This window comes from Clostridium algidicarnis (assembly GCF_000703125.1).
GTDB classification, from domain to species: domain Bacteria; phylum Bacillota; class Clostridia; order Clostridiales; family Clostridiaceae; genus Clostridium_L; species Clostridium_L algidicarnis.
Genome location: NZ_JNLN01000001.1, coordinates 57672 through 173014, shown reverse-complemented (window position 1 = coordinate 173014; position 115343 = coordinate 57672). Strand labels below are relative to the sequence as shown.

Sequence of the window (115343 nt, the reverse complement as noted above, 5' to 3'; positions counted from 1 at the left end):
ATGGAGCCTTAAACATATATACAGTTACAAGAGGAAAAGTAGGTATCTACTATCTAAAGCTTCAACTTATATGGCTAGTACTCGGGCTTATAACTACTTACATAATATTATTAATAGATTATACATTAATAAAAAATTTCACTTCAATCATTTATTGGGGATCTGTGTTTATGCTTTTATTAACTAGAATAATCGGAAGTACTGTAAATGGCGCACAAGGGTGGATATCACTTGGAAATAGAGCTATTCAACCTGCTGAATTTGCAAAGCTTGGTATGATAATGATGCTAGCTAAAAAGTTAGATGAAATGGACGGAAATATAAATGATGTTAAGAACTTTTTTACATTATGCTTTTATGCATTAATTCCTATGCTACTTATTCTGGTTCAGCCAGATATGGGTATGGCCATGGTTTGTTTTTTTATTGTACTTGGTATATTTTTCACCATGGGTTTAAATATAAAAGTAATATTAGGCGGTATTATGGGAATTGCAGCATCCATTGCTATACTTTGGAATTCTAGACTTATGAAAGCTTATTGGAAAAGAAGACTTATTTCATTTTTAAGTCCTGAGTCAGATCCTCTTGGAGCGGGTCTGCAGGCTACTAGATCTAAAATAGGTATAGGATCTGGAGGAATACTTGGCACAGGTATGGGTATTAAAACTGCCTCAAGTAGCTACGTTTCACAGTTTGTACCAGAAGCTCATACGGATTTTATATTTGCAGCTCTTGGCGAACAGTGGGGATTTGTTGGTGCAGTATTTCTGTTATTTTTATATGGAATAATAATTTATAGGTCTATTAATATAGCTAGAACGTCAAAGGACATATTTGGATCTGTAATTTGTGTAGGAGTAGTATCTGTATTTTTGTTTTCTATACTTCAAAATATAGGTATGGCAGTGGGTATAATGCCTATTACAGGTATAACACTTCCTCTTATGAGCTATGGTGGAAGCTCTGTATTAACTAATTATATTGCTATAGGTTTAATATTAAATATAGGTATGAGAAGAAAGAAAATAAATTTTTAAATTATATATAAGTATTATATTTAAGGATTATTTTAAGTGGACATTAGTAATATATGGTATAAGTTAAGATTTATAATAAGTTTTAAATAGAAAAAATACAAACACAGGGGGAAAGTTATGAAAATAGCACTTATTGCTCATGATAAGATGAAAGATGATATTATAGATTTCGTAAAAAGGTATAAAGACGTATTTAGTGAACATGATCTTTATGCAACAGGTACTACGGGAAGGCTAATAAATGAAATTTTAAATCTAAAAGTTCATCGTTTTTTGTCAGGACCTTTAGGAGGAGATCAACAAGTAGGAGCTAAAATTGCTGAAGGTAATATGGATTTAGTTATTTTCTTTAGAGATCCTTTAACATCACAACCACATGAACCAGATGTAGCTGGCCTTTTAAGATTATGCGATGTGCATTGTATTCCTGTAGCAACTAATCTTGGAACAGCAGAGGTAATGATTAAAGCTTTAAAAAACAGAATAGATATATAAAGTGTAATTTAAAAGAGCATTACAGCATATTAAATATGATGTAATGCTCTTTTTGTTTTGAAAAAGAGATTTATATATTTATTATATTTTCATGTTTTCATAATTATTTCTTATTAATCATATTTGTATCATTAAACTATGTTTTCATAAATATAATTATATAGATGAAAAAGATAAGGAGTGTTTTTATGAGTAATTATAATTCTCAGTATGAAAGCTATTATGAAAAGATCTCAAAAAAGAGGAAGGATACTCCAATTTATAATGGTTATGATAATAAATATAAAGAAGGTAGCAAGGGGACCGTTTTATTTAGTGGTGAGTATTTTGTGAAAAGGGTAATAAGGGATCTTTTAGGTACAGCTTTTTTATTTGTATTTATTTTAACCTGTAAATTAATACAAACTCCAAATTCAAAAGCTGTCTATGCATACTCAAAAGAAATGGTATCTACTGATTTTGATTATAAAACTAAAATTAATTATTTAAAGAGCATAGACATAAAGGAACTAAAAGAAGAAATAGAAGATAAAAGTGAAAGTGTAATGTCAAAACTTTTCAAAAAGGAGAATATAAAAGATAAGATTAAAGAAGAATTTGAGGTACCCTTAAAGGGGGAAATAACCTCGGAATTTAATCTTAGAAAGGATCCTTTTACAGGAGAAAAGAAAAATCATACAGGAATAGATATAGACTGTAAAGAAGGCACAGAGGTTAAAACTATATACAAAGGAAAGGTTAAGGAACTAGGTGAGGATGAATCTTATGGTAAATATGTAGCCATTGATCATGGAGATGGCATTGAAAGTAAGTATGCTCACTTGAAGGAATATAATTTAGAAAAGGATCAAGTGTTAGAAAAGGGTGATATTATAGGTCAAAGTGGAAATACAGGGAAGTCTACAGCTCCCCACCTTCATTTTGAACTTTCTTATATGGGTCAATACAAAGATCCTTTAAGGTATTTTGATAAGGAATTGTTTAAAAATTAAAAGACGAGGGCTTACATGATAAAAATCAGCAAGTATTTTATTCCATACATATTAATTATGTTTATGGTAGGTTTCCATAAAAGTTTTTTTATTTCTTTGTTTTGGGTGTTTGTACATGAATTTAGCCATGCGTTAATGGCTAAATTTTTAGGGGTAAAAAAGGTGAAAATTAAAATTACACCTATAGGATTTTCAATGACAGGAGATGAATTCAAGGATATTAGTTTTGCTAAAGAGGTAGCGATAGTTATAGCAGGGCCTGCTGCAAATATCATAATAGCTCTTATATTTTATTTGCTATATAAAAGCTATCACTTTGATATATTTGAAATTTCAATGAAAACCAATTTAGTTCTAGGAAGCTTTAATTTACTGCCAGCTTTGCCCCTTGATGGTTCAAGACTGTTAAATTTATGTCTTCAAAGAAAGTATACTTGCAAAAAGGCGCATAAGATTAAAGTTAATACCAGTATGATTATAGGAGCTTTAATTTTTAGCTATTTTATTTTTTTGGTATTTAATAAAATATTAAACATAAGCCTTGGACTTTTATCTTTTTTTATAATAAATATATCATATAAAGAAAAAGGTAGAATTGTTTATATTATAATAGGTGATATAATGAAGAAAAAAGTTAAATTTTTAAAAAATAGATGTATAGAAAATAAATCTTTATGTATAAGTTATAAATACACACTTTTAGAAACTTTAAGCCTAATTGATAAAAATAAATATTATACCTTTGTAGTTTTAGAGGATGATATGAAAGTTATAGACATAGTTTATGAGCAAGAAATCATAGAAGGACTAAAAAGTTATGGAAACATAACTTTAGATGAGTATATAATTATTAGGCAAGGTAATAAGTTATAATATCCTAAGGTAAGTCAAAGTACTTGTGCAATAAAGCTTGCATATGATAAAATTATAAAATATTATGAAAAAGGAGTTAACTAAATGAAAAGAATTACAGATGATATTTTATATAGAGTAGAAAAACCTGCTAGATATATTGGTGGAGAACTTAATTCTGTTTATAAGGACAAAGAAAACATAGATATAAGATTCGCTTTTTGCTTTCCAGATGTTTATGAGGTCGGTATGTCGCATCTTGGTAGCAGAATACTTTATCATGTATTAAATGAGAGAGAAGATACCTACTGTGAGAGGGCTTATGCACCATGGCCTGATATGGAAGGTTTGATGAGAGAAAATAATATTCCATTATACGCATTAGAAACAAAGGATCCTTTAAGTGATTTTGACATGCTTGGATTTACTCTTCAATATGAAATGAGTTATACTAACATTTTAAATATGCTTAATATGTCCAATATAACTATAAGAGCATCTAAAAGAGGGGAAGATGAGCCTATAATTATGGCAGGTGGACCCTGTGCTTATAATCCAGAGCCTCTTTATGATATAGTAGACTTCTTTGAAATTGGAGAAGGCGAAGAGATAATGAATGAGGTTTTAGATGCTTATAAAAGGTATAAGGGAAAAGGAAATAAAAAAGGCTTTTTAAGAGAAATATCAAAAATAAGGGGGGTATATGTACCTTCCTTATATGATGTTACCTATAATGAAGATAATACAATAAAAGAATTCAAACCAAAGTATGAAGATGTACCTTCAAGTATTAAGAAAAGATTTATAACAAACTATGATAAGGTTAGTTACCCAAAAGAAATCATAGTGCCCTATACTGAAATAGTTCATGATAGGGTTATAGTTGAGACTTTTAGAGGATGTACTAATGGATGTAGATTTTGCCAAGCTGGTATGATTTATAGACCAGTTAGAGAAAAGTCTACAGAAACACTTTTAAAAGATATAGATGATTTATTAAAAGCTACAGGTTATAGTGAAGTTTCACTAAGTTCTTTAAGTATATGCGACTATTCAGATATACAAAATTTAGTTTTTAGTGTTATAGAAAAATATAAAGAACAAAATATTTCAGTTTCACTTCCATCTATAAGGGTGGATTCCTTTTCTGTAGATTTAATTAAAGAGATTCAAAAGGTAAGGAAAACTGGGCTTACCTTTGCTCCTGAGGCAGGATCACAAAGAATGAGGGATGTAATAAATAAAGGGGTAACCGAAAAGAAGGTTCTAGAGGCCACAAGAAGTGCATTTGAAGCAGGATGGTCTGCTATTAAATTATATTTTATGATAGGCCTACCCTATGAAACGATAGAAGATGTACAAGATATTGCAAAATTATCAGATAAAGTTGCAGCACAGTATTTTATGGTACCTAAAGATTTAAGGAAAAAAGGCCTTAGGGTTACTTCAAGTACTTCAATATTTGTGCCAAAACCTTTTACACCTTTCCAGTGGGCACCTCAAAGCAAGATGGAAGATGTGGTAGAAAAGATTAAAGCTGTAAAGTATACAATAACTAGTAAAGCAGTAGTTTATAATTATCACGAATCCTTAGTATCTTATATAGAGGCTATATTTGCAAGAGGTGATAGAAGGATTTGTGATGTATTAATTAAATCCTTTGAAAAGGGTGCAAAGTTTGATGGCTGGTCTGAATATTTTAATTTTGATATATGGCAAGAAGCTATGAAAGAGTGTGGGGTGTCAGGTGAATTTTATGCCTACAGAGATAGAAGCTATGATGAGGTATTGCCCTGGGACTTCATTGATATTGGAGTGAATAAATCTTACTTGATAGAAGAAAATGAAAAGGCTAAAAACACAGAGCTTACACCAAATTGTAGACTTAAATGTACAGGCTGTGGGATAAATGTTAATTTTAAAGAAGGGAAGTGCTTTGAAGGTGCGTTATCTAATTAAATTTACAAAGGAAGGTGAAATAAAATTTATTTCACACCTTGATCTTATGAGAACAATTCAAAGAATAATTAAAAGAGCAAACCTTCCTATAGATTACTCTAGAGGATTTAATCCGCACCAAGATTTGTCTATAGCACAACCTTTATCAGTTGGAACTTATTCTAGTGGTGAGTATATGGATATGGGGCTTAGGGAAGAATTAGAATGTGAGGAATTGAAGAATAGATTAAATTCTAATTGCCCAAAGGGAATAGAAATATTAGAAATATCAAAGGTACCTAAGATAGAAAATGCTAAAAAGGTACCACAGGCTATGGCACTGGTGGATTTTGCAGACTATACTATAAAGATAAGATTTAATAATATAGATAAGGTAGAAGAGGAACTTAAAGAACTTTTAGAGAAGCCACAGTGGAATACTACAAAAAGGAGTAAAAAAGGTGAAAGGGAAGTTGACTTAAAATCTATGATAAAAGATTTTAAGTTCTGGACATTAGAAGATAAACTTGTAATTAAAACTAGAATAAACTCTGGAAGTCGGGAACATCTATCACCTGAGCTTTTAGCAAATTACATAAAGAGTAATATTAAAAATGTGGATACAGAAGCTTTTGTAGATATAAAAAGAGAAGAGATGTTTGCATACAAGGAGGATAAAATAGTTCCTTTGTACAAATATATGGATTAACACACTGTAAAGAAGGGGATTTGATGAGAGATATATTCATAGAAAGACGAGAAAATTTACTTAGGATAGCAATAAAAGAAGATAATTTTTTAAAAGAATGTTTTATTGAAGAAGATAGATTTGAACCACTGCCAGGTGAAATTTACAAGGGCACTATAAAAAACATTGTACCTGCAATTAAGTGCGCTTTTATAGATATTGGGTATGATAAAAATGCTTATATGTACATAAATCCTAGAGAAAAAAATAAGAGTTTAAAAAAGGGTCAGGACATATTAATAGAGGTTACAAAGGAAGAAATTGGAGATAAAGGCGCAAAGGTAAATGGATTTATATCATTGCCAGGTAGATACACAGTTATAAATAATTTAAATAAAGGCATAAGCTTTTCTAAAAAGATTAAAGATGAAAAGTTTAAAGAAAATATACAAAACAATATACAAGCCTTAGATGATATAGCTATAGTAATTAGAACTAACGCACAATTTGTAGATGTAGACACAATAAATAAAGAAATCCAAAAACTTTATGAAAATTATAAAAAGATATACATGGCTTTTAACTATACATTAAAACCTAAAAAGCTTTATGGGGAAAGTAACATTATATATAAGATATTAAGAGATAGTATAAACGGAGATACTGCATCAATAATAGTAGATAACTTTTCCGATTATGATATTATAAAGGGATATGTTGAGGAAAAGCCAGATATAAATATAGATATATTCCATTATGAAGGCCATAGAAATATTTTTGATTATTATGAAATAGAAAAAGAAATATTAGCACTTAGAAACTATACAGTTCCACTAAATTGTGGAGGATATATAGTTATAGAAAAAACAGAAGCTATGAACGTAATAGACGTAAACTCTGGTAAGAACGTAAGTAATAAAACCATGGAAAAGACAGCCTATATGACAAATCATGAGGCAGCAGTAGAAATAGCAAGGCAAGTAAGGCTTAGAAATTTAAGCGGAATAATATTAATTGACTTTATTGATATGAAATATGATGAAGATAAAAACAAGGTGTTAAGGGCCCTAGAAGATGGGTTTAAACAAGATAAAAATAAGACTATGATATATCCTTTCACGGAGCTTGGACTTGTTCAAATTGCTAGGATGAGAAGAGGAAAGAGCATATATGAATATATACAAGAACCTTGCAATGAATGTAGTGGTAAGGGATCATTACTAAAACTTTCATATATAAGTCTTTTAATAAAAAATGATATACTAAAGGTAGATGCAGAAAACAAAATAAACAATATATATATAGAAATAAATAATAGATATGAATTAGAAATAAAAAAGGATATGACTAAATTCATTGAGACATTTAATGAATTAGGTAAAGAAATTTATATGAAATTTGTAGACAATGTAGAATACTTTAAGGTAGAAGCACTTATATTTAATGAAAAAATTGAAGAGGTAAAAGAATATAAGGTAATAATATAGTAAATAGCAAAAAAACATATTTACAAATAAATATAATTATGATAGAATAGCAAGGTAGACCGCACACATAAGGTTCTAAAACAAAATTTATTTTTGTACCTGAGATGGCGAGACTGGATCGAGGAGGTGTATTTATGTACGCAGTTTTAAAAACAGGTGGAAAGCAATATAGAGTTCAAGAAGGAGACGTTCTCTTTGTTGAAAAGATAGAAGCTGAAGTAGATTCCACAATAGAATTAACAGATATTCTTGCAGTTACAAATGCTGAAGGAAAGTTAGTTGTAGGAAGTCCTGTTGTTGAAGGAGCTAAAGTTGTAGCTAAAGTTGTAGCACAAGGAAAAGCTAAGAAAGTAGTAGTTTTTAAGTTTAAAGCTAAAAAAGACTATAGAAGAAAACAAGGACACAGACAACCATATACTAAGATTGCAATAGAAAAGATTGAAGCGTAATTATGACCAACATACTATTCCAAAAAAGAGATGATAAATTCATTGCTTTTAAGATAGAAGGTCATTCAGGTTATGCAGATAAAGGTGAAGATATAGTCTGTGCAGCTATTTCAGCACTGTCACAATCAGTTGTGATAGGACTTGAAGAAGTTTTGTATATAAAATCAGATTATGGTATAAAAGATGGGTTTTTACATATGTCTTTAAAGGACAATTCTATACAAGATATAGAAAAGAGCCAAGTTCTTTTAAAAACCTTTTTTAAAAGTTTGAAGAGTATAAGTGTAAGTTACGTAAAATATATAACCATACAAATAGAGGAGGTGTAATGTTATGCTAATTATGAACCTTCAATTGTTCGCTCACAAAAAGGGAGTAGGAAGCTCAAGAAATGGTAGAGATTCTGAATCCAAAAGACTTGGAGTAAAATGTTCAGATGGAGAGTTTGTTCTTGCAGGAAATATACTAGTTAGACAAAGGGGAACTAAAATTCACCCAGGTACTAACGTAGGTTTAGGTAAGGACGATACTTTATTCGCTAAAGCTGATGGTGTTGTAAAATACGAAAGAATGGGAAAAGACAGAAAAAAAGCTAGTGTCTACCCAGCTGACGTTCAAGAAGCAATAGCTGAATAATTTTAGATGCTTTTTAAGCACCCATTAGTGGGTGCTTTTTTAAAATTCATTATTTTGAGGCTTATTTTAGATAGAAGTTAATAAAAAAAAGAGGAAGGTGATAGAATTGTTTATTGATAGAACGAAGATATTTGTTAAATCTGGAGATGGTGGACATGGATCAGTATCTTTCAGAAGAGAAAAGTATGTACCACTTGGAGGACCAGATGGCGGAGACGGTGGAAACGGTGGAGATGTAATACTTGTTGCTGAAAGCAATATGACTACACTACTTGACTTTACCTATAGAAGAAAGTATTCGGCAGAAAGAGGTCAAGATGGTTCAGGATCTAAATGTTATGGTAGAAGGGGAGAAAGTCTTTATATAAAGGTTCCTATGGGCACCATAATAAAAGATGAAGAAACTGGAAAGATCATGGTTGATTTATCAAGTCCAGGTCAAGAGTATGTAGTAGCAAGAGGTGGAACTGGTGGTAAAGGAAACGTTAAGTTTACTACAGCTACAAGGCAAGCACCTACTTTTGCAGAGCCTGGAATGCCAGGAGAAGAAAGAGCTATATTATTAGAACTAAAACTTTTGGCAGATGTAGGACTTGTAGGTTTCCCAAATGTAGGAAAGTCAACTTTATTATCTATGGTATCTAAGGCAACACCAAAGATAGCTAATTATCATTTCACTACATTAAAACCAAACCTTGGAGTGGTAAGTGTAAAAAACATTGAACCTTTTGTTATAGCAGATATACCAGGAATAATTGAAGGTGCTTCAGAGGGCGTAGGGCTTGGACTTGATTTTTTAAGACATATAGAAAGAACCAGAGTACTTATTCATGTAGTAGATATATCAGGTGTTGAAGGACGAGATCCTTTAGAAGATTTCCTAAAAATCAATGAAGAGTTGAAAAAATATGATGTAAAACTTTGGGATAGACCTCAAATTATAGCTGCAAACAAAAGCGATATGCTATATGATGATGAAGTTTATGAAAACTTTGTATTAAAACTTAAGGAAATGGGATATGATAAAGTATTTAAGATATCTGCAGCTACAAACGAAGGCGTAGAAGATCTTATGAAAGAAGCAGCAAGAACTTTAACTACTATACCAATAGTACAACTTGACATTGCAAAAGAAGATAAATATGAGGTAGAAGATAAGAGATTCAGCTATACTATAGAGGAACAAGATAGAGTTTTTGTTATAGAAGGAAGCTTTGTTGACAGATTGCTCTTAGCTGTAAATGTTAATGATGCAGATTCTTTAAGATATTTCCATAAAGTTCTAAAAAATAAAGGTATTTTGAATGAACTTAAAGAAATGGGTATAGAGGATGGAGATCTTGTAAGACTTAACAATTTTGAATTTGAATACTTATATTAATTAAGGAGTGATATATTTGATTACTAGTAAGCAAAGAGCTTATTTAAGATCTCTTGGAAATAAACTAGATTCTATATTCCAACTAGGTAAAAATGGTATAGAAAATGCTTTTTTAAAACAAATTGATGAAGCATTAGAAGTTAGAGAATTAATAAAGATAACAGTTTTAAATAATAGCGATATTGACCCAAAAGAAGCTTCTAGAATTATATGTGAAAGATTAGGAGCAGAGGGGGTTCAATGTATAGGTAGTAAAGTAGTTATATATAGAGAATCTACTAAAAAACCTAAAATTGAATTACCTTAAAACCTTTTAATATCATTTAAAAGTGAGGCGTTAATATGAAGTCTAAGGGCATTTTTGGAGGAACTTTTGATCCTATACATATAGCACATATGTATATAGCAAGTGAGGCATTAAGACAACTTTCACTAGATGAGATAATATTTGTGCCTAATGGTAATCCTCCACATAAAAAAGGGGAGAAGGTAACAAAGCCAGAGGTTAGATATGAACTTACTAAAATGGCTATAAAGGATTATAACAGATTTTCTATAAGTGATTACGAGATTTTTAAAAAAGGTTATAGTTATACCTATGAAACTCTTCAACATTTTAAATCCATTGATGAATCTAAACTTTATTTTATAGTAGGTGCAGATAGTTTAATGGAAATATATAGTTGGAAGAATGTAGAGTGCATATTAAAAGATTGCACCTTAGTAGTATTTAATAGACCTTCATATAATAAAGAAGATATTCTAGTACAAAAAAGTAAAGTGGAAAGAGAATTCCAAACAGAAATACTGTGGCTTGACTTATTGAACTTAGACATATCTTCTTCTTATATAAGGAATAAAATAAAAGAAGGTATAAACATAGAATACTTTTTACCTTATGGTGTATATGATTGTATAAAGACAATGGGTCTTTATAAATAAGGAGATGTTATTTATGTGGACAGAAACTGAAATAAAAAGTTACCTTAAAGAAAACCTAAAAGAAGATAGGTACCTACATGTACTTGGAGTTGAAAGTACCGCAGAAAAATTAGCTAAAATTTATAATGAAGATGTAGAAAAAGCTAAACTTGCAGCGCTTATACATGATGCGGCAAAAAACAAAACTGTAAAAGACATAGAAGAGATAATAAAGTCAGAAGGAATAACAATAGATAAGGAAATGTCTAAAGCACCAGTGCTTTTGCATGGATTTGCAGGGGCTATAATAGGTAAAAGATTAATGGGTATAGAAGATGAAGACGTTTTTAATGCTGCTGCGTATCATACAACAGGAAGAGAAAATATGAGTAAACTTGAGAAAATAATCTACCTTGCAGATTATATAGAGCCTAATAGAGATTTTCCTGGAGTCCAAAACATTAGAATAATTGCATTAAAAGATTTAGATGAAGGAGTGCTTTATGCTATGGAGCATACCATAAAGTATATAATTAAAAAAGGTCAGATACTTTTAAATGGAACAGTAAATGCAAGAAATTACTTGATACAAAATAAAACAAATAGGAGTTAAATATGGATATAGATGAAAGCATGAATAAAAGAAGATTAAAGAAAATTTTATGTGTAACACTATCTGTTGTAATTTGTATTTTTTTAATCGGTGTATTATATCTATTTGGAACTACTAGAAAGTTAAACGAAAAGGTTGAATCGCAGGCTAAAATTATAAAACCTGTGGATAGCAAAAGAGCACTTCCAATAAATATACTCATTTTAGGAGTAGACATTGGTGATCCTAATATAAAGGATAATGACGATATAAAAAGGACAGATTCCATGATGCTCCTCCATTATAACCCTAGTGAAAAGGATGTAAAAGTTATATCCATACCTAGGGATACAAAAATTAAAATAAATAATAAAGATATAAAAATAAATTCAGCTTATGCCTTTGGAGGAGCTAAAAAGAGCATTGAAGTAGTAGAAAATATGCTGGATACCACAATAAATTATTACATTAAAGTAGATTATAAAGCTTTCACAAAATTTATAGATGCTATAGGTGGAGTGAATATGGATATAGAGGAAGACATGAAATATGATGACGAAGGCCAAGATCTTCACATTGATTTTAAAAAAGGAAAAAATATCCACCTTGATGGTAAAAAGGCAGAAGAATTTTTTAGGTGGAGAAAAAACAATGATGGAACAGGTCTTGCAGAAGGTGACCTTGGTAGAATAAAAAACCAGCATATATTTATGGAAAAGGTAACAAAGAAAATTAAAAGTCCCATGATGCCATTAAGAATACCTAAAATTTTATCTGTTATTGAAGAGAATGTAGAAACCAATATGTCTCCTAGGATTATGGTTAAACATGGATCTAAAGGTATTGGATTATCTTCAAGTAATATAAAGTTTTCTACATTAGAAGGTGAGCCCAAATATATTAAAGGTATTTCATATTTTGTATATGATAAAAATAAAAACAAAGATACACTTCAATCATTACAATCTGTAAGTAAAACTGCGTCATCTAGTACCATCGGAGGCGTTGATAAGAGTAAACTTAAGGTGAAGGTATTAAATGGCACTAATACAGAGGGACTTGCAAAGATATATTCAAGTATGCTAAAAAATCTTGGGTATCAGAATATAATAATAGGTAATGGAGAAAAACTTATGGAAAGCAAAGCTTATATAAAAGATAATAACAAAGATTTAAAAAGTATAATAAAACAAGACTTTAATATTAAAAAGCTTCAATCCATGGAAGAAAAACAAGGAGATTTTGATATAATAATTATACTTGGAGAAGATAAAAAGACTTTAAAGAATTAATTGAGGTATTGAAGATGAATAATTTAGAATTTATAGTAGAAAAAGAAGCGGTAGGACTTAAAATAAGAGATTACTTAAAGCATCATAAGGGGCTTTCAAGTAGACTAATAAGAGGGGCTGCACCAGATGGTAGAATAAAGGTAAATGGTAATGTAGTTAAATTAAACTATATAATAAAAGAAGGCGAAAATATATCCGTAGACATTAACAAAAAAGAAAGCCAAAACATTGAAGCAGAGGATATGCCTTTAGACATAGTTTATGAAGATGAAGATGTTTTAGTTGTAAATAAGCCACCCTTTATGGTAGTGCATCCAACTAGAAAACATAATGCAGGTACACTATCTAACGGAGTAATATACCACTTTAAAGAAAATAAGTCTGCATCTGTAGTAAGGCTTGTTAGTAGACTTGATATGAATACATCAGGTCTTATAATAATAGCTAAAAATCAATATTCACATGCTAAACTATCAGAATCTATGAAGCTTCCTGAGTTTAAAAAGTATTATAGAGCTGTGGTTCATGGATCTTTTGAAAATGAATTTGGTACTATTGATTTACCTATCTATTACCCTGGTGAAGAATTCATAAAAAGAGTAGTGGACGATAGAGGGCAACAAAGTGTTACTCACTATAAAGTTATAAAAAGATATGCTGAAGCTACACTTTTAGAATTGCTATTAGAAACAGGCAGGACACATCAAATTAGGGTACATCTAGAGCATATGGGGCATCCTATATATGGGGATGAATTATATAGCATATATGATGATAGTGAAATTATAAAAAGGCAAGCACTTCATGCTTATGCGCTAGAATTTCCACACCCACGAACAGGGAATATAATAAAGTTAAAATCAGATATCCCAGAGGATATTAAAAGTTTAATGGAAGAACTAAAATTGTAATATTATATAAAATTTTAAAGGTATTTATTAAAAAAAAGCAGATTTTTATAAATCTGCTTTTTTGTATTAAGGATATTATTTTAAATATTAAACTTTTTATATTTATTACGTCTTTTAATTTGTTTGAATTTTCTTCTAATAAGGGTTGTACCAAATAAAAATATTCCCGTAAATGTTAATACGTAAGAAGCTTTGAATTTGGATAGTCCTTTGTCAATAGAATTTTTAGCTACTGTAAGGTGAGACACATTTCTTGTAATACCACTACATAAAGGAAGGCTTCCTACGTTCTTTTCATTAATGTTTATTCTAGAATTAATTATTGTATCTCCCTCATTAAAGCTTACATTAGTTAGGTCTTTATCTTCTAAATGTATATTTCCCACAGGATTTTTTAAATCATTTTGACCTAAAGAATTTAAGTCTTCAACGTAATAAAAATCACTTGTAGCTAAAAGAGGTATGGAAACATCTTTATTTATATCGTAGCTTGAAACCTTGTCACCTTTTGAAAAGAGTTTAACGGTTTTGTATCTAGAAAAACCATATTCAAAAAGGTTCTTAGAGTCAGCAAAATATGTATTTTTATCTGGCGCATCTAAAAAAGCTAGGATAAGTTTTTGATTATCTTTTTCAGCTATAGCTGTATAAGTATGCCTTGAAAGAGTAGTATAGCCTGTTTTACCACCTACACATTTTTCATAAAAGAATTTACTTCCTTTTAAAATCAAGGAGTTTTTATTATTTACCCACCTTGTTTCTGATGTAATATTAGTTGGAGGTATCTTATAAAAAGGTTCATCTTCTATTTTTAAAAATACAGAATTTTTATAAGCTTCTCTAGTCATTAGTGCTAAATCATAAGCTGTGGTTACGTGACCTTCTTCGTACAATCCACTAGGATTTTTAAAGTTAGTATTTTCGCAGCCAATACTTTTTGCTTTTTCATTCATAAGTTTAGCGAAATTTTCATTAGTTTCACTTATATGTTCAGCTAAAGCCTCAGCAGCATCATTAGCCGATTCTAAAAGCAAAGCATATAGGAGGTCTTCTACAGTAAATTCTTCCCCTTCTTTAACACCAATTGCAGTTCCATCAACATTTGGCGGGTTCTTACCGATTAAAACCTTATCCGTTAATTTAGTGTTTTCTAGAACTAGTATTGCAGTCATAATCTTTGTAGTTGAAGCTGGCGCCATAGGAACTTTTGCGTTTTTGTTAAAAAGTATATTTCCAGTGTTAGCTTCTATTAATACAGCACCCTCAGAATGTATTTCAGGATCTGTAAGGGTATCAGCTTTTACTGGATATAAATTACTACAGATTAGAATAAATACTATTAACAAAAAGAAATTTTTCTTCATTATTTCATCCATCCTTTTAAACTCATTAAAGTATCGTAAAATATCAAAAGATATCAAAAGGTATCATAGTATATTATATAGTATTATAACAAATAAAAAGAAGTATTACGATATATTTTATAATATTTAGTCAATAATGAATTATAAGAGTATAAGGAGATGAGAGATTGAAGATAAAAAACAAAGAAAAATATATAGGAATAGCAATGCTTTCAGTAATATTTATGGCCTTTTTTATTGCAAATAAAGTATTAATACAAAAACCTAAAGTTAACAATGAAGACATATTTGTATCAGAAAAAGAACCCTTAGAAGAAACAAAGATAGTATCAAATAAGGAAAAGTCTAGTGGAAAAAAGATAACTGTAGAAATAAAAGGAGAGGTAAAAAAACCAGAAGTTTATGTAATGGAAGATTACAGTATAGTTAAAGACGTTATTGTAGAAGCTGGAGGCGTAACAGAAAAAGGAGACTTAAATAGTGTAAATCAAGCAAAAAAGTTAAGGGATGGAGATTGTATCATAATACCGTCTATAGAAGGTAATGCAAGACCTATAGTAGGAAGCATACCCGGAGGTACAGCCATGACTGAAAGTAAAGACGAAATTATAAATATAAATAGTGCAACAAAGGAAGAACTTATGAAATTGCCAGGAGTAGGTGAGGTTACAGCAGGTAAGATAATTGATTATAGGGAAAGCAGTGGTGGATTTTCCTCTGTTGAAGATATGAAAAATATTAGTGGAATAGGAGATAAAACCTTAGCTAAGTTTAAAGACAAGATAGATGTACGATAAGTTAGATGCAAGGTAAGTTTAACGCGTAAAAATATTAATATTTTACACCTTAAATAGTTAATATTTAAACATATCTTAAAAGCTTAGGACTAAAAGGTTACTCTACCTTTAAAAACTATGTCAAATAATATATAATAAAGAAGAATGAAAATTTAATTAAGAGGTGATATTATATGGACGTTAAACTTACACAATACGCAAAAACCTCAGGATGAGCAGCTAAAATAGGGCCGGAGACCCTTTCGAAAATATTAAATAAATTACCTAAGATGAAAGATGATAATTTAATCGTAGGTATAGAAACTAGCGACGATGCAGCGGTTTATAAATTAAGTGATGATATAGCAACAATACAAACCTTAGACTTTTTTACACCAGTTGTAGATGATCCTTATACCTTTGGGCAAATTGCTGCATCTAACTCATTAAGCGATGTTTATGCAATGGGGGGAAAGCCCATAGTGGCATTAAACATAGTTTGTTTCCCTAACTGTCTTCCTATTGAAGTTTTAGGGGAAATATTAAAAGGTGGAGCAGATAAGGTATTAGAATCAGGTGCTGTAGTAGTAGGAGGCCATTCAGTTCAAGATGATGAACCTAAATTTGGACTATCCGTTACAGGAACAGTTCACCCAGATAAGGTGTGGAAAAATTATGGATGCAAAGAAGGGGAAGTTTTAATATTAACGAAGCCTTTAGGACTTGGAATATTAAATACAGCAATAAAGGGAGAAATGGCTAGTAAAAAGGCATATGACATGGCAGTTAAGGTTATGGTAACCCTTAATAAATATGCAGCAGAAGCTATTATGGGTAAAGATATAAGTGCATGTACTGACATTACAGGCTTTGGACTTATGGGACATGGATATGAGATGGCAGAAGGGTCTGGGGTAACTTTAAAGATATATAAAGACAAGGTTCCTTATATAGAAGAAGCTAAAGAGTATGCCAGCATGGGGCTAGTTCCAGAGGGAAGCTATAAAAATAGAGAGTATATAAAAGGTAAGTACAAATTAGAAAATGTAGATGCATGGATGGAAGATATACTATTTGATCCTCAAACTTCAGGCGGACTTCTTGTAAGCTGCAGGGAAGAAATAGCAGCAGAAATAATGAAAAACCTAGATAAACTAGAGATAAAGTCCAGCATAATAGGTGAAGTGTTACCTAAAGGTGAAGTAGATATAATAGTAGTATAGAAACCATAGGCATTAGATAAATACTTAGTAGTGTATAAACAAAAAGTATAGATAAAGTATAGATATAACAGTAGTTTAGGAATTTTAAACTGTTATTTTAAAGATGTGTTAAAGGAGGGGTGACGTATGAATAAAGATTTATTAAGAAAATTACCTAAGATGGATGAATTACTTGAAGAAAGCTTAGTTTTGAATGCTTTAGAGAATAATATGAGGGTTGTTGTGATGGAATCTTTAAGAGAAACTATAGAATTTTATAGAAAATCCATACTTCAAGATGATATTGAAGACTTTTCTAAAGCGGATATAATGAATTATTTCACTAAAACATTAGAAAGAAAGCGTAAACCTAATTTAAAGAAGGTAGTAAATGGTGCAGGGATTGTAATTCATACTAATTTAGGTAGGTCTATATTATGTGACGAGGCCTTAGAAAACGTTATTGACGTAGCTAAAAATTATAATAACCTTGAATATGATTTAATAGAGGGAAAAAGGGGCTCAAGATATAGTCACATAGAAGAGATTATAAAAAAGATCACAGGAGCTGAGGCAGCGGTAGTAGTTAATAATAACGCAGCAGCTGTAATGTTAGTTTTAAACACCCTTTGTGAGGATAAAGAAGCCATAGTTTCAAGAGGACAGTTAGTTGAAATAGGAGGCTCTTTTAGAATACCTGAGGTAATGAAATTTAGTAGGGCAAAGCTTATGGAAGTTGGAACTACTAATAGAACTCATCTTTATGATTATGAAGACAATATAAATGAAAATACTGGAGTTTTATTAAAGGTACATACTTCAAACTTTAAGATAATGGGATTTACAGAAGAGGTACCTATTGAAGAATTAGTTGAACTTGGTATAAAGTATGATAAGCCAATAATAGAAGACATAGGAAGTGGGGTTCTTTTAGATCTATCTAAATACGGATTCATCCATGAGCCTACAGTACAAGAAAGTATTAAAAAGGGAATTGACGTAGTTACCTTTAGTGGAGATAAAATGTTAGGTGGCCCTCAAGCCGGAATAATTGTAGGAAAGAAAAAATATATAGATAGAATAAAGAAAAATCAATTAACAAGGGCACTTAGAATAGATAAGATGACATTAGCAGCCTTAGAGGGTACTTTAACCTGTTATTTAGATGAAAAGGAAGCATTAAAAAGGGTACCTACATTAAGAATGATGTTATTAAACTCGGAAGAACTAAAAAGAAGAGCACAAAAGCTTAAAAGAAAACTTCAGGGATCTCCAAAACACTTTAGTTTTAGTGTAGAAAAAGACTTTTCTATGGTAGGTGGAGGATCCATGCCTACAGAAAAGATTGAAAGCTATGCACTTAAAGTAAAAAGCAATAAGATTCATGTAGAGGTCATAGAAGAAAAACTAAGAAGTAATACTATTCCTATAATAGCAAGAGTTTATAATGGAGAAATTGTAATAGATGTAAGGGCTCTTTTAGAAGAAGATCTAGATATAATAGCCAAGGCTTTTAAAAACATGGGAGAGGTTTAAAATGAAACATATTATAATTGGAACAGCAGGTCATATAGACCATGGTAAAACTACACTTATAAAAGCTCTAACAGGAAGAGAAACAGACACTACAAAAGAAGAAAAGGATAGAGGCATATCAATAAACCTTGGATTCACCTTTTTTGATCTTCCATCAGGAAAAAGAGCAGGTATAATAGATGTACCAGGTCACGAAAAATTCATAAAAAATATGTTGGCAGGGGTAAGTGGAGTAGATTTAGTAATTTTAGTAATAGCTGCAGATGAAGGAATTATGCCACAAACAAAGGAACACTTTGAAATACTCCAACTACTAAATGTGAAAAAAGGAATAATAGCATTAACCAAAGCAGACCTTGTAGATGAAGAATGGATGAGCATGGTTAAAGATGAAGTTGAAGATAATTTTAAAGGTACATTTTTAGACGGAGCCCCTATAATACCTGTGTCATCTAAAACTAAAATGGGAATACCAAGCCTTATAGAAGAAATAGAAAAGGCAACAGAGGAAGTAGAGCCTAAAGATACAGAAGGGCACTTTAGACTCCCTGTAGATAGAGTGTTTTCTGTAAGTGGATTTGGAACAGTAGTTACAGGAACCATAATAGGTGGAAAAGTAAAGGAAGGAGATACAGTACAAATTTATCCTTCCATGGCTATAGGCAAAATAAGAAGTATACAAGTTCATGAAGAAAACGTTAAGATAGGAGAGGCCGGTCAAAGATGTGCACTTAACATTACAAATGTAAAGGTTGAAGATATTGGTAGAGGCGATGTGGTGTCAGTACCTAATATAATGGAGCCTTCGATGGTTATAGATTGTAAGCTTTATCATCTTAAAAATTCACAAAAACCTATAGAAAATAGACAAAGGCTAAGATTATATCACGGTACTAATGAAATATTATGCAGAGTAATAATTTTAGACAAAGAAGAGATAAAGCCAGGTGAAGAGGCTTATGTTCAGTTAAGGCTAGAAAGGCCTATAACAGTACAAAGGAATGATAGATACGTACTTAGAACCTATTCACCTATGGTAACTATAGCCGGTGGATCTATTATAGAGCCAGTAGCAACTAAAGCTAAAAGATTTAAGGAAGATTATATAAAAGAACTTAAAATCAAAGAAAGTGGAGACCCAAAAGATATAGTTGAAAGTACAGTTTTAGCTATAAGCTCAAAATATCCAACGGAATTTGACATATTAAAAGCTCTAGGTAAAAATCATGAAGATATAAAAGATATATTAAAAGAACTTGTAGATAAAAATAAAATAATAAGCCTTAATTCTAGTGATAAAAATGTATATATTCACAAAAGTTATTATGAAAATAAACTTAAAGAATTAATGGATTTATTAGAAAAGTATCATAATCAAAATCCACTTAAATTTGGTATGTCAAAGGAAGAAATAAAGGGTAAAATCTTTGGCAGAGAAATAAAGCAAAAAACTTATGATGAAATATTAGAAATTATGCAAAGTCATGGCTCAATAAAAGTTAACGATAGCTTTGTAGCCTTAGAAAGTTTCAATATGGAATATACAAAAGAACAAAAGGAAATGAAAGATAGGATAATAAAAACCTTTAAATCTTCAGGATATAATTCTCCAAAGTATGCAGATATGGAAACTAAAGAAAAGGATAAAAAGACATTTAAGATGGTCTACGAATCCTTAATAGATACAGGCTCATTAGTAAAGGTAATGGAAGATGTAGTGTATCTAAAGGAAGATTATCTAAAAGCTAAGGATATAATTAAAATTTATATAGAAGAAAATGAAAGCATAGGCGCAGCAGAAGCAAGAACAGTACTAGATACCAGCAGAAAATATGCAGTAGCCATCTTAGAACATTTTGATTCTATAAAGTTTACAAAGAGAATAGAAGATAAGAGAATATTATATTAGTAGGTGGTAAGTAAAAGCTGACTTAAATTTAAAAGTCAGCTTTTGTTTTGGTTTATATATAGAAAATTACAATATATAATTTTCAATAAGTAACTTTAAGGCTACACCAAGAGACATTACTATAAATATTGGTTTAATAAGCTTACTTCCCTTATTAAGAGCAACCTTTGTACCAAAGTTTGCTCCAAATACCATGAATATAGCTATAGGTATGCCATAAAGATAATTTATCTTACCCTCTATAGCAAATACTACAAGTGAAGTTACATTGCTTATAAAATTTAAAAATTTAGCATTGCCACTAGCACTTACAAAATCAAATTTGAATATGCTTATTAAACCAAATATAAGAAAAGACCCAGTGCCAGGACCAAAAAAACCATCATAAAATCCTATAGTAAAGCCAAGGAGTATTCCAAGGGCTAAATTTAGCTTCGTAACCTTGGTAAATCCATTTTCCATACCAAGGTTTTTTGAAAATAGACTATAAGCTCCTACAAATAATATTAATGCCATAACTAAAGGATAGAGAAAGTCTTGATTTATAAGAAGGACAGTTTTAACTCCTAAAACAGCACCTATAAGAGTAAAAGGAATTATGTATTTTATAACCTTAAAATTCACCTTACCAGAACGAGCAAACCTTAAAGAACTAGTAAAAGAACCTGTGGTAGCAGCAAATTTATTTGTGCCCAAAGCGAAATAAGGAGAAAACCCAGCAATAAAAAATGCCGGAACACTTATAAGCCCACCACCACCAGCAATAGAGTCAACAAAAGAAGCCAAAAATCCAGCAAAACATAAAAAAACTAAATTCCACACAGTAACACCATCCTAATTTAATTAGATATTTTTAATTACAAGCCTGATAAAAATTGATTTATACCTTAAAAAAGCAGCAGTTAAACATAACATAAACCTTCAAGTATTGCACTTTAAAAAATCATAATATAGTATAAATACCGAGAATATTATAGCATAAAGCTATTAATATTAATATGAAGTTTACACATAATGTATCTATATAGTGTATAATCTGTATCTATAGGAATAATATTTTCGTATAAATAAACCTAAGTATTTTCAAAAAATAATCAAGTAAGAAGACCTATTTTTGCATTGAATTATTATTTTTTTAAGATACCCTATATGTTATAATATTAAAAATGAAGATAAGGAGACAAAATTATGTTAGAAAATGAAGAAAATAAAACAAATGAGAAAAAAGAAGAACTTATAATAGGTGATACAAATTTAGAAGAGGGAAAAGTAGTTTTAGATGAAATACCACTTATAAAAGAAGAAGTAACAGTGGAAGAAACCTTACTAACAAAAGAAACCACTATAGAAAAAACTCCTTTAGAAAACAACGTAGACCTTCATGAAAATGGATCAGATATAAATGAAGAGTATGAAATAAAAGAAACTTACGAATCTGACGCTAAAGCTCCCAAAAATGACGAAACTAAAACAGGAGAAGTAACATTTTTTGATAGCATACAAGCAAGTATTATAGATCAGATAGTAATAGGGGGAGCATCATTTATTTTTCTTATGATATTTGATTTTATAATGAAACTTGTAAACTTACGTGTAGTAGATAAAATGGGTATATATGTAATCATATATATAATAGTAAATATAATCTACTCACCAATAATGGAAAAAACTAAAATGAACAACACTGTAGGAAGAAAAGTAAGCAATATAAAATTAATAAAGAAGTAATGCAAAGATAGTATAAGATTAATTGAAAGTTATTGAGAAACTTATTAACTATGCAATTATATAGACTAATATAAAGCTATTAAAAAATTATATAACCATATATATAAAGCAAAAGATTAATACAAGTAAGAGGAGCAATTAAATGAAAAAAGGCGATATACTAGAGCTTAATATAGAGGACACAAGATTTGGTGGAGAGGGAATAGCTACACTAGAAGATATGAAGATATACGTAAAAGGAGCATTTCCAGGAGAAAAGGTATCAGCAAGACTTACAAAAAAGAGAAAAACCCATGGAGAGGCAAAATTTATAGAAATAACTGAAAAGGCAGAGTATGAAATAGATGCTCCTTGTCCTCATTTTGGAACCTGTGGAGGATGTCAAAGTCAACATGTACCATATGAAAAACAGTTAGAATTTAAAATGCAGTCAGTAAAAAAATTATTCAATAACGAAGAAGTACCAATGGGGGAATTCCAAGGTATAGTAGGCACTGATAATCAATATGAATATAGAAATAAAATGGAATTCTCCTTTGGAGACTTTGAAAAAGGTGGAGAGCTTTGCCTTGGAATGCACGTAAAAGGCAGTTCATTTAAAATAGTAACTACAGATAGTTGCATGTTAGTAGATGAAGACTATAGAAAAATCATGAAAATGGTTTTAGAATACTTCAGAGAAAAAGGATTTCCGCACTACAAGGTAATGTCAAGAGAAGGCTACCTTAGAAACTTAATCATAAGAAAAGCCTATAATACACAAGAAATAATGGTAAACCTAGTTGCAACATCACAAATTGACTTTGATCTAGAAGAATTAAAATCAAAACTTTTAGAATTAGAGTTAAAAGGAAAACTAGTTTCAATATTACATACAGTAAATGACTCCCTATCTGATGCTGTAATTGCAGATAAGGTAAATGTATTATACGGAAAAGACTATATAACAGAAGAAATCCTAGGATTAAAATTTAAAATATCACCTTTAGCCTTCTTCCAAACAAACTCAAAAGGAACAGAAAAACTATATAGCATAGTAAGAGAGTTTTTAGGAGACGAAGAAGATAAAACAATATTTGACCTTTACTGTGGCACCGGAACCATAGGCCAAATCACAGCAGCTAAAGCAAAAAAGGTAATAGGAGTAGAAATAATAGAAGAAGCAGCCAATGCAGCCAACGAAAATGCTAAGCTAAATGGCCTAAGTAACTGCAACTTCATAGCAGGAGACGTAACCAAAGTCATCCAAGACCTAAAAGAAAGTCCAGACATAATAATCCTAGACCCACCAAGAACAGGAGTACACCCAAAAGCACTACAATACGTAGTAGACTTTAAAGCAAAAGAAATAATCTACGTATCCTGCAACCCAAAAACATTAGTACAGGATCTTAAGTTTTTGGAAGAAAAGGGATATAAAATACAAAAAAGTCTGTTGGTAGACATGTTCCCAAATACGCCTCACGTTGAGACGGTAGTAAAGCTGCAAAGGAAACACAGTTAAACCCTTGAATTTTCAAGGGTTTTTTCTTATGTAAAAATTCACATGTTTCCTAAGAACAGGTTAGAAAACTTATTTAAATAAATTATATGCTAATGTAAATATACATATAAAAACATTAGGTACTATATATTTTAGGTTTTGAAATCAAACTCAATTACATTGAAATTACAAATTTTACAATTATCAGAATATAATTTAGAGCATTCAATATTGTAATTCTAATTTAGTAAGAGTAAAATAAGAATAAAGTATTATTTAAGTTAAAAATGAGGTGATTTGATGGAAATAAAAATGTTTTATAAGACCCAACGTGAATTAGCGGATGTTATTAATAAATTAATCGATGCATATTGGAATAATGAATTTAAAGAAGAACTTTTAATTGAGCAAATATTAGAATTGTATATTAACAATCCATCAAAGATTAGAAAAGATAAAGAATTTACTACAATAATGAAACAACAATGTGGTAAAAGAAGGCTTGAAGTTGTAAATAGAATACTTGATATTAACAATTCAGGACATTAACCTAGTGTGATTCAATGGAGGAAGAAACATGCAAAATGAAGATAAATACCAACAATTTGGATTTAAGTTTTCTAAAGGAAGTACACATACGAGAAGAACAATAATGCTAAATGAATTAATAATGATTTTAGATGCAGTTAGAGATGCTGAATCAACTCAAGATTATTATACAGCAGCTGAAGAAGATAATTGTCTTCGGAAAAGAACTGCTAATTCCAGGAAATACAGTATTCAGTATTTAATACAATTATACTCTTTAGATAAAGATGTATTGTTGTTTAAGGGATTACTATATTTTTGGAGTAGAGATATTGAATCACAACCTCTTATAGCTATATTATGTGCTATGGCAAGAGATAGTTTGCTGAGGGAAACATCTAAATTTATTACAAATATGCCTATAAACTCTTTATTTAGTAAAGAAGAGATGGAGAGTTATATTGATTCATTAGAACCAGGTAGATTTAGTGAAAAAACATTGCAATCAACAACTAGAAATATAAGTTCAAGCTGGTCCCAAAGTGGGCATTTAAAAGGAAATACTAAGAAAATAAGGCATATGGTAGAAGCTACGTCAGCAAGTGTGGCGTATGCACTTTTTTTAGGTTATTTACTTGAAATAAGAGGGACTGAATTATTTGAAACAGATTTTATAAAAATTTTGGATTGCTCAAAAGAAAGACTTATGGAGCTAGCTGAAATTGCTTCCAGAAAAGGTTGGATTATCTTTAAAAGAATAGATAATGTCATAGAAGTACTTTTTCCTAATTTAGTGGGTTTAGGAGGGGGAGTTTAAAAAATGAGTAAGATGAAAAAAATTCTAGATAATTATTCAACTCATATTGCTATACCATGGAGAGATGTTGCGGCTGCTCAAAGAGTAATATTTTGTGTTTATAATGAAATGGATGAATTAAAACTTAGAGCTAAAATTGGTGAATTTGAAATAATAACTCAAAACAATAATCATGGTTGGATTCATTATGACCTAACAGATACTTTTGGGAATTGGTTAAGTGATTTAAAATATGCTCAAAGTTATTATAAGAAACCGGAAGTTCTAACTAGTAGTATTCATAAATATTTAGATTATATTGAAACTGAATTTGCAGATTTACTAAAAAGACAACAAGTATCGGAAGAAGATGTTGTAGCATTATCAGGTGTAGGTGCAATCTTTGGGTTTATAAAGGTAAAAGATTTGGTTGATAAGTTATCACCATATGTTAAAGGAAGACTTTTAGTTTTTTTTCCAGGTAGTTTTGAAAATAATAATTATAGATTACTTGATGGATATGATGGTTGGAATTATCATGCATTCGCTATAACTAGTGATAAGGAATTATAGGGGGGGATTAGTATGTTAAATAGAGAATTATATCTTGTAAATCCTGAGGACAGGAAGATAGTAAATGAAGGTGTTGCCAGTGTTAATGACATTAAGTTAAATGTTCTTAGGTATGAGTTGGAAACTTTTGTATGTGATGGTCAATATGAAAAAGGAATAGAACATATATTGGACACGTACTTAAGAAATCTTAGACAAGAACAACAACCAGCCGTGTGGGTGAGCGGATTTTATGGATCTGGTAAATCACATCTTGTAAAAATGCTTACGGCATTTTGGAATGATACACAACTTCAAGATGGTTCCACTGCAAGGGGTGTGGCTGCATTGCCAGATAATATAAAAACACTTCTTATTGAATTATCAACACAAGCTAAAAGAATGGGAGGGCTACATGCTGCTTCAGGAACTTTAGGTGCCGGTGCAAGCGGGAGCGTTAGACTCGCTCTTTTGAATATAATATTTAAATCCGTAAATTTACCACAAAATTATTCTGTGGCAAGATTTGTTATGTGGTTAAAATCAGAAAATATACTTGATGAAGTCATGAAACTTGTATTCAGTAAAGGATATGATTGGGAAGAAGAGTTAGATTATTTTTATGTTGCTGAGGGATTACAAGAAGCATTGATGGAAATAAAACCACACATATTCCCAAGTCGAGAAAGTTGTATAAATACATTAAATAATGAGTATCCAAACGTGCTAGATATTAGTAATGAGCAAATGGTTAAGGCTATCATAGAAGCATTATCAGTTAATGGTCAATTTCCTTTGTCATTAATTGTATTAGATGAAGTGCAGCAATTTATTGGTGAGGATAGTCAAAGGGCACATGAAGTTCAGGAAGTAGTAGAAGCCTGCTGTAAACAAATCGGGAGTAAATTATTATTTATTGGAACGGGGCAAACCGCTGTAACAGGAACACCAAATCTTAAAAAATTAGAAGGAAGATTTACGGTTAGAATTGAGCTTTCAGATGCAGATGTCGAGGCTGTTGTACGTAAAGTTATTTTAGCTAAAAAACCAACTGCAATAAGTGAAATCAATACTGTCATGGAAAGAAATATAGGAGAAATTTCTAGGCATCTAAATACTACATCTATTGGTCATAATCAAAAGGATATTATGTATTTTATACAAGATTATCCTATTTTACCGGTCAGGAGAAGATTCTGGGAGAATACACTTAGAGTATTAGATGGAACAGGAACAGATAGTCAATTAAGAAATCAACTGAGTATGGTGCATAAGGCTGCAAAAAGTAATATTGATAAAAATATTGGCAATGTAATACCAGCAGATTATCTTTATTTTGATTTAGCTGATAAATTACTTCAAGCTAGGAAATTGCCAAGAAAAGCACATGAAAGAACTATGAGTTGGATAAGTCAGGGTGAAGATGAGAAATTAATGGCAAGGGCTTGTGGATTAGTATTCTTAATTAATCAGCTTTCAGGTAGTAATCATGAAGTAGGGATTAAGTCGGATGCAGATACATTAGCAGATTTAATGGTAACTGATTTAACAGAGGGAAGTTCATCTTTAAGAAGTAAGCTTCCAGCCCTTCTAGATAATTGTGAATTATTAATGAAAATAAAAGATGAGTATAGAATTCAAACGGAAGAAAATATAGCTTGGTTAGATGAATTTGAATCTCAAAAAAGTATACTTAATAATGAAAATCATCGAATCTCATCAGAAAGGGAAGATAGGATAAAGAAAAAATTTGCAGAACAAGTTGGAAAAATATCTATTACACAAGGTTTATCTAAAGTAACCAGGGATATATACCCATTATTTGATGCTAATCTTCCAGCGGATTCAAAAGAAAAAATATATATATGGATTAGGAATGGTTGGAATATTGACGAAGAATCAGTTCGCGTTGAGGCAAAACAAGCAGGTAACAATTCTCCTACTATTTTTGTTTTTATACCTAAACGATCATCAGATGAGTTGAGACATTATATCATTGATTTTAAAGCGGCTATTGCAACAATTTCTAATAAGGGAGTGCCGACAACACCAGAAGGTCAAGAAGCTTTTTCAGCAATGAATACGTTAAAAGAAAATGCGGAAAGAAATATTAATGAACTTTTAAATGAAGCCTTTTCAGGAGCTAAGGTTATTCAAGCTGGAGGTAATGAAATACTATCGGTTTCTTTAAAAGATGCAATCATAGAAAGCTCGAATAACGCTTTAGTTAGGTTATATTCTGACTTTTTAATTTCAGACCATACAAAATGGGGGAAGGTATATGATAAGGCAAAAGAAGGTTCGCCAGATTCACTGAAAAATGTTGATTATATGGGTGAACCTGCGGATAATCCAGTGTGTAAAAAAGTTATGAATTATATTGGTAGCGGAAAAAGGGGTACTGATATTCGAAAGAATTTTCAAAATACACCTTTTGGATGGTCAGGTGATGCGATCGATGGAGCTTTACAAGCATTACTTGTGTCAGGACAATTAAAAGCACTAAATGAATCTGGTAAGGGCATTGAACCGAAAGATCTTGAAAGAAAAAATATAGGGAAATCTCTATTTAAAGTTGAATCAATAACAGTTAGTGTTATACAGAGAATACAAATAAGAAAAGTATACCAAAAATTGGGTATTGTAGCTGAACAAGGAAAAGAAGTACTAAAAGCGAATGAATTTATTGATAAATTAGTTGAACTTACGAAAGAAACAGGTGGGGAAGAACCTAAGCCAACTATTATAAATAGTAGTATTTTAAATGAGATTAAACAAAAATCAGGTAATGAGCAGTTGCTCTTAATATTCGCAAATTCAAAGGAGCTAATTGAGCTAATTGATAAGTGTCAAAATATTGCATCAAAGATAGCGGAAAGAATCCCATGTTGGAGAAAACTTCAAGAATTAATCAGAGAATCTACAGAAAATGAAAGTATAAAAGATATTATAGATCAAGTAGAGGTAATTAAGCAGGGACGATTACTGTTACATGAGCCAGATATGATTATACCATTAAGTAGAAATTTAGAAACTGAACTTAGAAATTTATTAAATGATGAAATTAATAAGTTCTTAAATACCTACAATGACTTACAAAATAAATTAAAAGTTTCTAGTGTTTGGAATAGTCTTATGGAAGAGAAACAAGAACATATTCTGGTACAATGTAATATTAGGGAGTTATCACCAATAACAATCAGTACTTATGATGAATTATTATCAGCATTAAAACAGTTTCCAATTAAATCTTGGCAAGATAAAAGAGAGTCATTGGCGACTAAATTTAGCAGAGCAATCGAATTAGCAAATAAAGAATTAGAACCTAAAATTCAGTCAATTGAAATTCCTAAGAGGACTATGAAGAGTAGTGCCGATATTGACTTTTGGTTAAAAGAAGTTGAGAGCAAGCTTAAAAATGCACTCAATGATGGGCCTATTATTATTAAATAAGTAGGAGGTGAGATTAAAATGGTGTATTTGGAAAAAGAGTTGAGAAACGTACTAGAGAATTCAATACTAAAAGCAAGAAAAATATCTGAAGATGCAGCTGAAATAGCTATTAGACAGCTTGGAGTAGAAAAATCTTCACCATATGAATATTTATCAGAACAAGAGAGAGTTTTGAGAAGAAGATTAAGGGCACACGGTAGGCAATTAGGTGATATAAGAGACTCAAAAGAAGAAACTCAGGAGATTGATAGATTAATTGAAGAAGTAGCTTATGAACATTGGCACCGTATGCTTTTTGCTAAATTTCTGTTTGAAAATAATTTATTAATGTACTTTGAGGATGGTGATATTAAGAATGCGGTTTCTATATCATTTGAAGAGTGTGAAGAAATAGCAAAAGAATTAGGTTTTTATAACGGATGGGAACTGGCAGCTAAATTAGCGGCTAAGATGCTACCTCAAATATTTAGAGCCGATTCACCAGTATTTGAATTAAAGTTTCCACTTGAGAAAGAAATGGAATTAGAAAAAATAATTTATGGGTTACCTAAAGACATATTTGGGGCAAGTGACAGTTTAGGTTGGGTCTATCAGTTTTGGCAAAAGAACAAAAAAGATGAAGTAAATAAATCAGAAGTTAAAATTGGTGCCAGAGAATTGCCAGCTGTAACTCAATTATTTACTGAGCCCTATATGGTAAATTTCTTGCTGGATAACTCATTAGGTGCTTGGTGGGCTAAAAAAAGACTTACAAAAGAAGATTTAACAAAGTTAAAAACAGAAGAGGAGTTAAGAGATAGATTAAAAATAGGTTCATTACAGTTTGACTACATAAGGTTTGTAAAAATTGATGAAGTTTGGTCTGTAGCTGGAGGAAATACTGAAGGTTGGCCTGAGAATTTAAGTGAGTTTAAATTAATTGACCCTTGCTGTGGGTCAGGGCACTTTTTAGTTTCGGTATTCCAAAAATTGGTTCCTATTAGAATGTATTTAGAAAATATAACAGCAAAAGAAGCTTGTGATAAAGTCCTTTCAGAAAACATTCATGGACTTGAAATTGATCAGAGATGTGTAGAATTAGCTGCATTTTCTATAGCTTTAGCGGCATGGAATTATCCACAAAGCGGTGGGTTTAGGATATTACCTGAATTACAAATTGCTTGGTGTGGACAGTCAATAAATGTAAAAAAAGATGATTGGATATCATTAGCGGGAGAAGATTCGGATTTAAAGTTTCATTTAGAAGGGTTGTATAATTTATTTGAGCATGCTCCTGTTTTGGGAAGTCTAATAAATCCTAAGTGTTTTTTTGAAAAAGGAAGTATTTTTGAAAAAGAATGGAATAGGGTTAATAAGAAATTGGAAACAAGTATGTTTGCTGTTAATACGGGAACATCAGAGTTAAGTGTCCTGGCGTATGGGATGGAAAAATCATTTAAACTATTGAGTAACTCTTACCATTTGGTTATTACAAATGTACCGTATCTAACTTTAAAACGTCAAGATGATCTGTTAATTAAATTTGTCTCAAATAATTATCCAAGTGCTAAATATGACTTGTCAACAGTATTTATTGAGCGATTATTATTATTCTTAAAAGAGAATAGAGGAGTTTTTTGTTCGGTCACTCCATCTAACTGGACATATTTGAAAAGTTACCAAAAATTTAGAAATTATATTCTTAAAAACACAAATATAATTAGTATAGCAAATTTAGGAGAGGGAGCTTTTGAATCTATTACGGGTGAAGTTGTTAAAGTATTATTAATTTCCCTAAGTAATAATTTTAGTAAAGAATCTGATTTGTTTTCAGGAATAGAATGCAAAATTGGCGATGATAAAAAGAATATTTTAAAAAATAGTCCATTAAAATTTCAATCTCAAAATGAACAATTTAATAATCCTGACCAGCGAATTTTACTAGATACTTTAGGAACTAATAAATATTTAAGTGAGTTTGCTTATTCAAAGAGAGGAATTGTAAATGGCGATAATGAAAAGTGGATTAGATACTTTTGGGAGATTGAAGATAGCGAAAGATGGCGCTTTTTACAAACATCAGTAAAAGAAATAGAAGATTTTACTGGAAGAGACCAAGTAATAGATTGGTCAACTGATGGTTTGGGGATGCTGAGACCTAGTTTAGATAATCCTTCTTATAAAAAGAAAGGAATTGCAGTGAGCAGAATGGGTGACTTAAAAGCAACCTTATATACAGGAGAGTTGTATGATCAAAATACTGGGGTTATCATACCTTATGATGAAAAGTATATTACAGCATTATGGTGCTTTTGTAAATCTAATAGTTATAAAGCGGCTATAAGACAGATTGATAAAAAACTTAATGTGACAAGTGCTACATTGATTCAATGCCAGTTTGACGAAAAATATTGGAGTGATATAGCTGATGAAATGTATCCAGAAGGATTGCCTAAAGCATATTCTGAAGATCCTACACAATGGATATTCCATGGTCACCCAATTTATAGCACTAATCCGCTTCAAGTAGCGGTGGCAAGATTGTTAGGATTTCAATGGCCTTCAGAATCAGATTCTTCTTTAGAATTGTCAGATCAGTCAATTCTGAAGATCCAACAAACAGAGGAATTACAACAATACAGTGATTCTGATGGAATACTATGTATACCAACAGTAAGAGGAGAAGCACCTGCTAGTGAAAAATTGTTAGATATATTAGCTGGGGCATATAAAGGTAAGAATATAACAGATATTACTACAAAATTATTATCTAAAAATGATCATGAGGGCAAAAGTTTAGAGTCATGGCTAAGAGATAAGTTTTTTTCACAGCATGTGAAGTTATTTAACAATAGGCCGTTCATATGGCAAGTATGGGATGGATTACCTGATGGTTTCTCGGTATTACTTAACTATCATAAATTAGATAGGAAAAATCTAGAAACATTAATTTACACATATTTAGGTGATTGGATTAATAAACAAAAAAATGATATCGTAACTGGGGTTGATGGTGCAGAGGAAAAGCTTGCAGCAGCAGAAACGTTGAAAAAAAGTTTAGAACTAATACTAAATGGAGAGCAGCCATATGACATATTTGTTCGATGGAAGTCTATTGATAAGCAACCAATAGGCTGGCAACCAGATATAAATGATGGGATACGATTGAACATTAGACCATTTATGTCTGTACCGGATATTGGCAAAAGGGGTGCAGGGATATTAAGAGATAAGCCAAATATTAATTGGAATAAAGATAGAGGAAAAGATACAACAGATAGTCCTTGGTATAAAGTTTTCAATGGGGAAAGGATAAATGATTACCATTTATCAGTGGAAGAAAAGCTATCAGTAAGAGAGGAAAAGAGGTGAGGTATTATTGAAGGTAATAGATCATATAATCAATTCACTTAAGTCATCAGCGAATTATAATCCCGAATCGAGTACAAAGCCTAGCTGCATTTTATGGACTGATAAGGAAAGAAAGTGGGAACCAATTATAGATAGACTTAAAACTAATTTAAATGAAGTGCTCGTATTGGGTGAATATAACCCAGAAGAAAGAATAGGTCCAGCTATTTGGATACGAGTAGCCATAGCGGGCAAGGCAAAAGAGTATAAATTACCTTATGGTGAAATACCTATTATATATTTACCGGGGGTAAGTAGGCAAGACTTAAGAGCCATTGAACAATGTCCGGAAGAATTAAAGCCATTAGCTGAACTTCAGTATCGTGGTGTAATATGGTCTCAAATTAATGCTAGAGATTGGACACTATTAGCTTTTCTAAAAAGCAATCGAGGCGGCCTGGGTCTTGATGTCTCTCAAGATGAAGACTCACTAAGTGCAATGGATAGAGCAATTGTAAAATTGCTAGATGAAAATGTTGAAATATTGAGAGGAATGCATTTAGATAAAGATTTTTTTAATTCCTTGATATCAGGTAAAGATATTGATAAAGAGATGTTAATGTGGTTATCAAATCCTGATTATTTTAAAGAGGAGAAAACCAAAGAAGAGTGGGCTGCTTTTAATGATATATGCATATCTAGATTTGGTTTTAATGCAGAAACTGATGGGGTATTATTAGCTGCAGAGAAAATAGGTAATAAAGATAGTTCATGGGAGAGTATTTGGGATAGATTTTGTGAAGCGCCTTCAAAATATGAAGCTATACCAAATCTACTTACAAAGATAGTAATGCCGTTGTTATCAGATAATGAAAGATTTCCGCAATGGAATGAACAAGAGGAATCTAGGTTGCGGAAAGAACTTTTAAATCTTGATGGACTTACTGAACAAGATGCAAAAAATGAGGTATTAAGGTTAGAAAAAGAGCATGGAGCTAGAGTTTCTTCAGTTTGGTCTGAACTTAATGAAGCTCCGCTTGCATGTAGTTTAAAACATCTTGGTTTTGTAGCTTCAATGACTAAACTTGATATAAAAGGAACTTTTAAAGATATTGAATCTATTCAAGATGAAGTGGGTTGGAAGATAGATTATGCAGTAATCGATGCGTATAAATGTGTTATAAAAAAAGAGGATGTGGAAGCTATATCAAAAGCAATCAGGGCAATATATCTACCTTGGTTGGATAGAAATGCAAGGAATTTGCAATCATTAGTAAGAGAGAATGGCTACCCAGTAAATAAAGAAATTCATCCTCAAAATACAAAAAGTTATTGCTATTGTTTCGTGGATGGTTTGAGATATGATATTGCTAAAAAACTAAAAGAAAGACTAGAAAGTAGTAGCATTAAGGTTAAGCAAAATATTACATGGGCATCATTACCCACTGTCACAGCAACATGTAAACCGGCTATTATGCCAATTAATGAGTCTTTCATAGGTGATGATATTGATAATTCGGACTTTAATCCTTTCATTAAAGATAATAATCAACCAGCAACATATCAAAGAATTGTAAAGTTACTTATAGATCAAGATTATATAGTTATAGGTAAGAACCAATTAGATGTTAAAGGAGATAAGGCATGGTATGAATGTGGTAATATTGATGAGGATGGTCATAATCTTGGATTAAGAATAATATCAAATATTGATAGGTACTTAAATGATATTGTTGAAGAAATTGAAGGATTATTTATGGCGGGTTGGGAATCTATTGAGTTAGTTACAGATCATGGTTGGCTATTAATGCCATTAGGATTACCTAAGATTTCATTACCAAATTCTTTGTCAGAAAGCAAGTGGGGAAGATGTGCGTCTATTAAGCCAGGTTCAGTTTTTGATGAAGCTCTGTATCCATGGTATTGGAACAATACGGTGCATTTTGCATTGGCTGATGGTGTTAGTTGTTATAGAAATGGCATTGAGTATACACATGGTGGTATAAGTATTCAGGAGTGCTTGACACTTAATATGACTTTAACAAAAAGTGAAGAACAAAAGGCAAGAGAGATATTTATAACAGATGTTGTATGGAAAGGTATGAGATGTAAGATTGCTGTTGAAGATCTGAATGAACAAGCATTTCTTGATATTAGATTGAAGCCTGTACTAGCAGAGTCTTCAATAGTTATGGGAATAAAAGAATTTAAGAAAGATGGAACAAATTCTGTAGTAGTTGATGATGATTCATATGAGGCAAAGCAAGCTTATATTGTAATACTGGATAAAAATAACCAAGTGTTGTTCCAACAAATTACTATAGTAGGAGGTGAAGTATAGGCTATGGAATTGGACAGAATAGATCAAATTGCAGCATCTGCTCTTGATGGTTATTTAGTAAGAAAAGATTTAGTTAGAACTTTTAGTAGACAATTTCCTGTACCAACATATGTTGTAGAATTTATGTTAGGTAGGTACTGTGCAAGCATAGACCAGGAAGAAATTGAAGAAGGTCTTGAAATTGTTCAAAAGCAACTTAAATCTAGGACTGTTAAAGCTGGTGAAGAAGAGCTTTTTAAGGCTAGAGCGAGGGAACAAGGTGAAGTTAAAATCATCGATATTATAAGTGCTAGATTAGATGAAAAAAGTGATTCATATTTAGCAACATTACCTAGTTTACAGCTAAAGGATGTACGAATATCACCAGAAATTGTTAGTGGGCATGAGCGTATGTTGACGGGAGGTTTCTATGCAGAAATATCATTGGTATATGATGCTGCCATAGCCCAAGAAAATAAGGGACGGCCATTTGGGGTTGAAAGTATTAGAGCTATTCAAATGTCTCAAAGGAATGTTTTAGAATCACTTTCACAAGCTAGAAAACAATTTACTACTGATGAGTGGAAAAAATTCATACTTAGAAGTGTAGGTATAGAACCAGAAGGATTAAGTGAAAGAACTAGAGATGCCTTTCTTTTAAGGATGGTTCCATTTGTAGAAAGAAATTATAACCTTGTTGAACTTGGTCCTAGAGGAACTGGAAAGAGTCATTTATTTCAACAAGTATCTCCATATGCACATTTGGTTTCAGGTGGTAAAGCAACTGTAGCAAAAATGTTTGTTGATAATAATAATGGGCGCAGAGGTCTGGTGTGCCAGTACGATGTAGTTTGTTTTGATGAAGTGTCAGGAATCTCATTCGATAAAAAAGATGGCATTAACATAATGAAGGGGTATATGGAGTCAGGAGAATTTAGTAGAGGTAAAGAAAGTATACGAGCAGATGGTAGTATGGTTATGGTAGGCAACTTTGACGTAGATGTTGAACAGCAACAAAGGATAGGCCACTTATTTGGACCATTACCACAAGAAATGCGTGATGATACAGCATTTATGGATCGTATACATGGATATCTTCCAGGTTGGGATGTACCTAAAATCAATAAAGAATTGTTAACAGACCATTTTGGTTTAGTTAGTGATTTTTGGTCTGAATGTATGAGTCACATGAGAACACAAAGTCGAGTAGCGGCGTTACAAGGCAAAGTTCAATTTGGTGGGGCTCTAAGTGGTAGAGATACTAATGCAGTTAATAAAACTGTTAGCGGACTTTTAAAATTACTCTATCCTAGTGATGAAGAGAATGTATTAGATGAAGATTTAGAATGGGCTGTTAGAATAGCTATGGAAAGCCGCAGAAGAGTAAAAGAACAACAAAAAAAAATCGGTGCAGCTGAATTTAGAAATACTCATTTTAGCTATGTAATGGGTACTGATGGAGTTGAAAAATATGTTGGTACACCTGAATTACAAAGTGAAAATAGTATAGGAACAGATCCGTTGGAACCAGGTCAAGTTTGGACTATAAGTCCAGGAGGGATGGATGAACATCCAGGATTATTTAGAATAGAGGCAAATGAAGGTCCAGGTTCAGGGGTTAAAATTTTAAATAAGCCAGTTCCACAAGCTTTTAAAGAAAGTGTTGGGTTTGCTGAACAAAACTTGTACTCAAAAGCAAAGTTGCTAATTGGAGATAAAGACCCCAGAGAACATGAATTTGCTATACAGTTACGAGCTTTTGATGCAGCAAAAACTGGAGCTAAAGTAGGTGTTTCAGTACTCATTGCATTTTGTACAGCATTATTAAAGAAGAGCGTACGAGGAGGTTTAATTATTGTAGGAGAAGTGAATTTAGGAGGTTCAATTGAATCAGTTCATAATCCGGTTTCTCTTGTTGAAATTGCAGTTGAGAAAGGTTCATCAGCGGTATTGATGCCTGTATCGTGTAGAAGACAATTATTTGATTTATCTGATGAAATGGCAACTAAAGTGGATGTTCAATTCTATTCAGATGCTCGTGATGCGCTGATTAAATGTATGGTAGAGTAGCAAAGAAAATTAAAAAAATTTATACGGAAAATATAAAATTATTTTTATATTAGGGGTGAGGAAAATACTAATACCTATTACAATAAATAAGTCTATAAACATTCAAGATGTTGAGATAACAAATACTAATTTTAAAAATCTAAATTTGAAAGAAGAGCATGTTGAAGAATTCTTAAGGTCAAATATAGAGGTAATATTTCAGGATGAAACTCTTCTTGTTGTTGGTAAGCAGGTTGTCAATAAAGAAAATGGCAGAAGCGATTTAACTGCAGTAGATCAGAATGGTAATCTTGTACTAATTGAAATTAAAAGAGATGTTGAAGATATTAAACAAAGACGAGAGGCTTTTGAATTTCAGGCAATAAGATATGCGGCAAGTTATGCTAAGATAAAAACTACCGATGAGCTTGTTGATAAGATATTTGCTTCTTATATTGAAAAATATAAAGACGAATTTGAATTAGGTGATTTAACTGCCTATGAAAAAGCGACAAGAATATTGAATGATTTTCTTGAAAAGAATAATGCAGCTAAAACCTTTAATTTTAAGCAAAGAATTATACTTATAGCATCTTCCTTTGATAGTCAAACTCTTTCTGCAGTTGCTTGGCTTATAGCTAATAATGTAGATATAAGTTGTTTTGAATTAAGTCCTTTAAAAATTGGAGACAATTATTTCATAGATATCAATAGAATATTACCTCCACCATCTTTAGAAGATTTCTATGTTGAAGTTGATGACAAGAAAAGACCTGTATATTCAGAAAAGAGAAATACACCTATCACAAGATCTTATCTTCCAAGGATGGATAAGTTATTTGAATGGGGAGTCATTAAAGCTGGGAATACTGTTATAATTAAGAATTTTGATAATTCAGAAGCTACAGTTATTGATACTAAAACCGTAGAATATAATGGTCAAAAACTTACATTTAATCAATGGGGAGAAAAAGTTACTGGATGGTCAGCTTTAAGTGTTTATGAATGGACCATAGTTAAGGGTAGTGAAAAGACTTACATGAAATAAGGAAAGAAAAATTGCTGTGTGTTGAAAATGAAACAGAGTAAAGAAAATCAAAAAAACAAGGGCACTATGTGTAAAATCACAAGTATCCTTGTTTTTATATATACATTAATAAGAAACAGGGGGGAACTATGAAATATAATAATTTATATAATTTTAAAAATCCAGTAAAAAACTTTTTAAATATTGACAAGCTAAAGTTTCCAGATAAAGTCTCAGAATTTGAACTTTGGGATTTGTGTTGGGTTAAACCATTTAATTTTAGAGTCAAAAAGCAAGGAGATAAATATCGTACAATTAAAATGCCTAACATATTGAATTTTATGAGAGCTTATGAATATTTTAAAGATATGTCAAATTTTAATGACGTTCAATGCATGGATCCGTTACATAAGCGTTTGTCAGCAAATATTGAAACAGGTGATTTTAAATCTGGAGAATATGACAGGCAATTAGAAGAGGATTTTGAAAAATTATGTATATATGATAATATGATAAAGATAGATATAAAGGAGTATTACGGAAGAATATATACTCATAAATTAGACTTTGAAAATCATGATGAACGATTTTTAACATGTATGAATTTAGGAGCAACTAATGGTTTAATAATGGGAAATTATTTATCATTATATTTTGCTGAACTAAACTTAAAAAATATTAGTAACGATATAGAGATAGAACTTAATAATTCAGATATAGAATGTCGTGAGTTTTCTTATTTTTCTGATGACTTTTATTTCTTTTGTAATAAGAATGATAGTGAAAAAGTAATAAAAATATTTGACCATGTATTAGAAAAATATGAACTTGAAAGAAATGATGGTAAAAAAGAAGTTTGGGATTATGAAGCTTTTAATAGTTATAATATGGTAGAAAGATACTGGAAAAAAATAATGGCTCATTGCAATGAGAAACTTATTAAGGAAGAAAAAATTAAGGAAAAGTATCAAAGTGAAGATTTTGCTTATAAGTTGTATTTCATTAATCAAATAATTTACAGAATCTCAAGCCTTAATGATGAAAAACAAAAAAAAGTCCTTATTAATAATTTTTTTAAAACAAGATATTTTAGAGAATTAGATCTTGATGAATATCAGGTTAAAAATTATGATTATCACCAGTTATGCTTTATATTTAAATACTCTCCGGAGGCCATGTTGTATTCAATTGACAAATTCACTAAAATGGACAAGTTCGATAAGCAAAAGGTAAAAGAATTTTTTAAAGTAAGATATAAGGAGGCGCTTAAAGAGCCTTTTAATGAAGAACAGCTATACTTCTATTATGCTATAAAATTGCTGGAGTTTGATGATATAATAAAAAATGAGAAAGCTTTGGTACTTAAGTCAAATAATCAGATATTAATTTCATATTATTTAAAAGATAAAGAGTTTGATGAGAATGAAATAGAAGAGCTAAAACAAAATACTGATGAAGCTTATTGGTTTCAAAATTATCATGCAATTTTATATACTCCTGAACTGCTAAGTGATTTGCATACTAGTATTAATAAGTATTTGATGCCTAAAAATGCATTTAATAAACCAGAAGATAGAAATTCAAAATCAAAACAGAGAACCTATTATATGAATTTCTATAAGAAAAATTTAGAACTTGGAAATTCAATAATTAGGAATATAGAAGATGTTGCAGAAGAAATTCAAGAGTACTTAGAGTTAAAAATAGAAGAATATGAGAATGTATTTGAAGAGGATATTGATTAAAATTAAATAGTGCAATCTCTTTAGATTCAGTATTAATTATAGGAAGTATCGGGGGAATAGTATCTCTTTTAAATTTTTTAGTGTATAGGAATTTATAGAATTTCCAATAAAATGTTAATCAAAACAAATAAAAGTTATGAGCTACAGTGAATTTTATTGGGTAGTACTGGTGATTTAATAACGGCTTTTTATTCATGTAAAAGTAATGAGAATGGCTATATTGAAGATAGGAGCTATGGATTTGATGAGGTTAATAAATTAAATTAATGAATATTATGGAAAAAATATTGACAAAACACAGTAGAATATGTTATTAGCAAGTGAGTCCAGCAAAGCATGTCCCCACAAGGAACCCAGGGTAGAAGAAAATGGAAAGCTGCCCTTAAACAGAAATATTAGTAATCGTAAATAGCAAGAGAGGCAAGTTGTTCCCCTCAACTACCCAGGAGCCCATGGAATTAACAGGTACAAGCATTTCATTAAAGTAAAATCTAATGAAATGCTTTTTTAATCGAAGTTTCACTGATATGGTACTGTTTGAAAAATGTAAAAGAAGTACAGAAAGAATCCTAGCAAATATTCTCTCGTATATTGAAAATAAGCTAAAGCCTAGAGCAAATAAAGAAAAAACAAGTATATCGTACATCGGGAAAATTAAATTTATTGTATAGGGCTTCTATCCTAGCAAAGCAGGTATTAAAATTAGGGTACATTCTAAAAGTATAGCTAAAATAAAAACTAGAATAAAGGAAATAACCTCTAGAAGTAATGCTCTAAGGTTACAAAAAGTTAAAGAAGAAACTCAAAGAATATGTAACGGAATGGCTGAATTACTTTAAGCTAGCAGACATAAAAAGTATACTTACTAATACAGTCCAATGGTTAGGAAGAAATATAAGAATGTATATGGAACGTCACCCTCTCGCTAAAAACGGAAGACAAGCCAAAACACAGAGTTGCAGCGTGCTGCCGTGTAAGTACCGACATCGATGAGCAAGCTACAAGTTACGAGGCACAGATAGAGCAGTACACTAATTTTATACAACAAAATGAAGAATGGCAGCTAAGTGGTGTATTTGCGGATGATGGTATAAGTGGAAGCAATACTAAAAAGCGTGAGTAGTTTAATCGGAATCCTTAAGCGAAAACGTAAAGCTGGGATTGCAGTTCCGTTACCAAAATGGTGAGGTACAGGTGAACCACAATCGTTTTATGGGATATACCAAAGATGATGAAGGTCATCTAATTATTGAACCTACTGAGGCAGAGATTGTAAAACGCATTTATTTGGAGTATCTGCAAGGAGCAAGGCTAAAACAAATCGGAGAAAGTTTGGAATCAGATGGTATCCTAACTGCAGCTGGGAAAGCAAGATGGAGACCAGAAACTATAAAGAAAATCCTAAAAAATGAGAAATACATCGGTGACGCCCTTTTGCAGAAGACATACACGGTGGATGTACTTACGAAAAAGCGAGTTAAAAATAACGGTATCGTTCCACAGTATTATGTAGAAAATAGCCATGAAGCCATCATTCCCCGAGACCTTTATATGCAGGTGCAGGAGGAAATGCTAAGAAGAGTTAATCTCCATAGTGGTGCTGACCGAAAGAAAAGAGTTTATAGTAGCAAGTATGCTCTTTCAAGCATTGTATATTGCCCAAAGTGTGGTGACATATATCGCAGAATTGCTTGGAATAACAGAGGCAAGCGTTCTTTTGTGTGGCGATGTGTCACCCGAGTGGAACATGGTCCAGAATGCTGTGATGCTCCTACGGTTCAGGAAACAGAACTGCAAGAGGCTGTAATAAAAGCTATCAATATGGCACTTGGTGGCAAGGATGATATGCTTGTAGCATTGGAGCAGAACATTGCATCGGTACTTGCTTTGGAAGATGAAAGTTCTATGGAAAGCATAAATGCAAAACTGGAAGAATTGCAAAAGGAACTGCTGAAACGAGCCAATGCCAAAAAGGATTATAATGACCTTGCTGATGAGATAGACCGTTTGCGAGAACTAAAGCAGAATGCTATGGCAGAGAATGCTGAAAGGGAAGGTTTGAAACAGCGAATTGCTGAGATGCAGGAGTTTCTTGCAGAGCAGATGGAGCAGATAGAAGAATACGATGAATCCCTTGTGAGGAGAATGGTTGAAAAGGTAACGGTTTATGAGGAAAAATTCATAGTAGAGTTCAAGTCAGGCACGAGCGTGGATGTTGAGAGATAAAAGAATAGGTTACAGAAGTTAGCACCTTGCAGAAGCAGGGTGTTTTATGTTTGGAAAACTTCGTTTGTCTATTACATTGGAGTAATTGAAATTTACCAGAAATTGTAGTACAATAAGTTATCTGATTTGTGAAATAAGTGTATTGTATAAACTATAACTGTGCCAAATAATAATTAAAAGGATAAATTCACAAATTTATATATAGTAAGATTTTAATTAAAAATCAATAATGTGAGGTGAAGCTTTATTGGCTAAAAGAAAACTGAGTAGGACAGCTAGGTTTGAAAGAATGTATAGAGTGCTTGAATATTTAAAAAAGAACACAGATAGTGAAAATACCACAACACAGGCAAAGATGAGAGCAAGTAAAGAAATCACTGAATATATGGGGGACAAGCAAACATTCAATCGTCTCATAAAAGATATGGCACGGACAATGAATAGTGGTGAGCATGGATATAAAAAAGAAAGTGAATGGAGAATATATTTTGAGGATTTTAAAGATTATCATGGAGATGATGCCGATAATTTAGAGGATGATGAAAGTGATGAAGTTTATGATGATACAATGCGTATAGTTGGTTTGTATTATAATAGGACATTTTCTTATAACGAAATAAATACTTTGATTGAAGGTGTTTTATCATCTAGAACAATTGATACTAAAACAGCAGATGAACTTATTAAAAAAATTGAAGACAATTTAACAACTAATTTTTATAAAAAAGTTTATAAGCAGATTTGTAAGATACGAGAACCTGAGATAATAGATAGAACATTGCTTAAAGAGAATCTTATTATTCTTCAAAGAGCTATTGATAATAAAGTTAAGGTTAGTTTTAGATTTAATGGTTATACCTATGAGAAGAAGCTTGAACCAGTAAGGGGGACGAAAGATGTTGTTAGTCCCTATTATATAGTAGCAAGTAGTGGAAGGTATTATTTACTGGCTTGTAAGGAAAATTTTCATAGAGAGGGATTACTAAAGAATATGTCCATATGGAGAATTGACTTGATGACAGATATTGATATACCTGGTGTTAATGAGAAATTAGGGATATCAGGAAGTCAAATAACTCCTAAAAATCAAGTTGAAAATCTTCCACTTCAATGGAGCGAGGATTTTCAACTAAAACATTTGAATATGTCCTTTGACAAACCAAAAATGATTACTCTAAAAATAAATAGTGGGGTTAGAGAGTGGAATAAAGATAGAAGGAAAAGTCCTAATTATACATTTTTACATGATTGGTTTGGTGATAATTTTAAATACATAAAAAGCGAAACAGAGATACCATATGATGACATTATTCAAGTTGAATGTTCACCATATGCAATGGTAAATTGGGCAATGCAGTATAGTGATAGAGTTGAGGTCATAGAGCCGAAAGAGGTGCGTGATGCTGTTAAAGAAAAGATTAAAAGAATTAGTGATAAGTATGGTTTGGAGTAAAAATAGATGCTTATTGCAAATAAGAGGGAAAATAAAGGGATAAGGTTATAGCTGACAATTTTATATTTTTCATGAAAAAATTCTTGAATTTAATTTTTAGGTGGAAAAATACACCTATAGTACTTTTATAATAATAATATAAGCTTTATTATTGTTCTTTGAATATTGAATAGTTTGTATTTAAATTAAGTTTAACTAAAAAATGAGATTTGAAGGGAGATTGTTTATGAATAAGGAAAGCAAAATGTTATTGGTTAAAGAGGTATTAAGTCCATTACTAGAAATTGTGTATCTTTATAAACGTAGCCAAGCTTATAATTATGTTCCAGATAGAAAAGAGGACTATGATGCTGGGTGGAATTATTTTGAAAATAAGTTTGATAATATTTATAAAGGTATAAATGAAAACATATTTCTTACAGAAATTGAGTATGAAAAAGCAAAAAACATTATTACAGAAATAAAAGCTTTTGTAAGGACCTTTTCTATGGCAGACGGCTTGCCAGAACGTTACTTTACAATTAATCCTAATTTAAGGTTTTATAGAGTTGCATTCGGGTTACAGGAAAGTGACGATAAAATTTTTTATAGGGTTGCAGCAAATAATATGATAGGATATGTACCAGGAATTAAAGATTTTATCAAGAAAGAGAAGTATTTCAAGGATAAATATGCATGCAATAAAAAAAATAATTTTCAGTGTGATGAAGATGATATCTTTATGGAGGAATTAGCATTTACAGTACGTAAGGTATTTCTTAATGATTTTCCTGAATTTGCAGCATAAAAACGATAGGATTTGTAGATAGAGATAACAAAGAGTGGGCTTTAAATCATATGTATATTGTGAAACACATGCTTTCTAGGTAGGTGTTTCTAAAATATATAGCTAAAAGCACAAAGACAGAGAATAGAAAAGTCTAAAATGAAAATAGATAAATAATAAATGGAAGGGTGAAATACTAAAATGTTAAAATTAAAACAATCTAATATTGAACTAGTAAAAAGCTTCATTAATTTAGATAATCCATCAACTTATGATTTCAAATTACTAAATACATGTTTAAAAGAATGCCACAATCCATTAGAAAGAGAGTTGCTATTTAAGAGGGCTTCCACTAAAGTTTCTGATCCAGATTCTTGTGAATTAACCATGTCTATTATGTGTCTTCTCTTAGAAAAAAACGGATTTAAGGTTATGGGTTATGAAGGTAGGCATATTTATTTAAATGATAATATAATTGTTGAAACGGATACTGCAAATTCATTTATTTCTATTTACAAAGGGGCATTAATGACTAATGTACCTAATTATTATGAGTTATGTGATAAATATAATATAACTGGTAGTTTTATGAAGGAGTATGAAAAAATATATGCACATAGAGATGAATTCTCATTGAATGGATATAATAATGAACTTTTAGAGGAATTTATTATTTTTTCAGGGTTAACCCACTCAATAGGTAATTTTATAATAGGGCCTAAAGGATTTAATGCAGCAGATTCAAAATCTAAATCTAGCATTAATAAAAGAAGTTGGAGTAAGTTTGATAGAATAGATTTATTCCTTGAAAGAGTCTCTTTAGGTAATACATACAGTGAATGGGAGAAATGGTATAGCGAGAATTGTTTTTCAACTTATAATGATTTTTTTTATAGTAATATTGAACAACATTTAGAAAATAATAAGGTGAATTTGAGAGAATCAACACTAATAGATTTGGGAGATCAAGATTTAACAGAGAGGTTAAGAGTAATCAATAAGGTTATTATTGATAGGGGAAATAAAATGGTAAATGATTTAGCTTACCAACGAAAAGTTCTAGGTTGAGTAAGGTTTACTAATCAATCAGCTAGAAGAGGGTTTATTTGAGGAGAAAAAGAAACAAGATGAGGATATGGGTGATACATGTAATGGACATATAAATGGCATGACAAATACAACAAAAGATGATGTAAATGTCTGGATTGAATGAAAATTTTGACAAGAACTATTAAGGTGCTTGAATGATTAAAAAATTTATAAATATATAATTAAATTAGTAGTTTAATAAATTGGAGGTATATATTATGGCTATTTGTCCGTTTTTAAAAGAATCAATGTGGAATGGTAATAAGTGTTTGGCTAGTGGTGATAGGGATGGAGCTCCCATACAGAACCGATTTGCAAATTATTGTGGTGTCAACTTGCTGTCAGATGATTATAAGAATTGTCCGCTATATAAGGATGCAACAGGGAAAAAAGATAGTGGAGGTTGTTATTTGACATCAGCTTGTATGAGCACAAAAGGAATAGAATTTTCAGATGACTGTTTAGAGCTTACAACGCTACGAAACTTTAGAGATTCATATGTTAAAGAAAATTATCCAGAGGATATTGATACATATTACAAGATTGCACCATTAATAGTTAAAAAAATAAAAACTCAAAAGAATCAAAAGCAAATGTTCAATAAAATGTATAACGATTTAGTGCTATCTTGTTGCAAATTAATAGAACAAGACAAATTAAATGAAGCATATAATAAATATAAAAATTATTCACTTCATTTATATAAAAAGTATTTATAATAAATGATCTAGGAGGAATGTTGTGGAAAATATTGATGTGATAAATAATAAGGTAAATGAGCAGAACTTTTTACTTAAGCAAAACATTGAATTACTTGAGCAAGGAATCACATTACAAGAATATTTAGAGAATGAAGAACGGATAAAGTTTGATGGGGATACAGAAATATATAATCATTACGGATTTTATGTAATATATAATAAAACCCGGAATCTCTATCTTTTAGATGGTGGAAATTCATTTAATTCACGTTATATGGATACAGCTATACATATGAATTTTGCTGCTAATAAGGGACAAGGAAATCCGTTTATGCATCAACATTATATAGATGGTGATGATATAATTTTGAAATATCATAGATTGGATAATGAGAAATACCCAAGTGTGGAAGATTATACAATCAAGAAAATTAGTGAGGAAAAATACAAAGCACATGAGAAAAAACTCGAAAAATTCGAAATAGATTTGACAAAACATTATGATTCGATTGGTGAAAGCTACTATGACTATGTTGTGCGTATGACTGATTACAGGACTTGGAAATCAAAGCCTATTAGTCCCAATAAGTACTATTCAGGAAATTTTAAAGGGAACAAAATTAAATCTATTGCTGCGACTTTGCTACAATTGAAGAATAAAAGTGCTTTCTTATATGAATTTCTTAATGCAATAGTAGATTTGATTATTAAATCAATGCCGATTTTTATTTGGCAATTGATAAATATCAGTCATATATCAATAGGAGGAAATACAATTCAGAGAACGTTAAGCAGTATATTTAATATAATCGGTATGTTTCTTAATTCAATTTTTATATATTTAATTTTGTTAGCAATAATTCAAATAATTAAATTGTTTGTTTGTGCTGAAAAAAGACTAAATATCCACTTTAAAGTTTTTAATATTATTATTAAATTAAACTCAAAAGAAAATAATTAAATTTGTTTAAATTACAAAATTCTTGTTATTAAACTGAAATTTTTTTAAAGTATAAGAAAGATAGTATATAAGGAGATTATTATGCGTATAAAGAAAATAATATTGGTATTTTCTCTTTTTGTCATTTCAGCAATGATTTTCGCAGCTTGTACAACAAATAGAGAAAACTCAACACCCGCTAAACGATTAGGAAACACAAACTATAATATTTCTAATGGTGGTAAAGTTGACGAAGAAAATGGATGGATATATTATAGTTTGGATGATGGGTTATACAAATGCAAAGAGGATGGAACAAAAAAAATCAAAATTTTTGAGAGTGAAGGTGGAGTCTACAACATAAATGTAGTAGATAATTGGGTTTATTACAATAACATTGGAGTATATCGTATTAAAACTGATGGAACCTGTTATGAACAAATAGCCGGAGAAGATGTGAGGGGTGGATTACATCTTGTTGATGGGAAAATTTATAATAGCAGTGAATATAGGGTGGATTTTAATGGAAAAAATAAAGATAAAATATATAATATGAATGTCGCATCTGGCTATTCCCTGAATATTGTAGACGGTTATATTTATTTCTATGACACGCAAGTGAATACAAATGAAGATAAAATATTTAAAATGAAGTTAGATGGATCTAAATTACAAGCAATTTATGATGGAAGAACAGACTACATGATTGTTGATGGGGATTGGATTTATTATGAAAATTATAAAAATGGCGATCTTTATAAAATGAAGACAGATGGAACTGAACAGCAACTAATTGTTGAAGGAACTATTAGAGGTATACTTGAATGCGAGGGATATATATACTACGTATCTGATGGGTGCATATATAAAATAAAGACGGACGGCACGGAAAAACATTTACTTATAGATGTTGACTGTTTGCCCGACATGCAATTACATGGAGAATGGCTTTACTATGAAAAAGATAAAAATTTTTATAGAATTAAAACTGATGGAACGGAAAATCAATTATTTGCTAAGCCTGGAGAAGTTCAATTAGATGATAAGTTAAAAGATTCCACTACTAATAATGAAACTTCCGTTAAAAACATTACTTTGGATCGATATTATACAACGAAATTTGGTGAAGGGAATGCTGTTACCTATCCGAATTTTACAATTTCATATCCAAGTAACTGGCAGATTTCAAAACAAGAAGTAACTTCAACGGATGAAACAATAACTCTTTCCAACAAACGTGGAGTTGAAATTAAATATTCACATATAGGTGGAGTTCCAGAAGGTACTTTCGATAGAGGAGGTTCAGCTGTTTCAATGATCCGTGTTGAGGTTTCCAAAGTAGCTGAATCAAAATTTGTTCCCAGATATGTACAAGGCACTAATCATTCAGATTTAGGAAAATTTGTGGTTGCTAAATTAAAGATGACAGGTACCCTAGATATGAAAATCGATTCGGATTTTAAAGATGTTGATGGTTCTGTATCTTTTGCAGTAATACCTGAATCAAAACTAGGAATAGATAATTCTGTAAGACAGCCATATGAATCAGAATTTGCATTTTGGTATAGCGATTATATTTCTTTAATTGCTAATGCCCCCAATGGAAAATTTACAAAGCAAGAAGAGAAAGAAGTGATCTCAATTTTATCTAGTTTTAAAAATGAAGATAAGTAATTATATAAAAAGGGTTGCCACATATAAAGGCTAAGATAAGACAGATTTTAAAATGTCCTTCTTGTAAAAAAACATTTTGTTTAAGAAAAGATGGTACGGAGGTAATGAACAGAGAACAAGATTCTGTTGCTGTTGAAGCAAAACAAAGGATAATAATGGCGATTTAATTGGAACCCAGGACAATATGTGCCGGGTGAAAGAACACCACAGGGTGAATTATATATGCAAGAAATACGAGGGAAAATGTTATTGTACATATTCCAAAGTTTTATAGAGGGCGGTTCAAACGAGCTGCCCTCTATAGTGTATTATAGAACTATTTTATGCTTGCTGCTTTGGGAGATGTGCATTGGTTTGTTTATGGAAATAAAAGACTCTAGTGAGTAACTTGTGCCAAAAATTAATTTAAGCTTACTAAGCACTTCATTAGTGATATGGTAGACGCTTTGAAATATCTAAGCGCAGTATATCATTAAGAGGAAGAAAAATATGAACTGTTTTAAAGACATATGAAGTAAAGAAGCGAGTGAATTTGTATAGATTATTTAACAAAAATAGGAGGTTGGCTATGAATATATATGCCATGAGCGATATACACGGTTGTCTTCTGTCTTTTGATGAAGCATTAGCGATTGTAGATTTTTCTTGAGAGAATAAGCTTGTCCTTTGTGGAGACTATATCCATGGTGGCCAAAATAATTATGGTGTTCTTGACAGGATTATGGAACTAGAACGAAAATATGGTTCCGATAAGATTATTGTTCTTGCTGGCAATCACGAGGATATGGCATGTGATGGTAGGTGGCCTATCGGCGAAGATAGATTTTTGGGGTCTGGAGTGGATGAGGATGACAATGATGATTACTATATTTCATGGATGCAGAATTTGAAACGATATTATGTGGAAGGCAACACGATATTTGTCCATGCAGGTATTGAGGGAGAAGCAGAAGATATGTGGGAATGGGGGACTGACGAGTTTACTTTTACAGAAAAATATTCAGCACAGTTAGGAAATTTTGAATGCGGGGAAGCTGCTATGAAAATAATTGCAGGACACATTGGAACAGCGGTAATATCAGAAAATCTAAGATATCATGATATTTATTATGATGGTGAGTCGCATTACTATATAGATGGTACTGTTTTAGATAGTGGTTTAATTCCTGTTATTAAAGTTGATACATCCGCTAATAAATATTATCGAGTTACAGAAATAGGGGGTGGTCAATATTACCATATAAGGAAGAAGATTAAATATTATTAACGTTTTCGGTATATATCAAATCAATGATTTAGTTAAACAAATAATGTAATTTTTGGGGCATACGAGAGTTTCAAAAAGATATACTTCCTGTCCTCTCGAGCCATGTTGAGAGGATAATTCTGATGACGTATTGTGGTTCGGAGGGGAAATAATAGGGTTTGGCACAACATATAGTGGGTTTAGGGCGATTTATAGATGACATAGGGTAAAACGAATGATTGCAGAGAAAAAGTGGAAATCTTAGTTGATAAACTGATGGATAAATTATATTATATATTTTAGAAGATGTAGAGTAGAAAAACATGAACTATTTATACGCAATTAGACAAATAGGAATTTATATGGAGGATAAAGATGAGTAAGAAAATTATATTACTTAATGGGCCGTCCAGTGGTGGTAAATCGACATTGGCAGTCACACTACAAAAATTTATAAAAGATAAGAAAAATGAGGAATACGGAATAATTTCAATTGATGATTTTCTTAAAATGTCAACAGGTGAAGTGATATATGAGGACGATGTATTTGAGATATCTTCAAATCTTTGCGATAAAGCAATTGAAATGCTTGATTCACAACAAGGTGTTATTATCGATCATGTAATTACAAGTGAGCGAATCTTTAAGCAACTAATTGAGGCTTTGAGATTATACGACATTTACTTGATACATGTTACTTGTCCACTGTTAGAGTTAATAAGAAGGGAAAAAGAGAGAAAAAGCAGATGTTTGGGTTCTGCAGAAGCATCTTATCAGTATTTGTTCCCAAAAGACGACTATGATTTGACAGTTGATACATTTCAATTATCTGTAGAAGACTGTTCGTTACAGATTATTGATATATTGAATTTTAAGACAAATTCCAATTTGCACCACAAACAATTATTTGAAAACAAAAAATGAAAACTATAAATGCACTGAGATAAAAAATCTTTGTGCATTTATTTTATATAAATTTAAAACTAAATAAAGAAACCCAAAGAGGCGAAGTCTTCTGTCAACTTATGATCGATAGTCTTCGCCTCTTTTTTATTTAAAAAACTAATAGAAGAAAGGACTGAGAACAATGTTAAGATATTTTATGTATGGAACATCCTTAGAAGGAATAGAGCAGGTAATGATGCTGGCACCTAATTTACCTCAAAGAAGAAGTGGAATAGTATTTTAGAGATTCTGAGAAAATAAAAATAGAATCCCGGCTTGGTGATATGCTGATAGATTTATATGAACAATCTGAAGTAGTCAAGAAAAAACGTGAATCAGATGAAGAAGCACAAAGAAAAAGAGAAGAAGAGATAAGGCTTCGTGAAGAGCGAGAAAAATTATATAGTGAAGAAGCCGATAAGACAGCTAAACTAACAAATATCGCGCAGGATTATGAAGAGGCTTGTAAAATCAGAGCTTATATAGAAGCATTAGAGTTAAGAGCAGATTTGAGCGATGAAGCACCACTGAATGGATTGAGTGGGCAAAGAAAAAAGCAGATTGGTTTGATCCTATAATAGCAAGAGAAGATGAATTGTTTGGAAAAAGAGAGCATGAAAAGAGTGCTGAGCAGAAGGTTTTAAAAAAATCTAGAGGCTATTGGTGGTAATAGAAATATTAAAAAATTTAAATTTAGGTTAACATAATGAATTAACTATTATAACAAAATTATATTTATTGGATTCAGAAACATCAATTCCCATAATTTTATATATGTATGATAATCTTAAATGTAATGATGATTACAATCTATAAAGATAAATATTTATGCGGAGGGATTAAATGAAAATAACATTACTCGGAATAAATCTGTTTGAGGAAAAATTGTGCGATAAGATAAAAATAGTTATAAATGAAGAAATACAGAAATTGGATAAAACCTTAAAATACTCGTTATCTTTGGAATTTAATGAATCGCTAATATATTGTAGCAAGTGAGTCCAGCGAAGCATGTCCTTACAAGGAACCCAGGGTAGAATAAAATGGGAAACTGTGCTTAAACAGAAATATTAGCAATGGCAAATAGCAAGAGGGAAACTTCGTCTCCCCCTAACACCTCCGGAACCCAGAAAATTACCAAGTACAAGCATTTCATTAGAGTAATTTTAATGAAATGCTTTTTTAGTTGATTTCCATAATAAAAATCGCAAAAGTTATATTAACCAAATTTAAATAAATATAAAAAACAAGCCCCTTATAACTCATATATTAAAATTGACTTCCAGGGATTGGGGGATGTATAATAATGTCAATAATGATAATATTATTATTGCTAAGCAAGGTTAATATGATTTATATATAGTAGTCTAAGAACCGAAACCCCATAGGTAACAAGAATTACTAAGTAAAGGTGGAGAAAATCAATGGATGCAAGAAAAGGTAATATCTACGAAATACTAAATGGCAATAAACAGTTTTTAATACCAGTTTATCAGCGTTATTATAGCTGGAAAGTTGAGCAATGCCAAAGGCTGTGGAATGACATTGTGAATATGCAAAAGACTAGTAAAGCTGGCCATTTTGTGGGCTCTATTGTAAATATAGCAGAGCAAGCGATGCCAACTGGTGTTCAAAAATATATGATTATTGATGGACAGCAGCGTATGACTACACTTACATTATTGCTGATTGCCTTGCGTGATTATGGTATTAATCATCCTGAAGATACAAGCATAAATGCCAGACGTATTGATAATGTTCTTTTGAAAAATGAATACGAATCAGCAGATGAACGTTATAAGATGCTTTTAACTGAAACTGATAAAGATACACTTATTGCTTTAATTGAGCATAAACCTGTTCAAGGTAATGAAGAATCAAGAATTCTATGTAACTTTAAATTCTTTTTATCAAAGGTTGAAAGCATGGAATTACCTTCAGCAAAGGTCTATGAATCTATAGGGAAATTACAAATTGTAAATATTACTCTTGACCGCACTATGGATGACCCACAGGCTATTTTTGAGAGTTTGAATTCTACAGGTAAAGAGTTGTCAGAATCTGATCTTATTCGAAATTATGTGCTTATGGGATTAGAGAATACGGAGCAGACATATGTTTATGAACATATGTGGAGGCCTATGGAACTACTTTTTGATTATGACAAGCAAGACTTTGTTATGGATAAATTCTTCCGTGACTATCTGACTATGAAGCTAACTAGAATTCCTAAAATCAATCGTGTTTATGATGAATTTAAACAATATCATCTAAACTGTGAATTTAGTTCTATACGTGATTTATGTCAGGATTTATACATATATGCTACTTATTATACCAACATGGTGTTTTGCCGTAGTGATGAAGTTTCATTGGTTTTATTATATGAAGATGTCAGTAATTTAAAGATGGAAGTTGCTTACCCATTTTTGCTTAAAGTCCATAATGATTACTCAAATGATACAATTATATTGGATGAATTGAAAGAAATTATTCGACTTTGTATAAGCTATGTGTTTAGACGTAGCATATGCGATATTCCCACAAATTCACTGAATAAGACATTTGCAACTTTGCGTAATGAAATCAAGCTGGACAATTACCTTACTTCAATTAAAGCGTTCTTCATACTAAGAGATGATTATAAAGAGTTCCCAACAGATGACCGATTTACAGCAGCTTTTGTTACTAGAGATATTTATAATATGAGGTCACGTAACTTTGTGCTTAGTCATTTGGAAAACTTCAATAATAAGGCTCCCATTAAAATTGAAAACTTTACTATTGAGCATATCATGCCACAAAATAGCAATCTATGTGATGAATGGAAAGGTTCACTGGGGGATAAGTGGAAAGAGGTACAGAAAAGGTACCTTCACACAATTGGTAATTTGACTTTAACTGCTTATAACTCTGAAATGAGCGATAAACCTTTCTTTGATAAAATGGAGATAGAAGGTGGTTTTAAAGAGAGTGCGCTTCGTCTTAATGGTTTTTTGGTAAAACAAACTAATTGGGATGAAACAACTATTCAAGAACGTGCAAAACTATTAGCAGATAAAGCAGTACGGATATGGGAATTTCCACAGCTTACAGATGTTGAACTTGAACCTTATATGGAGATAGAAAAATCAGTTCAAAAATACGATTTAAATACCTATGATTTTAATGTAGTTACAAAAATGCTATTTAATGCCCTTGATAGACGTATTCTTAATTTGTCCCCAGATATTAAGCGTGAATTCAAAAAGCTGTATATTGCATATAAGATGGATACTAACTTTGTAGATATTGTAGTTCAAAAGCAGCGTTTACGTATTTCCGCCAATATGAAATTTTCACAAGTTCATGATCCTCATGATATTTGTCGAGACATTACTAATCTAGGACGATGGGGCAATGGTGATGTGGAACTGTTCTTTGAAGATATGGATGATATAGATAAAGTCATGGAGGTTATAGAGCAATCGTATGATTTACATGCTGAATAACACACCAACTACCTAAGGAATTCAGGAAATTACCAGGGATAAGCATTTCATTAGAGTAAAATTTAATGGGATGCTTTTTTAATGGAAGTTTCCATGTTGTTTTAAGATTCATGGGATTATACCCCACAGTTTGTTGTATGTTCAATGGGATTTATAATAGTACCTTCAACTTGAAGGTGATCTTAAGTAGTTAGCTTATGGAAAGTATACTTGACATTTGTAAAAAGTAGTAATATAATTCATATTATGGAAAGCTAGCTTAACATAGAAGGGGAAAGTGTTATGAAAAATCGTTTGGAAGAAATAAGAAAGCAACGAGGTATCAAGCAAGAAGAATTGGCAGCTATATTAGAAGTTTCTAGACAAACAATAGGTTCACTGGAAAATGGACGCTACAATCCGTCTATTATATTAGCTTTCAAGATAGCTCGTTACTTTGAAATGACAATTGAAGAAATATTTATATTCGAGGAGGAATTATGATGAAAAGTTTAAAGTCAAATTATATTGAAATAGTCATGGGGGTAGCCTTATTAGTGATAGGATTATGCCTGTCAAAATTCTTTGTTAATCCACAAGGAGTAATGTTAGCCGTGCCCTATGTATGTATCGGTCTTGGTTGTGGTATTTTTGGTCATGGAATGGGGAATTACATTTCGTATAAAGCAATTAAAGGTAATCCTGAAGTGAAAAAACAACTCAACATTGATAAAAGTGATGAACGTAATATAGAAATTGCTAACAAATCTAAGGCAAAAGCTTATGATATTATGACATTTGTATATGTAGCATTGATAGTGTGTTTTGCATTAATGGGTATTGATATCATAGCTATATTGTTATTGGTTTTCACTTATCTATTTGTACAAGGATATGGAATATATTATAGATGCAAATATGACAAAGAAATGTAGATATTGTTGTTTCGAACATGAATATTGGGGAAAATTTATTTAATGAGGGTAAGAGTTCTGGAACATTTAGAAGAACTTATCCAGGGGCGTAGCAGTCGTCATCCCACACCTTGAAGAGGATAGGGGTGTTACGTATGGTAGCCATCGCATAAACTAGGTGCCTATGGAAAGGATAGGAAATCAGGAAAAGAAGGGATAACTGCAGCAGGACTTTTGATGTTTGGAAAGGAAAGAACGATTGTAGATGAATTTCCTAAGTATTTTCTAGATTATAGAGAAAAGCTTTCAGATGAAGTAAGATGGGATTATAGAGTTATATCATCAGATGGAACATGGTCTGGAAATTTATTTGATTTCTATTTTAAGATTATAAATAAAATAACGGATAATTTAAATATTCCTTACTTTAAAAACAACATCAATATTGCCTAAAGAAAGTATTGAAAAGCTAAAACCAGTTCTTAAAGAAAAGTATTTAAAATTAAGTAAAGATGAAGTTATGGCTTTAGTAGCAGCGCAGCAAGAAGACTGTGTAACTAATAACAGATTGCAACAGCTTCTAGATACTCACACATTAAATAGTAATAAGATATTATCTTCATTGGTAGATAAGGGATTCTTAGAAGCAGATGGTGTTGGAAGAGGAACTAAATATCAGCTTTCTAATATATTTGATGATGAAAATTCAAGTTCTATAGAAGGCGAAAATGAATTAGCAAATTTTGAAGTTAAATTAGATGAGGATGAAAATAAAATCCTTAATTATATAATTATCCATGGATTTATTACTAATTCACTTTGTTCCCATATAGCACCCCAGAGTATGCCAAGTAAGGGCGTAAAAGATAAGAAAAGCGTAGCTTTCATTATTACTATATAGCAGGTGTGATCCCTGCATGATAAGATAAAGGTTAGCAACTAGTTTTAGTTAGTCTTTGGCTTATTATGGAAATGTAACAAATTAAATGTAGACAAACAAGGTACTATGCCACAAGCGAATGCTGAAACTATTAGCCACGAAATGCTAGATAAATGGAGTTGAAGATAAAACTAAAATTTTATGATTCCTTAGTCTACTTACCTATCCAGAAAATTTAAAGTAAGGGTTTTACTGAAGTTTGAGTTATTGGATTTTTATTAAAAGATGCGTATTGTGTAAATATAAGGTATAAGAGGAAGAATTATTACAAAGAAGCAGGGGAAATAGATAGTATTTATTTTATCAATGGAAAAACAAGGATACTGTGTAAAGGTTACAAATATCCTTGTATTATGTAATTTAGGTTAGAAAGGACCCCTTTGCATAAATGCAGGAATGCTTTCTGCAAAAAAATTCACAAAGGTGTCTTTAAATTCTTTATCTTCCTGTTTTAAAACCCCAAGGGAATATTGAATTGCAACACCATCTAGTGCAGCTATTAAAATAGTAGCAAGACTTTTTTTACAGCTTTTATTTTCAATACCAAATGCATAAAAGTACATATCTGCTACCTTGTTTATTATTTCATTATAATCTTGTTTAAGGCTTTCATTAAGAGAGCCACCTTTGGATAATACGTAACCTATTAATAAAATTAAAAGGCGTTGTTCATTAATCTTTGACATACGTTCCCTAACTTTGTTACTAATTTCATTTAACATATTTTCAGTGCTTTTAAGATTACTACTTTCATCTTTTTCAGAAAGTTTTTGAGCAAAGTACATGGCTTCCTTTACTGCATGATAGAATAGCTCGTCCTTGTTCTTAAAATGATGATATATAGCACCTGTAGTAAGCCCAGCAGCTGAGGCAATTTGGCGCATACTTGTTTCTTCAAAGCCATTTTCTATAAATACACTAATTGCAGCATCTAAAATATGTTGTTTTTTTTCATTTAGTTCATTGGAGTTCATTTTATTCACCTCATTTTAAAATAGTATATCATATTTTTACAACATCATAGTTTACATATTATAGCACTATTATACCAAGGATGAAATATTCCGTATCTTCACAATACACTTACTACTTGGAGTGTTAATCTATTGACAAAGATAAACATATATTATAGTATAAACATAACAACTGTTATGCTATATTGTGGAACAATTGGTAATGACATATTGTAACTTGTTTTTGATAAGGCAACTTGAATTAAATATGAAATGGGGAGGTATAATATATGGTCAAGGAAAGGGTACTTGATCTTGCAAATCACATCAGTAATAAGAAACGTGGCTCGAAAAATGAAATCAAAGCTACAGATCCCGAGTATATGATTCTTGAACCTGTTGTTTCAGAAGAAATGGCAGAAGTTGTGCTTTGTATGGAAATACGTAAAAAAGTTACTGCTAAAGATGTTGCTCCTTTATGCAGCAAATCTGTAGAGAGAACAACAGAACTTTTATTAGAATTAGCAAATATAGGGGTTTGTTTTGTAAATGAGATCGATGGAGTAGATACATTTTGGTATGAGACTTGGGTTCCAGGTATTATGGAAATGATGGTTAATAATAAGGAAAATGTTAAAAAATATCCTCAGATTCCTAGAGCTTTTGAAGCCTATGGAAGGGTAAGAGGACCTAAGACAACAGGAAGTTTTCCTGTAGGAGTAGGTCTTATGCGTGTTATACCTATAGAACATGCCATTGAAGGCGAAACCAGAAGAGCATCCTATGAGGAAGTTTCCAAGTATCTTAATGATAATGATATTTTCTCAGTTTCTGATTGTTCATGCCGTACAGCAAGAGAAGCTATGGGAGAAGGCTGCGGTCACCTTAAGGAGGATATGTGCATTCAGATGGGTCACGCTGCAGAATACTATATACGTACGAAGAAGGGTAGAAAGATTACTCGTGAAGAAGCCTTTGAAATTATTGAGAGGGCAGAAGAAAACGGTTTGATGCATCAAATACCTAACTTGGATGGCTCTGGTAAAACTCATGCTATTTGTAATTGCTGTGGATGTTCTTGTCTTGCTTTAAGAACTGCTAGTATGTTCATCAATGCTGACATGGTACGTTCAAACTATGTTTCTAAAGTAGACAAAGATAAATGTGTTGCCTGTGGAGAGTGCGTTCAAAACTGTCCAGTTAATGCACTTCAATTGGGACAAAAGTTATGTTCAAAAACACCAGTAACTACTGAGATAAAGAGAATTGATACTCCAAGAGATACTGAGTGGGGTCCAGATAAATGGAATCCTGATTATCGGACCAATAGAAAAGATGTAGTTGATACAGGTACAAGTCCTTGTAAAACCAATTGTCCAGCTCATATTGCAGTTCAAGGTTATGTTAAACTTGCATCTCAAGGAAGATATAGGGAAGCTCTTGAGCTTATCAAACAAGAAAATCCGTTTCCTGCAGTATGTGGACGTATTTGCCCAAGAAAGTGTGAAACAGATTGTACTAGGGGAGATATTGATGAGCCAGTTGCTGTTGATGAAATCAAAAAGTTTATTGCTGAGCAAGATTTAAATACTGATCATAGATATGTACCCAAACGTAGGCACGAGTATGGTAAAAGAATTGCTGTTGTGGGAGCTGGACCTTCAGGTCTTAGCTGTGCATACTACTTAGCAATTGATGGTTATAAAGTAACTGTGTTTGAAAAAGAAAAGGTTCTTGGTGGAATGTTAACTTTAGGAATACCTTCATTCAGACTTGAAAAGGATGTAATAAATGCTGAAATTGACATACTGAAAGAATTAGGCGTTGAATTCAAGACAGGCGTTGAAATTGGAAGAGATGTAAGTCTTAATGAGTTAAGAGAACAAGGATTTAAAGCCTTTTATATTGCAATAGGTGCTTGTATGGGAAGAAAGCTTGGAATAGAAGGTGAAAATGTAGAAAATGTTATAACCGGTATAGACTTTATGAGAGATGTTAACTTAGGTAAGGAGTTAAAACTTGAAGGTAATGTAATCGTAATCGGGGGTGGCAACGTTGCTATAGATGTTGCAAGAACAGCTACTAGAATTGGAAATACTCAAGTAAAAATGTATTGTTTGGAAAGTCGTGAACAAATGCCTGCACTTCCAGAGGAAATTGAAGAAGCATTATCAGAGGAAATTGAAATTAATAATTCTTGGGGACCAAAGCGAGTAATTGTTGAAAATGGTCGTGCTACAGGAGTAGAATTCAAGAAATGTATTTCTGTATTTGATAAAAGTGGAAAATTTAATCCATGTTATGATGAAAATAACACTATCATAGTTAAGTCTGATACTGTACTACTTTCAATAGGTCAAGGAATAAACTGGGGAGAACTTTTATCAGGTAGCAAAATTGAACTAAATAGAAATAATACTATTAAGGCAGATACATTTACATTGCAGACCGGTGAGCCTGATGTTTTTGCTGGTGGGGATGCATTAACAGGACCTAAATTTGCAATAGATGCTATTGCTTTAGGTAAGGAAGGTGCAATTTCAATTCATCGTTATGTTCAGCCAGGGCAAAGTTTGATTATTGGTAGAGATAGAAAAGAATATCATGCATTAGATAAGGAAAATTTAGAACTTCAAGGATATGATAGTACTCCTAGGCAGAGTGTAGGCCATGTGGATGGAAGTAAATCACGAAAAACCTTTAAAGATTTACGTGAAACTTTTACTAAAGACCAGATAAAGAAAGAAACTGAACGTTGTCTTAGTTGTGGGGCAACAGTTGTAGATGAATTTCTGTGTGTAGGATGCGGTCAATGTACGACTAAATGTAAGTTTGATGCTATTTCCCTTGTAAGAAAATATGATGGTGAGGGTGTAGCCTATGAGGATTTAAAACCTGTAGTTATAAAACAAGTGCTTAAACGTAAAGTGAAAATTACAACTAAAAAGGTAAAGAAACTTTTTAAATAACTTAGTTAACTATAAAAAAATTTATAAAGTAATTTTAAATTTTAATAGGGGTAGAGGGTGAATTAAATGTTTGAATTTAATTATGCTGAAGGGGCAACAATGTTTTCTGCATGGGGAATGTGGTTTGTAGTTTTTGCAGGTTTGTTTTTATTCAATGAATTTTCTAGAAGACAGAAGTGGGCAGGATTTTTTAGTTTTGTTATTTTACCAATTATTTTGACAATTGTTTGGATGACTGTTTTAAAGGATGTTACCTATACTGATTGGTTTCATCTAGCTAAAGTTTATTCTGCAACAGCTGGTTGTATTGGATTTTGGTGTATTCGTCATATTGAGAAAAAGGATAAAATTACTGGCGAGGTTGTTTGGAGACTAGCTGATAATAAAATCGCACTATGCTTTCCACCGCTGATTCTAGCTATTAATATTATAGAAGCAGTAGCAAGAGATATTGAGGTTGGATCCACTTATTGGATGATGAATTCAGGAGCTATTGGAGGTGAAGTAGTAGGGGTAATGGGTGGTCCATGGAATTATATGAATGCAGCGGCTGGTATACTAAATATCATTGCTATAACTGGTTGGTTTGGAATAGTAATTAGAAAACAAACTAAAAAGGACAAAAGTAAGGATATGCTATGGCCTGATATGCTTTGGTTCTGGATTATTGCATATGATTTATGGAATTTTGTATACACTTATAATTGCATACCTACTCATTCTTGGTACGCAGGCTTAGCATTACTTATTGCACCAACTCTTTGCGCATTTACTGTTGGAAAGGGTGCTTGGCTACAGCATAGAGCTCAGACCTTAGCTATATGGTGCATGTTTGCTCAAACTTTTCCGAATTTCCAGGATACAGGAATGTTTGTAGTTAAATCAACTTACAATACTACTATTTATACAATTTTAGCAGTAATAGCTCTTGCAAGTAATATAGCTGTATTTGTTTATATGATATATAAGATAGTGAAAACTAAGAGAAACCCATATAAGGGAGAGCTTTACATTGATCTTGATAAGTCTAAAGAAATTAAGATGATGATGTAAAAGTGTATATTATGCACATTGCTTATGCCAAAGGTGGAAGTAGCAAGAGTGTCACTTTGTTCTCCTCAACTACCTTTCTCGTATAAGTTTAATAATCTTTGATTTGCTAGAGTATTTTTAGAAATACTCTAGCATTTATAATTTATCCGATGGCTACCATCCGTAACACCCCTATCCTCTTCAAGGTGGGGGATGACGGCTGCTACGCCCCTGGATAAGTTCTTCTAAGACTCAGATGGAGAGATGTATTCCTTATAAGCAAACTCCACCTGAGTCTAAGAATCACTTGATATATAAAACAAAACCAATGAATTAAGTATTTCTATATAACTTGTTATAATAGATGACTGTATTTGGCATGAGAAATAGAACATCGGATAGATGCTCAAAAATTTATTATGTAGACTTATGGAGTACCACAGTAGCCTTTTTTAAGCCTATTCCTTTATTTATTTTTGCAGCCCTAAATAAATCAACAATATCTTTTGGTGATTTATTACAAACGTTAGATGGGAAAGATAAACTGTGCAATATAACTAATGATGACTTACATACAATTGGCAAGTTTTTTCTGAATGATGTGATTATGCAATGGAAACCAAAAGTGTACTGTCGGCTCTGCATCGATGAAAACTTTATTCTTATTATGAATCCTGGCTAAGTTTTCAATCCAGTCGTCGAACTTTTTATATCCATCAAAATAATTACTAAAAGTAATTTCTTTTTTAGATAACTCAACTCCTCTAAAATCAAAGGTTCTAGCAACATTAAATTCTTTTGATATATATTAGAGTAAAATTTAATGGGGTGCTTTTTAGCATGCTTCTACTCTATTTATTTATATGTTAAACCATAGAAGTAAGCTCTAGTTTAGAAATGTATTATAAAATATAATAGGGCATAAATATAAAAAAATAATACTTGACGTGATATACTAAAGTTGTAATATTATCTAAAAATTTAGGAGATTGGTGTTACAAATGGCAAATAAAAAATATGATAAAGCGTGTAGCTAAGAATTAAAAGAAACAAAGGGTACAAAGTAATATTAAAGAGATATTTCATAGTGACCAAGGATCTCAATATATTTCAAAAGCTTTCACTACATTTTGCTTGACCAGGTCAAACCTCAACAACAAATGACAATTTGTCAGAGTAAGCAGGAAAATGGTTTTTAGGGAGATTTATTTTGCTGCTTCAATCTTCTTGATGGTATCTTCACGGACAGCCTGTCTTAATATTTTGAGATAATCGGAGAAAGCAACTTTATCGTCAGCATAGGTCAGATTAAGGTCAAATTCTTTGGGAATCCATGTAGACAAATCGGAAACATTGTGCTGAATCAATGCTTCAAGGCTGTCAATAGACTTATAGATTTTTGCTTCCATGGTTTTACATTCTGCCATTTCTTCGTAAAGTTCTTTCATTTCTACTGCGTATCTTTTTGGCAGAGAACTAACCCAGTTATACAACAGGTTTTTCTCCGTTTCTTCATGGGTTTGGTTTTTATCAAAGGTTGGAATGTCACCAGTAAAACATTCGCCTAAATCGTGGATGATACACATTCTAATAACCTTATCCATATCTACTTTTGGGAACTCATCCCGCATAAAGAAAGCCATTAAGGTCATCATCCAACTATGTTCGGCTACGCTTTCATGCCTACCTTTTGCTGTATAGCAATGGCGAGTTGTATCTTTTAACCTTTCGGCAACCAATAAGGCATCTAATAATTTCTGTGCTTCCATTTTTCAGTACCTCCTATTCATGATTATCGTTCAGTGAGATTATATAAATTCTCCCACCTAACGTTAAAATTTCTCACTACCACTTCAAAAAGATTTATTCAAAAGTATATATAGAAAAGGTTACCATAGTAAAGTGAAATCTTCAAGACACCTCATGTGAAATTACAAGAAAATAGAGATTATCTATCTGTGAAAGGACATTCTCAAATATATGATGTATTGAAAAAATATTTTTAATATATGGGGAGTCAACGTTGTAACTTTGTTCCTCTCAATTACCTCGGAGGCCCAGAAGATTACCAGGTGCAAGCATCTCATTAGAGTAAAATTTAATGGGGTGTTTTTTAGATTTAGGGTGGTTTTATTAATATATTTTAGTATTTCTAGGATATAACTATAAACTTTAGGAAACAATAATATACTAAGAAAAAAGATTTGATTTATACCGAAATAATCTATTACTCAATTGCTTTGACCAAGATTTACTATAATGGTATACCTTAGAAATCTAAAAGAATGACAAAAATGTGGAATTAGGAAATAGGTTAGAGTATCCATAGAATTTGTTTATAAGTTTAATATATATTAAAAAACAAACCAGCGAAAGGGGAAAATAAAGCACTTAATATAGAGTGATTTATTTAGTAGAGAATATGTTTAAACCTAAAAGAATTATATTTGAAAAAGATTCGTTAGATTATGAAATGGGCAAGAATATTTTTTCCATGTTTAAAGATAATGATAATGTTGAGATAATAAATTTGACATCTAATAGAGTAAAACAACATATTCCAGGTAATGATTTATTTATTCAATATAGAGAAGGTAAGAAGACTTTGGTAGTTGGAACTAAAAAGACTTTGAAGTTTCAAACATGTAAACCATCTGCGCACTATCAGCTTCCCTTAGTGTCAGGATGCATGGGACAGTGTGAATACTGTTATTTGAATACTCAGTTAGGAGATAAGCCTTTTGTAAAGGTACATACTAATATAGATGACATTTTAAATCAAGCTCAAAAATATATTAACGAAAGATTACCTAATATAACTATATTTGAAGGAGCGGCTACATCTGACCCTATACCTGTGGAACCTTATACAAATTCATTAAAGAAAGCTATAGAATTTTTTGGAAAAGAAGCAAATGCCAGATTTAGATTTGTAACAAAATACAATGATATAGAATCATTGCTTAACTTAGAACACAATGGACATACAGAAGTAAGATTTAGTATTAATACTTCTCTTGTTATAGATAAATATGAACATTTTACTGCTTCTCGTGACAAAAGAATAGAAGCAGCTATAAAGGTAGCAAGGGCAGGGTATCCTGTTGGTTTTTTAATTGCACCAATATTTATTTATCCTAGCTTTAAAGAAGATTATCATGATTTATTACTAGAGTTAAGTGAAAAGCTTCCAAGCAACTTAAAATTCCCGGTAACCTTTGAGGTAATATCTCATAGGTATACAATAGTAGCTAAAAATAGAATACTTCAGGTATTCCCTGAAAGTGAATTACCTATGAATGAGGAAGAGCGTAAATTCAAATATGGACAATTTGGATATGGTAAGTATGTATATGAAAAAGAAAGTATAAGCGAAATAAAAGAATTCTTTTCAAAAGAGATAGAAGAATTATTTAAAAATAAAAAGGTTTTATATATTATATAGTTATGTTAGAAGAAAGAGAGATATATAATTAATAATTATATGGAATCCAGATATAAATATAACGTTATAGTAAATATTAAATTTTGAAATTGTGCAACCCTATTGATGCCTTATTTGTAATAAGGGTTGCACAAACCCTTTGTATAAAAATTAAAGAGGTATTATTGCCTATTTGAATTCTCCCAACTGTTGTAATAAATATGTTTGGAGATATCCTTTGGCGGATAATGCTCATCATTTTCATCGGTTTCACCAATTGGAGTCATTGCAACTACTTTGAAATTTTCAGGGATATTTAAAACCTTACTTACCGTTTCTTCATCAAAAGAGCCTATCCAGCAGGTTCCATAACCTTCATTTGTTGCTGCTAATATGAGATGTTCCATAGCAATACCACAATCTAACATAAAATATGATTTGTTATCATCTTCACCGCTTTCCGATGGATTTGCCACTATAACAGCAATTATCGGCGCTTGTTTAACTGCATTTGCTGTTTTGTCTGTTTTGTTTATAATTGTATTAGATATTTGATCTATTAGTTTTCGCTCATTGATAAAAATAAATCTATAACAAGTTTTATTTTTCCATGAAGGTGCCATTAAAGCAGCATTAATAATATTATCTAATTTTTCTTTGGGTATAGGGGTTGATTTGTAGCTCTTATTACTTGTTCTGTTTTCAATTACCTTATAAAAGTCCATTAATATTCTCCTTCCTTATTATAATAGTTTTTAAATTTTAAAATAATAATGTAAAGCTCAAATTTATATAAGGAATCTTCCCTATGAATTTTAGTGTGTCTGAATATGTACTTTTTATACTTTAAGCAATAAGGGGGTCACTTTATTTTTTCTAATTGCATCTAGAGCCAATGAGTTATATTAACAAGTTGCAATACAAGTAAGTATATTTAAACAATGTACTTACTTTATTATACCAGCTATGATATGATATATATATGGGGTGAATTGCATGGAAAATTATCATTTATGTCCAAAATTTGAAGAGGCTTTTGAACTATTAGGTAAAAGATGGACTGGATTAATCATAAGAACCTTACTAAATGACCAAAAACGTTTCTCTGATATATCTGCTGCTATACCAAATATGAGTGCAAGAATGCTCACAGAACGATTTAAAGAATTAGAAAACCATGGAATAGTACTGCGTACAGTTTATCCAGAAACCCCGGTAAGAATTGAGTATGAACTCACAGAGAAAGGAAAAGACTTGAGTAGGGTTATGGATGAAGTTCAAAAATGGGCTGAAAAGTGGATAGAATAATTAAAGTTAGATTCAAAATCCTTTGCATTATGTAGAGGATTTTTTTTATTTTAAAATAATTTTGAATTATACTTGACATATAAAAACCTACATGCAATAATGTAAATATACCAAGTAACTAAAAGTAACTAAGTACTAAATAATAATAAGATAAAAATACTAGTTAAATTGAAAGGAGAAAGCTATGTTAAGAAAATTAGACAATAAAAACATGGGTAGATCAGATTTAGGATGGCTACAAAGTATCTTTCATTTTTCTTTTGCAAACTACTATAATAGAGACAATATGAATTTTGGAGTTTTAAGAGTAATAAACGATGATTTAGTTAAAGCTAATACAGGATTTGAAATGCATCCTCATAGAGATATGGAAATAATATCATATGTCGTAGATGGAGAACTGAATCATGGAGACACAATAGGAAATAAAAACACTATCACAAGAGGTCATGTACAATACATGAGTGCTGGAACAGGCATCTCTCATACTGAACACAATTATGGAGATACCACAGCTAGATTCTTACAAATATGGCTACTTCCAAATGAAAAGGGACTTACCCCAAATTACGGAGACTATAGATTTAAGTGGGAAGATAGAAAGAATAAATGGCTACAAATAGTATCAAGTGTCAAAGGCGATGCGCCAATAAAAATTAATCAAGATGCAAATATTTATGTATTGGAACTAGATAAAGATAAAGAAATAGATTTTAAAGTAGGAGAAGGAAGACAATCATATTTAGTGCAAATAGAAGGAAGTTCAGAAATTAATAATATAGTGTTAAATGATAAAGATGCATTAGAAATAGTAGAAGAAGATATTATAATTAAATCAAAAAGTACATCTCACATATTAATTATAGAAATGAAAAAAAACTAAAAAAATGGAGGAATAAAAATGACAAAGAATTTTTATGAAGCAATAGAAGGAAGAAGATCATATTATGAAATTAGTAAAGAGAAGGTAGTATCTGATGATAAAATTAAAGAGATAATAGAGCATGCAGTAAAATATACACCATCAGCATTTAATTCACAAACTGCTAGAGTAGTTTTATTATTAGATAAGCAGCATACAAAACTATGGGATATAACTAAAGAATCACTAAGAAAAATAGTAGATGCAGATAAATTTTCTGCTACTGAAGAAAAAATTAATTCATTTAATGCGGGTTATGGAACAATATTATTTTTTGAAGATAACGATACAGTAGAATATTTGCAAAATGAATTTCCAACATATAAGGATAACTTCCCAATATGGTCAAAGGAATCAAGTGGAATGAATCAATTCAATATCTGGACATCGTTAGAATTAAATGGATATGGTGCATCACTTCAACACTATAATGAGCTTATAGAAGCAGAGGTAAAAAAAGAATGGAATATACCAGAAGGTTGGGAAATGAGAGCACAAATGCCATTTGGAAAACCAACATCCAACCCAGGTGAGAAAGAATTCAAACCTTTAGAAGATAGAGTAATAGTTTATAAATAAAAACAATTAACAATTAACTACCCTAGGGGCCAGAAAATTACCAAGTAAATGCACTTCATTAAAGTAGAATTTAATGAAGTGCTTTTTAGTGTGCGTCTACTCTAATTATTTATATGTGAAACCATAAAAATAAGAGAGGATGCAAAGATGTATGTCTGAATGAATTAAAGGCAATGATTCATATTGTAATGCATCTTTGGTTTTGATATAATATAGGAGAGGTGATTAGATGTTTTCCTTATTTTTCCTTGATAAATATGTTGCTATTATTGGCGATATTGTAGATTCAAAACAAATAAAAGATCGAAAAGTTATACAGCAGAAGTTTAAGAATGTGCTAGCAGATATCAACACTAAATACTCAGAAGATATTGCATCTAAATTTACCATTACTTTAGGAGACGAGTTTCAGGGGTTGCTTAAAAGTAGAAATAATATTATGAACATTATTTGTGAGGTTGAAATGGCAATGACACCCATTGAATTACGTTTTGGTATTGGAATTGGTGAGATTAGCACAGATATTAATTTTGATAATTCATTAGAAATTGATGGGCCTGCATATCATCGTGCAAGAAAAATGATTAAAGAGATTGAAAGTAAAAGATTTCAATATACGGAGAGAGATTCTAATATTATGATATGCTCAGAAGAAAATAATATTGAAATAGATGAACTATTAAATTCTATCTTATCTGTCTGTACTGCATTAAAATCCAAGTGGACAGACCGGCAAAAAGAAATTATTTACGCATATATTTCGAATGATAAAAATCAATATAAAGCGGCAAATATCCTTAACATTGGCCAATCTAGTGTAAATAAAGCACTAAGTAATGCCCGGTTCTACTCTTACAAATCTGCAATAGATACAGTTAACACTTTTTTAAGTAAGGATAGGGGGGGAACCAATGGCTAAGATTATGTTGATTTTATTTTTAATTGGTCATGTATTAGGTGATTTCTACTTACAGTCCTCTGAATTAGCACTAAACAAGGATGAATCATTCAAAAAGCTATTGAAACATAGTGTAATATACTTGTTTTCAATGATGTTTGTAATTATTCCAGTATTTAGTTTTCAACTGTTAAAATGGGCTTTTATTATTTCTATAGCTCATTTTACAGTTGAGTTAATAAAGTTCTTTATAAAAAATAAAATAACAATAAATGACAAAATAGATGTATTAGCATACTTTGTTGATCAGATAATACATATTCTTATAATTATGGTTACTACTTTGACCATATATCTTCTATCCGAACCTATCAGTTATATCTATTGTATTCAATCTATTTTAAATAGATTACCAGCCGATGTTCTAAGTATTTTTTCTTGGATATTAGTTTTACTTATTATAATAAAACCGGTTAGTATAACAATTAAGAAAGTGCTATATAGATATAAACCAACGATGAATGAAGACGAAGTGGGAGGACACCCAAATGCGGGAGCACTTATAGGTATACTTGAGCGTTGTATAATTTTATTGTTACTTTCTGTAGAGCAATATTCTGCTATTGGATTTGTTCTTACTGCGAAGTCAATAGCTAGGTATAATAAGATTGCCGATGATCCGAAGTTTTCAGAATACTACTTATTAGGAACGTTATTAAGTACAATGTTAGTTATAGTAGCATATTTGCTCGTATTTTAGGTGGAGTAGCAAAAGGCTAACTTTATTTCCTACAAATATTTCAGAGGCCAAGAAAATTATTAGGTAAAAGCATTTCATTAGATTAAAATTTAATGAAGTGCTTTTTAGTGTGCGTCTACTCTAATTATTTATATGTGAAACAATAAAAATAAGAGGAAATGTAGAGATATGTTATAAAATATTATAGAGTATAAATATAATTTAAAAATAGAATATCATAGAATATTTTTTCACAAGATTGAGGGTATAGTTATTTTAAAAATATAATTAATATTTTAAAGGACTATATATAGATATGTCGAAATTATAGTTAACATATTAATGGTTTAACTATGGAACATTATAGTAGTTGTAACGTATAAAGTGGATTTGCACTTTATCAAGTGAGTCTTAGAAGAACTTATAAAGGGGCGTAGCAGCCGTCATCTCCCACCTTGAAGAGGATAGGGGTGTTACGGATGGTAGCCATGGGATAAATGAGATATATAATATATAAAGGAGATGAGTTTTAGTGAGTGTTTGGTACTTATTGTACACTCTACCACTAAAGAGAAACTATGAATAATAAAACATCAATTATTACAGAAAATGAATATATTATTGTAGACATAGAAACTACTGGCTTTTCTATTGACTTTTGTAATATTTTAGAAATTGGGGCAGTCAAAATCCAAGGCGGAGATATCCAGGATTCCTTTCATACATTCATAAAACAAGATACTCCTATTCCACCCTTTATCAAACAATTAACTGGAATATCAGATGAAGACGTTGCATTAGGAGTATCAACTGATATTGCTATCAAGGAATTTATTGATTTTTCAAATAAGTTACCACTTGTTGGTCATAATGTTTCTTTTGACTATCGTTTTTTAAATCATAATAGCGAAAAGTATTTAGGTAAACCTATAGAAAATGAAAGAATTGATACGGTGTCTCTGGCTAAAAGCTTGATTAATGATATTCCTAACTTTAAACTTGGTACATTAGTCGATTACTTTAAAATCACTGATACCGGGCAACATAGAGCAGATAATGATGTGCAAATGACTTATGAATTAATAAAATGTTTATCTCATCTTAGCGAAAATTATCGTGAAGCATATTTAGAGCAAATTCAGAAAAGCACTAAAGATGGAAAACAGTTTTGTAATAAAAAAATTTCAATTAAGACTAAATTAAAATATACGCATCCAAGACTCTTAGAATGCATTTTTGAAGATATGAATTGTAGGGTATACAATGCTTTTTATTCAACAAGCGATTGTCTTATAATGAATGATGTAACTTATAAGCGTTTTTGTACACAAGATACCTTTGATGAAATTTGGGAGCCTTGGTTAGAAAGGGCAAAACAACGTGAAAAAATGGGTTCTATAGAAATATACAGTGAAAAACAGATTTGTGAAATACTAAACATCCAAATTGTAGAAAAGGTAAGTTCTAAACATAAGCTTTATGCTTCAGCAAAAGATATTGTGTCAGATACAGATGTTTTTGATGAAATGCACCCCTTATATCAGAAAAGATGTGTATTTACTGGACAATTAGATAAATTTGATAGACATACTGCCATGCAGTATGTGGCAAACGTTGGTGGTATATGCAAAAATGGAGTTACTAAGGAAACAAATTATCTTATTCTAGGTGACAATTCTTATTGTGCATCTATTAAAGGAGGAAAAAGTTCAAAACAAAAAAAAGCTGAGGATATGATTTTAAAGGGTTTAGATATTAAGATAATACCTGAAACTACATTTTATCAGCTGTTACGTAACGAATAAACCAGGAGAATCTAAAGGAAAAAACTTCTAAATCTCTTTGTACAATAAATTAATATCTTTTATTTTTTATAACTTTAGGAGGAAGTGACAATGCTATTTTATGATACAGCTGATTTAAATGATGAAGAAATCTATTTACAATTAAATAAAACTGCTGATGAAAACAAAGAGAAGGGATATGTACCTGCATACTATTTTACTATTACTAGAAATATAGATGGGGTAAAGGTTGGGAAATGTGATCTACGCGTGGGGCATAATGAGAATACAAGATATGGTGGCAATATAGGATATGAGATTTTCGAAGGATTTAGAGGAAAACATTACGCAGGAAAAGCTTGTAAGTTATTATTTATACTAGCTAAAAAACACGATATGAATGAGGTAATTATAACTTGTAATCCTGAAAATGTGGCTTCTAGGAAAACGTGTAAATATAGTGGTGCTGAACTAATAGACATTGTAGACGTTCCATTATGGCATGAGATGTATAAAACCGGGAGAAAGAGAACCTGCCAATACATGGTGAAGTTATAGTGAAAGGATCACTTTGTTCCTATGAACTATTTCTAAGGCCCAGAAAATTACTAGGTATAAGAATCTTATTTTGAGTTTAGAGTAAATAATTAGTCAAAGGGGGGGTTCTGTGGATAAAGATATAAATATTTTAATAGTTGATGATGAGAAAGAAATAGCTGATTTAGTGGAAGTATATTTGCAAAATGAAGGGTATAATATTTATAAATTTTATACGGGACAAGGAGCGCTTGAATGTATTAAAACCCAAAACCTAAATTTAGCTATATTAGATGTAATGCTACCAGATATTAACGGATTCGAAATTTGTCAAAGGATTAGGGAAAAATACCGTTATCCAGTTATTATGCTGACCGCAAAAACTGAAGATATGGATAAGGTTGCAGGGTTAACCATAGGTGCTGACGATTATATTACAAAACCTTTTAATCCTCTGGAAATGACTGCCAGGGTAAAGGCGCAATTGCGTAGATATACACAATATAATCAAACAGAGGAAACGGTTCTTGAAAATACAAATGAATATGATTTTGCGGGTCTTGTGATTAATAAAGATACCCATAAATGTTTTCTTTATGAGAAACAAATCCTACTAACACCCATAGAGTTCTCAATTTTATGGTATTTATGCAAAAATAAAGGAAGAGTCATTTCATCTGAGGAATTGTTTGAAGTAGTTTGGGGTGAAAGCTTCTTAGATAATAACAATACAGTAATGGCTCACATCGGACGTTTACGTGAGAAGATGAATGAGCCCCGGAAAAACCCAAAATTCATAAAAACGGTGTGGGGAGTTGGCTATCAAATTGAGTAAAGAAAAAAAGAAAATGAAATACAAATTAACAAAAAAACTAATTAAAAGGTTATATGTATCTCTTGTTACCTTCTCGTTTTCTTTATTTTTGTTGCTTATTATTTTTTTGGAATTACATGGCTTAACAGATCCAACCGATAACTTTTTGTACAACACCTCTATGTTTATTTGGAATAATAAATTTGTTGCATTTGTTTTAACATGGGGACTTGGAGTGTTGATAATATTTATTTTTTGCTGGATTGAAACATTAAAGTATCTTGACGAAATTATTCTTGCAACAAAAGACATATATACTGTGGATGAAAAAATCATTGAGCTTCCGGAAGAATTAAATGATGTTGAAAAGGATATGAACCTTATAAAGACTAATCTCAAAAGGAGTCAAGAAAATGCAAAAGAAGCAGAACAACGTAAAAATGATTTAGTTGTATATCTAGCACATGATTTGAAGACACCGCTAACTTCAATTATTGGTTATCTTACACTACTACGTGATGAAATCCAAATTTCAGAAGAACAGCGGGAAAGGTATCTTTCAATATCACTTGGAAAAGCAAAGCGGCTGGAAGACTTAATTAATGAGTTTTTTGAAATTACACGTTTCAATTTTACTACCTTAACCCTTGATCTAAACAGTGTTAATTTAACAAGGATGATTGAACAGAACGTATATGAATTTAAACCCATATTTTTAGAAAAAGGCTTGAATTGCACTATATCTGTAGCTCCTGATATAATGATAAAATGTGATGTGGACAAATTGCAACGTGTTTTGGACAATTTGCTGCGCAATGCCGTAAATTACAGCTTTAGCGGAACTACCATTGAAATATCGGTTATACAAAACAACGATGGTGTAAAATTAAAGGTCTTAAATCATGGTAATACAATTGCAAAGGAGAAACTTAGTAGGATTTTTGAACAATTTTACCGACTTGATGCGGCCAGAATAACTCAAAATGGTGGTGCAGGACTAGGACTTGCTATTTCAAAAGAAATTGTGGAGTTGCATGGAGGTACTATATCTGCATTCAGCGAAAATGAAACGATAATATTTGAGGTTGCTATTCCTGCTTTGTAGGGAAATCGTAAGAATTTCATCACAATTAAATAGGTTTTAGTTATGATAGGGCGGATAAAATGCATCTATGTTTCGGGTATGATTTATATCAAGACATGGATGCTTTTTATGTTCTGCTCTATATACTGAAAGGATGATTTATATTATGAAAATGAAATCAAGAAGGTTTATGATCCCAGGTATTATCTTATTATTAATCATATTAATAGTTGGTTTTACCGTTTGGGATAATCAAAGGATAGTTGTAGATGAAGTAATAATGAATAATTCTAATTTACCTTTAGGCTTTGAAGGTTATCGTATTTTACAAATAACCGATTTGCACGGAAAGAGCTTTGGTGAGAAACAAGTAAAACTGGTTGAACTAATAAAGAAACAAAAGTATGACTTACTTCTTTTTACAGGAGATTATATCACAGATGAAAATGATGACTTGACTCCTTTAGAAGACTTATTAAAAGGTTTACCTAACAGTGGTGACAGATACTATATTCTAGGGAACGCAGATGAAAATAATAGTATTGTTCCCTTAGTAAGAGGAAATAAGTTTTATGATTTATTCGCCAAATATGAAGTGAAGCCCTTATATCCCGGGGCTGAAATTAAGAGAGGTGATGAATCCATATGGTTAAGAACAAATCCATATGTAGGTAGATACGAAATCTATCAGGAAATTCAAAGGGAACTTGTGAACGCACTAGAAACTTTTAATAAGAAATATGAAGACAGTGAAGATCCTTTTACTGTTGAAGTATCCCACCTACCAACTGAGATTGACTATGAAGACGAATGGATTCACGATTACAGAACTAATATTTTGGGTGAAAGAGATGATGAATGGATTGATTGGGATATGAGTATAAATGGTCATACACACGGTGGACAACTTCATTTGCCATTTATTGGCCCTGTTACTTCTCCTAACTATGGATTATTCCCTGGCAAAATAAATGTTACGGGAGTACACGAGAAAAATGGTCATACACAGTATGTATGTTCTGGCCTAGGTGTAAGCGGACCAAAAATGTTACGTTTTAGATTTTTAAATCCACCATCCATAGGGCTTATTAGGTTAAGTAATGCTCAAAAAGCTAAATAAGGAGACAAGGTAAGGATAGTTTCGGTATTATGTGCAAAAACCTATTTATATTGTCTATGACAGTTCGATAAATCGAACTGTCATAATTTTTGAAAAGAATTTAAAAGATTATGTGAATAAATTTTAATGAGGTGCTTTTTAGCATGAGTCTGTTATAATTGTATATATGAAATCATAAAATGGAGGTATAAAAAATGAAGTATGGTCAAAATTAAAAACTTTACTATTGTGCCTGGAGCTAACATAGGTGACGGGGCAATTATTGCTGCTAATTCAGTAGTTGTAAAAGATATTCTCTTTTATAATATCATAGGGGGTAACCCAGGTGAAATTATTTAAAAGAGATTTGAAGATGAATTGATTAACCACTTATAGAACTAACATGGTAATTTTAACTGTCTCTCCATTTTATAAATTACATTAGTATTTGTCTATTGCAGACCTTCTATTTTAGTACGAGATGTATAAAACAGGGACAAAAAGAACCTAACAATACATTGTAAAATCATAGAATAGGAATTCACTATAGTTTCTTTTACGTCTATAACCTTTTTTGCAGAACTGATTATAATCAATTATAATATTGTTAAGCGAATAGATTTCATACTAGGAGTTGAGACTATGTCAAAAATAATTATTATAGAAGATACTGAAACCATAAGAGAAGAACTTAGAACCTTTCTAATTAAATATGGATATGAGGCTGTTGCTCCAACAAATTTTGAGAACATTGTTGATTATACTTTAAAGGAAGAACCTGATTTAATACTTCTAGACATAAATCTGCCTATATTTGATGGATACTATATATGTAGAGAAATAAGGAAAAGCTCGGATGTACCTATAATAATAGTTACAAGTAGAGACACTGATATGGATGAACTTATGAGTATGAATTTAGGTGCCGATGACTTTATTTCAAAACCATATAATACACAAATTCTTTTGGCAAGAATGGAATCCTTATTAAGAAGAGTCAATGGTTTTAATATTAAAGATATAATTAATTATAATAATTTAAAATTTAACTTGTCTAATGGATCTATTACATATGAAGGTATTTCAGCAGAACTTACAAAAAATGAAATTAAGATACTTTCCTGCTTAATTAAAAATAAAGGGAAAATAGTATCAAGGGATGATTTAATGGACTTTATGTGGAATTCAGATAGTTTTATAGATGATAATAATTTATCTGTTAATGTTACAAGATTAAGAAAAAAGCTTGAAGAAGTGGGGATGAAAGAAAACATAGAAACAAGACGTGGATTAGGATATATACTGCCATGAGAATAGGAACTTATTTTAAAGATAGAGCTTTATTTTTACTAATTAATTTTATAATATTCATTATGATATGCGTCATTATGCTACTCATTAACATTAGCGTCAATACTATTCTTTTGATTTTCTTCATTTGGTTTTTCCCACTTCTTTCTTATATGTTTTTAGAATTTATTAAGTATAAAAACTTTTACGACAAAGTAAGCAGCATAATTGATAATTTGGATAAAAAATATCTCCTTTCTGAGATTATTAAAGAACCAGAATTCATAGAAGGTAAGGTTGTATATGACTTATTAAAACAGGCTAACAAGAGTATGCATGAACATGTAAAGAAATATAAAGATATGGAAAGTGAATATAGAGAATATATAGAAATTTGGGTGCATGAGATAAAAAACCCTATTGCCTCAGCAAGACTAATTATAGAAAACAATCAAAATGAGGTTACCAAAAATATTAATTATGAAATAAAAAAAGTCGAAGAATACATTGAACAAGTACTATATTACGCAAGAAGTAATAATGTAAGCAAAGATTATATTATTAAAGAGGTTTCTTTAAATACTTTAGTAAGAAACGTCATAAAGAAAAATTCCAGATACCTTATAAGTAAGAAGATTTCAATTGATATAGATGATATAGAAGGCACTGTGTATGGTGACGTTAAATGGTTAGAGTTCATTTTAAATCAATTGATAGGAAACTCCATTAAATACATCCAACAAAATGATGGAGTGTTAAAAGTATATACTGTTAAAAATGAAAACAATATTATTCTTACAGTAGAAGATAACGGCGTAGGTATTATAGATAATGATATAAATAGAGTATTTGAAAAAGGTTTTACTGGAGAGAATGGAAGAAGGTTTGGAAAGTCTACTGGAATAGGACTTTACTTGTGTAAAAAACTTTCTGATCAGCTTGGCTTAGGGATAAATGTAACTTCAAAAGTTGGAAAAGAAACAAAGGTTAATATTATCTTTCCTTTAGGAAAAGTTAATTTAATTAGTTGATTGATTTTATAATAACGAGTTTATAACTACTTAACACTTTAGTAGATGTAAACTCGTTATTTTTGTTTTTTAAGATCTCACTATACTTTTAACCTTGCAAAAATGTAACCTTAATAAAATATAAACAAATATGTATTCTTAGATAACCCTGATAAGATAATGATTGTAAATACAAAGTAAATTAGGAGGAATTAAAATTGAAAAAAGTGGTGATTGCAAGTGTAGTAGTTATTCTTATGTTGGTTGGAGTATACTTTGTTTATACTTATTATAACAAACCAAAAATTGTAGATGGTGTTGTATCAAAAAGTATTGATGACAATGGAAAACCTTTAAGTATAGCTACAGAGTTTTCAAAAGAAGAGGCAGTTCATTTCTTTGCAAAGAGTAATAGATTCTGGATTAAAAAAGCACAAATCGTATGGTATAAAGAAAAACATGCAAAAGAAAACAGATTTTTGATTGAAGAAGGTATAGATGTAAATGATGCTGGATACTTCTTTTCAAAGTTATCAGTTCCAGAAGGTCTTGAAACAGGTCACTATTTTGTTAACATTTATGTAGATGGTAAAGATATTATAGAAACTGGCACTGAATTTGAGGTGAAATGATACAAGTATACGAAGCAAAAGTATTTTTACAAACAAAATATATGGAATTATGGAGGAAAAATAATGAAAAGCATATTAAAGGTTGAAAAAGTTGAAAAGTATTATGGGAATAAGGGGAATATAACAAAAGCAATGGACAATATAAGCTTTAATATAGATAAGGGAGAATTTGTTGGAATAATGGGCCCGTCTGGTAGTGGTAAGACAACTTTACTCAACTGTATTTCAACTATAGATACTGTTACAACAGGATATATTATTATAAATGATAAGGATATTACAAAGTTAAAGGCAAAGGATATAGAAAAATTCAGACGTGATGAATTAGGCTTTATATTTCAGGATTTTAACCTTCTTGATACTTTAACAGCTTATGAAAATATAGCCTTGGCTTTGACAATACAAAATAGACAAATTACTGTAATAGATGGACTAGTTAAAAAGGTTGCAGAAAAACTTGAAATTACTGAGGTGCTAAATAAATATCCTTTTCAAATGTCAGGTGGTCAAAAGCAACGAGTAGCTTCTGCAAGAGCCTTGGTCACTGAACCTTCACTTATATTAGCTGATGAGCCTACGGGTGCTTTAGATTCTAAGTCTTCAAGATTACTTTTGGACTCATTTGAAAAGATTAACAAAGAATCTAAAGCTACAATATTGATGGTTACACATGATCCTTTTACAGCAAGTTATGCCCATAGAATCTTATTTATAAAGGATGGTAGGATTTTCAATGAAGTAATACGCGGAAATGATACGAGAAAAGAATTCTTTAATAAAATAATTGAAGTTGTAACTTTGCTTGGAGGGGATATTGGGGATGTTTTTTAAGATAGCAATAAATAATGTCAAAAGAAGTTTTAAAGATTATTCTATATATTTTCTTACCTTAACTTTTGCTGTATGTATATTTTACAGTTTCAATTCTATTGAAGTTCAAAATTCAATGCTTGAAATGGGTAAAAATACTGCAGCGTATATATCAACATTAAATAAGCTTATAGCTGGAGCATCTATATTTGTAGCATTTGTTCTCGGTGGACTTATAGCTTATGCTAATAACTTTTTAATAAAAAGGCGAAAAAGAGAGCTAGGTATATATATGACGTTAGGTATGTCAAAGGGTAAAATTTCAAAAATATTAATTATTGAAACTATTTTAGTAGGTCTGATATCCCTAGTTTTTGGAATTGCACTTGGAATCATAGTATCACAAGGCCTGTCTATATTAACAGCAAAGCTTTTATTCATTAACATAAACAAATATAAATTTATTATTTCAGTAAGTGCAGTTATGAAATCTGCTTTATACTTTGGTATAATATTTCTTTTGGTGATGATATTCAATCAGAATACTATTTCTAAATACAAGTTAATTGATATGCTAAATGCATCAAAGAAAAATGAAAAAATAAAAATAAATAATCCTTTTCTTTCAGTGGTTGTATTTATTTTATCTGTAGTAATATTGGTAGTTTCATATATATTAATATTGAAAGTTGGATTAAACCCAGAAAATATTTTATTTATAATTTCTATCCTTATTGGAATTGTAGGAACCTTGTTATTCTTTTTTAGCCTCTCTAATTTCTTTATTCACATTGTACAAAAAAATAAAGAAATATATTTTAAAAATTTAAATATATTTGTACTAAGACAAATAAATAATAAAATAAATACTAATTTTTTATCAATGACTGTAATATGTCTTATGATCTTTTTAACAATTACACTTTTATTTACTATGTTTAGCTTTAAAGGTAGTTATGATAAGTTGATAAAGGGAAATACTTCTTTTGATGCTACAAGTCAAATCTATGTAAATGAAGAAGATCAAAAAATAAAGGAAATAAAAGAATATATGGATATAATGAAGTTTAACTATGATGACTATGAAAAACATGTGTTTTTTAATGAATATAAACTTAATATAACTATAGGTGACTTATTAGATAAATATTTGACCAATAAAGAAAAAAAAGATTTTACTGAAAACTACATCGATGGTCCGGTGTCTACTATAAGGGTATCTGAATATAATTCAATCGTACAGCTTAAAGGACAAAGACCTATTCTCTTAAATGAAGAAGAAGTCTTGGTTGTGTCTAATTATGGAGAAATGAATAGAGCTCTAGATGAATTTATGAAAAACGAAAAGACTATAAATATAGATGATAAAGTTTACACTATTACCAATGAGGTTCCCGTAAAGGAAAACATAGTTACTACTGGATCCCATATGAATTTCTTCTATTTAATTATCCCTGATAATTTCAAGGGAGAGTTAAATTTATATTCCACGGGATTTAATGCAATGTTTGAAGGAGATGACCCAAAAGGATTAGAAAAAATGTTCTCAAGCTTCTCAAATAATATTTCAGAGAATATACATGTGGATGATAGAGCTATTCAAGTTGTTGGAAATACAGTAGAAAAGGTACATTTAAGAATATATGGATCAACAACAATGATTGTATTTGTAGGTGTATATTTAGGAATAGTGTTTCTAGTATCCAGCGCAGCGGTACTTGCGTTGCAGCAATTATCTGATATAAGTGATAGCCTTGATAGATATAACTCACTTAAGAAAATAGGTGTTACTGAAAAATTAATAAACAAAGCAATATTAATACAAAACTTAATATATTTTATGATACCTTTAGCTTTAGCAATTATCCACTCAATAATTGGCATGATAGTGATAAATAAAATTTTCAGCATTTACAATAGTAGTATAATAGGGAAATCTTCAATGATGATATCCTTAGCACTTGCTATAATATATGGTGGATACTTTTATGCAACTTATGTTAGCTCTAAAAATATAGTTAGAAACAGTAATTAATTCTGACTAGTGGAAGAAAAATAGGAGAGCTTGTAGAGATGTGTTATAAAATATTAAGAGTATAAATGCAAAAAACAAGATACTCAACAATATCTTATAATATAGGAATATATATAATATTGTAAATAAGGAATTGAGTTTATTTCAAGTAACTTTCTATATTTTCGGTTTAGAAAGGAGTCTTATAATATGAAAAGATTCATTTATGGATTACTTGCTTTATCACTGCTAATGCTCTCGGGGTGTAGTATTAATGAGGATTCATCTTCTAATGATTCATCGCCCTTACCACAAGTTGACGCAGGTGAGGATAACTCATCATCTATAGTAGAAACAGAATCTAAGGCAGAAAAGTTACTTCATAGCATGACACTTGAAGAAAAAATCGGGCAACTTTTTATTATACGACCTGATGATTTGGAACTTAATTTAACATCTGAACAAATCAATGATTCAACAAACGATGGAGCGGTAGAACTTGATACAAATATGCAAGAAACTCTTAAGAAATACCCAATAGGCGGTGTTGCATTATTTGGTAAAAACATTTTAAATCCTACGCAGTTAACCACATTTATTTCTGATATGCAAAAGCAAAGTACTATTCCTTTGTTTGTGAGCATTGATGAAGAAGGTGGAATTGTATCGCGAATTGCAAAGTCACCAAATTTTGATGTACCTAAATTTGAAAGTATGCAAAAGATTGGAGAAACCAAAAATGTTGCAAAGGCAAAAGATGTTGGATTCACTATAGGCGCATACCTAAAATCATATGGAGTTAATTTAGATTTTGCGCCAGTTGCTGATATTAACACAAATCCTAAAAACATAGTAATAGGAAATCGTTCGTTTGGGAATGATCCTGATTTAGTTTCTAAAATGGTATTTGCAGAAATTTCAGGGCTGCATGAAGCAGGAATTATGAGCTGTGTAAAACATTTCCCGGGACATGGAGACACAAAAGCTGATACACACACAGGTGAGGTGTCCATTGAAAAAACATGGGAGGAATTAAAGAAATGTGAATTAGTTCCCTTTATAAATTCCATTGATACAACGGATATGGTTATGATTTCTCACATAACTATACCAAATATTACGTCAGATGGGATTCCAGCTTCATTATCAAATGAGATCATTGAAGGAAAGCTTCGTAAAGAGCTTGGCTATAAAGGCGTGGTTATTTCAGATGCAATGGAGATGGGGGCTATTACTAAGAAGTATTCCTCAGAGGAAAGTGCTGTAAAGGCAGTTTTAGCAGGGGTTGATATTATTTTGATGCCTGAAAGTTTTGTAGAATCTTATAATGGTATTTATGATGCAGTAAAGAATGGCGTAATTAATGAAACAAGAATTGATGACAGCGTGTTGAGAATTTTAAATCTAAAGGAGTCATATCACCTTTAATGGGAGAGTGAGAAAACTGGAGTGAAATAATGAGACTGCAATTTTCATCTTATTAATTTATACGATGGCTACTATCCGTAACACCCCTATCCTCTTCAAGGTGGGGGATGACGGCTGCTACACCCCTGGATAAGTTCTCCTAAGACTCAGATGGAAAGATGTATTCCTTATAAGCAAACTCCACCTGAGTCTAAGAATCACTTGATAGGATAATTCCAGCAATATTAATTGTAGGAGTAATTGTTGGATTAATATTACTAATAAAGAATTTAATAAAACCTAAAAATAAATAGATAAATATAATAGGTATAAATACAATTTCAGATATATAAAATACAGAGTTATTACCCTTATGAATATATATAGTAAGTAAGAATATACTATATTATTATTGTGTTTTTCCTTATGGGAGCACATTTATAAGGGGGGGTATATTTGGATAGGGATAGCTGTAATCCAATGGATACTGAATCATTTCATCAAAAATTAACACAAACATATAAAGACAATCAGATATTACATTCTCAAACAGTAGGTAAGAGGGGTCCAGTGCTTGTACAAGATACAGTTTTACATGAAACCTTAGAAGACTTTGCTTATTCTACAACTCTACCACGTGTAGTTCATACAAAAGGATATGGTGCTTTTGGGTATTTTCTTACCCTTCGTTCTATGAAGGGATATACAAAAGCTGGATTCTTGCAAATGCCTGATACAAAGGTGCCAGTGGCGGTGAGGTTTTCTTTGGCTGCAAGTAATAAGGGAACGCCAGACACGTCTAGAAATTTACGTGGACTTACAACTAAGTTCTATACAAAGGAAGGTAACTTTGATCTTCTCTGTAACCATATACCCGTATTTTTTGTGCGTGATGCTATTCGGGTTCCAGACGCTATTAGCCATCTTGCACCATCTCCTGTTAATAATATGGCAGATCCTGAGAACTTTTGGACACTGTTTGCTAAGTATCCAGAGGCAACCAACATACTAATATGGCTTTTTTCAGATTTAGGAACTGTGAAAAGTTTTCGCCGTATTAGGGCATATGGTGTAAGTACTTATGTCTGGGTAAATGAAGAAGGTACTAGGCACTACGTGAAATATCACTGGATACCGGTAGCAGGCGAAGAATGTATAGATCAAAAAGAAGCAGAATTACTAGCATGCAAAAATCCTGATATAGCTGGTGGTGATTTATATGACAGTATAGCAAAAGGTGAGGTAGTAGAATATGTGCTATGTGTACAGCTTATGAATCCTGAGGATGAAAAAACACTTCCTTTCGATCCACTAGATGACACCAAGGTGTGGGATGAAACACAGTATCCACTTTTACCTGTAGGGAGGATGGTTCTAAATCGTAATCCAGAAAATTATGCTGAGCAAGTAGAAAAAATTGCATTTGCACCAGCAAATTTGGTTGAAGGACTAGAATTTTCTGATGATAAAATGCTTCAAGGAAGAGCTTTTGTTTATTCAGATGCACAGCGCCATAGGCTAGGTCCAGATTTTCGCAATATACCAATTAATAAACAACAAAACTTCTCACCAAAATCTATGGTATCTAGCGGGAATGGAAGATATGTGGCTGGTGAAATTATGCGCTCTGAAATAGAAAATCCAGATGATTTTACACAAGCAGGAGAGAAGTATGAATCTCTTTCAACCCTTGGAAAAAAGAACTTAGTAAATAATATTGTATCTGGTCTTGTACATGCAAAAGGTGAAACACAAAATATTGTCCTAAGGCATTTGCAAATGGCATCACCAGTACTTGCAAAAAGGGTATGGGATGGTATAAAGACTTTTTAATCACATATAAGTTTTATAAAAGTACTAAATAAAAGTACTAAATAAAAGCATTTCATTAGATTAAAACTTAATGAAATGCTTTTAAGCATATTATTGATAATTTTGGATAGTATTAAATTATTTATTTACTATTTGTAGTTTTAAAACATATTTAAATAGTAAATGATGGGAAGGTCTAAAGTTTCTTTTATAAAGCTAAAATCTATAGTTTAATATCATGATTAGTAGCATAAGTGGTTCCCCACTTGCACATTTCATCAAGTGTATTTTGCAAGCTACTACCATACTTTGTTATAGAGTATTCAACTTTTGGAGGCACTTGTGGATACACCTTTCTTGTTATCAAATCATCATTTTCCATCTCACGAAGTTGAGTTGTAAGCATTTTTGGAGTAATATCGGGAATTAATCTTTTGATTTCAGAAAATCTTTTTGTACCCATATTTAGATACCAAAGAATTCTAATTTTCCACTTGCCACCGATTAAGTCCATGGTTAACTCCATTGAACAGCTATATTTATTTTTTAAATTAGACATTTTGTCACCTCCATATTTTCGAAATCACATAGTATCATTTTGTATACTTAGTGATAAAAAAGTGCGTACTTGCGATTTGGGACCATTGTAGTATGATAATAGCATACAGCATATTAAAAAGCAATATGGCTATTGCTGATGAAAATCATTAAATACGGAATCGATTATGTCCTTTTAGTAAGGTATATAAAAAAATAAAGACTAAGGGGTGGATAGAAATGGAAAATGAAGTACTAAAAGCAATAAAGAATAGAAGAAGTACAAGAAAATATAAAGAAAAACAAATTAGTGAAGAAGAATTGCAAGCATTATTAGATGCAGGGATACAAGCTCCTAGTGCAAACAACTCACAATCTTGGCATTTTACTGTAATACAAGATAGGGATATGATAAATTTTATAAGTGATAAGTCAAAAGAAGTTATGAGAGAAAGTGACAACAAGAGCATAGTGAATGTTGGAAAAAGTGCAGGAAATATATTTTATAATGCACCTACTTTAATAATAATATCAGGTAAAAAAGAGGTTCAATCTTCTTTAGTTGATTGTTCTGCAGCAATTGAAAATATGCTAATTGCAGGTGAAAGCATAGGACTTGGAACCGTATGGGTAGGATTTGTTAGATTTTTCTTTACTCTTGCTGAGCAAGTTAAAAAACTAAAATTACCAGATGGGTATGAGCCATTTTATGCTGTAGCCGTAGGGTATAAAGAAGATGATAGTGTTTTTGGACCATCAAAGAGAAATAAAGAAGTTGTAAACTATATAAGATAATTTACACAAATAAAGGAAATCTTGGAGATTTCAAAGTTTTAGAGGCACAAGACGTTCTTAATATATATAGGGCTTCATTATAATAAGGAGTGTTTTAAATGAAAAGTTTATTTGATAATACAACTTTAAAAAATATGGATCTAAAAAACAGGTTTTTTAGATCTGCTACATGGGAAGGTATGGCTGACGACAAAGGTCATATCACAGAAAAATTATATGATGTATATGAAAATCTTGCTAAAGGCGGAGTAGGTACTATAATAACAGGCTACGCTTTTGTTACAAAAGATGAACAACCAAATCCTGGAATGATGGGCATTTATGATGATTCATTTATTGAAGAATATAAAGATCTTACTAAAAGAGTACATAACTTTGACACAAATATAATACTACAAATTGCATATGGTGGATCTCAAACGAACTTCAATGTAGGTGAAAGAGTTATATTAGCACCATCAGCTGTAGCCCATAGTGTATATGGGGTTATGCCAAGAGAAGCCACAAAAGAAGAAATAAAAGGTCTTATCGAAAGTTTTGCAGATGCATCTTTAAGAGCTAAAAATTCAGGCTTTGATGGAGTTCAATTTCATGCTGCACATGGGTATATTTACAGCCAATTCTTAAGTCCTCATTATAATAAAAGAACTGATGAGTATGGTGGAAATATTGAAAACAGAGCAAGAATTATATTTGAAACTTTAGCAGCTGTAAGAGAAAAGGTTGGAAAAGACTTCCCGGTGTTAATTAAAATTAATTGTTCTGATTTTATAGAAGATGGTTTTTCTTTTGAAGACTGTGAATATGTATGCAAGAGATTAGAAGAACTTGGAGTTGATGCTATAGAAATCAGCGGAGTTGTAGGAGCAAAAGGGGAAGATAGAACTATAAGAGAAAAAGGACTTAAATATTTAGAAAAAGAATCATATTTTAGAAAATATGCTGCAAAGATAGCAGATGAAATAAACATACCAGTAATTTTAGTTGGTGGAAATAGATCACTTGACTTAATGGAAGATGTATTAGAAAATACTAAAATTCAATATTTTTCATTATCTAGACCATTTTTGAGAGAACCTGATTTAATAAATAGATGGAGTGGGGAAGATAGTAGTAAGGCAAAATGTATTTCTTGTGGGAAATGCAGAGATCTTCAAGGAAACTCTTGTATATTTAATAGAAATAATAAAACAGCATAACAACATAAATTTTAAAATAAAAGATAAAAGCATTTCATTAGAGTGAAATTTAATGGAATGCTTTTAACTTGTATTGTGATGTATTTTAAGTAATAAATATTTAACTAATTTTAGCTTATTTACTCACAAACCTTTCCTGGATTTAATATATTTTTAGGATCAAAGGCTAATTTTATATTTTTCATAAGGTTAACATATTCGTAGCCGTACTGTTGAAGCATATATGTTTTCTTAGCAAAACCAATTCCATGCTCTCCAGACACTAAGCCTTTTAGTTCTCTGGACTTTTTATACATTGCTTCAAATACTTCTTCTATCTTATCTTTCCATGCGTCATCTGTAAGATCATCTTTTAATACATAAACATGTAAGTTACCATCACCAGCATGTCCAAAACTTCTTATTCTTACATCAAATTGTTCTTGAAGTTTACTTGTATACTTAATGAATTCAGCAACTTTGTTTCTTGGGACAACAACGTCACATTCATCCATATCAGTTGTGGATGCTTTAACAGCTTCAAGGAAAGCTCCTCTTGCAGACCACACAGCATCTTTTCTTTCATCTGTATCAATTATAAATACATCTAAAGCGCCTTCATTAAGGCAAATGTTAGCTACATTTTCATAGGCCTTTTCTATATCTTCGGTGCTATTACCGTCAAAGGTTAATAAAAGATATGCATCAGAAGAATTATCAGGGAATTTTTTCAAGAGGAATTCTTCAGCAGCAAGGATAACTTCTCTTTGCATAAACTCTATAGCAGTTGGTGCAGATTTTGATTTAACTATTTTGGGAACTGTACCTATTGCCATATCAAGATTTGGAAAGGGTATTAACAAAGATATAGCTTTTTTAGGTAGTGGTATAAGTTTTAAGATAACTTTTGTAACTATACCTAAAGTTCCTTCAGAACCACAAATTAAGTCTTTTATGCTGTATCCAGAAGAATTTTTAACTACTTTTCCTCCTAGGTTAAGTATTTCTCCATTTGGGAGCACTATTTCAAGACCTCTTATATAATCTCTAGTAACGCCATACTTAACAGCCCTCATTCCACCTGCATTTGTATTTATATTACCTCCGATTGTAGCAGATTTTTCTCCTGGATCTGGAGGATAAAACAAATCAAATTCTTCAACGTATTTGCTTATTTCCATTAAAAGTACACCGGGCTCAAGGGTTAGGGCTAAGTTTTCTTCATCAATTTCAAGTATTTTGTTCATTTTGGACATACTTATCATAATGCCACCGTAAATTGGTACTGATGCTCCAACTAGTCCTGTTCCAGAACCTCTTACCACAACAGGGATCATGTTTTCATAGGCATATTTCATAATACTTGACACTTCTTTAGTAGAAAAAGCTTCCACTAGTACCTCTGGCATGTGGCTGATTCCACCCATCTCATCATGGCTGAAATCATTATTTATTGAGTCACCTTTAAATACTCTATTTTCATCTAATATAGATACTAAAAATTCTATATCCTTAGCATCAACCTTTTTATAATCCATAAAAAAACCTCCTTGATTTTAAATACTAGGCTATTGAGTTTTTAATATCTGAAATTAACTTAGGAACTATTTCATAAATGTCTCCAACTATTCCATAATGAGATATATTGAATATAGAAGCATTTTCATCTTTATTTATTGCAAATATACACTCGGAACTATTCATTCCAGCTGTAAATTGAACTGCACCAGAAATTCCAAGGGCTATTATAAGCTTTGGTTTAACGGTTCTACCAGAAAGACCAATTTGCTTTTTAGCATCTATCCATCCTTCTTCAACTAATGATCTTGTTCCAGCTACTTTAGCATTAAGAAGACTTGCTAGCTCTTCAATCATAGCCATATCTTTTTCTGATTTTAGGGCCCTACCAACTGCAACTATTATTTCTGCATCAGAAATATCTCCTTCAACTTCTTTTTTTGTAATCTTTAATACCTCAATATTTGATGTAAGTTTTGATTTGTCTATTTCACATAAGGTGATTTTACCTTTTGAATCAGATTGCCTTTTAGGGGCATTCATAACCTTATATCTTACAGTTGACATTTGAGGTCTATTATTTGGACATATAATTTGTGCCATAATATTACCACCAAAGGCAGGTCTTATCTGTACAAGATCTGTATTTTCTTTCATTTCAAGTATTGTGCAGTCTGCTGTAAGGCCTGTTTTAAATCTTGCAGCGATTCTTGGTGCAAGGGATCTACCAACAGTTGTAGCTCCAATTAGTAATGAAGATGGTTTTATATTATTAATAAAGTCTTCAAAGGCAGCAGTATAAGGCTCTATCCTAAAATCCTTAAGCTCTTCGTAGTCGTATACAAAAACTTCATCCACACCATAATGAAGTAATTCTTTTGCCTTCTGCTTTATATTGTAGCCAATAAATACACAGTATACTGGAAAATTGACGACAGAGGCAAGCTCTTTAGCTTTTCCTATGAGTTCCATTGTTACAGGGTGTATTTCTCCTTCCACATGATCTACATATACGCCTATACCACGCCACAAACTCTTGTCCACCTTTAAAGATTCTGTTTCAACAAACTCCATTACTCCAGTAGGACCTTTTTTAACGCAAATCCTACACATTTTACAGGCTGCACTAACTTCAATTTTACCTTCTATGTATTGAATTGCACCAAAAGGGCAAATCTTTGTTAACTCTATAGCATTTGAGTCATTTACTTTTTCTTGATTACAAATTAGCTTACTCATGAGAATTCCACCCTTCTTTATATAAACTTTAACTCTTTAAGTTTTCTAGCTATTTTAAAACTAAGCTCTGTACTATTACCTGTCCAGTTTTCTCTATTATTATTTATATCTGGTGGAAATATTCTTTCAACCTGTGTTGGTGAGCCATTAAGTCCATATTTATTTTCATCTTTATCTTCAAAATCATTTAATGTTATAATTTTTATTTCTCTATCTTTTGTAGCTATTTTTTTCCTATAAGAGGGAAGTCTTGGCTGAAATATATCTTTTTCTACAGTTAAAAGGCAAGGGAATTGAACTTCAGCTATTTCAACTGTATTTGACATATCCATTTCTACGATAATAGACTTTTCTTTTACCTCTATTATTTTCAAAACGTTTGCAATATGGGGAATTTGAAGATATTCAGCCATTTCTGGTCCTACCTGAGCGGTATCACCATCTGTTGTTTGTTTTCCGCATAATATAATATCAAATGTACCCATTTTCTTCACACCCTGTGAAATTGTATAAGAGGTAGCAAGCACATCTGCTCCTGCAAACTTTCTATCAGTAACCAATGCGCCTTCATCTGCACCCATCATATATGCTTCCTTTATAACATCTTTTGCTTGAGGTGGCCCCATACTTATAACCTTAATTAAACCACCTTTTTCTTCTTTAATCTTAAGTGCAGTTTCTAAGGCGTATAAATCATAAGGATTCATTTTGGAATCTACACCATCTCTTTTTAAAACACCTGTAACAGGATCTACTTCCACCTTCGAAGTTCCTGGAACTTGTTTTATACAAACTAAAATTTCCATATATATTCCTCCAATCTTTTTGTAAAAAAGCAAAAAAACAATTAAACGGTATGATGGTCTGACCACCACACAAAATAATATTACCATAATATTAAAAAGTTTTATATAATAGTTAAATAGTTAACATTGAGATTTACAGTATTTAAAAAATAAAAATGACAGTAATACTTGACATACTGTCATTTTTGGATTTCTATAAAGCTATATATTTTTATTTTTTCACTTATTCATATATTTATTTGCAAAATCAAAATGTTCACCCATTGCTTTTCGAGCGGCCTTTGAATCATGGCTTTCCATGGATAAATATATATTATGGTGCTGAGAAAAAAGTATTTCTTTATTTCCTTTATCAACTAGTATAGATTTTCTTATATCTTTAATAAAGTGATCTACAAGATTTGAAAGTGTTTTAAGGATATTATATATTAAAATATTACCACAGCATTTTGCAATTTTATAATGAAACTTTTTATCAATTTCAGCATGGATTTCTTCATTATCAAGGTCTAAGAATCTTTCAGTAAGTTCCTTTAGCTCTTTTAAATCCTTATTATTTATTCTCTTTGAAGCAAGGCCTGCTGCCTCCACTTCCATGATTTTTCTAAGCTCCCAAATTGATTCAGGGTCACTTTCCTCTAACATAAACATAATTGATAAGGGCTCAAATAAATTATCTTCAAAGCTTGTTTTTATATAATTACCTTCACCTTGCTTGCAATCTATTAATCCAATGACTTCTAATGCCTTAAGTGCTTCGCGAATTGAAGCTCTACTTACATTTAATTGTTCAACTAAATCACGTTCAGAAGGGAGCTTATCTCCTTTTTTTAGAGTACCGTCATCAACCATTTGCTTTATTTGCTCGATTACTTGCTCATAAACCTTCGTGTTTTTTATTGGATAAAACATGGTATTCCTCCTAGATTTAGCTCTAAATAGTTACATTTAAAGCTTGTGATTTTATCCGATGGCTACCATCCGTAATACCCATATCCTCTTCAAGGTGGGGGATGACGGCTGCTACGCCCCTGGATAAGTTCTTCTAAGACTCAGATGGAGAGATGTATTCCTTATAAGCAAACTCCACCTGAGTCTAAGAATCACTTGATCTATTATATATTGCTCTCTTCTAATACTGAAAGCCTATATATTATATACACTATAACATAATAATTATAGTTTTATAATACACTTTTTAACATTAAAAGTAGCGAAACTTTGTTACTTTTATATAAAAAATGTGTACTATATTTAGTGATACTATTATAATTAGATATAGTTATTTTATAAGTAGATAAAACAAAGGTAATGAATTAGAATCTTCCAGCAGGATAAAAATTAGTTTTTAATATTAAGATTATGAATGTAAGAATTTCCCCATTGTTTCATACTTTCCATAACGGTTGTAAATTCTTTACCTATAGGAGACAAAGAGTACTCTACTTTAGGTGGAATTTCATTATAGACTTTTCGTTCTATGACATCATCATTTTCTAATTCTTTTAATTGTCTAGAAAGTGTAGTGGGTGTAGTTGGTATAAGCCTATTCAATTCATTAAATCTGACGTTACCCTTTTGCAAATGCCAAAAGATCAGCATTTTCCATTTTCCTTTTATGATTTTTTGAGCTAGGCAAAAGGAACATAATTGACTTTTTGTATTACAATCTATTTCACAAGTTTTACATTCTTCTTCATACTTTTTATTCATTATAAGTCATCTCCTAATAGCTATTTTATGTAGTTAATATTGTTAAGGACACTATCTTTAATGATAGTACTTATATTAAACATAATGTAGTGTTATTATTGTAACACAAGGTAGAAGTTTATAAAAACAGATAATATAAAAAAGCTTTCAAAAGATATTACAAAATAAATATTAGAATCAGAAATTGTTTATTGTTAGAAAGGGGAAATATAAGTGAATATTGATTTTCCATTAGAAAAGGCAGTAATAAAGAGATATAGCGTAAGAAACTATGAAGAGAAAGAAATTGAAGCAGATAAAAAGATCCAAATAGAATCATTTGTAAATTCTTTGGATAATCCTTTTGGAAAGAAGGTGAATTTTCATTATCTTGATAACAAAGGAATGGAAAGTGGAAAGGCACTTGGAACTTATGGTGTCATTAAGGGAGCAAGGCAATATATTGGAACTACTATAAAATTAGAGCCAATGGCATTAGAAGCACTAGGGTATGAACTTGAATCTGTGATTCTTTATTTAGCTCATCTTGGCATTGGGACTTGTTGGTTAGGTGGAACATTTAATCGTAAAGGATTTGCAAAAGCAATGAATATAGGAGAAGATGAAATATTTCCAATCATAACACCCTATGGTTATGCTGCTACGAAGAAACATTTGAAAGAAATTATGATGAGAAAAACAATTTCAGCAGACCAGCGTAAAGAATGGGATATGTTATTTTATAAAGATGATTTTAATTCAACTCTTACCAAAGAAGAGGCTAAAGACTTAGAATTTCCTCTAGAAATGGTTCGTTTGGCACCATCGGCATCAAATAAACAACCTTGGAGAATTCTATTAAAAGATAATTCATGTCACTTTTATGAATATAAAGAACCAGGATACAGTGATAGATTTCAATATGATATTCAAAGAGTTGATATAGGCATTGCAGCAGCGCACTTTGATTATGCGGTTAAAGAAAAAGGACTTAAAGGTTCTTTTGATATAACATGTGAACCAGAATTAAAATTGCCAGAGAATATGGAGTATGTATTCTCTTGGACTAGAGAATAAAACACTATGATTTATTAAAAAGTTTAATAATTTATAGAACTTTAGTTAATTTAAATGTATATTAAGATAAAGTGAGGAGATGGCAAAAAGCATATGATGCAGTTGCATCAAGATTACAATGAGTTTATAAAAAGAGATACTGAAATAGTTGTACTAGGACCTGAAAATGTGGAAATACTTCACCTTATAGATACATTGTAAACATTTATATCTCCAAGCTTTTCTTTTTATAAAAAACAAAGGGTGCGTTTCATTCTAACTATAAAAGTTAGTTTTGAACGCACCCTTTTAGGATACTTATTTGAAATAATAATATTATAAAATGTCGAATTTTATGAAAGTATGTCGGAATATTCTAAAAATAATTCCTAGATTATACCTCAGATAAATGCCATAATTAAGGTAGTTTGCAAAACGTGGCATGAAGGAGAGGTTATATGAAAAAGATTTATTTTAAGCATAAAGGTTTTGCGGTATTAATGGTATCACTTTTAGTTATAGGTAATGTTATTCTTGTAGTTAATTCCTTTATGAACTTAAATATGACGGATGCTATTATTAATCAAGATATAGATAATTTCTATAGATATCTTGGGATCGTTTTAGGGATAATGGTTTTAAAATCTATTCAGGGATATATCTATGGATTGTATGAATCTAAAATGGTTAAAGCTATTGGGATAGATTTAAGAGCTGATATTGCAAAAAAGTTTATGGAATATGATTATGAAGAATATAATTCAAAAGATAGTGGGATGTATGTAGCTTGGTTAACCCAGGACGTAGATTATGTATTGAATAATGGAGTAAAACCTTTTTATATGATGCTTAATCAGATAATTTCAGTGATAGCATCGCTTATTGGAGCCACAATGATTCATTGGTCATTTATTATTATTTTTCCAGTGAGCTTACTAGTAACCATGATTACTCCTAAATACCTAGCACCTCGTATGCAAAATGTAGCAGAGGATTATAGCCATGCGAGTGGTATCTTTACTAGTAAAATTAAGAATATCATGTTAGGATTTGGAGTGTTTTTATCAGAAAACTGTATAGATAAAATGAATATACAAATTGCTAAGTCTACCACAAACTTAGAGGATAGTCGATATAAATACAATAAAGTTATTTACTCCTCTAATGCAATTATTAACACAGTAGCTATATTGTCTCAGATGATTTATATTATTGCCACAGGGGTATTGGTTGTTAAGGGAATAATAACTCCAGGTTCTGTGGTGGGGCTTATGAGTCTTGCTTCACTTTTTTTTGGAAACGCACAGATGGCGGTAAGTCAAAAGATGCTTATAGATTCTGCACTTCCAGTATATAATAAGATTACATCTATGAACAATTCTAAAGTGTTAGAAGGATCTATAGAAGCTAAAGAGATTAAAGAAATTAAAGAGTTAAAGACAAAAGTTGAAATAAAAGGTCTTCATTATTCCTACTTTGATGATGAAGAACTCTTTTCAGGATTAAATTTAACTTTTTATTCGGGAAAAAAATATGCTATTGTTGGGAAAAGTGGAGTAGGAAAGACAACATTAATTAAAATATTAGCAGGAATCTTAAAAGGATACGGTGGATTAGTCTATTATGATGAGTTAGAACTTGGTAATATAGAGCAAAAGAGTCTTCGAAATCTTGTTGGATTCATTGATCAGAATACTTATATCCTAAACGAAAGTATCCGTTATAATATTACATTAGGTGAGGAATTTAGTGACGAAGTTTTAAATGATGTACTTGTAAAGAGTGTTCTTTTGGATTTTACATTAGGACAACCAGGTGGAATTGATTATCAAATTACTGAGAATGGTAAAAACCTTTCTGGAGGACAAAAACAACGTATTGCTATTGCAAGAGCACTTATTCGAAATAAAAAGCTTTTGTTTATAGATGAGGGGACATCTGGCCTTGATTTTGAAACTAGAAATGCTATTGAAAATAAGGTTCTGGAAGACCCAAAACTCACAGTAATTATGATAACCCATCAATTAACAGAGGAGACAAAAAAGAATTTAGATGAAGTTATATCTTTATGATTGAATACTAAACTACCTCAAAAGAGGCATTAAGTAGTTGGCTTGACTAGGTTAATCACGTTAATTTTCATTGACCATTTCAGAAATCTCATGGTACAATTTAACTAATGAAAAAGATTTTTATAATAACATTATATGTGTACATGTATAAGGTTTGATAAAAATATATAGTGAGGTTTATATGGATAAAGTGATATATGAAGAGGAAATTTTGGAATTGGCTCTTGACCTTGGAGAAATAATGCTGTCATGTGGTGCTGAAATAAGAAGAGTTGAGGATTCTATTACAAGAATTTGTAATGCATATCAGTTGGAAAATGTAAAAGTGTTTGCAATTACCTCATTGATTATAGCTTCGGCAAAATGTAATGATGGAAGAGTAGCAACGCAGATAAGAAGAGTAAAAATATATGGAACAAATCTTTCTAAAATTGAAGATGCTAATGCTTTGTCTAGATATATTTGTAAAAACAAGATTTCTACAGATGAAATTAAGAAGGAACTTTTAAAAATTAAATCTCCAAAAAAACAAAATAAGCATATCCAATGGGATCTTTGCATAGGATATCTTTGTGCAGCAGGAGGATTTACAGTTTTCTTTGGTGGAAATGGATGGGATGCCGTTGCTTCTTGTATTATTGCATTTTTAATGTTTCTTTTTGATACATTTATAAAAAAACCAGATGTTAATCGTATTGTGTATACAGTATTTGTGTCTATTGTCATGGGGATTATTGCAATACTTTTTGTTAAGATAGGAATTGGTGTACATGTAGATAAGATTATGATTGGAGATATTATGCTCTTAATTCCTGCACTAGTATTAGTTAATTCTTTGAGAGCTATATTTTTGGGAGACACTATTGCAGGTATGATACAGCTGACAGAAGCTATTCTTATAGCTCTTTCCATTGCAGGTGGGTTTGCAATTGCGCTAGTTACTTTAGGAGGGATTTTATGACACAATCAGAAATAGTACAAATTATATCAGCTATAATAGGAACTATAGGATTTGGGTTATATTTTCGTGTAAAAAAGAAGAGACTATTGGTTGTTACATTTGGTGGTTTCATTGCCTGGGTTGTGTATCTTTTATGCTACCATTATACATATAACATTTTTATTTGCAATATGATTTCAGCTATTGTTGTAAGCATATATTCAGAGGTTATAGCAAGAATTTTGAAAGCACCTTCCACGGTTTTTATGTTGCCATCTCTTGTGCCATTATTGCCAGGGGGAGCTTTGTACTACACAATGAGCGGCATTGTACAAGGAAATATAGGTATGATAGGTGAATATGGTTTACAGACGATCAAGACGACATTTGGCATTGCCTTTGGTGTACTTGTATCCACTGTGTTTATTTACCGCTCTAAAAACAATAGAACCACTTCATATTGATAACATTTAAAGAATGAAAAAAGTCGAATGAAAACTATTGACAAAAATATCTTTGTATATTATGATTATGAAAACATAGTTAGTAAATTCATTGATTGGGAAAAGTAAGCAATTCTTGAAGGTTTAGAGAGTCGGGGACGGTGGAATCCTGATACGGAAAAGTTGTTGAATGGTTCCATGAGAAGCGGTGTTAAATCTTAGGAGAGTACCACTAGCCGAGTGTCTTACGTTATAAAGACGGGGTATCGAGATATTAGTATTTCCGTACCTTAAGAGTGAGATAGGAAACTATCTATATTAGGTGGCAAAGCGATTATAACATTTCGTCCTAGATTAGGATTGGAATGTTTTTTTTGTTACAAATGTAGATTACTATCTAAACAAGGTGGCAACACGGAATGTTAAGCATTTCGTCCTTATATTAGGGATGAAGTGCTTTTTTTGTACTTAAAAAAGGGGGTATTAGAGTATGTATCCAGATTATGAAGAATTCAAAAGATTAAGTAAAGAAGGAAAAATGGTTTCTATTTCATTAGAGATAGATGGAGATATTGAAACTCCTATTTCTTTATTTAACAAGCTATGCAAAGAAAAGAAGGCATTTCTATTGGAAGGTGTTGAAGGAGGAAGCAGGTGGGGAAGATACTCTTATATAGGCAGAAATCCTTTTATAGAAATCATAGCTTATGACCATAACATTACAATAATTAAAGATGATGAAATAATAAATAGAAGGGGTGATGCTCTTCTTATATTACAAGAAATTATGGATGAATATAAGATGGTTTCAATAGAAGGCATGGATGATTTTATAGGTGGCGCAGTAGGATTTATTGGTTATGATTTAATAAAAAATATCTGTGGAGTAGAAAATATAAATAAGGACAGCATAAGAACTCCAGACTTACATTTTTTAATAACTAAAGATATTATTATCTATGACCATTTGAAGCAAAAGATAAAGATTGTCACAAATGTAAAAATAGAAAACTCGTTGAAAGAAATATATGAAGAAGGCTTAATAAAATTACAATCAATAAAAAAAGAAATAATAGAAACAAAGGTTTCTCCAGAAAAAGAGACTAAAGTAACTTTTGAAGAAATTAAGTATACAAGCAATGAAACAAAGGAAAACTTTATGGAAAATGTTTTAAAAGCTAAGGAATATATAAAAAATGAAGAGATATTGCAAGTGGTTTTATCTCAAAGATTTGATTTCAATACAAAAATTAATCCTTTTATGGCTTATAGAGAGTTAAGAACTTTAAACCCTTCGCCATATATGTATTATATAAATTTTGGATTCTATCAGGTAGTTGGCTCTTCGCCAGAACTCTTAGTTAAGGTAAATAAAGATAGAGTAGAAACTTGTCCTATTGCAGGTACTAGACCTAGGGGAAAGAGTTTAGAAGAAGATGAACGTTATGAAAAAGATTTATTGAAAGATAAAAAGGAAATAGCGGAGCATTTGATGTTAGTAGATTTGTCTAAAGAAGATATTGGTAAGATATCAGAAGAAGGAACAGTTAAGGTAGATCAATTTATGAAGATACAAAAGTATTCCCATGTAATGCATATTGTGTCTCATGTAGTAGGAAAGATGAAAAAAGGTTTAAATGCTTATGATGCTTTAAGGATTTGCGCACCTGCAGGAACTGTATCTGGAGCACCGAAGGTAAGGGCTTTAGAGATCATAGAGGAATTTGAGAATGAAAAAAGAGGGATATATGCAGGTGCTATAGGATACTTAGGATTTAATGGAAGTATGGATACTTGTATTGCCATAAGGACTATAGTATTTAAAGATAATATGGCATATATACAAGCAGGTGCAGGAATTGTGGAAGAGTCAAATCCTGAAAGTGAATACGAGGAAACTTTAAACAAAGCAAGAGCCCTTATGGAATGTATTAGAAAAGGAGTGTAGAGTATGCAATTGGCAATAGATAAAGTTATAAATTATAAAGATTTAACTGAAAATGAAATGATTCGGGTGATGAGTATAATCATGGAAGGTAAGGCTACCCCATCACAAATAGGAGGTTTTCTTACAGCACTTCGCATGAAGGGAGAGACTCTTGAAGAAATCACTGGTGCAGTTAAAGTTATGAGGGACAAATCTATAAAAATTGAAACAAATAATAGATATACAGTAGATACTTGTGGCACAGGTGGGGATAAAAGCAATACATTTAATATATCAACAGCAGCAGCTTTTGTAGCAGCAGCATCATCTTTGACTATTGTAAAACATGGAAATAGATCTGTTTCAAGCAAATGTGGTAGTGCAGATGTACTTGAAAGTTTAGGTGTTAATATTAATCTTTCACCTTTGGATGTTAAAAGGTGTATAGATGAGTTACAAATAGGCTTTATATTTGCTCCAAATTTTCATCAAACTATGAAACATGCTGTAGATTCTCGTAGAGAATTAGGAATTAGAACTATATTTAATGTTTTAGGTCCATTGACTAATCCATCAAATCCTAAAGGTCAAGTGCTAGGTGTGTTTGATGAAGATCTTACATCTACATTGATAAGAGTGCTAATGGAATTAGGTTTAGAAAGGGGGATGGTAGTACATGGTATGGATGGATTAGATGAGATAACTATTACTACAAAAACAAAGGTAGCAGAATTAAAAGACGGAAAAATAAAGGAATATTATTTAAATCCAAAGGATTATGGCATAACATTTGGAAAGTTAGAAGAAATAACAGGGGGAGATCCAAAAGAAAATGCTAGAATTTTATTAGATGTGTTAAAGGGTGAAAAGGGTCCTAGGCGCGATATGGTTTTGTTAAATGCAGGTGCAACTATGTATGTAGGAAATGTAGTAAGTACTTTAGGTGAAGGAATAGAAAAGTCAAGGGAAATGATAGACAAAGGATTTGCATTAGATAAATTAAATCAATTAATTAATCTTAGTCAGGAGATGAAGCAATGATATTAGATAAGATTGTGTCATCAAGAAGGAAAAGGTTAGAAATAGAAAAATCTATTATGTCTATTGAAGATTTAAAAAAACAAATTATAAATGTAGATACTAGAGATTTTAAAAGAGCTATAAAAAGAAATGGAAGATTAAACATAATAGGAGAGGTAAAAAAGGCATCGCCATCAAAGGGAATTATAAGAGAAGATTTCAATCCTGTGGATATAAGTAGGATTTATGATGAAAATAAAATAGATGCAATTTCCGTATTGACTGAAGAGGAGTTCTTTTTAGGAAATGGTGAGTATTTATCCCTAGTAAAGAAGGAAACGAGAGTACCCATTCTAAGAAAGGATTTTATAATTGATTTATATCAAGTATATCAGTCTAAATTTTTAGGAGCAGATGCTATTTTGCTTATTGCAGCTCTTTTAACTAAAAAACAATTAGTAGAGTTCCAAAAGGTAGCTAAAGATATTAATCTTCAGTGTCTCGTAGAAGTCCATAATCTAAAAGAATTAGAAAAGGTACTAGAGACAAGTGCTAATATAATTGGAATTAATAATAGAAATTTAAATACATTTAAGGTTGATATTGAAACTACAGAAAAGTTAATACATCATCTACCAAAGGATATTGTAGTTGTTAGTGAAAGTGGTATTTCCAAAAGAAAGGATATGAAATATCTAGAAGATGCAGGGGTAGATGGGGTTCTAATTGGAGAGGCGTTTATGAATACTATTTCTATAAAGGATAAGATAAAAGAATTAAGAGGTGAATGATTTGGTAGAAATAAAGATTTGTGGATTGAGAAGAGCTGAAGATATAGACTATGCAAATATATTAAAGCCAGAATATATAGGTTTTGTATTTGCAAAAAGTAAAAGGCAGATTGATCCTTATGTTGCAAGACAATTAATAGGTGGTCTTGATAAAGGTATAAAAAAGGTTGGTGTATTTCTAAATCATTCTATAAAAGAAGTTAAAGAAATAGAAAGACTTTGCAATCTTGACGTACTTCAATTTCACGGAGATGAAGACATTGAGTATTGTAATAATTTTGAAACAGAAGTATGGAAAGCTTTTCTTATTAAAGATGAAAAGAGCCTAGAGCTATTAGAAAAGTATAAGGTGAGTAAATATGTTTTGGATACCTATATAGAAGGAGCGGCAGGAGGGACAGGACAACAGTTTAATTGGAAGTTAGCTACAACTATTGGTAAAACTAAATCTATAGTTTTAGCTGGAGGATTATTCCCGGAAAATATAAAAAAAGCAATAGAAATAGTTAAGCCTACTATAGTAGATGTAAGCTCTGGAGTAGAGACTAATGGAGTTAAAGATTTTGAAAAAATAAAACAATTAATAAAAAAGATAAGGGGTTGATTTATATGAATACAAGGTTTGGACAATTCGGAGGACAGTTTGTACCTGAAACTTTAATGAATCCATTGATTGAACTAGAAAAGGCGTTTACTAAGATAAAAGAAAATGAAGATTTCAAAAAGGAATATATGTATTATTGTAATGAGTATTCTGGGAGACCCACTCCATTATATTATGCGGAAAATCTAACTAAAAAGCTAGGTGGAGGCAAGATTTATCTAAAGAGAGAGGATTTAAATCATACGGGTGCTCATAAGATAAATAATGTAATAGGTCAAGTTCTTCTTGCAAGGAGAATGGGTAAAAAGAAGGTAATAGCAGAAACCGGTGCAGGACAGCATGGCCTAGCTACAGCTACTATTTGTGCTATGTTCGATATTCCCTGCGAAGTGTTTATGGGACAAGAGGATATAGAAAGACAAGGCTTAAATGTTTTAAAGATGAAGATGTTAGGGGCTAAAGTAAACTCTGTAACATCTGGTACAAAAACCTTGAAGGATGCTACAAATGAGGCTATTAGACATTGGGCTGCTAATCCGGAAGATACCTTTTATGTAATTGGATCTGTAGTAGGACCTCACCCTTATCCTACAATGGTAAGAGATTTTCAAAGAATTATAGGGGATGAAGTGAAGAAACAAATTATAGAAAAGGAAGGTAGACTACCTGATTATTTAATAGCTTGTGTAGGTGGAGGTAGTAATGCTATGGGTTTATTTTATCCATTTATTGAAGACAAAGTAGAGATGTATGGAGTTGAGGCAGGAGGAAAAGGAATAGATACAGAATATCATGCAGCTACTATTTCTAAAGGGCGACTAGGAATTATACATGGAATGATGACTTATTTGCTGCAGGATGAACACGGACAAATAAAGCCAGTTTACTCCATATCCGCAGGGCTTGACTATCCTGGAATTGGACCAGAACATGCTTATTTTCATTCTATTAACAGAATTAAGTATGTAGCCATAAATGATGATGAAGCTATAGAAGCTTTTCAATACTTGACTAAGGTAGAAGGAATTATACCTGCATTAGAAAGTGCTCATGCCATAGCTTATTTAATGAAATTTGCTAAAGAAACAAAAAAAGATGATATTATTGTATTGAATTTATCTGGAAGAGGAGATAAAGATATGGATACATTATCCAATATACTAGGGGGAATAAAAAATGGACAGTAGAATAAGTAGAAAGTTAAATAAACTTAAAGAAGAGAAAAGAAAGGCCTTAATTACTTATATTTCAGCAGGAGACCCTAGCTTAGATAAAACTATGGAATTAGTTTTGACCATGGAAAAGGCAGGAGCAGATATTATGGAACTAGGTATTCCATATTCAGATCCTTTAGCAGATGGACCTGTTATACAACGGGCTTCAATAAGAGCTTTAAGTAAGGGAATTAATATAGATTATATTTTTTCAATGGTCTTAAATCTAAGATGTAAAACAGAAATTCCTTTAGTTTTTTTGATATATTATAATACGATTTTTTCATATGGAATAGAAGAATTTTTAAATAGATGCAAAGAGTGCGGGATAGATGGTTTGATTATTCCAGATCTTCCTTTAGAGGAAAGAAAAATATTAAATGAAATGATGAAAGATTATCCTATTGATTTAATAGCTTTAGTTGCCCCAACTTCTAATAATCGAATAAAAGAAATAGTGGAAGGCAGCAGTGGCTTTATTTATTGTATTTCGTCTAAAGGAGTTACTGGCACTAGGGAAACTTTTGACGAAGAATTGAAAGCTTTTATGGAGGATGTACGGAGATATTCAAAGATTCCTTTAGCTATTGGTTTTGGAATATCAGATGCAAAAAGTGTAAGAAATCTAAAGGATTTAGCAGATGGATTGATAGTTGGTAGTGCAATTATTAAAGAAATAGAAAAAGGAATAGAACTAGGGAATATAGAAGGAAGGGTTTTTGAATTTGTAAAAAGCTTAAGGGAAGCAATAGATGAATAGGGGGTAGGAAGATGGAAGGCTGTAGTAATAAAGTAAGTAGAGATTCACATCCTATGGATTCTATTATAAATGTAGGGAAAAATACTATAGGCGGCAATAAGATAACAATAATAGCTGGTCCCTGTTCTGTAGAAAGTGAAGATCAGATAGTAAATATAGCGGAGAGTGTAAAATTATCAGGTGCCACATTTTTAAGAGGTGGCGCCTTTAAACCAAGGACCTCACCTTATAGTTTTCAGGGTCTTGGAGAACCTGCATTAGAATTATTAAAGATAGCTAGGGAAAAAACAGGACTTCCCATTGTAACGGAGCTTATGTCTTTAGCATATTTAGCTAGATTTATAGATGATGTGGATATTATTCAAATTGGGGCAAGGAATATGCAAAATTATCCTCTTTTAAAAGAATTGGGAAGAACCAATAAACCTATACTTTTAAAGAGGGGGATTTCTGCAACTATAGAAGAACTATTAATGTCTGCAGAATACATTATGTCTGAAGGAAATGAAAAGGTAATTTTGTGTGAAAGAGGCATTAGGACATTTGAAAAATATACAAGAAACACCTTGGATTTAAGTGCCGTGCCCATACTTAAAAGACTAAGTCATCTTCCTGTAATAGTAGATCCGAGTCATGCTTCGGGATTATGGTGGCTAGTGGAACCTCTTTCAAAAGCGGCTATAGCTGCAGGGGCAGATGGTGTTATCATGGAAGTTCACAATAATCCTACAAAGGCCAAGTGTGATGGAGAGCAATCTATAACACCTAATAAATTCGATAAACTTATGAAATCTTTAAGAGCTATTGCAAATATTGAAAATAAAGAATTATGAGTAGGTTCTATTTACTCCAAACTTTGAAAGAAAAATAGAGATTAACCATCACTATATGAAAACTAATGTTACATGTAATGATATGACAAAGCATTCAGTATAGAGACAATATTGTTATCAAAAAAAGAAATATAAAATGCATCGTACATTATATGACAATTTACGTATTGACCTGATATACTAAAATTGAACATTTATCACTGATAATTTAGTATAATAAGATTATAAAGAAAATAAAATACTGAAAAGGCTTGAAGCTGTGAGCTTAAAAAAATTATACATATGATAAGAGGTGATATAATGACTAACAAAGAGAAGATTTTACTTCAGTTAAGAAAAGAATCAATGAAAATTAATGGAAAGGTTGATGTTGGTATAACTTCAAATGACATTTCCACTATTCTGAATGTAAAAAGAAATATAGTAAGTCAGTATTTAAATGAATTATATAGAGAAGGTAAAGCAATTAAAGTAAACACAAGACCGGTATACTTTATAGATAAAAATGTATATGAGAAAAACAAGATGAGCTTTCAATTAGCAAATGATTTTATAAATGTACACAATGATTTAGATGAAGATAACAAAAAAGATGCATTTAACGACCTTGTTGGACATAGTGGAAGTTTAAGAAGCGTTGTACAACAATGTAAAGCAGCAACAAATTACCCAACCAACGGATTACCTATATTACTCGTGGGGGATTCGGGAGTAGGCAAGAGCTATATAGCACAATTAATATTTAATTATGCTATGGATCAGGGAATAATAGAAAATAATTCTAAGTTTATAGTTTTTAACTGTGCGGAGTATGCTAATAATCCTGAATTGTTTTCAGCGGCTCTATTTGGAACATGTAAGGGAGCTTATACAGGAGCAGAGAATGATAAAAAAGGTTTGATTGAGGAAGCAGATGGAGGATATTTGTTCTTAGATGAAATCCATAGATTATCTTCTGAAGGGCAAGAAAAGCTATTTATATTTTTGGATAAAGGAGTATTTAGAAGGGTTGGAGAGTCAGGAAAATGGAGAAAAGCAAAGGTAAGATTAATATTTGCAACAACAGAGAATCCAGAAAAGATTTTTTTAAAAACGTTCTTAAGGCGGATACCACTGATAACTAATATACCTAGTTTTAATGATAGACCTATAATAGAAAAGCTTGAACTTATAAATAATATTTATAGAAAAGAGGCTATTTCTATAAATAAAGACATACTTTTAGAGCAAAATGTTGTTAATATTTTAATCAACAGTACTTGGATTGGAAATATAGGTAAGCTTATGAATACAATAAAGATTACTTGCGCTAATGCATTTTCAGAGAGAAAAGGCACTCAAGATATAGAATTAAAAATAAGCATAGCACATATACCAAAGGAGATAATAGCCAATTTTAATTCAGAATTTGTTGAAGATAATAAGTCTATATTAATATCAATAGATGAAAATCATAACAATATAAGAAATTCTCAATATGATATGATTAAAAATATAAATAAGAATTTTATAAAAAATATAAATAACTTTATGAATAAGAAGGTTTCGGAAGAAGTGTTTTGGCAGAAGGTAAAATCTATTGAAAATTTATTAGCTAAAAACATTGAAGAAAATAAGCTTTATTATTATGGCGAAAGTACTGTGAACCTTATTAGAAAAATTGTTACTAATAACTTAAACATGTTCGATAGAAGGTATGGTATTAGGGCACAAAATGACAGCGCAGATATTATAACTAATTCCATTTGCTCACTACCTATGGTCCATGAAAATGATAATTTAGAAGATAAAGAAATACTAAGATATCTTCAAGATGAATATAAAAAGTTATATAGATTATCAGAAAAGATTGTAGAAGAAATAAAAGGAATCATGCACATAGAATTAAAGAATATAGTATTAGCCTATATTACAATAAATTTAGCATTAATAAATAAAGAACTAGAGTGGGGTTTAATAAATGCAATTATTATAGCTCATGGTAAGTCTACAGCAAGTAGTATAGCAAGTGTTGCAAATAATATGCTAGGAATGTATATTTATGATTCTATTGACATGTCCCTCGATATTTCTACAGAGGATATTTCAAAAGAACTTAGGAAATATATAAAAAACATAGATGAAAAAAGAGGATTAATACTATTGGTCGACATGGGTTCTTTACAGGAAATCTATTTAGGTATAAAGGAAGAATTTAATGGAGATATAGCTATTATAAATAATGTATCAAGTCTTTTGGCATTAGATGTAGGTAATAAGATTATGAATAAAAGGCCTATAAAAGAAATAATTAAAGATTCAGTAGAAAAAAATGTTGCCAAATATAATTATATTCCAGCCACAAGTAAAAAGAAAGATGCAATTATAACTACATGTAGCACAGGCATTGGAACTGCTGAAAAGATTAAATCTTTATTAGAGCAATGTTTAAAGGATAAAGATATAACAGTTTTAGCTTATGATTATGATAAGTTAAAGGTTGGAGGAGAAAAGGAATATATTTTTAATGAATATAAGGTTAGATTAATAATAGGATTAAGTAATCCTAATGTACAAAATGTACCATATTTATCTTTAGAGGATATGATTATGGGAAATGATAAGTCTAAAATTTTAAATGTACTAAAGGACATAGTAGATGATGATAAAATGGAAGAGCTAAATGATACCCTATTAAAAGCCTTTACTATAACAAATGTTATTACTCATTTAATAATCTTAAATCCAGATAAGATATTGACACAAGTCCAAGATACTATTAGTACATTGGAGTTTAATTTAAAGATAAAGTTACCTAACGCGTTAAAAGTAGGGATTTACATACATGTTTCATGTATGGTGGAAAGGTTGGTCATAAGGGAACCTTTATTGGAATATAAAAATGTGGATGAATTTGAACACTGTAATAGACACTTTATTAAATGTACTAAAAATGCATTTAGTGTAATAGAAAACTTTTACAAGATAGAGATACCAATATCTGAAATAGCTTATATTCATGATATAATCAGCACGACAATAAAAATTTAGTGAATAAAACCATGCCAACCTACATACACTAGGTTGGCATGGTTTTTGCTATATAATATAGCATAAAGAATTAAGGAGGGAAAAAGATGTCATCAGATATTTTATTAACAAGAATAGACAATAGACTTGTCCATGGACAAGTCGGAGTAACATGGACTACTTCAATAGGAGCAAATCTTCTAGTAGTTGTAGATGATATTGCAGCGCAGGATAAGATACAACAACAATTAATGACAATGACTGCAGAAAGTTCAGGGGTAGGAATAAGATTTTTCTCAATAGAAAAGACTATAAAAGTAATAAGCAAAGCAGCACCATCACAAAAAATATTTTTAATATGCAAAACTCCAGAGACAGTTAGAAAGCTTATTGATGGTGGGGTTGAATTGAAGAAGGTAAACGTTGGAAATATGCACTTTTCAGATGGGAAAAGACAAATTACTAAAAAGGTTTTTGTAGATGACAAAGATTTAGAAGACCTAAAATATATACAAAGCAAAGGTGTAGAAGTTTATATTCAAGATACACCAGGAGATATGAAAAGTAAGATATAATAAAAAAAATTAAAATAAGGGGGGTAAATATAATGCATGAAATTACATTAATACAGGGATTGCTCTTGGCAGTAATGGCAATTATAGTGGGAATAGATGCATATTTAGAGGGATTATTTATTTTTAGACCAATTATAGTATGTACTTTAACGGGAATTATCTTGGGAGATCTGCAAATTGGCTTAATAGCTGGTGGATTAACAGAATTAGCATTTGCAGGACTAACACCAGTTGGAGGAACGCAACCGCCAAATCCTGTACTTGCTGGTATAATGACAACAGTAATTGCATATACAACTGGAGCTGATGTAAAAACAACTATAGGATTAGCATTACCATTTAGTTTCTTAATGCAATATATAATTTTATTCTATTACTCAAGTTTTTCAATACTTATGGCAAAATTAACAAAAGCAGCTAAAGAAGTAGATACTAAGACATTTGCAAAGATAAATATAATTTCAATTGTGATTGTTGGATTAACATATGGAATAGTTGTATTTTTATGCACATATGTAGCTCAAGAACCAATGAAAATGTTAGTTGAGTCTATGCCTGTATGGTTATCACATGGATTTGAAATAGCAGGAGGTATATTACCTGCAGTTGGATTTGGTTTGTTGCTTAGAATAATGTTAAAGAAAGAATATATTTCATTTTTAATAATAGGCTTCTTACTAGCATCCTTTGCAAAATTTGAAAATTTATTACCAGTTGCATTGGTAGGTACTGCAATAGCATTATTCCAGTATTTTAACGATAAGGAAAAAGAGAAACAAATTAAAGAAATGATTAGTAAAGTTAATGTTAATGGAGGTGAGTTTGATGAAGGAATCTAAGAAGCTATTTAGCAAAAAAGAGATAAGAAAATTGGGACTAAGATCCGTACTTTTACAATCTTGCTTTAACTATGAAAGAATGCAAGGAGCGGGCTGGGCATATACTATGATGCCTTTCTTAAAAAGGATTCACAAGGATGATGATGAAGCTTTTTCAGTTGCAATGAAGGATAATATGGAGTTTATAAATACAAATCCTACAGTGGCACCATTTTTAATGGGATTCTTATTATCATTAGAAGAAAAAAAAGAAGATAGAACATTAATAAATAGTTTGAAAGTAGCTTTATTCGGACCACTTGCAGGAATTGGTGATGCTTTACTATGGTTTACTTTATTACCTATAATAGCTGGAATATGTGCATCGTTTGCGTCTCAAGGAAGTGTTGTAGGTCCAATAATCTTTTTTATAGTTTATTTAGGAATATTTTTATCACGTATGTCTTTAGCTGGATTCGGATATGAGCTTGGAGCTAAAGCAATAGATAAGATTAAAGATAGCTCTAAGGCATTAACTAAGGCAGCAACAACATTAGGAGTAACTGTAATAGGAGCTTTAATCGCAACTTATGTAAATATTGATGTGGTAAGTGAAATAAAGATTAATGAAGAACATTCAATTGCTCTTCAAGCAGATTTCTTTGATAAAATATTACCCAATATATTACCATTAGGATATACATTTTTAATGTATTATTTATTAAAGAAAAAACAAGTAAGTCCCACAGTGCTTATCTTAGTTACTTTTGTATTAGCAATAGTAGGATCGTTATTAGGGGTGTTATAAAATGAAAAATGTAATTATTTTAATTGGGCATGGAAATTATGCAACAGGACTAAAATCAACAATAAAATCAATAGTTGGACCAACAGAGGGTGTAAATTATATTGATTTTATAGAAGAAGATAGTACTGAAACTCTTATGGAAAAGGCAGTAAAGGTTGTAGAAGAAAATAAAGGAAATAACATAGTATTTATTTGTGATATTATTGGAGGAACTCCATTTAATACAGCTGTAAAGATATCTTTAGAAAATGAAGGTATTGGAGTAGTTGCAGGGTGTAATATAGGTGCAATAATTGAAATAATTATAGCTAAAGACTCATACGAATTGGAAGAGTTACTGGATGAACTGGTAGAAAAAACAAAAAAATCAGTTTTAAAGTACAAAAATATTGAAATAACCCTTCATGACACAGATGAAGAAGACGGAATTTAAATTATAGTTAAAATAAGGAGATGTTTCAATCTAATTGAATACAGCTCCTTATTTTTTATAAAAGGGAGGAAATAAAATGAAAATTAATGTTTGTGAAAATTATGAGTTAATGTCAAAAGATGTAGCAAAATATGTTGTAGATGTAGTAAATAAAAAACCAGAATCACTTTTATGCTTAGCAGGAGGAGATACGCCACTTAAGGCTTATGAATATCTAGTAAAGGCTTATAATAATAATGAGGTAGACTTTTCAAAGTGTAAGTTTGTAGGATTAGATGAATGGGTAGGTTTATCTAAAGAAACAAAAGGAAGCTGCGTAGAAGTATTAAATAAGCATTTGTATAGTAAATTAAATTTAACAGAAGATCAGGTTTGCTTTTTTGATGGTACTGTAACTAATTTACAAGAGGAATGTAAAAGAGTAGATAAATTTATTTTTGACAACAAAGGTATTGATTTAGTATTATTAGGGGTAGGTATGAATGGGCATTTAGGATTTAACGAACCAAATATTGATCCAGACTTATATTGCACGGTAGTAGATCTTGATGAGGTAACAAGATCAGTTGGTCTAAAATATTTTAATGAAGAGGTTGAATTAAAAAAGGGTATAACTATTGGTATGAAACATATTTTCAATAGTAATAAAAAAGTAATAATTGCTAATGGAGAAAAAAAAGCAGATATTATTAAAAAAATAGTTGAAGATAAAAAGACTAGACAAATTCCTGCAAGTTTGATAGCTCATGAAGAATCAGTAAATATATTTTTGGATAGTAAGGCAGCAAATAAACTTAAAAAATAAAGCTAAAAGTGAAGAGGGGTAATTATATGGTTCAAATAATTATAGTAACTCATGGAAATCACGGAGTTGAGATTATTAACTCTATAGAATTAATCTACAATAAAACTAATAATATAAAGGCTATAACTTTAGATGAATCTGAAAGTTTAGAAGAATGTATGGATAAACTAAATGCTGAAATAAAAAATAGCATTTTTCATGAGTTCTTAATTTTAGTAGACTTTCTAGGAGGTACTCCGTATAATGCCACTCAAAAATTAATAGGTAAAAATAATGTAGAAATCATAACAGGAGTTAATATTCCTATGGTATTAAAAATAGTACAAATGCCAAATCAAGGCTTAAAGCAATTAGCATATGAAGCTGAAGAGTCCGGCAAATCAGGTATAGTTAATATATCTAATTTAATTAAAAAAAGATTTCAAGAAAATAATCTGGAGGATAGTTTAAATGAAGACAATATTTAGAGTGGATTCTAGAATAGTTCATGGACAAACAGTTAACTATTGGTGCAGAAAATACAATGTTTCTAAAATAATTGTGGCTAATGATGAATTAGCCAAGGATGATTTTAGAAAACTATTTTTTAAAATTGCAATATCAGATGAAATCGATTTAGAATTTTTAACAATAAAAGGCTCTATTAGTAAGGAATATGATAAAACTATAAATTGTATGGTTATATTTGAAAAAATAGATGATGTAATTAAGTATGTTAAGGAAGATGGAAAGATTAACAAGATTATATTAAGCAATATAGGTTATGGAGAAGGAAAAGTAAAAATGTCTGAAGGTGTATTTTTAAATGAAAAAGATAAAGAAAAAGTTAGTATCCTACAGGAAGATTATGGAGTAGATGTTGTCTATAAGATGATGCCAGATTAAAGATATTAACCAACTTAAGTGTATTATTAATAATGAAAAGAGGAAAATGAAAATGAAAATACAAACAAAAGCGGAGGTACTTGAAATATTAAAAATGACTTACGAAGAATTTAATAATACGATAAAGCAGAAAGCTAAGGAAGTGCATATAAATAATAATGAAAATAAAATCAATGTTACAGCTTTATTTGGTTATGATAATATATGTAAAAATCAATGTACATATTGTGGTATGAGAGCTGGTAATTTTGGATTAAAAAGATACAGAATTGGTATTGATGATATAAAGAAGATGGAAGAAGAAGTAAAGATGTTAGGCCTCAAAAAGGTATTTTTAATATCAGGGGAAGATCCTAAATATAATTTTAAAGATATAATTTCAATGGTGGAATATGGGAAGGAACTGGGGCTGTTTGTAAGCTTAGGAGCAGGTGAATTTAGTATTGATGAATATAAAGCATTAGAAGTTGCTGGGTTAGATGAATATGTGTTAAAATTTGAGACTTCAAATATAGATATGTTTACAAAAATAAAACCAACTGCTAATTTTAAAAACAGAATGAAATGTATCGAGTACATAAAAGGTAGTAAGATGGAATTAGCTTCTGGAAATATTATCGGGTTACCACATCAAACATTAGATCAGGTTGCTGACGATATAATGTTAATGAAGGAACTTAATATAAGCTGGGCACCAATTATTCCGTACATGCCAGTTCCAAGTACCCCTCTTGCAAAAGAAGGAGGCAGAGGGAGTTTAGAAACCACAATAAAAGAGATTTCAATATTGAGAATTATGATGCCTAAAGTTAATATTACTGCTCAACAACCAGGTGGAGATCTAAGAAATGGGTTAGCAGATGTTCAAGGAAATTTGAATGCTTTAAGAGCAGGTGCTAATATGCTTTTTGTAGATATGTTACCTAAAGATATGGTAAAAGATTTTAATATAATAGATAATAGGATGATTGAAGGGATGGATAACGTAAATAAATTAGCTAAAATGTCTGGCATGAATTTATCAGGAGATTAAGCTAATAATAAATTTTATTGTAATATAATCAGATTCATGTTTTTCAAACGGACAGTCTTTGTCACATTAAAAGTTGTATTATGGTAATAACATAATATTTACAATAATGGATTTGGAGGCTGGAAATATGAATTATGAGCATATGGACACAAAGTTACTTTTGAAATCTATAAAAGAAAAAGATGAAATTATATTAAAGCTTGAGAAGAAACTTAAGGAAAGTTTATATTATGCTAGTAGAGATGCTGTAACAGAATTATTAAATAGAAGAGCAGGGTTAAGTTTACTGGAAAAAGAAATAGAAATATCGAAAATTAATGGTACAAGCATAACTATATGCTTTATAGACATTGATGGCTTTAAATATATAAATGATAATTATGGACACATAAAGGGAGATAAGGTATTAAAAGATGTAGGAAATGTTTTAAAAAGATCTGTAAGAAAAACTGATATTGTAATGAGAATTGGCGGAGATGAATTTGTTATAGTGTTTTGTAACACTAAAATAGATAATGCTAATAGACTGTGGCGTGGAATTGACGAACAGATAAATAAATTGAACAAAGAAACTTACTATAATTACAATATTAGTTTAAGCTATGGATTTTCAGAGTATAGTAGCGAAAGTCCATTATCTATTAAAGAGTTACTGCATAATGCTGATAAGAGTATGTATAGTAATAAAAGGTCCAATTAATACGTTGTAATAATTTATATAAAAAGGAATAGTGATTATGGAAAGATTTAAATCGTCAGTGCTGTTGCATATGTATAGTAAAGTAAAAAATAATGAGTCATTTACTAAAGAGTATATTATAGATAAATTTAATGTAAGTGAAAGAACTGTAACTAGATATATAAAGGATTTAAATAACTATCTGCAGGATGAGTACATAGATAATAAGATAACTTACAACAGAAAAAAGGGCGTTTATGAAATAGAATATAAAGATACAAAAGTTTTAAATGAAAAGGATATCTTATCAATATGCAAGGTACTTCTTGAAAGCAAAGGATTTTCTAAAGAGGAAATGGAAGGGATTATAAATAAGCTTTTATGTAATTGTGTATTTCAAGATAAAAAAATAGTAGAAAAGATTATAGAAAATGAGCTATTTAATTATGTTCCTACAAGTCATGGTAAGCCGTTAATAGACAAGCTATGGGATCTTAGCATTGCTATTAATAATCAGGAGATAATTGAAATAGAATATTTTAAATTAAGTAAAAATGGTAAATTAGAAAGTAAGGCGACTAAGAGAAATATTAAACCATTAAGTATAATGTTTTCAGAATATTATTTTTACCTAGCTGCATTTATAGAAGGCATGGAATATGAATTTCCAACTATCTATAGGGTAGACAGAATAGGAAGCTTTTCTAATGTAAATAGAAATTTCCCTATAGAATATAGTAGTAGATTTGAAGATGGAAAGTTTAGAAAGCTTATACAGTTCATGCAAACAGGTAATCTTCAAAAGATACGGTTTAAATTTACTGGAAGTTCTTTAGAAGCTGTTTTAGATAGGCTGCCAAATGCGAAAGTTTTAGAAGAAAATCAAGGTGAGTATATAATAGAGACTGAAATGTTTGGTACAGGCATAAAGATGTGGATTTTAAGTCAAGGCAGTGCTGTAGAAGTTTTAGAACCAATGGGATTTAGAGAAGAAATAAAAAGTACTATCGAAAAGATGAAGAGTAATTATATTTAAAGATTCTATTGACAAATTAAGCGATAGGACTTAATATGTAATTAGGCAATACCTAACTAATTAAAAAAGAGGTGATGAGTTGGATAGTAAAAATAAATTATATGAAACTTACAGTGGACTTATGAAGATAAAAGGAGAATGTTCCTGTAAGCTAATTGATGAACTTAATATGTCGGAACTCACACTAAGACAAATTGAGTATATAAAAAAGATTGGAAAGTATGATGAACTTACAATTAGTAAGCTAGCTGAGGTCTTAAATTTATCTAAACCATCAATTACAGAAATGGTTAAAAGATTTGTAAAGTTAGATTGTGTTTACAAAAGACAGTGTAAAAATGATGGAAGAGTACAATATATATTTCTTACGGAAAGAGGTAAGAGTATAGCTAGTTTTGAAGATCTAGAAGTTAAAAGATTAGTAGATAAAATTGCAGCAAGTCTCAATGAAGATGAAATCAATGATTTAATAAATATATTGTTAAAGGTTAAATAATAGATTAATAAATTAAACAAATAAAGTTAGGTTAACTAAAACTAATTATATTTGTTGCTATAATTTATCCGATGGCTACCATCCGTAACGCCCCTATCCTCTTCAAGGTGGGGGATGACGGCTGCTAGCCCCTGGATAAGTTCTTCTAAGACTCAGATGGAGAGATGTGTTCATTATAAGTAAACTCCACCTGAGTCTTAGAATTAATCGATATAAAAAATATTGATAAGGACTTAATAAGAAATTTTGTAAAAACATTAATAGAAACAGTGTAGGAGGAAATAATTATGAAAGAATTAGATATAAATAAAGAGTTGCCTGCAGTTCATATACCGAATTTAGTTTTGTTTCATGGTGGAGAAATTACAGTAAATTTAAACAAAAGATTTAACGAAGAATATTATGACAAAATTAAAGAAGAAAACTTTTATGCAATAGCGTTAACATTGAAGAGTAATAAGCAGATGTTAGATTATATTAAAAATTTAACAGCTGAAATAAGTAAAAACTTTAAGGGAACTGAACCTTATGTAGAGTATGTAAACAATATAGATAATATAACAAGTATTATTGCATCCTTAGTGCCTTATGTAAATTTACCTTTAGAGGAAAAACAAGAATTTTTAGAAATTCGATCATTAAAAAAGAGAAGCTTAAGAGTTTTAGACCTTTTAATTGAGCATAAAGAATCCATAGAATTTTAAATGGAAATAGCATCAAGATTTAGTGAAGATATTAATAAAAACCATAGAGAAAATATGTTAAGAAGACAACTAGAAGCTATTAAGGAAGAACTTAATGAATCAGATAAAGCCAGTGGAAAAAAGAAAAAAGGTTATAGTGAATTAATAGAAAATGCAAATATGCCCCAGGATATAAAGGAAGTTGCATTAGATGAATTCAATAAATTAGAACGCCAAGGTCCTAATAGCTCAGAAGGTAGTGTAATTCAAAATTACTTGGATCTTTTAACAACTCTACCTTGGGGTGAAAGTGATGTTAAAGATATAGATATTAAAGCTGCAAGAGAGCTTTTAAATCAGCAACATTACGGCCTTGAAAAAGTAAAAAACCGTATAATTCAACATCTAACAGTAATGAAATTAAAACAAAACAAGCAAGGCTCAATTTTATTATTAGTGGGACCTCCAGGTACAGGCAAAACTAGTTTAGGGAAAAGTATAGCAGAAGCTTTACAACGTAAATATGTTAGGATAAGTCTTGGTGGAGTAAGAGATGAAGCTGAAATTAGAGGACATAGAAGAACTTATATAGGGGCCATGCCAGGAAGGATAATTCAAGGAATGAAGAAGGCTGGAGAGAAAAATCCAGTATTTATATTAGATGAAGTTGACAAATTGATGTCTTCTGCAAATGGAGATCCGGCTAGTGCGTTATTAGAGGTTTTAGATCCAGAACAAAATAGTACATTTTCAGATCACTACTTAGAAGTGCCATATGATTTATCCGATGTGTTATTTATTGCAACGGCAAATTCTTTAAGAGATATTCCAGAAGCACTTATAGATCGTATGGAAGTTATACATATTAGTGGTTATACAAGTTATGAAAAGTTCCATATTGGGAAAAATTATTTAATTTCTTCTGTGTTAGAGGAAAACGGATTAAATGAAAAGCAATTACAATTTGAAGATGACACATTAAAGACAATAATAGAAAAATACACTAGAGAAGCTGGCGTAAGAGGATTAAAACGTCAATTATCTACAGTAGCAAGAGTAGTTTCAGAAAAGATTGTTGAAGATGAAGTGCCATTGCCTTATATTATAAAAGAAGATATGTTATTTGATATTTTAGGTCATGAAGTTGCTCTTTATGATAGAGCAAATAAAATCAATGCTCCAGGAGTTGTAACAGGCCTCGCATGGACACCAGTAGGTGGTGATATATTATTTATTGAAGGGGCAATGATGCCAGGCGATGGTAAGTTAATACTAACAGGCCAACTTGGAGATGTGATGAAAGAATCAGCCAAGATTGCTCAAAGTTTAGTTAGATCAAGACTTGTATTTAACCAAAAGGGACTTGAATTCAATAAATATGACTTGCATATCCATGTGCCATCAGGATCTATTCCAAAGGATGGACCATCAGCAGGGGTGTCATTATTTACAACTATTGCATCGCTAGTAACAGGACATCCAGTAGATTCTAAGTTAGCAATGACAGGTGAAATTTCCTTAAGGGGTGCAGTTTTACCTATAGGTGGACTTAAAGAAAAAGCATTAGCAGCACATCGTGCAGGAATTAAGAGAATAATGCTTCCAAAGGATAACAAAAAGGATATAGCAGATATTCCAAAAGAGGTACAAAACGAATTAGAGTTCATTCTTGTTGAAACTATTGAGGATGTAATTAAAGAGACAA

106 protein-coding genes and 3 pseudogenes (2 of these 109 cut by a window edge) are annotated in these 115343 nt (G+C 31.0%); 98 read left to right on the top strand and 11 right to left on the bottom strand.

Going from position 1 to position 115343, the window contains the following annotated elements; translation table 11 throughout:
- The 16 genes from rodA to BV55_RS0100735 all read left to right on the top strand — a co-directional run.
- A protein-coding gene (rodA, locus tag BV55_RS0100810; RefSeq protein ID WP_029450797.1) for a rod shape-determining protein RodA crosses the window boundary here: on the top strand, positions 1–1040 show its 3' portion. The gene continues 85 nt to the left of window position 1, outside the view; 1040 of the gene's 1125 nt are visible here — the last part of the coding sequence; its start codon lies beyond the left edge, outside the window; it ends in the stop codon at positions 1038–1040.
- 117 nt (positions 1041–1157) lie between these two features.
- Entirely contained in the window at positions 1158–1535 is a 378-nt protein-coding gene (gene mgsA, locus BV55_RS0100805; protein WP_029450796.1) for a methylglyoxal synthase, read from the top strand.
- Positions 1536–1723: 188 nt separating this feature from the next.
- Positions 1724–2527, top strand: coding sequence for a M23 family metallopeptidase (locus BV55_RS0100800; protein WP_029450795.1), 804 nt, complete (start codon positions 1724–1726; stop codon positions 2525–2527).
- A gap of 15 nt (positions 2528–2542) precedes the next feature.
- Positions 2543–3400 (top strand): M50 family metallopeptidase, encoded by an 858-nt coding sequence (locus BV55_RS0100795; RefSeq protein WP_029450794.1) that lies wholly within the window; start codon positions 2543–2545, stop codon positions 3398–3400.
- Between the two features lie 84 nt (positions 3401–3484).
- Complete coding sequence (locus BV55_RS0100790; RefSeq protein ID WP_029450792.1) at positions 3485–5338, top strand: TIGR03960 family B12-binding radical SAM protein; 1854 nt, start codon at positions 3485–3487, stop codon at positions 5336–5338.
- Positions 5322–6026, top strand: a complete 705-nt coding sequence (locus BV55_RS0100785; RefSeq protein WP_029450791.1) for a TIGR03936 family radical SAM-associated protein — start codon at positions 5322–5324, stop codon at positions 6024–6026. The genes BV55_RS0100790 and BV55_RS0100785 overlap by 17 nt, the downstream gene beginning before the upstream one ends.
- A 23-nt stretch (positions 6027–6049) precedes the next feature.
- A complete protein-coding gene (locus tag BV55_RS0100780; RefSeq protein WP_029450790.1) occupies positions 6050–7492 on the top strand; it encodes an Rne/Rng family ribonuclease in 1443 nt (480 codons plus the stop codon).
- Positions 7493–7626: 134 nt separating this feature from the next.
- Complete coding sequence (gene rplU / locus BV55_RS0100775; protein ID WP_029450789.1) at positions 7627–7941, top strand: 50S ribosomal protein L21; 315 nt, start codon at positions 7627–7629, stop codon at positions 7939–7941.
- A gap of 2 nt (positions 7942–7943) precedes the next feature.
- Positions 7944–8270, top strand: a complete 327-nt coding sequence (locus BV55_RS0100770; protein WP_029450788.1) for a ribosomal-processing cysteine protease Prp — start codon at positions 7944–7946, stop codon at positions 8268–8270.
- Between the two features lie 4 nt (positions 8271–8274).
- Positions 8275–8577, top strand: coding sequence for a 50S ribosomal protein L27 (gene rpmA / locus BV55_RS0100765; RefSeq protein WP_029450787.1), 303 nt, complete (start codon positions 8275–8277; stop codon positions 8575–8577).
- Positions 8578–8683: 106 nt separating this feature from the next.
- Complete coding sequence (gene obgE, locus BV55_RS0100760; RefSeq protein WP_029450786.1) at positions 8684–9958, top strand: GTPase ObgE; 1275 nt, start codon at positions 8684–8686, stop codon at positions 9956–9958.
- A gap of 16 nt (positions 9959–9974) precedes the next feature.
- The gene (locus tag BV55_RS0100755) at positions 9975–10265 is read left to right on the top strand and encodes a YhbY family RNA-binding protein (RefSeq protein ID WP_029450785.1); all 291 of its coding nucleotides are present in this window, start codon (positions 9975–9977) and stop codon (positions 10263–10265) included.
- A 35-nt stretch (positions 10266–10300) separates the two neighbouring features.
- Positions 10301–10900, top strand: coding sequence for a nicotinate-nucleotide adenylyltransferase (nadD, locus tag BV55_RS0100750; protein ID WP_029450784.1), 600 nt, complete (start codon positions 10301–10303; stop codon positions 10898–10900).
- 13 nt (positions 10901–10913) lie between these two features.
- On the top strand, positions 10914–11492 hold the full coding sequence (gene yqeK / locus BV55_RS0100745) for a bis(5'-nucleosyl)-tetraphosphatase (symmetrical) YqeK (protein ID WP_029450783.1): 579 nt from the start codon (positions 10914–10916) through the stop codon (positions 11490–11492).
- A gap of 2 nt (positions 11493–11494) precedes the next feature.
- Positions 11495–12763 (top strand): LCP family protein, encoded by a 1269-nt coding sequence (locus BV55_RS0100740; RefSeq protein ID WP_157469577.1) that lies wholly within the window; start codon positions 11495–11497, stop codon positions 12761–12763.
- Between the two features lie 14 nt (positions 12764–12777).
- Entirely contained in the window at positions 12778–13674 is an 897-nt protein-coding gene (locus BV55_RS0100735) for an RluA family pseudouridine synthase (RefSeq protein ID WP_029450780.1), read from the top strand.
- A gap of 80 nt (positions 13675–13754) precedes the next feature.
- Here BV55_RS0100735 and BV55_RS0100730 read toward each other — a convergent pair whose 3' ends face one another.
- Positions 13755–15038 carry a D-alanyl-D-alanine carboxypeptidase family protein gene (locus BV55_RS0100730; protein ID WP_029450778.1) on the bottom strand — a complete coding sequence of 428 codons (1284 nt, stop codon included), beginning with the start codon at positions 15036–15038 and terminating at the stop codon, positions 13755–13757.
- Between the two features lie 167 nt (positions 15039–15205).
- On the opposite strand from BV55_RS0100730, the gene BV55_RS0100725 reads away from it, so the two are divergent.
- The 4 genes from BV55_RS0100725 (at position 15206) to selB (ending at position 20461) form a co-directional block, all read left to right on the top strand.
- Entirely contained in the window at positions 15206–15835 is a 630-nt protein-coding gene (locus BV55_RS0100725; RefSeq protein WP_051652346.1) for a ComEA family DNA-binding protein, read from the top strand.
- A gap of 173 nt (positions 15836–16008) precedes the next feature.
- Positions 16009–17037: a selenide, water dikinase SelD gene (selD, locus tag BV55_RS0100720; protein WP_084170456.1), complete on the top strand. Its 1029-nt coding sequence runs from the start codon at positions 16009–16011 to the stop codon at positions 17035–17037.
- Positions 17038–17163: 126 nt separating this feature from the next.
- The gene (selA, locus tag BV55_RS0100715) at positions 17164–18552 is read left to right on the top strand and encodes an L-seryl-tRNA(Sec) selenium transferase (RefSeq protein ID WP_029450773.1); all 1389 of its coding nucleotides are present in this window, start codon (positions 17164–17166) and stop codon (positions 18550–18552) included.
- Position 18553: 1 nt separating this feature from the next.
- Positions 18554–20461 (top strand): selenocysteine-specific translation elongation factor, encoded by a 1908-nt coding sequence (gene selB, locus BV55_RS0100710; RefSeq protein WP_029450772.1) that lies wholly within the window; start codon positions 18554–18556, stop codon positions 20459–20461.
- Positions 20462–20527: 66 nt separating this feature from the next.
- Here selB and BV55_RS0100705 read toward each other — a convergent pair whose 3' ends face one another.
- Positions 20528–21283, bottom strand: coding sequence for a TSUP family transporter (locus BV55_RS0100705; RefSeq protein ID WP_029450771.1), 756 nt, complete (start codon positions 21281–21283; stop codon positions 20528–20530).
- A 366-nt stretch (positions 21284–21649) separates the two neighbouring features.
- On the opposite strand from BV55_RS0100705, the gene BV55_RS14995 reads away from it, so the two are divergent.
- The 30 genes and pseudogenes from BV55_RS14995 (at position 21650) to BV55_RS0100560 (ending at position 55797) form a co-directional block, all read left to right on the top strand.
- Positions 21650–22189, top strand: a complete 540-nt coding sequence (locus BV55_RS14995) for a hypothetical protein (protein ID WP_051652345.1) — start codon at positions 21650–21652, stop codon at positions 22187–22189.
- 142 nt (positions 22190–22331) lie between these two features.
- Positions 22332–23693, top strand: coding sequence for a 23S rRNA (uracil(1939)-C(5))-methyltransferase RlmD (rlmD, locus tag BV55_RS0100695; protein WP_029450769.1), 1362 nt, complete (start codon positions 22332–22334; stop codon positions 23691–23693).
- A gap of 291 nt (positions 23694–23984) precedes the next feature.
- Positions 23985–24221 (top strand): TIGR04540 family protein, encoded by a 237-nt coding sequence (locus BV55_RS0100690; protein WP_242850831.1) that lies wholly within the window; start codon positions 23985–23987, stop codon positions 24219–24221.
- 28 nt (positions 24222–24249) lie between these two features.
- On the top strand, positions 24250–25017 hold the full coding sequence (locus tag BV55_RS0100685) for a hypothetical protein (protein WP_029450767.1): 768 nt from the start codon (positions 24250–24252) through the stop codon (positions 25015–25017).
- Positions 25018–25020: 3 nt separating this feature from the next.
- Positions 25021–25569 carry a BREX protein BrxB domain-containing protein gene (locus BV55_RS0100680; RefSeq protein WP_029450766.1) on the top strand — a complete coding sequence of 183 codons (549 nt, stop codon included), beginning with the start codon at positions 25021–25023 and terminating at the stop codon, positions 25567–25569.
- 12 nt (positions 25570–25581) lie between these two features.
- Entirely contained in the window at positions 25582–29001 is a 3420-nt protein-coding gene (gene brxC / locus BV55_RS0100675) for a BREX system P-loop protein BrxC (protein ID WP_029450765.1), read from the top strand.
- 18 nt (positions 29002–29019) lie between these two features.
- The gene (locus tag BV55_RS0100670; RefSeq protein ID WP_029450764.1) at positions 29020–32352 is read left to right on the top strand and encodes an Eco57I restriction-modification methylase domain-containing protein; all 3333 of its coding nucleotides are present in this window, start codon (positions 29020–29022) and stop codon (positions 32350–32352) included.
- A gap of 7 nt (positions 32353–32359) precedes the next feature.
- On the top strand, positions 32360–34672 hold the full coding sequence (pglZ, locus tag BV55_RS0100665) for a BREX-1 system phosphatase PglZ type B (protein ID WP_029450763.1): 2313 nt from the start codon (positions 32360–32362) through the stop codon (positions 34670–34672).
- Positions 34673–34675: 3 nt separating this feature from the next.
- The gene (gene brxL / locus BV55_RS0100660) at positions 34676–36721 is read left to right on the top strand and encodes a protease Lon-related BREX system protein BrxL (RefSeq protein WP_029450762.1); all 2046 of its coding nucleotides are present in this window, start codon (positions 34676–34678) and stop codon (positions 36719–36721) included.
- A 55-nt stretch (positions 36722–36776) separates the two neighbouring features.
- Complete coding sequence (locus tag BV55_RS0100655; protein ID WP_242850830.1) at positions 36777–37748, top strand: PDDEXK family nuclease; 972 nt, start codon at positions 36777–36779, stop codon at positions 37746–37748.
- 128 nt (positions 37749–37876) lie between these two features.
- Positions 37877–39472 (top strand): RNA-dependent RNA polymerase family protein, encoded by a 1596-nt coding sequence (locus tag BV55_RS0100650; protein ID WP_029450760.1) that lies wholly within the window; start codon positions 37877–37879, stop codon positions 39470–39472.
- 825 nt (positions 39473–40297) lie between these two features.
- The gene (locus BV55_RS15945; protein WP_084170455.1) at positions 40298–40465 is read left to right on the top strand and encodes a hypothetical protein; all 168 of its coding nucleotides are present in this window, start codon (positions 40298–40300) and stop codon (positions 40463–40465) included.
- Positions 40458–40595, top strand: a complete 138-nt coding sequence (locus tag BV55_RS15980; RefSeq protein ID WP_479723178.1) for a recombinase family protein — start codon at positions 40458–40460, stop codon at positions 40593–40595. The genes BV55_RS15945 and BV55_RS15980 overlap by 8 nt, the downstream gene beginning before the upstream one ends.
- Positions 40596–40666: 71 nt before the next feature.
- Positions 40667–41698, top strand: coding sequence for a recombinase family protein (locus BV55_RS14720; RefSeq protein ID WP_479723173.1), 1032 nt, complete (start codon positions 40667–40669; stop codon positions 41696–41698).
- Between the two features lie 247 nt (positions 41699–41945).
- The gene (locus BV55_RS0100640) at positions 41946–43151 is read left to right on the top strand and encodes a WYL domain-containing protein (protein ID WP_029450759.1); all 1206 of its coding nucleotides are present in this window, start codon (positions 41946–41948) and stop codon (positions 43149–43151) included.
- Between the two features lie 226 nt (positions 43152–43377).
- Positions 43378–43938, top strand: coding sequence for a hypothetical protein (locus tag BV55_RS0100635; RefSeq protein WP_029450758.1), 561 nt, complete (start codon positions 43378–43380; stop codon positions 43936–43938).
- 180 nt (positions 43939–44118) lie between these two features.
- Positions 44119–44985 (top strand): hypothetical protein, encoded by an 867-nt coding sequence (locus BV55_RS0100630; RefSeq protein WP_029450756.1) that lies wholly within the window; start codon positions 44119–44121, stop codon positions 44983–44985.
- A gap of 239 nt (positions 44986–45224) precedes the next feature.
- Complete coding sequence (locus BV55_RS0100625; protein ID WP_051652343.1) at positions 45225–45725, top strand: hypothetical protein; 501 nt, start codon at positions 45225–45227, stop codon at positions 45723–45725.
- 22 nt (positions 45726–45747) lie between these two features.
- A complete protein-coding gene (locus tag BV55_RS0100620; protein ID WP_029450754.1) occupies positions 45748–46668 on the top strand; it encodes a hypothetical protein in 921 nt (306 codons plus the stop codon).
- An 81-nt stretch (positions 46669–46749) separates the two neighbouring features.
- Positions 46750–48321, top strand: coding sequence for a DUF5050 domain-containing protein (locus BV55_RS0100615; RefSeq protein WP_029450753.1), 1572 nt, complete (start codon positions 46750–46752; stop codon positions 48319–48321).
- Between the two features lie 14 nt (positions 48322–48335).
- Positions 48336–48488: a hypothetical protein gene (locus BV55_RS15490; RefSeq protein WP_157469575.1), complete on the top strand. Its 153-nt coding sequence runs from the start codon at positions 48336–48338 to the stop codon at positions 48486–48488.
- A 503-nt stretch (positions 48489–48991) separates the two neighbouring features.
- Positions 48992–49588: pseudogene (locus BV55_RS14715) on the top strand (metallophosphoesterase); the annotation flags it as partial.
- 354 nt (positions 49589–49942) lie between these two features.
- A complete protein-coding gene (locus BV55_RS14990; protein ID WP_029450752.1) occupies positions 49943–50491 on the top strand; it encodes a phosphotransferase-like protein in 549 nt (182 codons plus the stop codon).
- A gap of 305 nt (positions 50492–50796) precedes the next feature.
- Complete coding sequence (locus BV55_RS0100595; protein ID WP_029450751.1) at positions 50797–51090, top strand: hypothetical protein; 294 nt, start codon at positions 50797–50799, stop codon at positions 51088–51090.
- 265 nt (positions 51091–51355) lie between these two features.
- Positions 51356–51511: a hypothetical protein gene (locus BV55_RS15485; protein ID WP_157469573.1), complete on the top strand. Its 156-nt coding sequence runs from the start codon at positions 51356–51358 to the stop codon at positions 51509–51511.
- 425 nt (positions 51512–51936) lie between these two features.
- Complete coding sequence (locus BV55_RS0100585) at positions 51937–54003, top strand: DUF262 and DUF1524 domain-containing protein (RefSeq protein ID WP_029450750.1); 2067 nt, start codon at positions 51937–51939, stop codon at positions 54001–54003.
- A 282-nt stretch (positions 54004–54285) separates the two neighbouring features.
- Complete coding sequence (locus BV55_RS0100575) at positions 54286–54486, top strand: helix-turn-helix transcriptional regulator (RefSeq protein WP_029450749.1); 201 nt, start codon at positions 54286–54288, stop codon at positions 54484–54486.
- Positions 54486–54917 carry a DUF6442 family protein gene (locus BV55_RS0100570; protein WP_029450748.1) on the top strand — a complete coding sequence of 144 codons (432 nt, stop codon included), beginning with the start codon at positions 54486–54488 and terminating at the stop codon, positions 54915–54917. Before BV55_RS0100575 ends, BV55_RS0100570 begins: the two co-directional genes overlap by 1 nt.
- A gap of 216 nt (positions 54918–55133) precedes the next feature.
- Positions 55134–55349 (top strand): hypothetical protein, encoded by a 216-nt coding sequence (locus BV55_RS0100565; RefSeq protein WP_051652342.1) that lies wholly within the window; start codon positions 55134–55136, stop codon positions 55347–55349.
- The gene (locus BV55_RS0100560; RefSeq protein WP_029450746.1) at positions 55342–55797 is read left to right on the top strand and encodes a Fic family protein; all 456 of its coding nucleotides are present in this window, start codon (positions 55342–55344) and stop codon (positions 55795–55797) included. The genes BV55_RS0100565 and BV55_RS0100560 overlap by 8 nt, the downstream gene beginning before the upstream one ends.
- Before the next feature lie 404 nt (positions 55798–56201).
- Here BV55_RS0100560 and BV55_RS0100555 read toward each other — a convergent pair whose 3' ends face one another.
- On the bottom strand, positions 56202–56810 hold the full coding sequence (locus BV55_RS0100555) for a TetR/AcrR family transcriptional regulator (protein WP_029450745.1): 609 nt from the start codon (positions 56808–56810) through the stop codon (positions 56202–56204).
- 269 nt (positions 56811–57079) lie between these two features.
- Here BV55_RS0100555 and BV55_RS0100550 point away from each other — a divergent pair, with 269 nt between their 5' ends.
- The 3 genes from BV55_RS0100550 to BV55_RS0100540 all read left to right on the top strand — a co-directional run bounded on the left by BV55_RS0100550 (position 57080) and on the right by BV55_RS0100540 (position 61472).
- Complete coding sequence (locus tag BV55_RS0100550) at positions 57080–59758, top strand: FAD-dependent oxidoreductase (protein ID WP_029450744.1); 2679 nt, start codon at positions 57080–57082, stop codon at positions 59756–59758.
- A 66-nt stretch (positions 59759–59824) separates the two neighbouring features.
- Positions 59825–60811, top strand: coding sequence for a DUF5692 family protein (locus BV55_RS0100545; protein ID WP_029450743.1), 987 nt, complete (start codon positions 59825–59827; stop codon positions 60809–60811).
- Between the two features lie 358 nt (positions 60812–61169).
- Positions 61170–61472, top strand: coding sequence for a hypothetical protein (locus BV55_RS0100540; RefSeq protein WP_029450742.1), 303 nt, complete (start codon positions 61170–61172; stop codon positions 61470–61472).
- Between the two features lie 523 nt (positions 61473–61995).
- Here the strand turns inward: BV55_RS0100540 and BV55_RS0100535 are convergent.
- Positions 61996–62559: an HD domain-containing protein gene (locus tag BV55_RS0100535; RefSeq protein ID WP_029450741.1), complete on the bottom strand. Its 564-nt coding sequence runs from the start codon at positions 62557–62559 to the stop codon at positions 61996–61998.
- A gap of 653 nt (positions 62560–63212) precedes the next feature.
- On the opposite strand from BV55_RS0100535, the gene splB reads away from it, so the two are divergent.
- Positions 63213–64235, top strand: a complete 1023-nt coding sequence (gene splB / locus BV55_RS0100530; protein WP_029450740.1) for a spore photoproduct lyase — start codon at positions 63213–63215, stop codon at positions 64233–64235.
- A 161-nt stretch (positions 64236–64396) separates the two neighbouring features.
- Here splB and BV55_RS0100525 read toward each other — a convergent pair whose 3' ends face one another.
- On the bottom strand, positions 64397–64939 hold the full coding sequence (locus BV55_RS0100525; RefSeq protein ID WP_029450739.1) for a nitroreductase family protein: 543 nt from the start codon (positions 64937–64939) through the stop codon (positions 64397–64399).
- A 271-nt stretch (positions 64940–65210) separates the two neighbouring features.
- Here BV55_RS0100525 and BV55_RS0100520 point away from each other — a divergent pair, with 271 nt between their 5' ends.
- The 18 genes and pseudogenes from BV55_RS0100520 to BV55_RS0100430 all read left to right on the top strand — a co-directional run bounded on the left by BV55_RS0100520 (position 65211) and on the right by BV55_RS0100430 (position 82974).
- Complete coding sequence (locus tag BV55_RS0100520) at positions 65211–65522, top strand: winged helix-turn-helix transcriptional regulator (protein ID WP_029450738.1); 312 nt, start codon at positions 65211–65213, stop codon at positions 65520–65522.
- A 184-nt stretch (positions 65523–65706) separates the two neighbouring features.
- Positions 65707–66405 carry a pirin family protein gene (locus BV55_RS0100515; RefSeq protein ID WP_029450737.1) on the top strand — a complete coding sequence of 233 codons (699 nt, stop codon included), beginning with the start codon at positions 65707–65709 and terminating at the stop codon, positions 66403–66405.
- An 18-nt stretch (positions 66406–66423) separates the two neighbouring features.
- A complete protein-coding gene (locus BV55_RS0100510; RefSeq protein ID WP_029450736.1) occupies positions 66424–67023 on the top strand; it encodes a nitroreductase family protein in 600 nt (199 codons plus the stop codon).
- 229 nt (positions 67024–67252) lie between these two features.
- Positions 67253–67942 (top strand): SatD family protein, encoded by a 690-nt coding sequence (locus tag BV55_RS0100505; protein ID WP_029450735.1) that lies wholly within the window; start codon positions 67253–67255, stop codon positions 67940–67942.
- The gene (locus BV55_RS0100500) at positions 67935–68681 is read left to right on the top strand and encodes a DUF3307 domain-containing protein (RefSeq protein ID WP_029450734.1); all 747 of its coding nucleotides are present in this window, start codon (positions 67935–67937) and stop codon (positions 68679–68681) included. The genes BV55_RS0100505 and BV55_RS0100500 overlap by 8 nt, the downstream gene beginning before the upstream one ends.
- Before the next feature lie 557 nt (positions 68682–69238).
- Positions 69239–70465: an exonuclease domain-containing protein gene (locus BV55_RS0100495; RefSeq protein WP_029450733.1), complete on the top strand. Its 1227-nt coding sequence runs from the start codon at positions 69239–69241 to the stop codon at positions 70463–70465.
- A 90-nt stretch (positions 70466–70555) separates the two neighbouring features.
- The gene (locus BV55_RS0100490) at positions 70556–71002 is read left to right on the top strand and encodes a GNAT family N-acetyltransferase (RefSeq protein ID WP_029450732.1); all 447 of its coding nucleotides are present in this window, start codon (positions 70556–70558) and stop codon (positions 71000–71002) included.
- 121 nt (positions 71003–71123) lie between these two features.
- Entirely contained in the window at positions 71124–71816 is a 693-nt protein-coding gene (gene vanR / locus BV55_RS0100485) for a VanR-ABDEGLN family response regulator transcription factor (protein WP_035794477.1), read from the top strand.
- Positions 71803–72900, top strand: a complete 1098-nt coding sequence (locus BV55_RS0100480) for a sensor histidine kinase (protein ID WP_035794474.1) — start codon at positions 71803–71805, stop codon at positions 72898–72900. Before vanR ends, BV55_RS0100480 begins: the two co-directional genes overlap by 14 nt.
- A 145-nt stretch (positions 72901–73045) precedes the next feature.
- Entirely contained in the window at positions 73046–73999 is a 954-nt protein-coding gene (locus tag BV55_RS0100475) for a metallophosphoesterase (protein ID WP_029450729.1), read from the top strand.
- A gap of 213 nt (positions 74000–74212) precedes the next feature.
- Positions 74213–74335 (top strand): annotated as a pseudogene (locus BV55_RS15480) (acetyltransferase); the annotation flags it as partial.
- Between the two features lie 285 nt (positions 74336–74620).
- Complete coding sequence (locus BV55_RS0100465) at positions 74621–75289, top strand: response regulator transcription factor (protein WP_029450728.1); 669 nt, start codon at positions 74621–74623, stop codon at positions 75287–75289.
- The gene (locus tag BV55_RS0100460) at positions 75286–76299 is read left to right on the top strand and encodes a sensor histidine kinase (protein WP_029450727.1); all 1014 of its coding nucleotides are present in this window, start codon (positions 75286–75288) and stop codon (positions 76297–76299) included. The genes BV55_RS0100465 and BV55_RS0100460 overlap by 4 nt, the downstream gene beginning before the upstream one ends.
- 197 nt (positions 76300–76496) lie before the next feature.
- Positions 76497–76910 (top strand): hypothetical protein, encoded by a 414-nt coding sequence (locus BV55_RS0100455; RefSeq protein ID WP_029450726.1) that lies wholly within the window; start codon positions 76497–76499, stop codon positions 76908–76910.
- A 63-nt stretch (positions 76911–76973) separates the two neighbouring features.
- A complete protein-coding gene (locus BV55_RS0100445; RefSeq protein WP_029450725.1) occupies positions 76974–77741 on the top strand; it encodes an ABC transporter ATP-binding protein in 768 nt (255 codons plus the stop codon).
- A complete protein-coding gene (locus tag BV55_RS0100440; RefSeq protein ID WP_029450724.1) occupies positions 77731–79755 on the top strand; it encodes an FtsX-like permease family protein in 2025 nt (674 codons plus the stop codon). Before BV55_RS0100445 ends, BV55_RS0100440 begins: the two co-directional genes overlap by 11 nt.
- 189 nt (positions 79756–79944) lie before the next feature.
- On the top strand, positions 79945–81162 hold the full coding sequence (locus tag BV55_RS0100435) for a glycoside hydrolase family 3 protein (protein ID WP_029450723.1): 1218 nt from the start codon (positions 79945–79947) through the stop codon (positions 81160–81162).
- A 435-nt stretch (positions 81163–81597) separates the two neighbouring features.
- On the top strand, positions 81598–82974 hold the full coding sequence (locus BV55_RS0100430) for a catalase (RefSeq protein ID WP_242850829.1): 1377 nt from the start codon (positions 81598–81600) through the stop codon (positions 82972–82974).
- Positions 82975–83176: 202 nt separating this feature from the next.
- Here BV55_RS0100430 and BV55_RS0100425 read toward each other — a convergent pair whose 3' ends face one another.
- Entirely contained in the window at positions 83177–83512 is a 336-nt protein-coding gene (locus BV55_RS0100425; protein WP_029450721.1) for a winged helix-turn-helix transcriptional regulator, read from the bottom strand.
- Positions 83513–83730: 218 nt separating this feature from the next.
- Between BV55_RS0100425 and BV55_RS0100420 the strand changes: the two genes are divergently transcribed.
- Positions 83731–84285 (top strand): nitroreductase family protein, encoded by a 555-nt coding sequence (locus tag BV55_RS0100420; protein ID WP_029450720.1) that lies wholly within the window; start codon positions 83731–83733, stop codon positions 84283–84285.
- Between the two features lie 98 nt (positions 84286–84383).
- Positions 84384–85484 carry an NADH:flavin oxidoreductase gene (locus tag BV55_RS0100415; RefSeq protein ID WP_029450719.1) on the top strand — a complete coding sequence of 367 codons (1101 nt, stop codon included), beginning with the start codon at positions 84384–84386 and terminating at the stop codon, positions 85482–85484.
- Positions 85485–85603: 119 nt separating this feature from the next.
- Here the strand turns inward: BV55_RS0100415 and BV55_RS0100410 are convergent, their stop codons facing one another.
- The 5 genes from BV55_RS0100410 to BV55_RS0100390 all read right to left on the bottom strand — a co-directional run bounded on the left by BV55_RS0100410 (position 85604) and on the right by BV55_RS0100390 (position 90739).
- A complete protein-coding gene (locus tag BV55_RS0100410) occupies positions 85604–87001 on the bottom strand; it encodes an FAD-binding oxidoreductase (RefSeq protein ID WP_029450718.1) in 1398 nt (465 codons plus the stop codon).
- A 25-nt stretch (positions 87002–87026) separates the two neighbouring features.
- The gene (locus BV55_RS0100405) at positions 87027–88220 is read right to left on the bottom strand and encodes an electron transfer flavoprotein subunit alpha/FixB family protein (protein ID WP_029450717.1); all 1194 of its coding nucleotides are present in this window, start codon (positions 88218–88220) and stop codon (positions 87027–87029) included.
- A gap of 17 nt (positions 88221–88237) precedes the next feature.
- Positions 88238–89026, bottom strand: coding sequence for an electron transfer flavoprotein subunit beta/FixA family protein (locus tag BV55_RS0100400; RefSeq protein ID WP_029450716.1), 789 nt, complete (start codon positions 89024–89026; stop codon positions 88238–88240).
- Between the two features lie 219 nt (positions 89027–89245).
- A complete protein-coding gene (locus tag BV55_RS0100395) occupies positions 89246–89938 on the bottom strand; it encodes a FadR/GntR family transcriptional regulator (protein ID WP_029450715.1) in 693 nt (230 codons plus the stop codon).
- A gap of 429 nt (positions 89939–90367) precedes the next feature.
- The gene (locus BV55_RS0100390) at positions 90368–90739 is read right to left on the bottom strand and encodes a winged helix-turn-helix transcriptional regulator (protein WP_029450714.1); all 372 of its coding nucleotides are present in this window, start codon (positions 90737–90739) and stop codon (positions 90368–90370) included.
- Between the two features lie 213 nt (positions 90740–90952).
- Here BV55_RS0100390 and BV55_RS0100385 point away from each other — a divergent pair, with 213 nt between their 5' ends.
- The 24 genes and pseudogenes from BV55_RS0100385 to lon form a co-directional block, all read left to right on the top strand.
- A complete protein-coding gene (locus tag BV55_RS0100385; RefSeq protein ID WP_029450713.1) occupies positions 90953–91795 on the top strand; it encodes a nitroreductase family protein in 843 nt (280 codons plus the stop codon).
- Positions 91796–92232: 437 nt separating this feature from the next.
- The gene (locus BV55_RS0100375; protein WP_029450712.1) at positions 92233–93846 is read left to right on the top strand and encodes an ATP-binding cassette domain-containing protein; all 1614 of its coding nucleotides are present in this window, start codon (positions 92233–92235) and stop codon (positions 93844–93846) included.
- Between the two features lie 181 nt (positions 93847–94027).
- A complete protein-coding gene (locus BV55_RS0100370) occupies positions 94028–94807 on the top strand; it encodes a threonine/serine exporter family protein (protein WP_029450711.1) in 780 nt (259 codons plus the stop codon).
- The gene (locus BV55_RS0100365; RefSeq protein WP_029450710.1) at positions 94804–95250 is read left to right on the top strand and encodes a threonine/serine exporter family protein; all 447 of its coding nucleotides are present in this window, start codon (positions 94804–94806) and stop codon (positions 95248–95250) included. The genes BV55_RS0100370 and BV55_RS0100365 overlap by 4 nt, the downstream gene beginning before the upstream one ends.
- Before the next feature lie 469 nt (positions 95251–95719).
- A complete protein-coding gene (gene trpE, locus BV55_RS0100360) occupies positions 95720–97177 on the top strand; it encodes an anthranilate synthase component I (RefSeq protein ID WP_029450709.1) in 1458 nt (485 codons plus the stop codon).
- A gap of 3 nt (positions 97178–97180) precedes the next feature.
- Positions 97181–98197 (top strand): anthranilate phosphoribosyltransferase, encoded by a 1017-nt coding sequence (gene trpD, locus BV55_RS0100355; RefSeq protein WP_029450708.1) that lies wholly within the window; start codon positions 97181–97183, stop codon positions 98195–98197.
- Positions 98194–98967, top strand: a complete 774-nt coding sequence (gene trpC / locus BV55_RS0100350; protein WP_029450707.1) for an indole-3-glycerol phosphate synthase TrpC — start codon at positions 98194–98196, stop codon at positions 98965–98967. The genes trpD and trpC overlap by 4 nt, the downstream gene beginning before the upstream one ends.
- A 1-nt stretch (position 98968) precedes the next feature.
- Positions 98969–99571 (top strand): phosphoribosylanthranilate isomerase, encoded by a 603-nt coding sequence (locus BV55_RS0100345; RefSeq protein ID WP_029450706.1) that lies wholly within the window; start codon positions 98969–98971, stop codon positions 99569–99571.
- Between the two features lie 5 nt (positions 99572–99576).
- The gene (trpB, locus tag BV55_RS0100340) at positions 99577–100758 is read left to right on the top strand and encodes a tryptophan synthase subunit beta (protein WP_029450705.1); all 1182 of its coding nucleotides are present in this window, start codon (positions 99577–99579) and stop codon (positions 100756–100758) included.
- Complete coding sequence (gene trpA, locus BV55_RS0100335; protein ID WP_029450704.1) at positions 100748–101545, top strand: tryptophan synthase subunit alpha; 798 nt, start codon at positions 100748–100750, stop codon at positions 101543–101545. Before trpB ends, trpA begins: the two co-directional genes overlap by 11 nt.
- Before the next feature lie 11 nt (positions 101546–101556).
- Entirely contained in the window at positions 101557–102378 is an 822-nt protein-coding gene (gene aroF / locus BV55_RS0100330) for a 3-deoxy-7-phosphoheptulonate synthase (RefSeq protein ID WP_084170453.1), read from the top strand.
- A 300-nt stretch (positions 102379–102678) separates the two neighbouring features.
- Positions 102679–105408 (top strand): sigma 54-interacting transcriptional regulator, encoded by a 2730-nt coding sequence (locus BV55_RS0100325; protein ID WP_029450702.1) that lies wholly within the window; start codon positions 102679–102681, stop codon positions 105406–105408.
- 86 nt (positions 105409–105494) lie between these two features.
- Positions 105495–105962, top strand: coding sequence for a PTS galactosamine transporter subunit IIB (gene agaB / locus BV55_RS0100320; RefSeq protein ID WP_029450701.1), 468 nt, complete (start codon positions 105495–105497; stop codon positions 105960–105962).
- Positions 105963–105994: 32 nt separating this feature from the next.
- Entirely contained in the window at positions 105995–106801 is an 807-nt protein-coding gene (agaC, locus tag BV55_RS0100315; RefSeq protein WP_029450700.1) for a PTS galactosamine transporter subunit IIC, read from the top strand.
- Positions 106788–107588, top strand: coding sequence for a PTS galactosamine transporter subunit IID (agaD, locus tag BV55_RS0100310; RefSeq protein WP_029450699.1), 801 nt, complete (start codon positions 106788–106790; stop codon positions 107586–107588). The genes agaC and agaD overlap by 14 nt, the downstream gene beginning before the upstream one ends.
- A 1-nt stretch (position 107589) precedes the next feature.
- Positions 107590–108021: a PTS sugar transporter subunit IIA domain-containing protein gene (locus tag BV55_RS0100305; protein ID WP_029450698.1), complete on the top strand. Its 432-nt coding sequence runs from the start codon at positions 107590–107592 to the stop codon at positions 108019–108021.
- A 76-nt stretch (positions 108022–108097) separates the two neighbouring features.
- Positions 108098–108826, top strand: a complete 729-nt coding sequence (locus BV55_RS0100300) for a glucosamine-6-phosphate deaminase (protein WP_029450697.1) — start codon at positions 108098–108100, stop codon at positions 108824–108826.
- A gap of 26 nt (positions 108827–108852) precedes the next feature.
- A complete protein-coding gene (locus BV55_RS0100295) occupies positions 108853–109293 on the top strand; it encodes a PTS sugar transporter subunit IIA (RefSeq protein WP_051652341.1) in 441 nt (146 codons plus the stop codon).
- Positions 109277–109711, top strand: coding sequence for a PTS sugar transporter subunit IIB (locus tag BV55_RS0100290; protein WP_029450695.1), 435 nt, complete (start codon positions 109277–109279; stop codon positions 109709–109711). Before BV55_RS0100295 ends, BV55_RS0100290 begins: the two co-directional genes overlap by 17 nt.
- A gap of 52 nt (positions 109712–109763) precedes the next feature.
- Positions 109764–110744, top strand: coding sequence for a biotin synthase BioB (locus BV55_RS14985; RefSeq protein WP_051652340.1), 981 nt, complete (start codon positions 109764–109766; stop codon positions 110742–110744).
- A 127-nt stretch (positions 110745–110871) separates the two neighbouring features.
- Entirely contained in the window at positions 110872–111444 is a 573-nt protein-coding gene (locus BV55_RS0100280) for a GGDEF domain-containing protein (RefSeq protein WP_029450693.1), read from the top strand.
- A 37-nt stretch (positions 111445–111481) separates the two neighbouring features.
- Positions 111482–112459, top strand: coding sequence for a helix-turn-helix transcriptional regulator (locus BV55_RS0100275; RefSeq protein WP_029450692.1), 978 nt, complete (start codon positions 111482–111484; stop codon positions 112457–112459).
- 79 nt (positions 112460–112538) lie between these two features.
- Positions 112539–112955: a MarR family winged helix-turn-helix transcriptional regulator gene (locus BV55_RS0100270; protein ID WP_029450691.1), complete on the top strand. Its 417-nt coding sequence runs from the start codon at positions 112539–112541 to the stop codon at positions 112953–112955.
- A 287-nt stretch (positions 112956–113242) separates the two neighbouring features.
- A pseudogene (gene lon, locus BV55_RS14705) lies at positions 113243–115343 on the top strand (endopeptidase La); it runs 71 nt beyond the window's last position.

Coding starts and splice junctions, on each gene's coding strand:
- BV55_RS0100415 (WP_029450719.1), top strand. CDS start 84,384: ATGAAAAGTTTATTTGATAATACAACTTTAAAAAATATGGATCTAAAA.
- BV55_RS0100440 (WP_029450724.1), top strand. CDS start 77,731: ATGTTTTTTAAGATAGCAATAAATAATGTCAAAAGAAGTTTTAAAGAT.
- nadD (WP_029450784.1), top strand. CDS start 10,301: ATGAAGTCTAAGGGCATTTTTGGAGGAACTTTTGATCCTATACATATA.
- BV55_RS0100585 (WP_029450750.1), top strand. CDS start 51,937: ATGGATGCAAGAAAAGGTAATATCTACGAAATACTAAATGGCAATAAA.
- BV55_RS0100325 (WP_029450702.1), top strand. CDS start 102,679: ATGACTAACAAAGAGAAGATTTTACTTCAGTTAAGAAAAGAATCAATG.
- BV55_RS0100505 (WP_029450735.1), top strand. CDS start 67,253: ATGTTTTCCTTATTTTTCCTTGATAAATATGTTGCTATTATTGGCGAT.
- trpD (WP_029450708.1), top strand. CDS start 97,181: ATGCAATTGGCAATAGATAAAGTTATAAATTATAAAGATTTAACTGAA.
- BV55_RS0100475 (WP_029450729.1), top strand. CDS start 73,046: ATGAAAATGAAATCAAGAAGGTTTATGATCCCAGGTATTATCTTATTA.
- trpC (WP_029450707.1), top strand. CDS start 98,194: ATGATATTAGATAAGATTGTGTCATCAAGAAGGAAAAGGTTAGAAATA.
- BV55_RS0100300 (WP_029450697.1), top strand. CDS start 108,098: ATGAAAATTAATGTTTGTGAAAATTATGAGTTAATGTCAAAAGATGTA.
- BV55_RS0100490 (WP_029450732.1), top strand. CDS start 70,556: ATGCTATTTTATGATACAGCTGATTTAAATGATGAAGAAATCTATTTA.
- brxL (WP_029450762.1), top strand. CDS start 34,676: ATGGAATTGGACAGAATAGATCAAATTGCAGCATCTGCTCTTGATGGT.
- BV55_RS0100500 (WP_029450734.1), top strand. CDS start 67,935: ATGGCTAAGATTATGTTGATTTTATTTTTAATTGGTCATGTATTAGGT.
- BV55_RS0100405 (WP_029450717.1), bottom strand. CDS start 88,220: ATGAGTAAGCTAATTTGTAATCAAGAAAAAGTAAATGACTCAAATGCT.
- BV55_RS0100275 (WP_029450692.1), top strand. CDS start 111,482: ATGGAAAGATTTAAATCGTCAGTGCTGTTGCATATGTATAGTAAAGTA.
- BV55_RS0100520 (WP_029450738.1), top strand. CDS start 65,211: ATGGAAAATTATCATTTATGTCCAAAATTTGAAGAGGCTTTTGAACTA.
- BV55_RS0100290 (WP_029450695.1), top strand. CDS start 109,277: ATGAAGACAATATTTAGAGTGGATTCTAGAATAGTTCATGGACAAACA.
- BV55_RS0100795 (WP_029450794.1), top strand. CDS start 2,543: ATGATAAAAATCAGCAAGTATTTTATTCCATACATATTAATTATGTTT.
- BV55_RS14985 (WP_051652340.1), top strand. CDS start 109,764: ATGAAAATACAAACAAAAGCGGAGGTACTTGAAATATTAAAAATGACT.
- BV55_RS0100280 (WP_029450693.1), top strand. CDS start 110,872: ATGAATTATGAGCATATGGACACAAAGTTACTTTTGAAATCTATAAAA.
- BV55_RS0100495 (WP_029450733.1), top strand. CDS start 69,239: ATGAATAATAAAACATCAATTATTACAGAAAATGAATATATTATTGTA.
- rpmA (WP_029450787.1), top strand. CDS start 8,275: ATGCTAATTATGAACCTTCAATTGTTCGCTCACAAAAAGGGAGTAGGA.
- BV55_RS14995 (WP_051652345.1), top strand. CDS start 21,650: ATGTTAGAAAATGAAGAAAATAAAACAAATGAGAAAAAAGAAGAACTT.
- trpE (WP_029450709.1), top strand. CDS start 95,720: ATGTATCCAGATTATGAAGAATTCAAAAGATTAAGTAAAGAAGGAAAA.
- splB (WP_029450740.1), top strand. CDS start 63,213: ATGTTTAAACCTAAAAGAATTATATTTGAAAAAGATTCGTTAGATTAT.
- agaB (WP_029450701.1), top strand. CDS start 105,495: ATGTCATCAGATATTTTATTAACAAGAATAGACAATAGACTTGTCCAT.
- aroF (WP_084170453.1), top strand. CDS start 101,557: ATGGAAGGCTGTAGTAATAAAGTAAGTAGAGATTCACATCCTATGGAT.
- BV55_RS0100730 (WP_029450778.1), bottom strand. CDS start 15,038: ATGAAGAAAAATTTCTTTTTGTTAATAGTATTTATTCTAATCTGTAGT.
- BV55_RS0100565 (WP_051652342.1), top strand. CDS start 55,134: ATGTTTGGAAAGGAAAGAACGATTGTAGATGAATTTCCTAAGTATTTT.
- BV55_RS0100615 (WP_029450753.1), top strand. CDS start 46,750: ATGCGTATAAAGAAAATAATATTGGTATTTTCTCTTTTTGTCATTTCA.
- BV55_RS0100740 (WP_157469577.1), top strand. CDS start 11,495: ATGGATATAGATGAAAGCATGAATAAAAGAAGATTAAAGAAAATTTTA.
- BV55_RS0100670 (WP_029450764.1), top strand. CDS start 29,020: ATGGTGTATTTGGAAAAAGAGTTGAGAAACGTACTAGAGAATTCAATA.
- BV55_RS0100635 (WP_029450758.1), top strand. CDS start 43,378: ATGAATAAGGAAAGCAAAATGTTATTGGTTAAAGAGGTATTAAGTCCA.
- BV55_RS0100410 (WP_029450718.1), bottom strand. CDS start 87,001: ATGGATTATAAAAAGGTTGATGCTAAGGATATAGAATTTTTAGTATCT.
- agaD (WP_029450699.1), top strand. CDS start 106,788: ATGAAGGAATCTAAGAAGCTATTTAGCAAAAAAGAGATAAGAAAATTG.
- BV55_RS0100550 (WP_029450744.1), top strand. CDS start 57,080: ATGGTCAAGGAAAGGGTACTTGATCTTGCAAATCACATCAGTAATAAG.
- BV55_RS0100575 (WP_029450749.1), top strand. CDS start 54,286: ATGAAAAATCGTTTGGAAGAAATAAGAAAGCAACGAGGTATCAAGCAA.
- BV55_RS0100435 (WP_029450723.1), top strand. CDS start 79,945: ATGAAAAGATTCATTTATGGATTACTTGCTTTATCACTGCTAATGCTC.
- rlmD (WP_029450769.1), top strand. CDS start 22,332: ATGAAAAAAGGCGATATACTAGAGCTTAATATAGAGGACACAAGATTT.
- BV55_RS0100535 (WP_029450741.1), bottom strand. CDS start 62,559: ATGGAAGCACAGAAATTATTAGATGCCTTATTGGTTGCCGAAAGGTTA.
- BV55_RS0100370 (WP_029450711.1), top strand. CDS start 94,028: ATGGATAAAGTGATATATGAAGAGGAAATTTTGGAATTGGCTCTTGAC.
- BV55_RS0100420 (WP_029450720.1), top strand. CDS start 83,731: ATGGAAAATGAAGTACTAAAAGCAATAAAGAATAGAAGAAGTACAAGA.
- BV55_RS0100770 (WP_029450788.1), top strand. CDS start 7,944: ATGACCAACATACTATTCCAAAAAAGAGATGATAAATTCATTGCTTTT.
- BV55_RS15485 (WP_157469573.1), top strand. CDS start 51,356: ATGAAAATAACATTACTCGGAATAAATCTGTTTGAGGAAAAATTGTGC.
- BV55_RS0100800 (WP_029450795.1), top strand. CDS start 1,724: ATGAGTAATTATAATTCTCAGTATGAAAGCTATTATGAAAAGATCTCA.
- BV55_RS0100680 (WP_029450766.1), top strand. CDS start 25,021: ATGAGTAAGATGAAAAAAATTCTAGATAATTATTCAACTCATATTGCT.
- BV55_RS0100790 (WP_029450792.1), top strand. CDS start 3,485: ATGAAAAGAATTACAGATGATATTTTATATAGAGTAGAAAAACCTGCT.
- BV55_RS0100540 (WP_029450742.1), top strand. CDS start 61,170: ATGAGAAATAGAACATCGGATAGATGCTCAAAAATTTATTATGTAGAC.
- BV55_RS0100555 (WP_029450745.1), bottom strand. CDS start 56,810: ATGAACTCCAATGAACTAAATGAAAAAAAACAACATATTTTAGATGCT.
- BV55_RS0100545 (WP_029450743.1), top strand. CDS start 59,825: ATGTTTGAATTTAATTATGCTGAAGGGGCAACAATGTTTTCTGCATGG.
- BV55_RS0100515 (WP_029450737.1), top strand. CDS start 65,707: ATGTTAAGAAAATTAGACAATAAAAACATGGGTAGATCAGATTTAGGA.
- yqeK (WP_029450783.1), top strand. CDS start 10,914: ATGTGGACAGAAACTGAAATAAAAAGTTACCTTAAAGAAAACCTAAAA.
- BV55_RS0100630 (WP_029450756.1), top strand. CDS start 44,119: ATGTTAAAATTAAAACAATCTAATATTGAACTAGTAAAAAGCTTCATT.
- BV55_RS0100395 (WP_029450715.1), bottom strand. CDS start 89,938: ATGTTTTATCCAATAAAAAACACGAAGGTTTATGAGCAAGTAATCGAG.
- selA (WP_029450773.1), top strand. CDS start 17,164: ATGAATAAAGATTTATTAAGAAAATTACCTAAGATGGATGAATTACTT.
- BV55_RS0100445 (WP_029450725.1), top strand. CDS start 76,974: ATGAAAAGCATATTAAAGGTTGAAAAAGTTGAAAAGTATTATGGGAAT.
- trpB (WP_029450705.1), top strand. CDS start 99,577: ATGAATACAAGGTTTGGACAATTCGGAGGACAGTTTGTACCTGAAACT.
- BV55_RS0100510 (WP_029450736.1), top strand. CDS start 66,424: ATGACAAAGAATTTTTATGAAGCAATAGAAGGAAGAAGATCATATTAT.
- BV55_RS0100390 (WP_029450714.1), bottom strand. CDS start 90,739: ATGAATAAAAAGTATGAAGAAGAATGTAAAACTTGTGAAATAGATTGT.
- selB (WP_029450772.1), top strand. CDS start 18,554: ATGAAACATATTATAATTGGAACAGCAGGTCATATAGACCATGGTAAA.
- BV55_RS0100650 (WP_029450760.1), top strand. CDS start 37,877: ATGAAATATAATAATTTATATAATTTTAAAAATCCAGTAAAAAACTTT.
- agaC (WP_029450700.1), top strand. CDS start 105,995: ATGCATGAAATTACATTAATACAGGGATTGCTCTTGGCAGTAATGGCA.
- BV55_RS0100465 (WP_029450728.1), top strand. CDS start 74,621: ATGTCAAAAATAATTATTATAGAAGATACTGAAACCATAAGAGAAGAA.
- BV55_RS0100525 (WP_029450739.1), bottom strand. CDS start 64,939: ATGGACTTTTATAAGGTAATTGAAAACAGAACAAGTAATAAGAGCTAC.
- mgsA (WP_029450796.1), top strand. CDS start 1,158: ATGAAAATAGCACTTATTGCTCATGATAAGATGAAAGATGATATTATA.
- BV55_RS0100735 (WP_029450780.1), top strand. CDS start 12,778: ATGAATAATTTAGAATTTATAGTAGAAAAAGAAGCGGTAGGACTTAAA.
- BV55_RS0100595 (WP_029450751.1), top strand. CDS start 50,797: ATGCTGATAGATTTATATGAACAATCTGAAGTAGTCAAGAAAAAACGT.
- brxC (WP_029450765.1), top strand. CDS start 25,582: ATGTTAAATAGAGAATTATATCTTGTAAATCCTGAGGACAGGAAGATA.
- BV55_RS14990 (WP_029450752.1), top strand. CDS start 49,943: ATGAGTAAGAAAATTATATTACTTAATGGGCCGTCCAGTGGTGGTAAA.
- BV55_RS0100295 (WP_051652341.1), top strand. CDS start 108,853: ATGGTTCAAATAATTATAGTAACTCATGGAAATCACGGAGTTGAGATT.
- rplU (WP_029450789.1), top strand. CDS start 7,627: ATGTACGCAGTTTTAAAAACAGGTGGAAAGCAATATAGAGTTCAAGAA.
- BV55_RS0100400 (WP_029450716.1), bottom strand. CDS start 89,026: ATGGAAATTTTAGTTTGTATAAAACAAGTTCCAGGAACTTCGAAGGTG.
- trpA (WP_029450704.1), top strand. CDS start 100,748: ATGGACAGTAGAATAAGTAGAAAGTTAAATAAACTTAAAGAAGAGAAA.
- BV55_RS0100570 (WP_029450748.1), top strand. CDS start 54,486: ATGAAAAGTTTAAAGTCAAATTATATTGAAATAGTCATGGGGGTAGCC.
- BV55_RS0100305 (WP_029450698.1), top strand. CDS start 107,590: ATGAAAAATGTAATTATTTTAATTGGGCATGGAAATTATGCAACAGGA.
- BV55_RS0100690 (WP_242850831.1), top strand. CDS start 23,985: ATGTTTTATAAGACCCAACGTGAATTAGCGGATGTTATTAATAAATTA.
- BV55_RS0100425 (WP_029450721.1), bottom strand. CDS start 83,512: ATGTCTAATTTAAAAAATAAATATAGCTGTTCAATGGAGTTAACCATG.
- BV55_RS0100460 (WP_029450727.1), top strand. CDS start 75,286: ATGAGAATAGGAACTTATTTTAAAGATAGAGCTTTATTTTTACTAATT.
- BV55_RS0100365 (WP_029450710.1), top strand. CDS start 94,804: ATGACACAATCAGAAATAGTACAAATTATATCAGCTATAATAGGAACT.
- BV55_RS0100780 (WP_029450790.1), top strand. CDS start 6,050: ATGAGAGATATATTCATAGAAAGACGAGAAAATTTACTTAGGATAGCA.
- BV55_RS0100685 (WP_029450767.1), top strand. CDS start 24,250: ATGCAAAATGAAGATAAATACCAACAATTTGGATTTAAGTTTTCTAAA.
- BV55_RS0100625 (WP_051652343.1), top strand. CDS start 45,225: ATGGCTATTTGTCCGTTTTTAAAAGAATCAATGTGGAATGGTAATAAG.
- BV55_RS0100375 (WP_029450712.1), top strand. CDS start 92,233: ATGAAAAAGATTTATTTTAAGCATAAAGGTTTTGCGGTATTAATGGTA.